The 98,365-nt window shown below is 68.0% G+C and carries 92 protein-coding genes and 3 pseudogenes (1 of these 95 cut by a window edge); 38 read left to right on the top strand and 57 right to left on the bottom strand.

Features of this window, described 5'->3' with window-relative positions; genetic code table 11:
- The 5 genes from C7H84_RS03935 to C7H84_RS03955 all read right to left on the bottom strand — a co-directional run.
- Positions 1–528 carry the start of an HlyD family efflux transporter periplasmic adaptor subunit gene (locus C7H84_RS03935; protein ID WP_205611389.1) on the bottom strand. 882 nt of this gene lie to the left of the window's left edge, so the window shows 528 of its 1,410 coding nt (coding positions 1–528); the start codon lies at positions 526–528; its stop codon lies off the left edge, out of view.
- The gene (locus tag C7H84_RS37545; RefSeq protein WP_121857504.1) at positions 515–2,374 is read right to left on the bottom strand and encodes an FHA domain-containing protein; all 1,860 of its coding nucleotides are present in this window, start codon (positions 2,372–2,374) and stop codon (positions 515–517) included. Before C7H84_RS37545 ends, C7H84_RS03935 begins: the two co-directional genes overlap by 14 nt.
- Positions 2,375–2,565: 191 nt before the next feature.
- A complete protein-coding gene (locus C7H84_RS03945) occupies positions 2,566–3,993 on the bottom strand; it encodes an efflux transporter outer membrane subunit (protein ID WP_121857905.1) in 1,428 nt (475 codons plus the stop codon).
- A gap of 390 nt (positions 3,994–4,383) precedes the next feature.
- Complete coding sequence (locus tag C7H84_RS03950; RefSeq protein WP_121857505.1) at positions 4,384–4,809, bottom strand: DUF4399 domain-containing protein; 426 nt, start codon at positions 4,807–4,809, stop codon at positions 4,384–4,386.
- A 43-nt stretch (positions 4,810–4,852) separates the two neighbouring features.
- A complete protein-coding gene (locus C7H84_RS03955) occupies positions 4,853–5,281 on the bottom strand; it encodes a DUF4399 domain-containing protein (protein ID WP_121857506.1) in 429 nt (142 codons plus the stop codon).
- Between the two features lie 333 nt (positions 5,282–5,614).
- On the opposite strand from C7H84_RS03955, the gene C7H84_RS03960 reads away from it, so the two are divergent.
- Positions 5,615–7,609, top strand: coding sequence for an SUMF1/EgtB/PvdO family nonheme iron enzyme (locus C7H84_RS03960; protein ID WP_121857507.1), 1,995 nt, complete (start codon positions 5,615–5,617; stop codon positions 7,607–7,609).
- A gap of 23 nt (positions 7,610–7,632) precedes the next feature.
- Positions 7,633–7,818: pseudogene (locus C7H84_RS03965) on the top strand (hypothetical protein); the annotation flags it as partial.
- 160 nt (positions 7,819–7,978) lie between these two features.
- Here C7H84_RS03965 and C7H84_RS03970 read toward each other — a convergent pair.
- Positions 7,979–9,169 carry a helix-turn-helix transcriptional regulator gene (locus tag C7H84_RS03970; protein WP_121857906.1) on the bottom strand — a complete coding sequence of 397 codons (1,191 nt, stop codon included), beginning with the start codon at positions 9,167–9,169 and terminating at the stop codon, positions 7,979–7,981.
- A 281-nt stretch (positions 9,170–9,450) separates the two neighbouring features.
- Here C7H84_RS03970 and C7H84_RS03975 point away from each other — a divergent pair, with 281 nt between their 5' ends.
- The 5 genes from C7H84_RS03975 to C7H84_RS03995 all read left to right on the top strand — a co-directional run bounded on the left by C7H84_RS03975 (position 9,451) and on the right by C7H84_RS03995 (position 14,832).
- Complete coding sequence (locus C7H84_RS03975; RefSeq protein WP_121857508.1) at positions 9,451–10,389, top strand: alpha/beta hydrolase; 939 nt, start codon at positions 9,451–9,453, stop codon at positions 10,387–10,389.
- Complete coding sequence (gene ribBA, locus C7H84_RS03980) at positions 10,386–11,510, top strand: bifunctional 3,4-dihydroxy-2-butanone-4-phosphate synthase/GTP cyclohydrolase II (RefSeq protein ID WP_121857509.1); 1,125 nt, start codon at positions 10,386–10,388, stop codon at positions 11,508–11,510. Before C7H84_RS03975 ends, ribBA begins: the two co-directional genes overlap by 4 nt.
- Positions 11,511–11,682: 172 nt before the next feature.
- The gene (locus tag C7H84_RS03985) at positions 11,683–12,120 is read left to right on the top strand and encodes a helix-turn-helix transcriptional regulator (RefSeq protein ID WP_121857510.1); all 438 of its coding nucleotides are present in this window, start codon (positions 11,683–11,685) and stop codon (positions 12,118–12,120) included.
- Between the two features lie 2 nt (positions 12,121–12,122).
- Positions 12,123–13,457 carry a type II toxin-antitoxin system HipA family toxin gene (locus C7H84_RS03990; protein WP_121857511.1) on the top strand — a complete coding sequence of 445 codons (1,335 nt, stop codon included), beginning with the start codon at positions 12,123–12,125 and terminating at the stop codon, positions 13,455–13,457.
- Between the two features lie 139 nt (positions 13,458–13,596).
- Positions 13,597–14,832 carry an NADH:flavin oxidoreductase gene (locus C7H84_RS03995; RefSeq protein WP_121857512.1) on the top strand — a complete coding sequence of 412 codons (1,236 nt, stop codon included), beginning with the start codon at positions 13,597–13,599 and terminating at the stop codon, positions 14,830–14,832.
- Positions 14,833–14,904: 72 nt separating this feature from the next.
- Here C7H84_RS03995 and C7H84_RS04000 read toward each other — a convergent pair whose 3' ends face one another.
- On the bottom strand, positions 14,905–16,032 hold the full coding sequence (locus tag C7H84_RS04000; protein WP_121857513.1) for a VOC family protein: 1,128 nt from the start codon (positions 16,030–16,032) through the stop codon (positions 14,905–14,907).
- A 540-nt stretch (positions 16,033–16,572) separates the two neighbouring features.
- Between C7H84_RS04000 and C7H84_RS04005 the strand changes: the two genes are divergently transcribed.
- Together C7H84_RS04005 and C7H84_RS04010 are read left to right on the top strand one after the other, a co-directional pair.
- Entirely contained in the window at positions 16,573–17,874 is a 1,302-nt protein-coding gene (locus C7H84_RS04005; protein ID WP_121857514.1) for a UDP-N-acetylglucosamine 1-carboxyvinyltransferase, read from the top strand.
- 357 nt (positions 17,875–18,231) lie between these two features.
- On the top strand, positions 18,232–18,639 hold the full coding sequence (locus tag C7H84_RS04010) for a DUF4440 domain-containing protein (RefSeq protein WP_121857515.1): 408 nt from the start codon (positions 18,232–18,234) through the stop codon (positions 18,637–18,639).
- 10 nt (positions 18,640–18,649) lie between these two features.
- Here C7H84_RS04010 and C7H84_RS04015 read toward each other — a convergent pair whose 3' ends face one another.
- Positions 18,650–18,883: an AbrB/MazE/SpoVT family DNA-binding domain-containing protein gene (locus tag C7H84_RS04015; protein WP_121857516.1), complete on the bottom strand. Its 234-nt coding sequence runs from the start codon at positions 18,881–18,883 to the stop codon at positions 18,650–18,652.
- Positions 18,884–19,025: 142 nt separating this feature from the next.
- Here C7H84_RS04015 and C7H84_RS04020 point away from each other — a divergent pair, with 142 nt between their 5' ends.
- Positions 19,026–19,796 (top strand): IclR family transcriptional regulator C-terminal domain-containing protein, encoded by a 771-nt coding sequence (locus C7H84_RS04020; protein ID WP_121857517.1) that lies wholly within the window; start codon positions 19,026–19,028, stop codon positions 19,794–19,796.
- A 33-nt stretch (positions 19,797–19,829) separates the two neighbouring features.
- Here C7H84_RS04020 and C7H84_RS04025 read toward each other — a convergent pair whose 3' ends face one another.
- The 4 genes from C7H84_RS04025 to C7H84_RS04040 form a co-directional block, all read right to left on the bottom strand.
- Positions 19,830–22,130, bottom strand: a complete 2,301-nt coding sequence (locus C7H84_RS04025; protein WP_121857518.1) for an ATP-dependent DNA helicase — start codon at positions 22,128–22,130, stop codon at positions 19,830–19,832.
- Positions 22,127–23,827, bottom strand: coding sequence for a VRR-NUC domain-containing protein (locus tag C7H84_RS04030; protein WP_121857519.1), 1,701 nt, complete (start codon positions 23,825–23,827; stop codon positions 22,127–22,129). Before C7H84_RS04030 ends, C7H84_RS04025 begins: the two co-directional genes overlap by 4 nt.
- 82 nt (positions 23,828–23,909) lie before the next feature.
- Positions 23,910–24,788 carry a MipA/OmpV family protein gene (locus C7H84_RS04035; protein ID WP_121857520.1) on the bottom strand — a complete coding sequence of 293 codons (879 nt, stop codon included), beginning with the start codon at positions 24,786–24,788 and terminating at the stop codon, positions 23,910–23,912.
- A gap of 206 nt (positions 24,789–24,994) precedes the next feature.
- Positions 24,995–25,306 (bottom strand): hypothetical protein, encoded by a 312-nt coding sequence (locus C7H84_RS04040; protein WP_006750981.1) that lies wholly within the window; start codon positions 25,304–25,306, stop codon positions 24,995–24,997.
- A 192-nt stretch (positions 25,307–25,498) separates the two neighbouring features.
- On the opposite strand from C7H84_RS04040, the gene C7H84_RS36200 reads away from it, so the two are divergent.
- The 4 genes from C7H84_RS36200 to C7H84_RS04055 all read left to right on the top strand — a co-directional run bounded on the left by C7H84_RS36200 (position 25,499) and on the right by C7H84_RS04055 (position 27,413).
- A complete protein-coding gene (locus tag C7H84_RS36200; protein WP_162999197.1) occupies positions 25,499–25,678 on the top strand; it encodes a hypothetical protein in 180 nt (59 codons plus the stop codon).
- Between the two features lie 146 nt (positions 25,679–25,824).
- A complete protein-coding gene (locus C7H84_RS04045) occupies positions 25,825–26,073 on the top strand; it encodes a hypothetical protein (protein ID WP_121857521.1) in 249 nt (82 codons plus the stop codon).
- Positions 26,074–26,409: 336 nt separating this feature from the next.
- A complete protein-coding gene (locus C7H84_RS04050) occupies positions 26,410–26,841 on the top strand; it encodes a CBS domain-containing protein (protein WP_121857522.1) in 432 nt (143 codons plus the stop codon).
- 71 nt (positions 26,842–26,912) lie between these two features.
- A complete protein-coding gene (locus C7H84_RS04055) occupies positions 26,913–27,413 on the top strand; it encodes a PRC-barrel domain-containing protein (RefSeq protein WP_121857523.1) in 501 nt (166 codons plus the stop codon).
- A gap of 37 nt (positions 27,414–27,450) precedes the next feature.
- Here the strand turns inward: C7H84_RS04055 and C7H84_RS04060 are convergent, their stop codons facing one another.
- From C7H84_RS04060 to C7H84_RS04075, 4 genes are all read right to left on the bottom strand, one after another.
- On the bottom strand, positions 27,451–28,038 hold the full coding sequence (locus C7H84_RS04060; protein ID WP_240461974.1) for a DUF4142 domain-containing protein: 588 nt from the start codon (positions 28,036–28,038) through the stop codon (positions 27,451–27,453).
- A 134-nt stretch (positions 28,039–28,172) separates the two neighbouring features.
- The gene (locus C7H84_RS04065; RefSeq protein WP_121857524.1) at positions 28,173–28,715 is read right to left on the bottom strand and encodes a hypothetical protein; all 543 of its coding nucleotides are present in this window, start codon (positions 28,713–28,715) and stop codon (positions 28,173–28,175) included.
- 81 nt (positions 28,716–28,796) lie between these two features.
- A complete protein-coding gene (locus tag C7H84_RS04070; protein WP_121857908.1) occupies positions 28,797–29,213 on the bottom strand; it encodes a BON domain-containing protein in 417 nt (138 codons plus the stop codon).
- A 48-nt stretch (positions 29,214–29,261) separates the two neighbouring features.
- Positions 29,262–31,259 (bottom strand): ATP-binding protein, encoded by a 1,998-nt coding sequence (locus C7H84_RS04075; RefSeq protein WP_121857525.1) that lies wholly within the window; start codon positions 31,257–31,259, stop codon positions 29,262–29,264.
- Between the two features lie 373 nt (positions 31,260–31,632).
- On the opposite strand from C7H84_RS04075, the pseudogene C7H84_RS04080 reads away from it, so the two are divergent.
- Positions 31,633–32,672: pseudogene (locus tag C7H84_RS04080) on the top strand (sigma-54 dependent transcriptional regulator).
- A gap of 39 nt (positions 32,673–32,711) precedes the next feature.
- Here C7H84_RS04080 and C7H84_RS04085 read toward each other — a convergent pair.
- The 3 genes from C7H84_RS04085 to C7H84_RS36205 form a co-directional block, all read right to left on the bottom strand.
- Positions 32,712–34,511 (bottom strand): methyl-accepting chemotaxis protein, encoded by a 1,800-nt coding sequence (locus C7H84_RS04085; protein ID WP_121857527.1) that lies wholly within the window; start codon positions 34,509–34,511, stop codon positions 32,712–32,714.
- Positions 34,512–34,768: 257 nt separating this feature from the next.
- A complete protein-coding gene (locus tag C7H84_RS04090; RefSeq protein WP_121857528.1) occupies positions 34,769–35,023 on the bottom strand; it encodes a DUF3562 domain-containing protein in 255 nt (84 codons plus the stop codon).
- A gap of 54 nt (positions 35,024–35,077) precedes the next feature.
- The gene (locus C7H84_RS36205) at positions 35,078–35,614 is read right to left on the bottom strand and encodes a homoserine O-succinyltransferase (protein ID WP_162999198.1); all 537 of its coding nucleotides are present in this window, start codon (positions 35,612–35,614) and stop codon (positions 35,078–35,080) included.
- Between C7H84_RS36205 and C7H84_RS04095 the strand changes: the two genes are divergently transcribed.
- Positions 35,613–36,038, top strand: coding sequence for a hypothetical protein (locus C7H84_RS04095; protein ID WP_121857529.1), 426 nt, complete (start codon positions 35,613–35,615; stop codon positions 36,036–36,038). The two genes, C7H84_RS36205 and C7H84_RS04095, sit on opposite strands and share 2 nt — an antisense overlap.
- A 535-nt stretch (positions 36,039–36,573) precedes the next feature.
- Here C7H84_RS04095 and C7H84_RS04100 read toward each other — a convergent pair.
- From C7H84_RS04100 to C7H84_RS04115, 4 genes are all read right to left on the bottom strand, one after another.
- Positions 36,574–37,509 carry a universal stress protein gene (locus C7H84_RS04100; RefSeq protein WP_121857530.1) on the bottom strand — a complete coding sequence of 312 codons (936 nt, stop codon included), beginning with the start codon at positions 37,507–37,509 and terminating at the stop codon, positions 36,574–36,576.
- 346 nt (positions 37,510–37,855) lie between these two features.
- Positions 37,856–38,884, bottom strand: a complete 1,029-nt coding sequence (locus tag C7H84_RS04105; protein ID WP_121857531.1) for a DedA family protein/thiosulfate sulfurtransferase GlpE — start codon at positions 38,882–38,884, stop codon at positions 37,856–37,858.
- A gap of 200 nt (positions 38,885–39,084) precedes the next feature.
- Positions 39,085–39,591 (bottom strand): cupin domain-containing protein, encoded by a 507-nt coding sequence (locus tag C7H84_RS04110; protein WP_121857532.1) that lies wholly within the window; start codon positions 39,589–39,591, stop codon positions 39,085–39,087.
- A 383-nt stretch (positions 39,592–39,974) separates the two neighbouring features.
- Positions 39,975–40,445 carry a universal stress protein gene (locus tag C7H84_RS04115; protein ID WP_121857909.1) on the bottom strand — a complete coding sequence of 157 codons (471 nt, stop codon included), beginning with the start codon at positions 40,443–40,445 and terminating at the stop codon, positions 39,975–39,977.
- Positions 40,446–40,763: 318 nt separating this feature from the next.
- On the opposite strand from C7H84_RS04115, the gene C7H84_RS04120 reads away from it, so the two are divergent.
- Positions 40,764–42,875, top strand: a complete 2,112-nt coding sequence (locus C7H84_RS04120) for a PAS domain-containing sensor histidine kinase (RefSeq protein WP_121857533.1) — start codon at positions 40,764–40,766, stop codon at positions 42,873–42,875.
- The gene (locus C7H84_RS04125) at positions 42,872–43,519 is read left to right on the top strand and encodes a response regulator transcription factor (protein ID WP_121857534.1); all 648 of its coding nucleotides are present in this window, start codon (positions 42,872–42,874) and stop codon (positions 43,517–43,519) included. Before C7H84_RS04120 ends, C7H84_RS04125 begins: the two co-directional genes overlap by 4 nt.
- A 102-nt stretch (positions 43,520–43,621) precedes the next feature.
- Here C7H84_RS04125 and C7H84_RS04130 read toward each other — a convergent pair whose 3' ends face one another.
- The 7 genes from C7H84_RS04130 to C7H84_RS04160 form a co-directional block, all read right to left on the bottom strand.
- The gene (locus tag C7H84_RS04130; protein WP_121857535.1) at positions 43,622–44,026 is read right to left on the bottom strand and encodes a lysozyme inhibitor LprI family protein; all 405 of its coding nucleotides are present in this window, start codon (positions 44,024–44,026) and stop codon (positions 43,622–43,624) included.
- Between the two features lie 205 nt (positions 44,027–44,231).
- The gene (locus C7H84_RS04135; RefSeq protein WP_121857536.1) at positions 44,232–44,561 is read right to left on the bottom strand and encodes a DUF4148 domain-containing protein; all 330 of its coding nucleotides are present in this window, start codon (positions 44,559–44,561) and stop codon (positions 44,232–44,234) included.
- Between the two features lie 291 nt (positions 44,562–44,852).
- Positions 44,853–45,728, bottom strand: coding sequence for a PilZ domain-containing protein (locus C7H84_RS04140; RefSeq protein ID WP_121857537.1), 876 nt, complete (start codon positions 45,726–45,728; stop codon positions 44,853–44,855).
- A 78-nt stretch (positions 45,729–45,806) separates the two neighbouring features.
- Positions 45,807–48,389 carry a transglycosylase domain-containing protein gene (locus C7H84_RS04145; protein WP_240461957.1) on the bottom strand — a complete coding sequence of 861 codons (2,583 nt, stop codon included), beginning with the start codon at positions 48,387–48,389 and terminating at the stop codon, positions 45,807–45,809.
- A gap of 183 nt (positions 48,390–48,572) precedes the next feature.
- On the bottom strand, positions 48,573–49,580 hold the full coding sequence (gene lhpH / locus C7H84_RS04150) for a trans-3-hydroxy-L-proline dehydratase (RefSeq protein ID WP_059450264.1): 1,008 nt from the start codon (positions 49,578–49,580) through the stop codon (positions 48,573–48,575).
- Positions 49,581–49,638: 58 nt separating this feature from the next.
- The gene (locus C7H84_RS04155; RefSeq protein ID WP_121857539.1) at positions 49,639–50,760 is read right to left on the bottom strand and encodes a branched-chain amino acid ABC transporter substrate-binding protein; all 1,122 of its coding nucleotides are present in this window, start codon (positions 50,758–50,760) and stop codon (positions 49,639–49,641) included.
- Positions 50,761–50,883: 123 nt separating this feature from the next.
- Positions 50,884–51,621 (bottom strand): GntR family transcriptional regulator, encoded by a 738-nt coding sequence (locus C7H84_RS04160; protein ID WP_121857540.1) that lies wholly within the window; start codon positions 51,619–51,621, stop codon positions 50,884–50,886.
- A gap of 283 nt (positions 51,622–51,904) precedes the next feature.
- Here C7H84_RS04160 and lhpI point away from each other — a divergent pair, with 283 nt between their 5' ends.
- The 3 genes from lhpI to C7H84_RS04175 all read left to right on the top strand — a co-directional run bounded on the left by lhpI (position 51,905) and on the right by C7H84_RS04175 (position 54,272).
- Positions 51,905–52,831, top strand: coding sequence for a bifunctional Delta(1)-pyrroline-2-carboxylate/Delta(1)-piperideine-2-carboxylate reductase (gene lhpI, locus C7H84_RS04165; protein ID WP_121857541.1), 927 nt, complete (start codon positions 51,905–51,907; stop codon positions 52,829–52,831).
- 236 nt (positions 52,832–53,067) lie between these two features.
- Positions 53,068–53,475 carry a response regulator gene (locus C7H84_RS04170; RefSeq protein WP_121857542.1) on the top strand — a complete coding sequence of 136 codons (408 nt, stop codon included), beginning with the start codon at positions 53,068–53,070 and terminating at the stop codon, positions 53,473–53,475.
- A gap of 17 nt (positions 53,476–53,492) precedes the next feature.
- Complete coding sequence (locus C7H84_RS04175; RefSeq protein ID WP_121857543.1) at positions 53,493–54,272, top strand: helix-turn-helix domain-containing protein; 780 nt, start codon at positions 53,493–53,495, stop codon at positions 54,270–54,272.
- A 43-nt stretch (positions 54,273–54,315) separates the two neighbouring features.
- Here the strand turns inward: C7H84_RS04175 and C7H84_RS04180 are convergent, their stop codons facing one another.
- The 6 genes from C7H84_RS04180 to C7H84_RS04205 form a co-directional block, all read right to left on the bottom strand.
- Positions 54,316–54,669 (bottom strand): metal ABC transporter ATPase, encoded by a 354-nt coding sequence (locus C7H84_RS04180; protein WP_121857544.1) that lies wholly within the window; start codon positions 54,667–54,669, stop codon positions 54,316–54,318.
- A gap of 171 nt (positions 54,670–54,840) precedes the next feature.
- Positions 54,841–55,080: a UDP-glucose 4-epimerase gene (locus C7H84_RS04185; protein ID WP_121857545.1), complete on the bottom strand. Its 240-nt coding sequence runs from the start codon at positions 55,078–55,080 to the stop codon at positions 54,841–54,843.
- 17 nt (positions 55,081–55,097) lie between these two features.
- Positions 55,098–55,373, bottom strand: coding sequence for a DUF1488 domain-containing protein (locus tag C7H84_RS04190; protein ID WP_121857546.1), 276 nt, complete (start codon positions 55,371–55,373; stop codon positions 55,098–55,100).
- A 141-nt stretch (positions 55,374–55,514) separates the two neighbouring features.
- Complete coding sequence (locus tag C7H84_RS04195) at positions 55,515–55,913, bottom strand: DUF488 family protein (protein ID WP_121857547.1); 399 nt, start codon at positions 55,911–55,913, stop codon at positions 55,515–55,517.
- A 140-nt stretch (positions 55,914–56,053) separates the two neighbouring features.
- Positions 56,054–57,256: an amino acid aminotransferase gene (locus C7H84_RS04200; RefSeq protein ID WP_121857548.1), complete on the bottom strand. Its 1,203-nt coding sequence runs from the start codon at positions 57,254–57,256 to the stop codon at positions 56,054–56,056.
- Positions 57,257–57,298: 42 nt separating this feature from the next.
- Entirely contained in the window at positions 57,299–58,684 is a 1,386-nt protein-coding gene (locus C7H84_RS04205; RefSeq protein ID WP_121857549.1) for an amino acid permease, read from the bottom strand.
- A 317-nt stretch (positions 58,685–59,001) separates the two neighbouring features.
- On the opposite strand from C7H84_RS04205, the gene C7H84_RS04210 reads away from it, so the two are divergent.
- The 3 genes from C7H84_RS04210 (at position 59,002) to C7H84_RS04220 (ending at position 60,439) form a co-directional block, all read left to right on the top strand.
- Positions 59,002–59,475 (top strand): Lrp/AsnC family transcriptional regulator, encoded by a 474-nt coding sequence (locus C7H84_RS04210; protein WP_121857550.1) that lies wholly within the window; start codon positions 59,002–59,004, stop codon positions 59,473–59,475.
- An 89-nt stretch (positions 59,476–59,564) separates the two neighbouring features.
- On the top strand, positions 59,565–60,107 hold the full coding sequence (locus C7H84_RS04215; protein ID WP_240461958.1) for a type VI secretion system amidase effector protein Tae4: 543 nt from the start codon (positions 59,565–59,567) through the stop codon (positions 60,105–60,107).
- Positions 60,104–60,439 carry a hypothetical protein gene (locus tag C7H84_RS04220; protein ID WP_121857552.1) on the top strand — a complete coding sequence of 112 codons (336 nt, stop codon included), beginning with the start codon at positions 60,104–60,106 and terminating at the stop codon, positions 60,437–60,439. Before C7H84_RS04215 ends, C7H84_RS04220 begins: the two co-directional genes overlap by 4 nt.
- A gap of 138 nt (positions 60,440–60,577) precedes the next feature.
- Here C7H84_RS04220 and C7H84_RS04225 read toward each other — a convergent pair whose 3' ends face one another.
- Positions 60,578–61,489: an EamA family transporter gene (locus C7H84_RS04225; protein ID WP_121857553.1), complete on the bottom strand. Its 912-nt coding sequence runs from the start codon at positions 61,487–61,489 to the stop codon at positions 60,578–60,580.
- A 336-nt stretch (positions 61,490–61,825) separates the two neighbouring features.
- Between C7H84_RS04225 and C7H84_RS04235 the strand changes: the two genes are divergently transcribed.
- Positions 61,826–63,499, top strand: coding sequence for an alkaline phosphatase family protein (locus C7H84_RS04235; protein WP_121857554.1), 1,674 nt, complete (start codon positions 61,826–61,828; stop codon positions 63,497–63,499).
- A gap of 109 nt (positions 63,500–63,608) precedes the next feature.
- Entirely contained in the window at positions 63,609–65,015 is a 1,407-nt protein-coding gene (locus tag C7H84_RS04240; protein WP_121857555.1) for a cytochrome c peroxidase, read from the top strand.
- A gap of 24 nt (positions 65,016–65,039) precedes the next feature.
- Here the strand turns inward: C7H84_RS04240 and C7H84_RS04245 are convergent.
- The 6 genes and pseudogenes from C7H84_RS04245 to C7H84_RS04270 all read right to left on the bottom strand — a co-directional run.
- Positions 65,040–65,543, bottom strand: a pseudogene (locus C7H84_RS04245) (methyltransferase domain-containing protein); the annotation flags it as partial.
- 39 nt (positions 65,544–65,582) lie between these two features.
- A complete protein-coding gene (locus C7H84_RS04250; RefSeq protein WP_121857556.1) occupies positions 65,583–66,842 on the bottom strand; it encodes a type II toxin-antitoxin system HipA family toxin in 1,260 nt (419 codons plus the stop codon).
- Positions 66,839–67,150 carry a helix-turn-helix transcriptional regulator gene (locus tag C7H84_RS04255; protein ID WP_346428370.1) on the bottom strand — a complete coding sequence of 104 codons (312 nt, stop codon included), beginning with the start codon at positions 67,148–67,150 and terminating at the stop codon, positions 66,839–66,841. The genes C7H84_RS04250 and C7H84_RS04255 overlap by 4 nt, the downstream gene beginning before the upstream one ends.
- A 249-nt stretch (positions 67,151–67,399) precedes the next feature.
- The gene (locus C7H84_RS04260; RefSeq protein WP_121857558.1) at positions 67,400–68,734 is read right to left on the bottom strand and encodes a chloride channel protein; all 1,335 of its coding nucleotides are present in this window, start codon (positions 68,732–68,734) and stop codon (positions 67,400–67,402) included.
- 182 nt (positions 68,735–68,916) lie between these two features.
- Positions 68,917–70,167 carry a cytosine deaminase gene (gene codA, locus C7H84_RS04265; protein ID WP_121857559.1) on the bottom strand — a complete coding sequence of 417 codons (1,251 nt, stop codon included), beginning with the start codon at positions 70,165–70,167 and terminating at the stop codon, positions 68,917–68,919.
- Between the two features lie 73 nt (positions 70,168–70,240).
- Positions 70,241–70,705, bottom strand: a complete 465-nt coding sequence (locus C7H84_RS04270; protein ID WP_121857560.1) for a VOC family protein — start codon at positions 70,703–70,705, stop codon at positions 70,241–70,243.
- 319 nt (positions 70,706–71,024) lie between these two features.
- On the opposite strand from C7H84_RS04270, the gene C7H84_RS04275 reads away from it, so the two are divergent.
- Both C7H84_RS04275 and C7H84_RS04280 read left to right on the top strand, forming a co-directional pair.
- Positions 71,025–72,176, top strand: coding sequence for a porin (locus C7H84_RS04275; protein WP_121857561.1), 1,152 nt, complete (start codon positions 71,025–71,027; stop codon positions 72,174–72,176).
- A 228-nt stretch (positions 72,177–72,404) separates the two neighbouring features.
- Positions 72,405–72,707: a DUF4148 domain-containing protein gene (locus C7H84_RS04280; RefSeq protein WP_121857562.1), complete on the top strand. Its 303-nt coding sequence runs from the start codon at positions 72,405–72,407 to the stop codon at positions 72,705–72,707.
- Between the two features lie 144 nt (positions 72,708–72,851).
- Here the strand turns inward: C7H84_RS04280 and C7H84_RS04285 are convergent, their stop codons facing one another.
- Positions 72,852–73,799 (bottom strand): LysR family transcriptional regulator, encoded by a 948-nt coding sequence (locus tag C7H84_RS04285; protein WP_121857563.1) that lies wholly within the window; start codon positions 73,797–73,799, stop codon positions 72,852–72,854.
- Between the two features lie 189 nt (positions 73,800–73,988).
- Between C7H84_RS04285 and C7H84_RS04290 the strand changes: the two genes are divergently transcribed.
- Together C7H84_RS04290 and C7H84_RS04295 are read left to right on the top strand one after the other, a co-directional pair.
- Positions 73,989–76,172, top strand: coding sequence for an FUSC family protein (locus tag C7H84_RS04290; RefSeq protein ID WP_121857564.1), 2,184 nt, complete (start codon positions 73,989–73,991; stop codon positions 76,170–76,172).
- A 158-nt stretch (positions 76,173–76,330) separates the two neighbouring features.
- Entirely contained in the window at positions 76,331–76,543 is a 213-nt protein-coding gene (locus C7H84_RS04295) for a hypothetical protein (RefSeq protein ID WP_121857565.1), read from the top strand.
- Positions 76,544–76,690: 147 nt separating this feature from the next.
- Here the strand turns inward: C7H84_RS04295 and C7H84_RS04300 are convergent, their stop codons facing one another.
- Together C7H84_RS04300 and C7H84_RS04305 are read right to left on the bottom strand one after the other, a co-directional pair.
- Positions 76,691–77,800 carry a P1 family peptidase gene (locus C7H84_RS04300; protein WP_121857566.1) on the bottom strand — a complete coding sequence of 370 codons (1,110 nt, stop codon included), beginning with the start codon at positions 77,798–77,800 and terminating at the stop codon, positions 76,691–76,693.
- Between the two features lie 64 nt (positions 77,801–77,864).
- The gene (locus C7H84_RS04305; protein WP_121857567.1) at positions 77,865–79,271 is read right to left on the bottom strand and encodes an APC family permease; all 1,407 of its coding nucleotides are present in this window, start codon (positions 79,269–79,271) and stop codon (positions 77,865–77,867) included.
- A 129-nt stretch (positions 79,272–79,400) separates the two neighbouring features.
- Between C7H84_RS04305 and C7H84_RS04310 the strand changes: the two genes are divergently transcribed.
- The gene (locus tag C7H84_RS04310; RefSeq protein ID WP_121857568.1) at positions 79,401–80,201 is read left to right on the top strand and encodes a helix-turn-helix transcriptional regulator; all 801 of its coding nucleotides are present in this window, start codon (positions 79,401–79,403) and stop codon (positions 80,199–80,201) included.
- Between the two features lie 25 nt (positions 80,202–80,226).
- Here the strand turns inward: C7H84_RS04310 and C7H84_RS04315 are convergent, their stop codons facing one another.
- On the bottom strand, positions 80,227–80,604 hold the full coding sequence (locus tag C7H84_RS04315; RefSeq protein ID WP_121857569.1) for a nuclear transport factor 2 family protein: 378 nt from the start codon (positions 80,602–80,604) through the stop codon (positions 80,227–80,229).
- A 535-nt stretch (positions 80,605–81,139) separates the two neighbouring features.
- On the opposite strand from C7H84_RS04315, the gene C7H84_RS04325 reads away from it, so the two are divergent.
- Entirely contained in the window at positions 81,140–81,514 is a 375-nt protein-coding gene (locus tag C7H84_RS04325) for a hypothetical protein (protein ID WP_121857571.1), read from the top strand.
- Between the two features lie 131 nt (positions 81,515–81,645).
- Here C7H84_RS04325 and C7H84_RS04335 read toward each other — a convergent pair whose 3' ends face one another.
- Together C7H84_RS04335 and C7H84_RS04340 are read right to left on the bottom strand one after the other, a co-directional pair.
- The gene (locus C7H84_RS04335) at positions 81,646–83,163 is read right to left on the bottom strand and encodes a CoA-acylating methylmalonate-semialdehyde dehydrogenase (protein WP_121857573.1); all 1,518 of its coding nucleotides are present in this window, start codon (positions 83,161–83,163) and stop codon (positions 81,646–81,648) included.
- A 47-nt stretch (positions 83,164–83,210) separates the two neighbouring features.
- The gene (locus C7H84_RS04340) at positions 83,211–84,569 is read right to left on the bottom strand and encodes an aspartate aminotransferase family protein (protein WP_121857574.1); all 1,359 of its coding nucleotides are present in this window, start codon (positions 84,567–84,569) and stop codon (positions 83,211–83,213) included.
- Between the two features lie 105 nt (positions 84,570–84,674).
- Here C7H84_RS04340 and C7H84_RS04345 point away from each other — a divergent pair, with 105 nt between their 5' ends.
- The gene (locus tag C7H84_RS04345; RefSeq protein ID WP_205611390.1) at positions 84,675–85,646 is read left to right on the top strand and encodes a LysR family transcriptional regulator; all 972 of its coding nucleotides are present in this window, start codon (positions 84,675–84,677) and stop codon (positions 85,644–85,646) included.
- A 9-nt stretch (positions 85,647–85,655) separates the two neighbouring features.
- On the opposite strand, the gene C7H84_RS04350 is transcribed toward C7H84_RS04345, so the two are convergent.
- The 3 genes from C7H84_RS04350 to C7H84_RS04360 are packed head-to-tail and all read right to left on the bottom strand — an operon-like array spanning position 85,656 to position 87,747.
- Positions 85,656–86,903: an MFS transporter gene (locus C7H84_RS04350; RefSeq protein WP_121857576.1), complete on the bottom strand. Its 1,248-nt coding sequence runs from the start codon at positions 86,901–86,903 to the stop codon at positions 85,656–85,658.
- Entirely contained in the window at positions 86,900–87,229 is a 330-nt protein-coding gene (locus C7H84_RS04355) for a hypothetical protein (RefSeq protein ID WP_121857577.1), read from the bottom strand. The genes C7H84_RS04350 and C7H84_RS04355 overlap by 4 nt, the downstream gene beginning before the upstream one ends.
- Positions 87,230–87,276: 47 nt before the next feature.
- A complete protein-coding gene (locus C7H84_RS04360) occupies positions 87,277–87,747 on the bottom strand; it encodes a MarR family transcriptional regulator (RefSeq protein ID WP_121857578.1) in 471 nt (156 codons plus the stop codon).
- A gap of 169 nt (positions 87,748–87,916) precedes the next feature.
- Between C7H84_RS04360 and C7H84_RS04365 the strand changes: the two genes are divergently transcribed.
- Positions 87,917–88,408 (top strand): 2,4'-dihydroxyacetophenone dioxygenase family protein, encoded by a 492-nt coding sequence (locus C7H84_RS04365; RefSeq protein WP_121857579.1) that lies wholly within the window; start codon positions 87,917–87,919, stop codon positions 88,406–88,408.
- 108 nt (positions 88,409–88,516) lie between these two features.
- On the opposite strand, the gene C7H84_RS04370 is transcribed toward C7H84_RS04365, so the two are convergent.
- Together C7H84_RS04370 and C7H84_RS04375 are read right to left on the bottom strand one after the other, a co-directional pair.
- Entirely contained in the window at positions 88,517–89,665 is a 1,149-nt protein-coding gene (locus C7H84_RS04370; RefSeq protein WP_121857580.1) for an epoxide hydrolase family protein, read from the bottom strand.
- A gap of 86 nt (positions 89,666–89,751) precedes the next feature.
- Complete coding sequence (locus C7H84_RS04375) at positions 89,752–90,738, bottom strand: GlxA family transcriptional regulator (RefSeq protein WP_121857581.1); 987 nt, start codon at positions 90,736–90,738, stop codon at positions 89,752–89,754.
- 155 nt (positions 90,739–90,893) lie between these two features.
- Between C7H84_RS04375 and C7H84_RS04380 the strand changes: the two genes are divergently transcribed.
- Positions 90,894–91,694 (top strand): SDR family oxidoreductase, encoded by an 801-nt coding sequence (locus tag C7H84_RS04380; protein WP_121857582.1) that lies wholly within the window; start codon positions 90,894–90,896, stop codon positions 91,692–91,694.
- 386 nt (positions 91,695–92,080) lie between these two features.
- Here C7H84_RS04380 and C7H84_RS04385 read toward each other — a convergent pair whose 3' ends face one another.
- Both C7H84_RS04385 and C7H84_RS04390 read right to left on the bottom strand, forming a co-directional pair.
- The gene (locus tag C7H84_RS04385) at positions 92,081–93,448 is read right to left on the bottom strand and encodes an MFS transporter (protein WP_121857583.1); all 1,368 of its coding nucleotides are present in this window, start codon (positions 93,446–93,448) and stop codon (positions 92,081–92,083) included.
- A gap of 182 nt (positions 93,449–93,630) precedes the next feature.
- Complete coding sequence (locus C7H84_RS04390; RefSeq protein ID WP_121857584.1) at positions 93,631–94,590, bottom strand: MBL fold metallo-hydrolase; 960 nt, start codon at positions 94,588–94,590, stop codon at positions 93,631–93,633.
- Positions 94,591–94,777: 187 nt separating this feature from the next.
- Between C7H84_RS04390 and C7H84_RS04395 the strand changes: the two genes are divergently transcribed.
- Both C7H84_RS04395 and C7H84_RS04400 read left to right on the top strand, forming a co-directional pair.
- Positions 94,778–96,436 (top strand): IclR family transcriptional regulator C-terminal domain-containing protein, encoded by a 1,659-nt coding sequence (locus C7H84_RS04395; RefSeq protein ID WP_121857585.1) that lies wholly within the window; start codon positions 94,778–94,780, stop codon positions 96,434–96,436.
- Between the two features lie 234 nt (positions 96,437–96,670).
- Entirely contained in the window at positions 96,671–96,814 is a 144-nt protein-coding gene (locus C7H84_RS04400; protein WP_162999171.1) for a hypothetical protein, read from the top strand.
- Positions 96,815–97,271: 457 nt separating this feature from the next.
- Here C7H84_RS04400 and C7H84_RS04405 read toward each other — a convergent pair whose 3' ends face one another.
- Positions 97,272–97,754: an Lrp/AsnC family transcriptional regulator gene (locus C7H84_RS04405; protein WP_010098798.1), complete on the bottom strand. Its 483-nt coding sequence runs from the start codon at positions 97,752–97,754 to the stop codon at positions 97,272–97,274.
- Positions 97,755–97,871: 117 nt separating this feature from the next.
- On the opposite strand from C7H84_RS04405, the gene C7H84_RS04410 reads away from it, so the two are divergent.
- On the top strand, positions 97,872–98,365 hold a 494-nt coding region (locus tag C7H84_RS04410; protein WP_240461959.1), incomplete at its 3' end, for a LysE family translocator.

Below are 98,365 nucleotides of genomic sequence, written 5' to 3' on the forward strand. Positions count from 1 at the left end.
GCCTTCGGCAATTCGGTTCTGGTGCAGGTGCTCCTCGACCTCGATCTGCTGCTTCAGCGCGTCGGCCTTTCGCTCCATCAACTGCTTCTTGTCCGGAAACTGCTTCCATTCGCGCTCGGCGTCGTCGAGCTTGAGGCGCGCATCGAGCGCGTTGGTCGCCGCCTCGATCGCGCCGCGGGCGTTGATCCGGCCGATCACGTCGTTCTTTTCGACCGGCTGACCTTCGGCGATATAGATGTCCACCAGCTCGCCGTCGACGGGCGCGTAGATGCGGCGCACCTCGGACTCCGGTGCGAGCGCACCCTGCGCCGTCACGATCACGTCGGCGCGGCCGACGAACGACCACAGCAGCGCGCACACGACGAGCCCGACCATCGCGATGATGGTCGCCTGCGTGAGCCGCGATGGCTGCGCGGTCAGGATCGCGATCCCTTCGACGCTGTGATCCTCCAGCGCCTCGCCCAGCGAGCGCGGCGGTTCGGGCGGCGGCTCCTGCCGAGCGCTCCTGAAGAGGCTATCGAGCTTCACCGTGCCCTCCCGACGAAGCAAGTCGTTCCAGCGTCGCGACATGTGCGGCGAATTGCGGCGTCGCGAAGCGGAACTGCTTCAGGCGATCCAGCACGGCCGGCCCGTGGCCGGCCCGCGCGTCGCTCTCGAACTGCAGATACTGCTGCAGATCGGCACGCACGGTGTCGAGGCCGCCGAGGCGCGGATAGCGCTGCTCGTCGTCGGCGAGCAGCGCGGGAAGACCGTCGAACCGGTCCGCGTCGAGCGCCGCCGCGATCGCGCGCTGCAACCGCTCGAGCGCGGCCACATAGACGGAGTTGTCGCTTTGCAGCCTGCGCAGCTCACTGAGCGCGTCGGCATACAGCGTGCCGAATGCGGGAACGTATGACGAAATCCGGTCGAGGAGCCGCTGATGCGCGCCCGGGTCATCGTTCCAGCGGCCGGTCAATGCCTTGATCGGCGCTTCGTCGCGGTAGATGCGGATCGGCGCTTCGGGCCCGCCGCGCCCGACAACGAACGCCTGCAGTTCGCCGATCCACGCGACTTCGTCGACGAGCGGCCGCGCGTCGGCGTTGTGGCGGGCCAGCGCGCGCATGTCCTGCACGACGGCTCGGGCGCGGTCGAAGGCGCGCGCATTCATCGCGGCGATCCAGTCCGGTACTTTCGACCGGACGATGGCCTCGGTGCCCAGCGCGAGGAACGCCGGATCGTCCGGATGGCTCGCGAGCTGGCGGTCGGCGAGTCGCGCCGCCTGCGCGGTGTCGCCGCGCGCGAGCAGCGCGTGCATGTCGCGCAGCGGCGCATCGCGGAAATACAGCGTCGCGAACAGCAGCACGGCCACCGCGAGCAGCCCGCCGCTCCACCAGCCCAGCCGTTGCAGGTTCACGTGGCCGCTGCCGCCGAACGCCTCGCTCAGCTCCGACAGGAAGACTTCGATCCTGCCGCGCCGGTGGCGTGCGTCATGCGCGGTTTCCGCGGCGCCATGCGCGGCGTGCGGATTGACCTCGTCGTCCTGCTGAACGGCCGGCACCGTGCAGAAGATGTCGAGGAACGAATGCGCGGTATCGACGAAGGTGGTCCGATCGAGGTCGGCGGCGGCCGCATGCGCGGCGGCGCCGGGCACCGACGACGCCGTCACGGTGGAGTCCGGCCCCGGCTCGCGCTGCACTCCGACGCGATAGACGAAATGATCACCGCCGAACGCGAGCATCGCGCCGTCGGCGAGCGGCACCGCATGCTCGTCGAGGCGCCGGCCGTCGACAAACGTCCCGTTCGTGCTGCCGAGGTCTTCCACGAACACGTCGCCGTCCTGCACGTAGATGTGCGCGTGACGCCGCGACAGATAGTTGACCTGATGCGGATACGCGTTGCGGTAGCACGCGAACGTATCGTCGGTCTTGCTCACGAGGAACGGAAAGGCGGTAATGATGACCGGTTGCAGGCCGAGATCGTCGCGCTCCGGCGCGAGCGTGACGACAGCCGGCCGCACCGGCTGATGCGTCGCGCGCGGCACCAACGCAACGCGGTACGCCAGCGCGCCGGCGAAGCGCAGTTCGTCGCCGTCGCGCAGCAGATGCGGCTTCTCGCCGACATCGACACCGTTGACGGCCGTACCGTTCTTGCTGCCGAGATCGGCGACATAGGCCGCGCTGCCTTCAAAGAAGATGCGCGCATGCCGGCGCGACAGGTCGGCCACCAGCTCGGGCCGCGCGGCCGCGAACGGCGTGTTGGTCCGCCCGACGGCAAACAGCGCCTTGTCGATCCGGATCTCGCTCAGCTCCGGATGGGAAACCGGCTTGAGCACGATGTCGAACTGCCGTTCGAGTGCGGCTTGTTTCTCGGCAATCGAAGCGGCGTCTGGAACCATGATTCGGCCAACGATCGACATGCGCCCGCCAATGGGCATGCGGCGCAGGAATCGCGACGCGCTTTCGAACCACCTGTGTGAAGTCGCGCCGCCAAGGCACGCGGCGGCACGATCGTGAAAAAAGTTTAGGCGACGAATGGCGGTAGTCAATCGGCCCGCATCGATTGCGCGGCTGCGCAGGGCTGGCGTGTTCATTGCAGCGCGTGGCCCGCCGGCGCGCTGTCCGCATTCGAGATTTCGACCGCGCGCCAGCCGCCGCCGATCGCCTTGTAGAGCGTGACCGTGTCGCTCAGAATCTGCTGATGATTCGCGAGCAGCGCAAGTTCCGCGGACGCCACCGAGCGTTCCGATTCGAGCACCTCGAGCTGCGACACGAGCCCTTCCTTGAGCTGCGCCTCCACCTGCGCGGCGACGGTGCGCAGACGCTGGCCCTGCTGCTGGAGCTGCACGCGCTGCTGCTTGTGCGCGTCGAGATCGACGAGCGCGTTTTCCACTTCCTTGAATGCGGTGAACACGGTCTGCCGGTACTGCTGCTCGGCTACTTTCGTCTGCGCGTCGGTCGTCTTGATGTGCGCGCGCACGCCCGGGTCAAACATCGGCAGGTTGATGCTCGGCAGGAAGCTGAACGTGAAGGCCTTGAAGAGATCCGACAGCGCGAACGCCGCGGTGCCGCCGCGCCCCGTCAGGCTGATCGACGGCAATTGCGCCAGCTTCGCCGCGCCCACTTCGTCATACGATTCGAGCACGCGATACTGCGCGGCGACGACATCCGGCCGGCGCGCGAGCAGTTGCGCGGGCAGCCCCATCGGCACGTCCGGCAGCTTGATGCGCTGCCGGAGATGGCCGGCAGGAATCCTGAATTCGCCGGCCGGCACGCCCAGCAGCGTCGCAAGCGCGTTCTCGGCCGTGTCGCGCGAGCGGTGCAGCTCGATCAGTTCGTTCGCCAGCCCGTTGATCTCCGCGCTCTGCCGCAGCACTTCCGTCTGCGGCGCGACGCCGTTCGCCAGCATCGACTGGTAGATCGCGAGGATCTTCCGGTTCTTGTCGAGCGTGCGCTGTTGCTGCTCGATCTGGTCGTCGAACTGGAGGATCCGGAAATACGTGCTCGACACATCGGCGACGAGCGTCAGGTAGCCGGCGCGCCAGTCGGCCTCGGTCGCGCGGTATTCGGCCTTCTGCGCCTGCACGCCTTTCTCGACCTTGCCCCAGATGTCGATTTCCCAGTTCACCTGGCTGCCGAGGTTGTAGCTCTTTGACAGCTTTTGATGCGTGTTCTTTTCGAAGTCCGCGCCCGCGCCGAGGTCGGCGCTCGGCAGCGCGCCCGCCTGGACTTCGCCGACCTGCGCGCCGGCCACGCCAATGCGCGCCGCCAGCACCTTGATATCGACGTTGCCCGCGATGGCCTTGTCGATGAGCGCGTCGAGCGTCGGATCGTCGAAGCTCTTCCACCATTCGGCATTGACCGCGTCCGATGCGGATACCGGACCGTGCGCGTGCGCCCACGTGGTTTTTGCCGGCATCTCCGGGCGCTTATAGGCGGGCATGTTCAGGTCCATGCAGCCGGACAGCAACGCCGCGCATGCGCCGGCGCAACCGGCGATGCGGGACAGCGAACGCACGAGACCGCGGCAGTTGCGCGTGGCAGTCGGCGACAGGTGAATGTTCACGATCGACTCCTTGGGAGTAGCGCGGCGACGATGCGGGATCGGGTGGATGTGTTGGTGTCGGTGCTGCAGCGTGGCTCGCTCGCGTCTCATCTTGCATGGGGCGTGCCAGCCGCTCGCGGGATCAGCGGGAATCCTGCCGGGCGGTTTGCCGACGCAGGTCTGGGCGCTGCAGACAGGGGGCGGGGCGACGTGTGCGCGGCACCCGGATCGAGGGTGCGTGATGGGCCGTCGCAGACAGTTTCGGCTCAGGATGTCGGGAAGGAACCGACACTCGCGCAATGGGCGGCAGCGCTGCCGTTCGACGCGCGCATGCGACGCGATCGTCGATCGGCGCGCGCGACGTCACTTCACGTAGATCGTGATTTTCTTCGAGTAGACCGGGGGATTTTGCGGCACGTGGTTGGCGTCGCCCATCAGGAGCTGCAGCGTGTGCTTGCCCGGCGGAAGCTCCAGCGTGGTTTCGGTCTCGCCCGCGCCGAAATGCAGGTGATTCCGGTCGGATGGAATCGGCTGGTCCATCGGCGGCAGGTCCGTATCGACCAGCAGGTGATGGTGGCCCGTGTTCGGAAACTGCACATGCGACGGCGCGACACCCATGTCGCGCAAGCCGAACCATACCCGGAACGGACGTCCGGCCGGCAGTACCTGGCCGTCGTTGGGCCATCCGATGTAGACGACGGCCTTCGCGGACTGCGCGCCGGCCTCCGCGGTCGTCGGCCCCGTCCATAGCAGCGTCACGGCAACGGCGAAGAGGATGAGCTTGTTCATGGCGTCAATTCCCGGTGCGGGGCAGCAGGCGCGGCATCGCGCGCTACTTGACCGTGATCGTGATCTTCTTCGAGTACACGGGCGGATCGTGCGGCACGTGGTCGTGGTCCCCCATCAGCAGTTGCAGCGTGTGCTTGCCGGGTGGAAGTTCGATGCGCGCCTCGGTTTGACCGGCGCCGTAATGCAGGTGATTCCGGTCCGACGGTATCGGTTGATCCAGCGGCGGGAGATCGGTATCGATGAGCACGTGGTGATGGCCCACGTTGGGCCGCTCGATGCCTTTCGGGCAGATACCCATGTTGCGCAGACCCATGCGCACCCAGAACTTGCCGCCGGTGATCGTTGCACCGTCCGACGGCCAGATGATGTACGCCTCGGCGCCGGGCGGCGAAGACGTACGCCCGGCGGCAAGCGCGATCCTCGGCGCCAGGACGGCGGCGGCAAAAGCCAACAACGTAGCCCTTCTTCGCATCGTGTTGCTCCTCGCGTGGGTGGCGGCGCGCGGCGTCGGACAGTGGAGCGTGGCGTGTCTAACAGCTTAGGATGTAATCCGCAGGAACACACATAACGATGGCCAACGATGTTGGACCGACATCGATGCGTGAACACGTATGTCTGTTTTTTGCAAAACCTGCGGGTGGACCCGGTGATCGCCGCCGAGCGCACGTGCTATCTTGAATGTGTCCTGCCGTGCCCACGCCCGTGCCCGCCGCAAGCCGGCATGGCTCGGCCGCGACCGGACACCCGGCAACGGCTGCGCTCCGCCTTCGGCACTCATCCGACGGCGCACCCTGGGGGGCTGAATATGTGGCGAATACTCTTGCCCGCATGCCTGTTTGCGTCGATCACGGTGGCGTCGAGCACCTGCTCCGGCGCGGACCTGCATCCTGTTGCAGCACCGCGGGGCACTTCCGCGCACGCGCGGTCGGTCGAGCCGCATCGCGTCGCGCTCGTGATCGGCAACGGTGCATATCGCGACCATCCGCTCGCCAATCCCGTTCATGACGCCGATGCGATGGGCAATGCGCTGCAGGCGCTCGGCTTCGACGTCATCACGTTGCGCAACGCGACCCGGCAGCAAATGCTCGACGGACTTGCCGCGTTCGAGCACCGCATCGCGGGCAGCGGCACCGGGCTGGTCTATTTCGCAGGCCACGGCGCCAACGTCGGTGGAACGACATGGCTTGCGCCGGTCGACGCCGACGTCGGCTCAGCGGCCGGCCTGTCGCGAACGGGGGTCGACCTGCAGACCGTGTTCAATGCGACGGCGTCGCAGCCGCACCGCGACCGCATCGATCTGATCGTTCTGGATTCCTGCCTGATCGCGCTCGCCGGCGCCGGCAACGTGGCAGCCCGCAAGCCGCCGCCGCATACGCTCGTCGCCTACGCGACAGCGCCTGGCGAAGGCGCGGCCGACGGCGCAACGCATGGCGTATACACGGCAGCGCTGCTGCAGACGCTCGCGGTGCCGGGGCTCGGTGTCGCACAGGTGTTCGACCGTGCAGGCGCGATGGTCGAAAGCGTCACCGGGCATCGGCAGGTGCCGTGGATCGCGTCTTCCCTTGCCGATACGGCAGCGACGCTTGGGTTCAGCGGGCCGCGTCGCACCGGAGCCGGCACGGAACAGCGATCCGACGTGCTGGCCGATGTCGGCGCCGTCACGCTCGATAGCCGTGGCGTGATGCCGAAAGACAGTACCGAACAGTACGAAATCACGTTCTGGGAGTCGATCAAGGACAGCAAGGATGCGGGCGACTACGAAGCCTATCTGAAGACCTACCCGAACGGCCGCTTCGCGCAGTTGGCGCAGGCGCGTCTCGCACGACTGCGCGCGGCCGCGCCGAAAGCGCCAGCGGCGTCCGCGGCATCCGCACCCGCGCAGACGGCGAGCCCCGCACCGGCCCCTGCCCCTGCCCCCGTTCCGACGCCGGCGCCGGCGCACGCGCTGCCGCCGGCATCGGCATCGGCGTCGGCGTCGGCGTCGGCACAGCCTGCGCACACGCCTGGCTCACCGACGAAGGCACCGCCTCCCGCCGCGGCGGCGGCCCCCTCGGCAGCGCCGCAGAAAGGCGGTGCGACGACCACCGGTGAATTCCGCGATTGCCCTGCATGCCCTGCGATGCTGACGGTCAGCCCCGGGGCCTTCGCGATGGGCAGCAATTCGGGCGACCCATCGGAAAAACCTGCGCATCGCGTGACGCTCGATCATTCTTTCGCGCTCGCCAAATATGTGGTGACGGTCGCGCAATGGAACGCGTGCCGCGATGCGGGTGCGTGTCCGCGCCTGTCCAGCGACAGCAATGCGGCACCGAACGCGCCTGCGCGCGACCTGAGCTGGGACGATGCGCAGCTGTACGTGAAGTGGCTGTCTAAAATAACCGGCAAGCCTTACCGGTTGCCGACCGAGGCCGAATGGGAATTCGCGGCCCGTGGCGGCACCGCGACGCGCTACTGGTGGGGCAACGAGATGCGGCCGGGCAACGCCAACTGCAAGGATTGCGGTTCACCGTGGCACGCCGATGCACCGGATAACGTCGGCTCGTTCGCGGCCAATCCGCTCGGCTTCTACGACATGGCGGGCGGCGTATGGGAATGGGTCAGCGATTGCTGGCACGCGTCGTACAGGAATGCGCCTGCCGACGGCCGCTCATGGGACGAGCCGAATTGCCAGGTACGCGTCATCCGCGGCGGCTCGTGGCGTGATGGTGCAGGCTACATGCCCGTGTCGACACGCTTCAAGTACGACAGCAGCGTACGTTATTCGGCAAACGGGTTTCGCGTGGCCCGGGACGTGAAGTAGATCGATTTCGAGGCGATCTACGCATCCGCGCTGAGCAAGGTGCCGCCGTCACCGCCGTTTTCTGGATCATCAAGATCCTGTCGACGACCGTCGGCGAGACCGGCGCCGACTATCTGGCCGTGCGCGCCGGCCTCGGCGTGCCGGTTACCGACGCGTTGATGGCCGCGCTGCTCGTCGGCGCGCTCGTGCAGCAGTGCCGCGCCAAAGCCAGTCGGTCGCACATGAAACGCGAGAGGCGCGCTCCACACGCGCCTCTTGTACCGCATGACGCTGCGATCGTATTGCCGTACACCGGTTGACCGCGGTCGATGTATCGGCAGACGAATGCGCGCGATATCGATGCGGCAGCGTATGACGTGCAGCCTGTGATCAACCGAGCGGCACCACGCTCCCGAGCAGGATCCGCACGAGCGTCGCCTGCCGCGTCACGCCCGTCTTCGAGAAGATCGCACGCAGGTGCGTGCGTGCCGTGTTCTTGCTGATCCCCGATTCTTCGGCGGCTTCCTCGAGCGTGAGCCCATTCGTCAGCAGCAGCGCGAGCGACGTCTCGGCCGGCGTCAGGTCGAACAGCTTGCGGATGATTTCCTGCGCGCCCTGCGGCTTGCGGTCGGGATCGCGCAGGAACAGCGTGACGGCCGGCCGGCGCTTGTTGTCCTCCGACCAGTCGGACAGCAGCACGGTGCGCACCAGCAGCCCGAGGCGCGGCTTGTCGAAACCGCGCGTGATCGGCATCGCCTCGACGATCGCCGCGGCCGTGCCGTGATGCCCCATCACCGCATGACGGATCAGCCGCTTGAGCGTGCGGTTCTCCTGCGCATCGGTCGCCTCGATCGTGCCGCGCGCAATCGTCAGACCGTTGTTCTGCTTCAGGATCTCGTCGGCGACGCTGTTCGTGTCGATGATCGTGCCGTTCTCGTCGAGCGTGATCGTGCCGATCTGCATCCGGTTGATCGCGTTCGCGTAGATGGACCGCTCGACCTCGGCCGTATCGAGCCGCGAATGCAGCTCGACCGCGCGCTTCAGGTGCGGCAGCAGCAGTGCGCAAATCGCCTTGTCGCGCGCGGAGAACTGCTTCGACGCATGGTTGCGGCACACGCGGAACCGGCATTCGACGCCCGACGGCGCGCGCAGGTCCGCGCCGAGGATGTAGCGCACGTCCTGCGGCTTCAGGAACTGCTTGTAAAGTTCGCTCGACAGCCAGCCCGTATCGCCGAACACGTCGTCGACCGTCACCACGCGATCGGCCGGCAGGCCGACGAACGGGTCGAGCGAATAGTAGTAGTTGTTGTACGACGCCTCGCCGTCACCCGGCACGACCGGCCCGAACTCCGACGCATGCACGGACAGCGGCGCGCGACGGTCGCTCGCGGCCGCGCGCAGGATCAGCGTCACGTAATTGGCCTGCAGCAACCGGCGAACCATCTCGAGCGCGCCCGCCCACGGCGGCGTCTCCATCGGTCCCTGGTAGATGCGCGCCATCAGCTCGCTGAAATCCGCGACGCCGATGTCGGCCTCCTCGCTCGTTGACTGGCTCTCTTGCGGAGCCCATCTCGTCTCCATCAGCACGCTCCATCCTCCATGCAACACGTTGTCGGTGCGATTCATCCGCGCCGCCATGATTAAGACCTGTCTTAATTCCGGCGTCATCGGGACATTCACTGAATGGTGAGCTTTGAGCATCCGGGCGCGCGAACCATCGTCCGATCGGATGATGTGACGGCCGGCCTGCTGCGCTGGAATGCCCGTCAGGCCGTGCCGACAAGCGTCCGGCGCGGGCTCAGGGAAAACCGCGACGCGGGTTTACCTGATTCAGACCGCATCCGATTCAGACAGGAGTTCCAATGCCGCTCGACCCTCAGGCGCAGGCGCTGCTCGCCGCGCTCGCCCAGGCGCCCGCGATCGATTTCGATCAACTGACCATTGCCGCGTACCGCGCGAGCCTCGCCGGAGGCAGCGCCTTCGCGCCGGGCGACGCGATCGCGGCCGAAGAGGACTGGCAGATCCCCGCACCGGCGCGCGATCTGTCCGCACGACTGTATCGGCCCGATGCCGACGGCCCGTTGCCGCTGACCGTGTTTTTCCACGGCGGCGGCTTCGTCGCGTGCGGGATCGACTCGCACGCGAACCTGTGCCGCAGCCTCGCCCGACGGGCGCGCACGCTCGTGCTGTCGGTCGATTACCGGCTCGCGCCCGAAGCGCGCTTCCCGGCGGCCGCACAGGATGCGTGCGATGCCGTGCGCTGGGCCGCCGCCAGTGCGCGCGACCTCGGGGCGCGCGCCGGCGCGATCGCCGTGGCCGGCGACAGCGCGGGCGGCAACCTGGCCGCGGTCGCCGCGCTGCAGTTGCGCGGTTCGGGCATCGCGATCGCGCATCAGTTGCTGCTGTATCCGGTCGTCGATTGCGCGACCGAACATCCGTCGTACGAATCGCTCGGCGACGGCTATTTCCTGACGGCGGACGCGATGCGCTGGTTCAAGCGCCAGTATTTCGACGACGGCGCCGACCGCGCGTCGCCGCTCGCGAGCCCGCTCGCCGTGGCCGATCTGTCGGGCACGGCGCCGGCCACGATCGTCAGCGCCGAGTTCGACCCGCTGCGCGACGAGGCCGAGGCATATGCGTTGCGGCTCGCGCAGGCCGGCACGCCGGTATCGCTCGTGCGCTGGCCGGGGCAACTGCACGGCTTCGCGAGCATGCTCGGCGCGGTCGACGCGGCCGACCGCGTGCTCACGTTCGGCGCCGACGCGCTGCGTCGCGCGTTCGACGCGACGGAGGCGCAATGACGCTCGCCAGTACACCGGAAATCGTCGACGAGCTGCGGGCGGGGCGGATGGTCCTGCTCGTCGACGAAGAGGATCGCGAAAACGAAGGCGACCTCGTGATCGCGGCCGACCATGTGACGCCCGAAGCAATCAACTTCATGGCGCGCTTCGGACGCGGGCTGATCTGCCTGACACTCACCGCCGAGCGCTGCGAACATCTGAAGCTGCCGCCGATGGCCGATCAGAACGGCACGCCGTTCGGCACCGCGTTCACCGTCAGCATCGAGGCGGCCGAAGGCGTGACGACCGGCATTTCGGCGGCCGATCGTGCGCACACGATCCGTGCGGCGGTTCGCTCGGGAGCGCGCCCCGACGACCTCGTGCAGCCCGGCCATGTATTTCCGATCGCCGCGCGCCCGGGCGGCGTGCTGGTGCGCGCGGGGCACACGGAGGCCGGCTGCGATCTGGCGGCGCTCGCCGGGCTCACGCCCGCGTCGGTCATCTGCGAGGTGATGAACGACGACGGCACGATGGCGCGGCTGCCCGAGCTGAAGACTTTCGCCGCGCATCACGGATTGAAGATCGGCACGATCGCGGACCTGATCCACTACCGCCGAGAGCACGAATCGCTCGTCGAACGCGTCGGCGAACGGCCGCTGCATACGCCGTGGGGCCGGTTCCGCGCGATCGAGTATCGCGACACCGTGCACGGCGCGCCGCACCTCGCGCTGGTGCGCGGCGAGCCCGATCCCGCGACGCCCGTGCTGACGCGCGTGCACGAATGCCATTCGCTGCTCGACCTGCTCGACGCGGAACCGTCCGCGCATTCGTGGCCGCTGCACGCGGCGCTGCAGCGGATCGACGCGGCCGGCTGCGGCGTCGCGGTGCTGCTCGACTGCGACATGCGCGGCGACGCGATGCGAACGCCGGCCGGCGCCGCGCGCCGCGACGGCCGCGTGACGGGGATCGGATCGCAAATCCTCCGCGAGCTCGGCGTGCGGCGGCTGAACGTGCTGTCGAGCCCGTTCCGGCTGCCCGCGCTGTCGGGCCACGACCTGGAAATCATGGCGTTCATCCCGCTCGGCGACGACGATCCGGAAAGCGCGCGCACCGCGCCGGCAAGCACGGTGCGCGCGGCGTGATGCAGCGCTGACGGGCGCGCATCACCCGTGCTCGTGCCGGTTCAAGATCGCCCGTTTGACAGGCTATCGTTTGTTTTCATTAAATACAGCCTTGGGTTTGTATTTTGACGATACATACCATAGACTGTATTTTTCGATTACAAGCGATCGCCTGTCATTTCGCGGAGCGCCCATGGCATTTCCTGTCCAGACCTTGAGCCAGTTGCGTCCGATCCTCGTCGGCTTCCGGAAGTCGGCGGGGCTCACGCAGGCGCAACTCGCCGCCCGCCTCGGCGTGACACAGCAGTCATACGCGCAGCTCGAGGCGAATCCGTCCGCGGTCAGCATCGAGCGGCTCTTCAAGGTGCTGAACGTGCTCGGCGTTCGCCTGACGCTGGAGCCCGGTACGCCGAACGATGCACCGTCGCCGGACGACACCGCGCCCGCACCCGCGCCGAAGCGGGCGACCGCTGCACGCGCACGCTCGACCGGGTCATCCGGTCCGTCCGGGTCATCCGATACACCCGTGCGCCCACCGGCCGCCGCGAAGGCGCAATCCGCCGCCGCGCGCAAGCGGCCTGCCGCGGCGACACCCGGCAAGCCGCGGAACACCACGCGGGAGGACTGGTGACGATGGCCCGCCGCCCACGCCACGATCGCCTCGACCTGTGGATGAACGGCATCGCGGTCGGCTACTGGGAAGTCCGGCGCGGCGTCGAGCGCCTCGTCTATCTGCCGGCATGGATCGACGATCCGCAGGGGCGTCCGCTGTCGCTGTCGTTGCCGTTCACGCCCGGCAACCAGCCGCATCAGGGCGCGATCGTGGCCGACTATTTCGACAACCTGCTGCCGGACAGCCAGCCGATCCGCCGCCGGATCGCGCAGCGCTACCGGCTCGGGTCGACCGCGCCGTTCGAGTTGCTCGCGTCGATCGGCCGCGATTGCGTCGGCGCGCTGCAACTGCTGCCGCCCGACGAGACGCCGGTCGACCTCCAGGCGATCGACGGCACCGCGCTCGACGACACAGCCGTGGCCGACGTGCTGCGCCACGCGACCGCCGCGCCGCTGCCCGGCCATGCGGAGCCGGATGGCGAGCTGCGCCTGTCGATCGCCGGCGCGCAGGAAAAGACCGCGTTGCTGCGCCACCGCAACCGCTGGCTGCTGCCGTCGGGCAGCACGCCGACCACCCATATCTTCAAGCTGCCGCTCGGGCGCGTCGGCAACATGCAGGCCGACATGCGCACGTCCGTCGAGAACGAATGGCTGTGCTCGAAGATCGTCGCCGCGTACGGCCTGCCGGTCGCCGCGTGCGACATCGGCCGGTTCGACGACCAGAAGGCGCTGATCGTCGAGCGCTTCGACCGCCGCCCGTCCCGCGACGGCACGTGGATCCTGCGGCTGCCGCAGGAGGACATGTGCCAGGCGACCGGCACGCCGTCGGGCGCGAAATACGAATCCGACGGCGGCCCGGGCATCGCGACGATCATGGGCATCCTCGCGAATTCCGCCGATGCCGCGCAGGACCGCAGCAACTTCTTCGTCACGCAACTCGTGTTCTGGGTGCTCGCGGCCATCGACGGCCATGCGAAGAACTTCAGCATCGCGCATCTGCCGGGCAATACGTATCGCAGCACGCCGCTGTACGACGTGCTGTCCGCGCATCCGATCATCGGCACGCGACGCAACCAGCTGTCGCCGCGGCGCGCGCGGCTCGCGATGGCCGTGTGCGGAAAGAACCGCCATTACGTGATCGGCGACATCCAGCCGCGGCACTGGATCGCACAAGGCGCGCGCGTCGGGCTGACCGAAGAGAACGTGCGCGCGGCCATGGCCGACGTGGCTGCACGCACCGAACCGGCGATCGCCGACGTCTCCTCGCGCATTCCAGCCGATTTTCCGGCCGATGTGGCCGACGCGATCTTCGACGGGATGCGCCGCCACGCACGCAAGCTGGGCGCGGCCGGCTAGGTGCGACCGGCCAGGTGCGGCCGGCCAGGCGCAGCGTGCGCTGCCGCGCTTGCCGGCAGCGGGTCACCCACGCGGACGATGCGCGCCAGCCCCGGCTGCGCACAATGGTCGCCGTACCCATCCCCGACGCCCGCCCGACATGGAACCCGCCGCCCTCGATACCGCGTTCAGCCCGCTGCAGATCGGCCCGCTGACGCTGCGCAACCGCCTGATCAAGTCCGCGACCAACGAAGGGATGACGCCGAACGGCGTGCCGTCGCGCGCGCTCGTCGGGTTTCATGAGCGCATCGCCGAAGGCGGCGCCGCGCTCACGACCGTCGCATACTGCGCGATCAGCGACGACGGCCGCACGTTCGTCGACCAGGCACGGCTCGATGCGCGGACGGTCCGGCAATTCCGCCCGCTGACCGACGCGGTGCATCGTCACGGCGCGGCCGCGTCCGCGCAGATCACGCACGGCGGCTGCTTCACGTTCCTGCCGTCGCTGTCGACGAAACGACCGTTGAGCGCGTCCGGCGGCTTCAACAAGGTGGGCGTGATGAGCGGCCGCTTCCTGAAGCAGGCGATGACGCGCGAGCAGATGACCGCCATCGCCGACGAATTCGCACGGGCCGCCCGGCATGCGCGCGACGCGGGCTTCGACGCGGTCGAGATCCACATGGGGCACGGCTACCTGCTGAGCCAGTTCCTGTCGCCGCTGTACAACCGTCGGCGCGATGCGTACGGCGGCGATGCGGCACGCCGCGCGGCGTTCCCTGTCGAGGTGCTGCGCCGCGTGCTGGATGCGGTCGGCCGCGATCTCGCCGTGGTCTGCAAGATCGGCGTGACCGAAGGCGTGCGCGGCGGCGGCACCGCCGACGACGCATGCGAGATCGCGCGACAGCTCGAAGCCGAAGGCGCGCACCTGCTCGTGCTGAGCGGCGGGATGAACGTCGAGTCGGTGTGGCAGCTGTTCGGCAGCCCGCTGCCCGGCGATGCGCGCGCGAACGCCGATAACGCGATCGTGCGTGCGGCAATGGCGCTGCAGAAGCTCACCGAGCCGAAGATGGGCGCGTTTCGCGAGATGTATTTTCTCGAGCAATCGAAGCAGGTGCGCGCGGCCGTCCGGATGCCGCTCGCCTATCTCGGCGGCGTGCGTTCGCGCGAGAACGTCGCGCTGGCGATGCGCGAAGGCTTCGACGCGGTCGCGCTCGCCCGCGCGCTCGTGTTCGAGCCCGGCTTCGTGAACGGCCTGCGCGACGGCCGGGTCGCGCAGTCGGGCTGCACGTCGTGCAACCGCTGCGTCGTATCGATGTACACGCCCGGCGGCACCGCATGCGTGCTCAACGCGCCGAACGATCCGGCGCCGAACCGCGTGCCGGCTGCGGGCGCGTGACGCAGCGCGGCGCCGCTTCCGCAATGGCGGCGGTCGTGACGACCGCGGGCGCCCGGCTGCTGCGGGCGCTGCTCAGCCCGCGTCGCGGGCGCGGGCCAGCGCCGCGAGGTTCCCTTCGCCGAACCCGTGGTGCCCCTGCCGCTGCACGATCTCGAAGAAGATTTCACCGGGCCGGCGCTTGACGAAGGTCTGGAAGAACAGGCGCGGTACGCCGTCGCTGCCGATTTCCCCGTCGACCAGCACCGAGCGGCGGCGCAGCGCATCGAGATCGACACCATGCCCGGGCAGCCGCGCATCGACTTCATCGTAATAGCGCGCCGGCGGCTCGATGAACTCGACGCCGTTCGCACGCAGCGCATCAACGCTCGCGAGGATGTCGTCAGTCGACAGCGCGACGTGCTGGACGCCTTCGCCCGGATGGTCCGGCAGATACGCGTGCATCAGCTCGGTGCGCCGCGTGCCTTCCTCGTAGACCGGAATCCGCACTGCGCCGCACGGCGACACCATCACGCGCGATTCTTCCGACACATGCCAGTGCGCGTCGATTTCATGGATCTCGCGGAAGTGCAGCAGGTCGTGGTAGAAGTCGAGCCACTCGCGCATGCGCCCCGCGCCGACCGTCTGCGTGAAGTGGTCGACCTGCTGCAGGCCCGTGCCCACGCAGTCGAGATCGGTATGCGCGGTCGCGATGTCGATCGGCCGGAAATCGATGTCGAAGATCGAGATGTCGCCGACGCCGCCGCGCTGGCCGTCCCGGCCGCGCCACCGATCGATGAAATAGAGGTGCGAATCGCCGATGCCCTGGATCGCGGGAATCTTCAGCTCGCCGACGCCGATCCGCTCGCCCTCGAACGCCCACGCGCCGAGTTCGATCGCGCGCTCGAACGCGCGCCGCGCGCTGGCCACGCGCAACCCGATCGCGCACACGCCCATCCCGTATTCCTCCGCGTAGCGCGCCGCGAACGAATCGGGCTCGGCGTTGATCAGGAACTGCATCTGCCCTTGCCGGTACAGCGTGACGTTCTTGCTGACATGGCGCGCAATCGCCTTGAACCCGAGCTGCTCGAAGCGTTGCGCGAGCGCGTCCGGCACCGGCGCCGCGAACTCGACGAATTCAAGTCCGGCCATCCCGAGCGGATTGGCGGCCGGATCGGCAACGGGCGGCGTATCGCTGGACAGGGTGTGGGAATTGCCGGGCATTGCAGTCTCCGGGGGCATGTGGTCGATGGGGATGACGCCCGGCGCGTGCGGCACGCCCGGCCGATCGTGTGGCCAGACAGCCGCCCGGTTCGGGCGAGGTTTTGATGGTCCCGATTTTAACCAGATCGTTCACGGCGGCACACCCTGGCCGAACGGGATATTGGCAGCGCGATGGGTGCAAAGCCCGAAAGCGTTCGATGATCGCACACAATAGAACGATAATCGCGCACTTTGGCCGATCGGATAATTGCCGCGGCGGAGCGCCCACCCTATTCTCCGTTCACCTTCCGACTTCAATACACCATCGGACGCGGCGCCGCCACGATTCCACGATGCGCCGTGCCCGCGGCGTGCGGATCGGCTACGGCGTCGGGCTCGTGCTCGCGACAGGAATCGTGTAGATCCGGGCCCCGGTCGTCCAACGTCAAACACGGTCAATCCCGCGCGCAGAAGCCCCTTTTCCCCTCTGAACATTCCACGCCGGCCGCCGACCAATGGCATCATATGGGCCTACGTCAGTCACCGAATACGCCCCATATCATGTCGAATCTCATCGTCCACGGCGGCACTCCGCTGCGCGGGGACATCAAGCCGTCCGCGAACAAGAACGCCGTCCTGCCGATCCTGTGCGCCACCCTGTTGACCGCGCAGCCGCTGCGCCTCGTCGGCGTGCCGGACATCACCGACGTGCGCAAGATCCTCGACATCTTCCGCACCCTCGGCAGCGACGTGTCGGTCGACTTCACGACGGGCATTCTCGATCTCCACCACCGCAACACGACGTTCGACCCGGCCGTTCATCGCCTGCCCGAGGCGATGCGCTCGTCGATCATGCTGATTCCGCCGCTGCTCGCGCGCTTCGGCGTCGCGCGTCTCGAGAACGACGTGAAGGGCTGCACGCTCGGCGTGCGCGAAATCGATCCGCACGTCGAGGTGTTCGAGCGCTTCGGCGCCCACATCGAGCGCACGCCCGATTCGCTGATCGTGCGGGCCGACGGCCCGCTGACGGCGAACGACCACTGGCTCGACTACGCATCGGTCACGACCACCGAGAACTTCGCGCTGTGCGCCACCGCGGCGAGCGGCACGTCGACGCTGATGAACGCGGCGTCCGAGCCGCACGTGCAGGAGTTCTGCCAGTTCCTCGCGATGATCGGCGTCGCGATCGAGGGCATCGGCACGTCGCGCCTGTGCGTGACGGGCGGCGGCAAGCTCGGCGGCGGCGAATTCCGTTTCGCCGAGGATTTTCACGAAATCGCGACATTCCTCGCGCTCGGCGCGATCACGGGCGGCGACATCACGGTGCGCAACTCGTCGCCGGAGCATTTCCCGCTGATCGACCGCACGTTCGCGAAGTTCGGCGTGAACGTCACGCATCGCGACGGCTGGTCCCGCGCGGAACGCGACGGCCCGCTGCGCGTGCGCCGGCCGTTCACGCAGAACATCCTGACCAAGGTCGAAGCCGCGCCGTGGCCGTACCTGCCGGTCGACCTGCTGCCGATCTTCATCGCGCTCGGCGTGCGCGCGGAAGGCAGCGCGATGTTCTGGAACAAGGTGTACGACGGTGCGCTCGGCTGGTCCGGCGAACTGTCGAAGTTCGGCGCGCACGTGCTGTTGTCGGATCCGCACCGGTTGATCACGTTCGGCGGGCTGCAGCTGACGCCGGCTCGCGTCGAGAGCCCGTACATCATTCGCGTCGCGATCGCGCTGCTGATGGTGGCCGCGAGCATCGAAGGCCGCTCGGAAATCATGAATGCGCTGCCGATCCGCCGCGCGCACCCGCATTTCGTCGAAAACCTGCGTTCGGTCGGTGCGAACGTCGAGTGGACCAGCAGCGAATAAGGTTCATACGGATGCGGCGCGCGTAGCGGTCGCCGCCGCATCCGGCCCCTTCGCTTTTTATGCCGTGTTGGCCGCTTCGATGCGCGGCCGCGAGCAGCGTTCGGCCATCGGCTGCCAACTGCTCACATCAGCACACCGCGTGCTGCTTCATTCCTCCTCCCCGCAGTCAACGCCAGCCCGATGATGCGTCGTCGAAACATCTCGTCGCGTGGCCCGACGGCTTCTCCGCTCGCGGAAAAGCCAGATTCTGACCAGTCCAATTGCCGAAACGTGAGCCCGGCCATAGGCTGCTTTCCTGACCGGCGGATACCGCCCAAAAAACGCGCACCCGCGCTCCAGCAGGAACATGCACCGCCTATGGAACCCCGCTTCACCCTGGCGCAGATGCGCGACGTCTGGATCGATGCGTATCGTCACGCAGACGTCGAACAACTCGATTTCGTCGCAAGCCCGCACTTCTTTGTCCAGCACGAAGCTCGCATTCGCACGAAGGCGCAATTTCTTGCGCGAATGCGCGTCGTAGCGGCCGAGCGCGCGTCGGACAGATTCAACGTGTCATACCGGGACGAAACCGTGCAGATTGTCACGCGCGGGCAATGGGCGACGATAACGGGCATTGGGTCGGTCTTGATCAACCAGGCAATCGATTCCCGGTTCGATTTCATCGAGCAGTGGTGCGTGATCGACGCGCGATGGCGTATTGCCGCGCTCTGCCATGAACACAGGGTAAGCTGGACCGCGCCACTGCTGCGCTTCAGCGATTGACTGGGCCGACTCAATCCGGCTCGTTCGCGTCGTTCCGACTGAACCTGAAATCGCCCGGCAGCTTGCCTCTGAAACGCCTCAACGGCAGCAGAAGCGCTTCCGGGCTCGCGTCGCGCCCCCCGGCCAAAGCGTCGGCACGGTGAACGACGATTTCGACTTCGTCGCCTTCACGCAGCCCCAGTTCGTCGACCAGACCGGCCGGAAGGCGTACGGCCAGGCTACTCCCCCACTTTACAACCTGCATACGACCTCCTTGAATCGACGTCGCCGACTCTAAATCTGCGTGACCCAACCGGCAAGGATGGCAGAGCACGGGATCTCTCCCCTTACCCCCACAACTCGCGCGATAATCGCCCACTCCCGATCGAACACCGCCCACCCCGACGATGAAAAAGCCCGAACTCGACCGACGCGACTGGATTGCCGGCCTCGAAAAAGGCCTGATGATCCTCGAAGCGTTCGACAGCCAGCACGCGCGGATGACGCCCACCCAAGCCGCCGCCCGCACCGGTCTCACGCGCACGGCCGCGCGGCGCTATCTGCTGACGCTGGAGTCGCTCGGCTACGTCTATACCGACGGCAAGCTGTACGGCCTCACGCCGCGCGTATTGCGGGTCGGCTGGTCGTACTTCGATTCCGCGCGCCTGCCGCGCACGGTCCAGCCGTATCTGCAGCAACTGAGCGCGTCGCTGAACGAATCCGCGTACGTGAGCGTGCTCGACGGCTGGGACCTGGTGTTCATTGCCCGCAACGGCGTGTCGCGCGTGATGACGACCGGCTTCGTGCTGGGCGCGCGCGTGCCGGCCCCGCTGACGTCGCCGGGCGTCGTGCTGCTTGCGCATCATCCGGATCGCGAGGCCGTCCGCAAATGGCTCGATGACACCGAACTCGCGCCGTTCACGCCGCACACGATCATCAACAAGGCACGCCTGCTCGAACAAGTCGACCACGCACGGGAAGCGGGTTTCGCCGTGATCGAGCAGCAATTGCAGGTCGGCGTGCGCGGCGTCGCAGTGCCGCTGAAGAATCGCCACGGCGAAGTCGTCGCCGCGTTGAGCACGAACATGCCGATCGGCGCGGAAACGACGGACGCGGCCCTGCGGCGCGTGCTGCCGCATCTGCAGGAAGCCGCGCTCGCGATGCTCAACGTGCTGTAGCCGCAGGCACGCCGCGCGGGCGCCACGCCACCGTCATCCGATCCGCCACCACCGTGGCAAAAGATCGCGCACCTCCCGCCGCCGATAACGATCGTCGATCAGATGCACGACGCCTTCGTCATCCTCGGTGCGGATCACGCGCCCGGCCGCCTGCACGACCTTCTGCAAGCCCGGATACAGATACATGTAGTCGTATCCGTTGCCGAAGCGCGCATCCATCGCGCGCCGCATCTGCTCGTTGACGTCGTTGACCTGCGGCAGCCCCAGCGTCGCGATGAACGCGCCGATCAGCCGCTCGCCGACCAGATCCACGCCTTCCGAAAACGCGCCGCCCAGCACCGCGAAGCCGACGCCGCGGCCGCCCGCATCGAAGCGCGCGAGAAACGCGTCGCGCTCGCTTTCGGCCATGCCGGGCGCCTGGGCCCACACGGGCACGTCCGGATGACGGGTCTGCATCAGCGCGACGACGCGCCCGAGATAGTCGAAGCTGCTGAGAAAACCGAGGTAGTTGCCGGGCCGCGTCGCATATTGCGCGGCGATCAGGTCCGCGATCGGTTCGAGCGAACGATCGCGGTCGCGCCAGCGCGTCGACACGTGGCTCGCGACGCGCACGGTCAGCTGCTCGGCGCGAAACGGCCCGTCGACGTCGAGCCAGCCGGTGTCGGCCGGCAGCCCGAGCGTGTCCCGATAGAAATGAAACGGGCTCAGCGTGCCGGAAAACAGCACGGTCGCGCGCGCGGCTTCGTAGCGCGGCGCGAGAAAGCCGGCCGGAATCACGTTGCGCACGCACAGCGTCGACTGGATGCGGCACCGGCGCCTGGCCGGCGCGACACCGTCGAGCCCCGACTCGCGCGGCAGCGGCTCGCCGTGCAGCGTCGCGTCGAAGATCGATGCGCTGTCGAATGCATCGGCGAGCACGCCGAACTGGATCGCCTCGAAATGAAAGCGCAGCAGCGCATCGCCGTTTGCCCGCGGGGCATCGGTCAGGTGTTCGCCGATCGCGGCGACGAGGTTCTGCACCGCCGATACGATCGGGCCCGGAATCTCCGGGTACGCCGCATAGCGCTCGGCCTGGGCGCGATTGACGGTGCCCCACGCGCGCGCGAGCCGGTCGAACGCCTTGCGCAGCGCCGCGGGCGCCGCTTCGCGCGCGGCCGCGAACGCGAACGGGTCGAGCGATGCGCTGTACATCTTGCGTGCGCGATCGAGCAGATTGTGCGCCTCGTCGACGAGCACGCCGACGCGCCACTGGTTCTGCTGTGCGAGCGTATGCAGCATCGCGCTGCCGTCGTAGTAGTAGTTGTAGTCGCCGATCACCATGTCCGACCAGCGCGCGAGCTCTTGCGACAGGTAGTACGGACACACGTCGTGCGCGAGCGCAGCCGCACGCACGGTGTTGCGGTCGAGCAGGCCGGCGCCGATCGCCGCATCGCGCGCGGCCGGCAGCCGGTCGTAGAAGCCCTTCGCGAGCGGGCACGATTCGCCGTGGCACGCATTGTCCGGATGCTCGCACGCCTTGTCGCGCGCGACGAGTTCGAGCACGCGCAGCGGCAGCGCCGGCGTGCCGGCACCGAGCGTGGTGGCCGCTTCGAGCGCGAGCGCACGGCCGGGCGTCTTTGCCGTCAGGAAGAACACGTGATCGAGTTCGCCTTCGCCGCACGCCTTCAGCAGCGGGAATACCGTGCCGAGCGTCTTGCCGATACCGGTCGGCGCCTGGGCCATCAGGCAGCGCTCGTCGCGCGCCGCCCGATAGACGGATACCGCGAGCTCGCGCTGACCGCTGCGGAACTGCCCGTGCGGAAACGTCAGCGCACGCAGCGCCGCATCGCGATCCGCGCGATGGGCGGTCTCGCGCTCGGCCCAGCCGACGAAGCATGCGCACTGCTCGGCGAAGAACGCCGCGAGCGTGCCCGCATCGAGCGTTTCCGTCAGCACGGTCTCGCGCTCGGACACGATGTCGAAATACACGAGCGCGACGTCGATTTCCTTGAGGTCGCGCGCGTCGCACATCAGGTGCGCATAGACTTTCGCCTGCGCCCAGTGCAGCGCGCGGTGATTGGCCGGCATCGCGTCGAGATTGCCGCGATAGGTCTTGATTTCCTCGAGACGGTTCGCGACCGGATCGTAGCCGTCGGCGCGCCCGCGCACGGTCAGCGCGCCCCACGTGCCGGTCAGCGCGATCTCGGTTTCATAGCGCGCGCCGCGCTTCGACGTGACGGCGCCGTGGCCGGCGATGCCTTCGAGCGCGGTCGGTGCGGGCGTGAAGCGCAGGTCGAGATCGCCGCGTCGCGCGGTGAACTCGCACATCGCCCGCACCGCGACGACATAGCTCATGCGGACAGCCCCGCCGCTTCGGCCTGCTCGACGGCGGCGAGCGCGCCCGTCCATTCGACATCGACGACGCGCACCGGCAAGCCGTGCGCGACACAGTACGCGAGCCAGCGCGTCTGGTTGTCCTGCAGCCGGTCGCCGGGGCCCTTCACCTCGATCAGCTCGTAGCGTCGCTCGGCGGGCCAGAACCGGACGAGATCGGGCAACCCCGACCGATTGCCGCGGATATCCGCGAGCAGGCGCGTGAACCACAGCCGCAGGTGTTCGGGCGGCAGGCAGGCCAGCGCCTCGTCGAGCAGTTCGTCGGTCAGCACGCCCCAGAACACGAACGGCGATTGCAGCCCCGTCTTCGTCGCGTAGTGCCGGCGTATCGTGTCGCGGTATGCGCCGGAGTCGAGCTGCGCGAAGCAGGCGGCGAATGCATCGGTGCGGCGCAACGCGAAATCGGGTGCATGGAGGTCGGCCGGGCCGCGCTGGAACGGGTGAAAGAACGCGCCGGGCACGGCCGCGAACACGGGCTCCCAGCACAACAGCCCGAACAGCGAATTGATCAGCGTGTTCTCGACGTAATGCACCGGCGCGCCGGGTTGCGCAAGATGGTCGCGCACCGCGAATTCGACGCTGACGAATGCTTCAGGGCGCGCGAGCACGAGCGTTTCGCGCGGCGCGCCAGGCGCTGCGGCCGCACGTTCGACCCGCTGCCCGAGCCGGCGCTGCAGGCGCGGCAGCATCCGCTCGACGCGCTGGCGCTCCTCGTCGCTTTCGAAGCCGCCGCGCGCGTCGAGCGCCAGTGCGAGCGCATCTTCGTCGCGTCCGCAGCGCTCGAGCACGCGAATGCGCCGATGGCGGCTGCCCGGCCACGCGCTGCGCGCATACGCGTCGAGCGCGGCGGCCCAGTCGGCGCGGCGCTCGCAGGTCTGCCCGAGCGCGAACAGCAGCTTGGCGCGGCGCGTCGCGAGCCACGGCTGCGCGCAGCCAACCGCGTCGATCGCCGAGAGCAGCTCGTCGAACGGCAGATCGTCGGGCCATGCGTCGAGTGCTTCGCGGCAGGTCTGCAGCGCGAGATACGCATCGACGTCGTCGCGCTGCTGGAACGCGCGCGACGACGGCGCGAACGGCACGCTTTCGTACTGGAACACGCCGAGATCGGCGAGCACGAATTCGCTCCAGTCCTGATGCAGATTGCCGAAGAACATCAGCCGCAGCCGGTCGCACAGCGCGCCGACCATCACGCGCAATACGCGATCGTCGGCCTCTGCGCACCATGCGTCGAACGGTTGCGCCGCGTCGTGCGCGGGCCGCAGCCGTTCGAGCCAGTCGGGCTTGCGCTCGCCCGCATGCGCGGCGAGCGCCGGAAACACCGTCAGCAGCTCGGCCTTGGTCGACAACGCGAACAGCTCGTCGAGCGTGAGTGCCGGCGCCGGATCGACCCAGCCGAGCGCGACGAGCGGCGCGGCCGCATCGAGCGTGCTGCCGATTTCGTCGTACACGAGCTTGCTCGCGCGGAAATCGGTGCCGCTGCGCATCAGCATCCGCACGAGCAACGCGCGCGACGCTTTCGGCAGTTGCGCGAAATGACCGAGAAACGCGTGTTCGTGCGCGTCGAGCAGGTCGTCGTAACGCTCGCCGAGCCAGGCCAGCGCGCGTTCGAAGTTGGTCAGGTAGTAAAACGCCGGGGGCGTCGGCGATGCAGGCGTCACGGGGATCGATCACTGTACGTTTGTACAGGTTCGAATCATATCAAATGTGACGAAACATGCAGCCCCGCCGGCCACGATCCGGTCAGAACTGGTAGTTCACCGACATGTCGAACACGCCGTTCGTCGACTGCTGCGTGATCGGGCTGCGCCGCGCGCGGCCGACGAGTTGCTCGATCGCGCCGTCCATCGTCACGAACCAGTGCTTGTTGACGAACCAGACCATCGTCACGCCAGCGCCGTACGACTTCATCCCGGCACTCGCCGAATAGGTCGGCAGCCCGGAGCGTGCGGACGCGCCCGAATTCACGCCGAACCAGCTGTTCATGTAGCGCGAATCGGCGAACGACACGGTCGGCCCGGCGAACCAGAAGAAGTGTTCGTTGCTGCCCGGCAGCGGCATGTACGCGGAGAAATCGCCGACCCAGCCGTTCGAGCCGCCGATGCTGCGCCGCACGTCCGCGCGCAGCACGAGCGGGAAGTCTTTCGAGATCACGTAATCGGCCGCGAGCTTCATCACGGGCGCCGCGTTGATGTTGTCGAGCCCGTTGAGGTGGCCGAGATCGTCGGCCGAGCGGCGTCCGAGGTCATAGCCGACCGACATGCTCACGCGCCAGTTCGGCCCGCGCAGCACGTTTGCGCCAAGGCCTTCGCCCGTCGACAGGAAGAACAGGTCGCGGTAGCGCACGTCGAAATTCGGGCCGCCCATCACGCGATAGCGGTCGGAACCCGCGTAGCGCGGCTGCAGCGTCATCGCCGCGCCCACGCTGACCTGCCACGTCGGCACCGTCGGATCGAACAGTTTCTGCAGCGGGACACCGGCCGAGTATTGCCATTCGCCGAGCGGCGAAGGTGTCTGGGCCGACGCGTCGCGGGCACCGGCGGCCGCCAGTGCAGCGAAGGCAGACAGGCCGGACACGAAGCGGCGAGTGCCGGGCGACAGCAACGGGCGAGCAACGGTCATCAAGATGGTCTCCGTCGGTTGCGCGAAACGAACCTGAAGGAAAGCGCATGGCGCTGATCGGCTGCAACGGCACGCAGCCGACAGCCCGAACGTAGCGTGCGCTGAATTAACGAACATCCTACGCGACACGCGGCGAAGCCGCAAAGCGCCCGTTGAGCACGGGCACTTTGCCGGTTTCCGGCACGTACCGGTGAATGGTTGCGGAATCAGAAACGCTCGACGTGATAGTCGCCGGCGAGCGCGGCGGGGCTGCGCTTCGACATCATCCGCGAGAAGCCGTCCGCGAGCCGGCCGAGCGCGAGCTGCTTCTGGCTTGCGTCCCAGTGCGTGTAGGTGTCGTAGGCGGAGTCGTCGAACGACACGGTGACGGCGACCGGGCGGCCACTGGCGCGAAAGCCGATGTGCAGCACGCCGCCCGGCAGTTCCTCGATGTGATAGCGCAGCGAACGCGACTCGAAATAGCGGCCCAGCACTTGGGCGATCGCGCGCTTGTCCGGCGATTGCACGTGAATGTCCATGATGGTCCTCCTTTCAGTGAGCGCGCGGCCGGCCGCGGTGCGCTGCCCCCGCCCGGCATCCGCATCGGCGACGGCTGAGACGGCGGATCGCCGTGCGGCGGACCGAGCGGCACGGGCGGATCGAACGGATCGTCGTGCTCGGGCAGCGTCGGGTCGGGATCGACGTCGGGAGTCGGTTCGGGACGGTGCAGCATGGATGGCGTGTTCATGTCACTCCTGCGCGGCGGCTCGCGCGTGTCGATTGGCGCGGCCAGCGGACGCAAGCAGCATGCCTGCTACGGGTTCGCCGCGCGCCGATCACGCATCGTACGCACCTCACCGAAAGCGCCGCCGCACAGGTTCGCGTCGTACCATATTCTTTCCGCGGCTTGATTCATCGCGATGTCATTTCGTCCATGCCGGCGGCGGGCGGCCCAGGTGTCCGCGCGCCCGGCCGGCTCGATAACTGCAAGTGCCATGCCGGCCATTGCGCACGGGTACGGTGCTTGCGACTGTCGTCACTGTAAGGAGGTTCGATCATGACCGTTTACGCCACCGGCCGCCGCGACGCCGTGTCACCGGCAGCCGCCCTGCTCCGGCTCAGCGCCTCGCGCAAACCGTCCGACGACAAGACGGAAAAGCGCATCGACGAAGGGCTCGAGGAGACGTTCCCGGCCAGCGATCCGCCCGCCGTCGGCGGTGCGACCCGCATCGACCCCGCGAAGCCGTCCGGCGAACGCAAGCCTCGCGCGCCCGACGCCCCACCACCGCCCCGCGATCACGGCTGACGGCGGCACCCGATCCCGATGCGCGGCAGCATCGCGCCGGGCCGGACAACCGGAGTGAACTGATGAAACGCATGGAACGTGCATGGCACGAAGTGAGTGGCGCCGCGGGCGTCGCGGCGCTCGCCGCGATCGAGAGTGCAGTGGTGCTTGCCATCGTCGTGATGACTGGCGTGGGCCACTGATCGACATTCGCGGCCTCGCCACGGCTGCCCCGTGGAAGATGTACAACCCCGCTGGCAAATTTCTCCGTGGCCCGGCCGCGCAGGCCCGGCGCGTGCCCCTCGAACGCGGCACGCGTCCTGCTCAGGGATCGTCTCGCTCACGAAGGAGGCGTTCATGTATCGCGTCAACGAAATCATGTCGCGCGATGTAGTGTGCGTCGCGCCGACCGACACGATCCGCCATGCGGCGGAATTGATGCAGCGGTTCGACATCGGCGTGCTGCCGGTCTGCGACGGCGACGAGCTCGTCGCGATCGTGACCGACCGCGACCTCGCGATACGCGCGCTATCGCACGGGCACGCGCCCGACACCCCCGTGAAGGCCGTCGCATCCGCGCCCGTGCAGTGGTGCATCGAGGACGACGGCGTCGGCGACGTCCAGCAACGGATGGCCGACGTGCAGCTCCACCGGATGCCGGTGCTCGACGGCAATCGCCGGATCGTCGGCATGGTGTCGTTGGGCGACATCGCGACGCGCGCGGGCGGTCCCGCACGCGACGAACTCGCGAATACGCTCGAGGACGTGTCGCTGCCGCGCCGTCGCTGAACGGTGCCCACCCTCATCCGTGCGGCGCGCGACGCATGCGCGGCGCACTGCGTTCAACCAGGAGAAACGCGATGACAACGGACAGACCGTCGCGCGCGCGTGCGCGCATCGTCGGCGACAGCGGCCGCTCCGCCGGCGGGCCCGGCCCCGATGTGATGGCCGCCGGCACGCTGGAAGACGACCACGTGCTGACGATGGACGGCGACGACATCGGCAAGGTCACGAACATCATGCTCGATGTCGGTTCAGGCCGGATCGCGTACGCGGTGGTCTCGTCGGGCGGGTTCCTCGGGATCGGCGACAAGCTGCTCGCGGTGCCGTGGAACGTGCTGACGCTCGATGTCGAGCGTCGCTGCTTCTTGCTGCCGGTGCCGACCGAGCGCGTGCGTGAAGCACCGGGCTTCGAGAAGGACCGCTGGCCGGCAATGGCCGATCCGTCGTGGGCCGAAGCGCTGCACGCGTACTACGGCGCGTCGCCGTACTGGCTGATCGAAGAAGGCGAAACGGCGCTCGACGCGCCGCCGTACGAGGCCTCGCCAGGCGGACCGGAAGGCGATACGCCGCGGCACTGACGGGCGCGGGTGCGAATGCGCGGGCCGGCCGCGCGGATCAGCGTGTGGCCGCGATCGAACGTGCGAGTTCCCGCGCCGCGCTAAGGTGCGCCTTCAGCGTGGGCAGGGTGTCGGCCGCGAACGCGCGAAGCTGCGGATCGTGGCCATTGCGCGCCTCGGATTCGTACACCCTGATCGCAGCCTCGTGCGCCTGTGGCCCGGCCAGTTCGACATACCCGCTGTCGAATGCGCGTCCGTTCTTGCTGGCCAGCGCCGTCACCGCCGGGTCGACCAGCATGCCCGCCTGCACGGGCACGCCCTTTTGAGCGCCGAGCCGGCGCAATGCGGCGGCCATGCGGCCGTGATCGTCGAGCATCCGGCGCGCGAATGCCTTCACAGCAGGATTCGACGATCGATCGAGCGCCAGCTGGCTCGCCTGGCGTTCCGTCTTGCCGATGATCCCGGCCTTGTCGACGAATTCGGCGTCGAAGCCGCTCGGCCGCCGCGTCAGGTCCGCCTCGTCGGCCGTCTCGCCGGGACGCACGACGCCCGGCGCGACATGCACCGACGACGCAGGCGGCGCTTGTGCATGCGTCGGCATGAATGGCGCGGCGCCGATCGCCGCGAGGATGCCCGCTAGCAGCATGCTCGCGGGCCCGACCCATGCGGCGGATGAGCGCGCGTTCTTGTCGTTCGTTTTCATCCGGGCCTCCTTCGACTTCGACTTCGATTTCGACTCCGCCGACGGCTCGGCCCGGCAGAACGCCGCGGCCCCGTCCGTCACGCGGGACGATGCGCGGACGTGGAGAAATTGGTCCACTCGCCCTTGCTCCACGCGCCCTCGACGCGCTCGATCGACGACGCACCGGCCGCGCGCAGCGTGCGCTCCGCGAACGTCCCGGTGCGACGCGTCACGTGCGCGGCCAGCACGACGCCGTGCTCGCAATTCAGCGCGCCGTGGCATTCGGGCGCGTCGCCGCGCATCTTGCTGAGCGCGCCGCACAACGCGCCGACGTAGCCGCCCACCAGCGGCACGCCGATCCACGCGTGCGACGAATGGAGCCCGCCGAGATACAGCAGCGCCGCACCGGCCAGCCCGACGACCGCGCCGATGGCCACGCCTGCCAGCGCGCCGATGCCGCCGGGACGTGCGGCGGAATCCGCGTACACGTCGCCGCCGAGCCAGAACAGCGCGTGCTGCCCGGGCGGATTCAGAAAGAAGACCTTCACGTCGTCCCGATGCACGGCGTGCCCGCGCAACTGCGCCGCGCAGCGTTCCGCCTGCTCGAGCGTCGAGAAACAACCCGCGATGATGGTATCCATGTCGAACCCTCCTGGACTGGGCCGCGCAGGGCCGCGAGCGCGCGGCGCCTCCACCGGCCCGAAGCTTGCCTGCGCATCACGTTACTTCCGGTTGATCCGCAGCCTGTCGCGCACGCCGCTCACGCCGTCGATATCGTGCACGACCCGGATCGCGGTCGCGTGCTGGCGCTCGTCGGGCACGCTGCCCGTCAGCTCGGCCACGCGGCCGTGAACCTGCACGTCGATGTCGTCGGAGGCCAGCCCGCGCTCGGCGACGAGCGCCGCCCGGATACGCGACGCGAGCGTCGCATCGCGCAACTGGCCGCCGACGGCCGACGCCTGGCTCGCAAGCTTCGCCCGCACGCTGTCGTCAGCCGATGCGGTGCGAGGCGTCGCGATCCATGCACACGACAGCATCAGCATCAATATGCTCGCGATCCGGACGACCGGCGGCCTGCGAGAAGCGCGCGCCGGCCAACCGCCCCGGCCCTCGCACTGCATGTGATCCGAACCCTTCATCATGCCTCCTCGTCGGTTGGCGAATGCGGTATGCGCATCGGGCGCACGTCAGCGGCGCCGCACGGCCTTGACCGTCGTGTCGCCGGGCGCGACGTCGGCGATCACGCCGGCCAGCGTCGGCATGTCGACCGGTTTGCACAGGTACGCATCGAAGCCGGCGGCCATCACGCGGTGCCGATCGGCGCTGCCCGCATGCGCGGTCACCGCGACAACGGGTAGATGACCGCCACCGTTCGGCAGATGGCGAATGTGGTCGAGCAGCCAGAAGCCGTCGCCGTCCGGCATCGCGAGATCGGACAGCACGACGCTCGGGTGCTGCCGCGCGACCACGTCGAGCGCGTCCCGTCCCGACTGCGCGGTCGACACCTGCGCGCCGAGCGTTTCCAGCGCCGCCGCGAGGCTCGCACGCGACGTCGCGTCGTCGTCGACCACCAGCACGCGCTGGCCGTCGAGCGCGACCACCGTCGACGCACCGGCCGGCCGCAACGGATCGCCGGCCGGTTCGTCGGCACCCCAGTCCACCGGCAGCATCACGGTCACGGTCGTGCCGCGCCCCACGCCGTCGCTCGTCGCCGCGACTTCGCCGCCATGCAACCGCGCGATGTTGCGCACGATCGACAGGCCGAGCCCGAGGCCGCGTTTCGGCGAGGCCGATGCGCCTTCGGGCCGGTTGAACGTATCGAACAGATGCGGCAGGCGGTCCGCGGAAATGCCCTGCCCCGTATCGGAAACCGACAGCCGCACGCGCGCCCCGGCACGGGTCAGCGACACCGTGATGCGGCCGCCCCGCGGCGTGAACTTGACCGCGTTCGACAGCAGGTTCGACAGCACCTGGCGCAGGCGCTCGCCGTCCCCGGAGATCATGCAGGTCGTCATCGCGCACTCGGTCGACAACTCGAGGCCGTGGGCTTCCGCGGTCCCGGCGAGTTCACGCGACGCTTCGCGCACGATCCGCACGAGGTCGACCGGCGTGCGCTCGAGCCGCATCCGCCCGGTCGCGAGCGACGATGCGTCGAGCAGATCGCCGACCATCCGCGACAGCGACCGCGCGCTGCGGTCGATCGCGTCGATCGCCTGGTGCGCGAAGCTCTGGCCGTCGACGCTGCGCAGCACTTCGACCCAGCCGTAGATCACGTTCAGCGGCGTGCGCAACTCGTGCGACACGGTGGCCAGCAGTTCGTCCTTCATCCGGTTCGATTCGTCGGCCTGCACGCGTGCGTCGCGCGCACCGCGCAGCGAACGCAGGTGGCGCCGTTCGTCGCGGCGACGTTCGTGCGCGTCGCGCAGCGTCATCGAGAGGCCCGTGCAGTTGCCTTGCGCGTCGACGATCGGCGACGCCGCGATGGTGGCGCGAAAGCGACCGCCGTCGCGGCGCACGCACAGAACGTCGAGCGGGCCCGCAGGCGCGCGCGCGTCGGCAAATGACGGGGGAACGGGGTGCAGCCGCAGCCAGCGCGGCGCGATCAGTGTCGTGACGTCACGGCCGAGTACCGCTGCGGCGTCGATGCCGAAGATGCGTCGCGCCGCCGGGTTCCAGCTCGTGATGCGCCGCGCGGCATCGACGGCGACGATCGCATCGGGCGATGCGTCGACCACGCGGCGCAGCAGCGCGTCGTCATGCGAGCGCGGCGCGGACGCCGCAGGCGCCGGTTCGCGGCGGGGCGTCGTGCGGGCGCCATCGTCATCCGGATCGTCGGCGCCGTGCAGCCTGTCGTTGGCCAGCAGCGGCTTGACGGCCGTCACGAGCACGCATTCGACGAAACTGATCGCGACGAACGCACCGGCCTGCGCAAGCAGATCGGGCAGCGACGCGTCGCGCCACCAGAATGCGCCGATCACGGCGGCGCTCACGGCCGTCGCGGCGAGGCCGCCGCCGAACGACGTCAGCCAGGCCGCAGCCGCGACCGCGGCGTAGAAAGGCAGCGGCGCAAACGGTTCGTGCACGCCGACGACGTGAATCGCCCACGCCTGCAGCGCGGACGCCAGCACGACGGCCAGCACGACCCATGCGCCCTGCCGAAACAGCTCACGGGTAAAGGTCCTCATCGTATTCCTGCATCGCACCGGCGACCGGCGCTCGACGGCATGCCGCCTCTGCGGTTCGGCACCCATCGAGCGTGCCGGGCGAGCCATCAGTCCCCCGCAACGCGCGTACCCGGGCGGTGCGGCACGCGTGCCGTCCTCGGGCAGCGCGTGGCGAGCGGCGGCGACGCGCGGTGCTCCGCGCGCATGCAGCCCGGGCCGCTCGCGAGCGCAATCGTCTGTCGATTTTTCATCGCTCGCGTGTAAAAAAGCACCGACGGGGCGGCATTAATTACCGCTTTCCGGTCGGCGATGCGCGATCGCGGATTCCTTGGGCCCAGGCCCGCAGCATTGAAAATTTCTATATCGCGGCACCTTTCGCGCCATTTCGCTGTCGATGAAAATATTGCAACGAGGGAAATGCGCGATGCCGATTTTCAAAACGGCACGCCAACGCCTATGGCTGAATCCGCAAACCGTACGAAGCAACGCGCCGACGCGCGCCGGCTGTCCGGCGGCTCCGCGGCGATGCGCACGCTGCTCTGCCGTATCGAGAAAATCGCCCCCACCCGCGCCAGCGTGATGATTGCCGGCGAAAGCGGGGTCGGCAAGGATATCGTCGCGCGGCGGCTGCACGATCTCAGCGGGCGTCGCGACGGCCCGTTCGTGGCCGTCAACTGCGGCGCGATTCCGGCGGACATTGCCGAAGCGCAACTGTTCGGTCACGAGAAAGGCAGCTTCACCGGCGCGGTCGCGCAGCGTGAAGGCTTCTTCGAAGCCGCGTGCGGCGGCACGCTGCTGCTCGACGAGATCGCGGAGATGCCCGCGTCGCTGCAGGTGAAGCTGTTGCGGGCGCTCGAATCGAATGCGATCGTGCGGGTCGGCGGCACCGAGTCGATTCCGCTCGACGTGCGGATCGTGTCCGCGACGCGCCACAATCCGGCGCAAGCCGTGCGCGACGGGCGGCTGCGCGAGGACCTGTTCTACCGTCTCGCCGCGTTCGCGCTGTACGTGCCTCCGCTGCGCCAGCGCGACGGCGACGTCGAGGCGATCGCGCACGAATTCGTCGATTCGCTCAATGCGCGGCACCGTTCGCACAAGCGGCTGACCGACGCGGCGATCGCCGCACTGCGCACGTATTCGTGGCCCGGCAACGTGCGCGAGCTGCGCAACACGATCGAGCGCGCGTACATCCTCGCGGACGAAGGCATCGACATCGCGCTGCCGAAGCCGGCGATGCCGCCCGACCATACGTCGGACGATGCGATGGCGCTGCCGCTCGGCGCGACGCTGCACCACGCGCAGCAGCGCTTCATCGCGGCAACGCTGAACCACTTCGACGGCAACAAGCCGCAGGCCGCGAAGGCGCTCGGCATCAGCCTGAAGACGCTCTACAACCGGCTCGCGCTGATGCGGGACGACGGCGGCCACGCCTGAGCGCCAGCGCCGTCGTTCGCCCGCATCGCTTGACGCCGGTCAGGCGACCTTGAACTGCCCGACCGTGATCGCGAGCGCGTTCGCCTGCGTCTGCAGCGCGGTCGCGGCCGCGGTCGACTGTTCGACGAGCGCCGCGTTCTGCTGCACCATTTCGTCGAGCTGCGTGACCGCGCGATTCACTTCCTGGATGCCGCGCGTCTGCTCGTTCGCCGCGTGCGTGATCTCCGAGATGATGGTCGTCACGTTGGCGACGTTCGACACGATCTCGCGCATCGTGTCGCCGGCCTGGCGCACCTGCCCCGACCCGGCCGACACGCTCGCCACCGTCGATTCGACCAGCACCTTCACCTCGCGCGCGGCCTGGGCGCTGCGTTGCGCGAGGCTGCGCACTTCCTGCGCGACGACCGCGAAGCCGCGGCCCTGCTCGCCGGCGCGCGCCGCTTCGACGGCCGCGTTGAGCGCGAGAATGTTGGTCTGGAAGGCGATGCCGTCGATCACGCCGATGATGTCGCCGATCCGGCCCGACGCTTCCTCGATCTTCTCCATCGTCGACACGACGTCCGACACGACCACGCCGCCGTGCGACGCGATCCGCGACGCCGCGGCCGCGCGTTCATCGGCCTGGCCGGCCGCCGCGGCCGACTGGCCGACGGTCGCGGTGATCTCTTCCATCGACGCGGCCGTTTCCTCGAGGCTCGCCGCCGCCGATTCGGTGCGCGACGACAGATCCTGGTTGCCCGCGGCGATTTCGTTCGCGGCCGTGCGCACCGATTCGCTCGCGTCGCGGATCTGCCGCATCACGTCGTTCAGCTTGTCGACGAAACTGTTGAACGAGCGCGCGATATCGGCTACCTCGTCGCTGCCGTCGGCCGGCAGGCGCTGCGTCAGGTCGCCCGTGCCCGAGCCGATCGACGCCATCGCCTGACGCACCTGCGACAGGCGGCGGAACGCGGTCGTGGTGATCGCGCCGACGATCAGCGACGCGACGCCGACGATCACCACCAGCGTGATCAGCGACGCGGTCAGCAGCGAGCGCATGCCGGCCGTCGCTTCCGCCTTGTCGAGCAGGACCAGCGCATACCAGTCGGTGCCCGGCACGGCCTGCGCGCGCACCAGCTTCGCGTCGCCGCCGACGTGCACTTCGACCGGCGCGGTGGCCGCGGCCAGCGTTGCGGCGCTCATCGCGCCGAGGTCGGCCGACACGTCGGCGACCGGCTTCAGCGTGAGCTTCGCGTCCGGATGCGCGACGACGTGGCCGTTGCTGTCGATCAGCATCCCGAAGCTCGCCGGCGTCGGGTGGATCGTCTTCACGTTCGCGATCACGCTGTCCATCGCGACGTCGGCGGCGACGACGCCCCTCAGGCCGCCGTCGCGCAGGATCGGCACCGCGAACGTGACGACCAGGTTACCGGTGCCCGCGTCGACGTACGGCGGCGTGACGACCGGCTTGCCGGCCTGTGCGGCCTGCTTGTACCACGGGCGCCCCGTCGGGTCGTAGTCGGGCGGAATGCCGGTCGGGTCGGAAAAGTGGAACGCCTTGTCCGCGTAACCCGCATAGACGTTCGTAAAGCCGCCGGCCGCGGCCATCTGCTTGAACACCGGCAGCGGATCCGGCGACAGCGCGGCATCCTGGAGCGACGCGATCATCCGGCTTCGGGTGGCGACCCAGTCGCCGATACCGACCACGTGGCCGCTTGCGACCGAGGTGAGATTGCGGTCGATCGCGTCATCGTTGTACGAATGCGCGATGAAGTAATTGATCAGCGTGGTGGCGACGAGCGCGAATACGACGATGGCGACGCACGCGGCAAGAATGCGGGTGCGAATGGACGAGAACATGGCAACGACTCGGTAAGGGAGCGGGAACGCCCGGTGGACGGATTCACCGGGTAAACGGCATTCGCGCCGCCGACTTGAGCCGGATGTGACAATTCAATGGAACGTATGACGAAAGGCGCCGCACACCGTAAGCCCGTTGTCAGGACAGTGGCGTGCGGCGACTGCACGGTCGGGCCGATTGTGCGCGCGGCGGGCGCAGGCCAGCCGCGAGCACGTGGCGTGGCGATATCGAGGCTGCGGGTGGCGTCGACCGTCCGCTACAGGTGGCCGCCGGCTTGCCTCTTCGGCTCGCCGTGCGCCGTTCCGGGCTGCGTATCGCGTTCGAGCTCGTCCTGCCTCCGCATCCGTTCGCGCAGATGCCGGATCGCGAACACATGGATGTAGTCGTGCACACGGGCATCGGACGACAAGGCCCGTACTTCGTCGTCGAGCATCGTGCGCAACTGGTCGGCACCGATCTCGCGCCGGGCGGCGGCGGCCTTCAAGGAATCAAGCAAACTATCCTGTGACATCGACAGACTCCTGGCGGTCGAGGAACGAAAGGAAATAATTACGCTATTGGAAGATTAGAGACTGGATGGCCGCGCGGCGTGCGATGCGCCGCAGCGGATTTGCGCGCGATCAACGGCACCTTGCGTGCCGCCGCGCCGATGCGTCGACGCATCGGCCCGCGCGCGGGCATTCGCGGCGCGTATTGCCGCGATCGACTGGAAGAACTGCCACGCCACCCCGAGGCGCGGCACCGCCGTTCGCGAACGATGAACCGTGGCGCGACGCGATGCAGGGACGAACTTAGACCTATCGAAATCCTGCGTCAAGGGATGCGCGGGGGCCCGGCTCATCGATTCGAATCTTCCGGGCCGGGGCACCGGGCATCGCGCGACAGCCTGCCGGATCCGGCCGCCGCAGCCGAAACGTCGGTCCGTCTTGTCAGCGGATTCCGATAGCCCGCACGCAATGCCTGACAACGACTTCAGCACGCACTGATTGGCAGCGCCGCGCCGGCGACGGATACTGATGTCATGGACGATACGTTCATATCCGGTCATCGCGCAGCCGGCCATCGAGCCGGCACGCGGGGTCCGGCGCAGGAGACCAATCATGACACATCGCAATTTCCCGGCCCGGGACGGACAGCGCCGCACGCGCACGCTGTCCGCGCCCACCGTGCCGGACGGCATTCGGCCGCCCGAGGATCTCGACGCGTTGCTCGCGCTCGCGCGTGAAGCGGGCCTGCTCGTCACGCTCGACGGACAGATCGGCCGCGAGAAGTACCAGAGCGTCGCGGGGTCGGTACACGCGCTGCAGCGGTTTGCCGCTGCGCTTTGCGCACGCTCCGGCGACGCGGCACCGGTCGTCGAGGCACCAGTCGTCACGGCGCCGAGACGCAAGCCGCGCCCTGGCTGGCCGCGATTGCACAATCGCGCACCGGGCGGACGCAAGCGCCTGCACGGCGTGCGTCGGCGCGCGGGAGCGTGTCGCTGCGTCCGTCATCGCCACGACGAGCGGGCGGCGAGCGCCGCGTAGCAGCCTGAACGAGCGGGGAGCCGGCGCGGCACGGGTGCCGCGCGCCGGCTGCAACGTCGATCCGGCCGCAACCGCTGCGCGCTGATCGCGCGACGGCGCCCCGCGCTCCACCATCTACACCGATCCGCCATCGCGCGATCGCGTGCCACCGCGCGCCGTGCCATACGGCGACATCAACGAAAAAATACCTGCGAGGAAAGTCGTACGCACGGGGCCAGGAAGCGGACGGGGTGAGATTCCACCCCGTCCGTCGTTCCAAGGCAGCCGCCGGCTGCCTACCCTCGTGCCGGAGAGTGCGGGATCGGCTCATGCGCCGCGCGATGCGCGGCACGCGTCCGGAAAACGGTTGAATCGAAACGCCATCGGACCCACGTCGGGTCGCGCGTTTCGAATTCGTCGCATCGAGTCCCGACAGCGCGTACGGACGACAGCCGGTCCGCCGCGCCGGGCGTTGCGTCACTGTCTCATGCGACGCGCGCGACGTTTCTGATTCAGGTCAATGAAAGGCCGCTTCCCGGCTATCGTGTTGCGTGCGTCACGACGCACCGCGCACGAGCAGCACCGGCACCTGAGCGAGATGCGCGACCCGGCGCGCGACGCTGCCGACCAGCCAGGCGGCGATGCCGCGCCGGCCATGCGTGCCGACTACCAGCAGTTCCGCATGCCAGTGCACCGCGTCGCGCATCAGCGCATGGGCCACGTCGTCGCTGGTCGGCCGGGTCTCCACGACGCCGCGCTTCGTCGGGTTCCCGGTTGCATGGAACAGCGCACCGACCCGCGCCAGCGCATCCTCGCCTTCCGCACGATACGCATCCTCGAGCGCGCGCACCGGCACGATATCCGTCAGACGAACCGCGCGATCGACGACATAGGCCGCGTACAGCAGCGTCGTCGGTGCCGCGAAGCCGAGCCCCACGCGCACCGCATGCAGCGACGGCTCGCTGCCGTCGACCGCGAACATGAGGCGCTGCAACGGCCCTTCCGACGGCCGCGTGTAGTCGGCGGGCACGATCAGCAGCGCACAGCGTGCGCGAGCGGCGAGCGTGTCGGACATCCCGCCTTCGACGAGCCGCAGCAGCCCGTGGTGCGGATTGGCGCCAACCACGAGCGCGTCGGCATGCCATGCCAACGTATCGTTCGCGAGCGCAGCGGCCACCGTGCCGCCCGTGACCGACGTATCGACGATCACCTGCTCGATTTCCGCGCCGCTGCCGACGAATAGCTCGGCGGTGCGATCGAGCGTCGCCTGCGCTTCGCGCGTCATGTCCTCGCGCGCCGAGGTCAGCAGCGCGTCGATGCGCGGGATGTCGGGCAGCACGAGCCGCGGATTGTCGATCGCGCAGACGATGCGCACCCGCATGCCGGGACGCAGCAGCGTGCGCGTGTAGCGGATGGCGGACACCGACTCCGGCGTCAGATCGACGGCCAGCGCGATCCGCGCGAGCGCAGGAATGGTTGGTGTGGATTGCATGGCGAAGGCCTCGTTGCGGACGCGTCGTCGCGGACGACGACCGGAGCTTCGCGAGGATGCGGCGCGCGGCGGGCAGACGGCCGGCGCGGTCGCAGGGATCGGCGGATGGCCACACGAAGCGCGGACAAGCAATTCAGACAGCATATGACGTCCGGCCCGCGCGTGCATGATCGGGATCAAACGTCCGGGCGGGCCGCGCTGCGCCGCGTGCGCGTGGGCGGCACGACGCGGCGCGCTTCGGCCGGTGCGTTTGCGATTTCGTCGACGGGGGGCGCCCGCGCGGTCAGCGGGGGAATGAGAAGCTGGAAGCCGGTGGCGTGCGCGGAAACCCGCGCACGATTTATTTCTACTTCGACAACGTCGCGCGCACCGTATATTCGCCTTCGAGCGCAGTGCCGTGGCCCGGGCGCACGAAATACCGCGATGCATCGAGATCGGCCGGCAGCGGCTCGACCGGATAGCCGTGCTTCTCCCACGCGTCGAGGCCGCCCTTCAGCGCCCTGATGTTGTGGAGCATCTTCTTGCGCTGCATCTTCGCGATCAGGCGCTTCGCGGTCGCCTCGTTGGGGCACACGCAATACACGACGATCGGCCGCTTCAGCAGTTCGGGATCGAGCAGATCAGGCGAATCGAGATCGACCGGCACCGCACCGGCGATCCGGTACGGCTCGCGTTCGCGAATCGCACGCGGCCGCGCATCGAAGATCAGCGGCGGCTCGTTCGACGTCATCATCTCGACGAGTTGCGGCGGAGAAATGCGTACCTGCGCAAGGTAGCGGCGGAACTGCACGCGGCGCACCCAGCGGTACAGCAGGAACGTGATGAAGATCGCGAGGAACGCGTCGAGGATCGTCCCGCCGCTCGCGCGCACCCACAGCACGAACTGGACGATCTGGTCGTGCACGGCCGCGCCGCCGACGAGCCAGAACGCGGCCCACAACGACGCACCGGCCAGATCCCAGAACAGGAACACGCTGACGCCGATCGCGGTGGTGCCGAGCAGCGGCGCCGACACGAGGCCGAGGCCCGGCAGGAATTTGGAGAGGACGAGCAGCGGTGCGCCGTAGCGTTCGAACACGTTACGCGCGAAGCGCAGCGTGGTATCGAGCGACAGCGAGAAACGCACGAGCCCGTTCAGCAGACGCCGGCCGCGCGTGCGGCCCATGAAGAACCACAACGAATCGGCAAGCATCGTCGCACCGATCGCCGCCGCGAACATGCTCGTCCAGGACGCCTGCCCCATCGCCGCCATCGTGCCGCCGAGAATCAGCATCGGCACGGCCGGAACCGGCACGCCGAGCTGTGTGATCAGTACGCTCGCGAACACGGCCCACGGGCCGAGCGACGAGGGAATCGCGATGGGAAAGTGCCACACGGCGGCGCTCCTGGAAGAATGCGGACCGTGCGACGGGGCGGCCGTCGATACGGCTGGCAGCGATCGCCGCGGCACGTCCGCGGTCGGTCCTGCACCACCGTGCATTCTAAACGGGTTTGGTCGAGCCCGCGCGGGACGGCGCCCGTGGGCGCGGCCGTGGCAGCCGTCGGACATCATGACCGATGTCGCGGCCGGCACGCTCACTCGCCGGGACGCTGCGCGAGTGCCGCGACGTATTCCGCATAGTCGGGAAACGCGGCGGCCAGTGCGGTCGCGTCCGCCAGCTCGAATTCCGCGAATTCGAATCCCGGCGCGACCGTACAGCCGACCAGCGCGACGTGCGCCGGCGACGCGCAGCGCGCGCCGAACCAGCGCCCGGCCGGCACGACCGCCTGGAACACGGTGCCGGGATGCGTGAGCGGATTGCCGAGCCGATGGATCGTCAGGCCGTCGTGCTCGTCGAGCACCCACACCTCGAGCGGATCGCCGGCGTAGAAATGCCATACCTCGTCGGAACGGATCCGGTGCCACGACGAGTACGCGCCGTCGCACAACAGGTAGTAGATCGCGGTCGACGCCGCGCGCGGGGCGCCATCGGCCGGACGCACGACGGTATCGGTCGCGCGGTAGGTTTCGCGGAAATAGCCGCCCTCGGGATGCGGCTGCAGATCGAACTGGTGAATCAGGTCGGCGGCGGAGATCGGCATGGCGGATGACGTCGGTGAAGTGGAAAACCGGGCACGCGACGCATGGAGGAGCCGATCGCGGGCCGCTGCGTCGATCGCCGCGGCCATGCACGCGGCGACCGGTTCGCGCGCCGGTCCTGGCGCGCGACGATGAAGCGTACACCGGCCGATGCTGCCAGAAGTACGGGCCACGATGCAACCGGCACCACGCGATGACGCCCGTGCGGCCCGTGCGTGACGACGCACGCGCGTCGCGGCGCCGAAAACGCCATCACACCGTCACGCCGTCACCCGCGCGGCAGCTCCCTCCCCGCCGCCGCTCGCACCTGTGTGCCGCACGCTGTGTCTTCGTCGTTGCGCCCCCCGACAACCAGCAGCCGCAGGGCCTACGCACGCGCGCGCTTTCACGCAGTCGCCGCCGCAGCCGGTTCGTCGTGCCGCACCAGCAGCACGGGCCGGTCGGCCGCGCGCAGCAGCGATTCCGCGACACTGCCGAGCAGCAGCCGGCGCAGGCCGTGCCGTCCACTCGTCCCCATCACGATCAGGTCGGCGCCAGCCTCGGCCGCCGTGCGCATTAGCACCGCCGCGACGTCCTCGCCATACGCGTCGAGCGCGCGCACGGTACCCGGCACATGCTGCAGCTCAAGCACCCCTTTCGCGTAGTCGAGCACGGGCGTCACCGCATCGGTGGCCGCCGCGTCGCTGTCGCGTTCGCCCGCAAAGCCCGCGTCGACATCGACCAGCTGCGGCCGGTGCTCGACGACATACGCGCACGTGATTTCGCCGCCGGATGCCGCCGCGATCCGAATCGCCTCGTTCAGCGCGAGACGCGCGCTCGGGCTGCCGTCGAGCCCGACGAAAATCCGCTTGTACATGTTCTGCCCTCCGACCGGGCGCGCGCCGCGCATCGCGCCACGCCGTGCCCGTTACCGCAAGCCGGCCCGATGCCGGCTCGCCTGCCGAACAGTCTGCCTCACGCGCCGACGCGCCCGTTGACGCGTGTCAAACGCCGCCCGGACGCCCGCCGCTCGCGCGGCTATCGCATTTTTAGCTGACCCTATTACAAAAAGTATGTAAAACGCGCACAATTTCATCTCGAAACCAGACGTCGCACGCGGCCGGTGCGAGTTTTTCCCGGTTTTGCCGCACTGCCCGAGCGCCACGGGCGGCCCCGACACCAGAATGGCCATCGAATGACCGCCAGTGGAACCCCGCCGCGTGAGCCCCGAGGCCCCACGCGCCTCCAGACCATGTTACGCCAGCCGCTCGCGGCCGGCGTCGTTGCGCTGTTCGCCGGTGCGGCGCTGTCGCTCGGCGTCGCGCTGCTGGTGCGCGAGCAGTGGCAAGGCGCTGTCCATACGCGCTTCGAGCGCCGCACGACCCACGTGACGGCGATGCTGCGTCACGAACTGCAAGCCGGTGTCGCCGTGCTCGAAAGCGCGCGCGGCGCGTTCTCGCTCGCGCCGCGGATGACACCCGAACAATGGCGCCGGTACGCCGACACGCTCGAGCTCGACAGCGGCCGAGCGCCGGTCCGGCAGCTCGGCTATGCGCCGCTGTCGCCCGCGACGCACGCGGCCCTCGTCGGCAAGGGACCGATGCCGCCAGGCCCGCTTGCGATCGCGGCGCTCAGTGCGCCGGTATCGAGCGCGGCCGCCGTGCGCTTCGGCGCGTCGGATCAGGCACCGCTGTCGCGCACGCTACGGACCGGCGAAATCGCACTCGGCATCCACCCGGCCGACGACGATACGTCGCGCGATACACGCATCCTCACGCTGTTCCTGCCCGCCGGGGCGCCACGGCACACGGCCATCGTGCCGGCCGGCATCCCCGAAACTGCCGCCGACGGCGTGCTGTTCGCGCAGATCAGCCCGAGCCGGTTGGTCGAGCGTGCGCTCGACGCGGAACGCGGGCTCGACCTGCGCATGAGCGCCGGCGACGATCCGCGCCCGATCGCGAGCGCCGAGACGACGACCGACGAGGCATCCGCTTCACCGGACCTGATGCGCCGCACCGACCGGCTGAATTTCGGCGGCACCGTGCTGACGCTCGCCTATTCCGCCGACGGGCGCCCCAGCGCGACCGGCGCACAGCGCGCGGCCGGCACGGTGCTCGCGGCCGGCCTGATTGCATCGTTCGCCTTCGCGGCGCTCGTCCACGCGCTGATGCGCGGCCGCGCGGGGCTCGCCGATACGGGCGCCAGCAGCCGCGGCATCCTCAACGAGGCGCGGATGATGGGCATCATCCGTTCGTCGATGGAAGCGATCATCACGATCGACGAGAAGCAGACGGTCGTGATCTTCAACCCGATGGCCGAACAGGTATTCGGCGTGTCGGCGATGGAGGCGATCGGTGCGCCGCTGTCGCGCTTCATCCCCGAGCGGTTTCGCGCCGCGCATGCGAAGCACGTCGACCAGTTCGGCGTGACGGGGGTGTCCGAGCGCCAGATGGGTCGCCAGCGCGTGCTGTTCGGGCTGCGCAGCAACGGCGAGGAATTCCCGATCGAGGCGTCGATTTCGCAGATCCGCGACGCGTCCGGCAAGCTCTATACCGTGATGTTGCGCGACATCACCGAGCGGCAGCGCGCCGACAACGCGCTGAAGCAGTCGCGCGAGGAATTGCGCGAGCTGTCCGCGAACCTGCAGAACGTGCGCGAAGAGGAAAAGACCCGCATCGCGCGCGAACTGCACGACGACCTCGGCCAGCAGCTCACCGCGCTGAAGATGGACCTGTCGGTGGTCGAGCAGCAGCTGCGCGGGCCGGACCATGCGCAACCCGACGGCGGCGTGCTGTCGCACCTGCAAGGCATGCGGCGGCTGATCGATGCGACGGTCGCGTCGGTGCGGCGCATCGCGGCCGACCTGCGCCCCGTGATGCTCGACGATCTCGGCCTCGTGCCCGCGATCGAGTGGCTGGCGAACGACTTCACGAACCGCTACGGGATCGACGTCGAACGCCATATCGAAACGGGCGGCCTCACGTTCACCAGCGCGGGGGCGACCACGCTGTTCCGGATCGTCCAGGAAGCGCTGACGAACGTCGCGCGCCATGCGGACGCGACGCGCGTCGCGCTGCGGCTCGACGTCGAGGACGGCTTCTGCGTACTGCGCGTCGCGGACAACGGCCGCGGCGCCCCACCGGGCGGCAGCGCCCACGAGGACAAATCGTTCGGGCTGATCGGCATTCGCGAACGCGCACACATGCTGGGCGGCAGCGTGACGATCGACACCGCGCTGGCGCGCGGCTTCTCGATCACCGTCGCCTTCCCGCTCGCCACCGTTCAACAGGAAACCACCCTCACATGATCAAGGTCCTCATCGCCGACGACCACACGCTGGTGCGCGACGGTCTGCGGCACATCCTCCAGAACGCCACCGGATTCGAAGTGGCCGGCGAAGCCTGCGACGGCCCGTCGACGATCGCGCTGGTCCGTTCGACACCCGCGCAGGTGCTGGTGCTCGACCTGTCGATGCCGGGCCGCAACGGTGTCGAGCTGATCAAGCAGATCAAGGACGAGAAGCCCGCGCTGCGCGTACTCGTGCTGACCATGCACGCGGAACAGCAATACGCGGTGCGCGCGTTCCGCGCGGGCGCGTCGGGTTATCTGACCAAGGAAAGCGCGAGCGCCGAGCTGGTCGGCGCGGTGACGAAGGTCGCGTCGGGCGGCGTCTACGTGAGCCTCGCGATGGCCGAGCAGTTCGCGCAGAGCCTGAACGAGCCCGCCGAGACGCTGCCGCACCAGCGGCTGTCCGACCGGGAGTTCGACGTGTTCCGCCGGATCGCCGCCGGACAGACGCTGACCGAGATCGCGCAGGCGCTGTGCGTGAGCGCGAAGACGGTCAGCACCTACAAGACGCGGATCCTGGAAAAGATGCAGATGCCGCACGAAGCGGCACTCGTGCGCTACGCGCTGCGGCACAAGCTGCTCGACGAAACGGACGACGTCTAGCCGGCCGGGCGGGCCGCATCGCAGGCATCGCACGCATGGCGCGCATGATCGGCGTCGGCCGCGTGCCGTATGACCGGCCGGACGTTACGCGGCCCTCTACCGTTACTTCGCCGCCACCGGGCAGGCGAGATCGCCTTCCTCGCAGGACAAATAGCCCTTCAGCGTCTCGTTGCGCGTCTTGGTCAGATCGTCGAGGCAGGTCGACACGACCATCGGATAGGCGCTGCCGCCTTCGGCGTTCGCGCTGGAGAAGTTGCATTCGGCATCGCGGTACGCGAGCCACGCGCGCTGCGCATTCACGAGCTTGTCGGCAAGCGGCTTCGCGTCGTGCAGGCGCGCGGTGACGGCCTGATAGGTACGGTTCAGTTCCGCGTCGGATTTCTTGTACGCGCGATCGGCACACGCCGTCATCGTCGCCTGATCCGTCGCGTCGGCACAATTCGCCTGCGCATGGGCAACGCTCGCCGTCAGCGCGAACGCGCACAGCAGACCGGTCAAGACACGCATGGATGCTCCTGTTTGTTTTCGTTGAAGTCGTGGAACGTGGCTGCCGTAGCGTGGCGATGCCGATCGCGATGCTAGCGCACGCGCGGCGGATTGTCAGCCGGCGTCGCGCGTGCCGCGCACGCAAAAAAGCCCGCACTCGATACGAGTGCAGGCTTCTCGATTCGGCTTCGCATGCGGCCCGCAGGCCGCGCGGCGGACGGCTTGCTTAGTGACCGAAGTAGACCGACGAACCGTCGGCCGCGGCCGGCACCGTCACGCGCTGGCCCGACTGCGACGCGGCGGCCGGGTTCGCGCCGTAACCCGTTGCGTCGGCTTGCGCGCCGGTGTTCTGTGCCGCGGCAATCTTGGCCTGGGCGGCCTGGATGTTTTCCGGATAGTTCAGCCAGTCGTTCGGGTTGTAGCCGGCCTTTTCCAGCTGGACCAGTTCGGCACGCACTTGCGCGCGCGTCAGCGGCTGCTGGTTGGATTGGGCGAACGAGACGACCGGTGCGGCCACCAGAGCGGCCAGTGCAACTGCCTTGATCAGCGATTTCATGATGCGTTACCTCCAGATTATTTTGTCAGGCGCTTCGGACTCGGTAGTCGTTGCGCATGAGTGGAAGTCTAGGCGGCGTCGCTATCAGGGTAAATACTTAAATCGCTAATTCAGTGTTGACGGAATCCGTACAATTGCCGCGCGTTCGGCTCAATCATCGGACGATTATCGTCGCATCCGTGCCCAATGGATTGCGGCATGCGTTGGCCGGGAGCCGCGTGCGGCCTGGCCGGTCCATCGGGCCGCCGCCACCCGCCGTGCCGGCTCGCGCGTTCGGGGCGCTTGCGAACGTCAGCGGACCGGAACGCCCTCAATTGCGCCCGCCGACAGGTCGAACAGCAACGCCTTCAGGCAGATCCGCGCGGCGGCGGCGGTATCGCGGAACGCCGCGTGGTGAAGCGTCCAGCCTGGCATCGACGGATCGGCGTGCACCGCGCGCACCGTGCCGTCGAGCGTCAGCAACGCGACACGGTCGCCGTCCGTATAGGGCAACTGCACGGTCAATGGCTCGCCGGCCGCCGCGAGCGGCCGGTCGAGCGCGATCGATAGTCCGTTCAGGCTCAGATCGCGCACGATCCCGATCCCGTCGGCCTGCGCCGCCCCGCCCGTGCAACGAGCCGCGATCCGCACCGGCACGCGCGGCTCGGCGCGGGTGCGCAAGCGGCCGACGAAGCCCGGCGGCGACAGCACCATGAACGGCGTGCCGCCCGACGCCTGCACCGCCTCGACCGTCGCGCCGAAGCGCGACACCGCCGACCGGCCGATCGCGACCGCCTCGACATCGTCGCCGTTCGCAAAATCGAGCACGACCGCTGGCTGCGGTTCGACGAACAGCGCACCGGATGCGCCGACGCCGATCAACCGGCAGCGCTGCAGCACGCGGGTCGTGCCGACCCGCCGCCGGATGCCGATCGCGGCGCCGGCCGATAGCCCCATGCGGGTGGCTCCCGGCACGGCGTCGTGTGCCGGCGCGGCCGGCTCGGTGTCATCGCGCCGGCGGACCGGACGGAAGTGTTCGAACAGGAAGTCATGTTGCGCGGGATCGCGCAGCGTCGTGCCGGCGGGCAGCAGCGCGGCGCCGCCGGCATCGTACAGATCGAAGCCGAGCGGGACGCCGGCGCAGACATCATCGCGCGCGAGCGCGACGTGATCGGGAGTAAGCCGCATTGGAACGGCGCGGAGCGACCGCGCGAGCTGTCGTGACAACTTGATTACGGCAGGCTGGCGGGAAATCTGAACGGTTCGTTACTGGGAAGCGCTGGTCGCATCGGGCGAAGCCGGCGCCGGCGCGGGGGCCGGCGAAGGCGACGGTGCCGGTACGGCCGACGGCGCAGCGGCCGGCGCGGAGCCGAAGCCCGCGCCTCCCATGTTGCCCTGGCTCGCCGCGCCGCCTCCGGCCGACGGCGGCTGCGCGGCCTGCGGTTGCGACGCCCCCGCCGACAGCGCGGCGGCCGACGCCGCGACCTCGGATGCCGGAATCCATTCCTCGACGACGCCGCCGGATGCCGCGTCGGGTGCCGATGCGGCAGATGCGGCCGACGCCGCCGCATCCGCGTCGGGCTGACGCTCGACTCGCTGCGTCCTGACCGGCGGCGCCTTCTGCGGCTCCGGTCCGAACCAGCCGTCGACCAGGTCAGTCACCCGCTCACGCACCGACGCGAACCAGCCCGGCGACGGCTCGGTATCGAATTTCTCCTTCGTGTCGACGATCCGGGCGCGTTGCGCGCGCTGGAAGAACTCGCCGACGATCGGCAGCGCGCTGTGCGCGCCTTGCCCCCAGTAGTCGCTGCGCAGCGTCACGCGGCCGTCGTCGAAGCCGACCCACGCACCGGCGACGAGCCCGGGCTGCATCAGGATGAACCAGCCGTCCGCGTTGTCCTGCGTCGTGCCGGTCTTGCCGGCCACGTCGCCGCGAATCCCGAAGCGCGTGCGGATGCTGCTGCCGGTGCCGCGCGTGACGACATCGCGCATCACGCCGAGCAGCGTCTTGTCGGTTTCGGCGTCGAGCGCGCGCTCGGGTGGCGCCGGCGCGTATTCGGCGAGCACGTTGCCCTGGCGGTCCTCGATGCGCGTCACCATCTGCGGTTGGACGTACAGCCCGCCGTTCGCGATCGTCGCGTACGACGCGACCATCTCCTTCAGCGTGACGGGGCTCGTGCCGAGCGCGAGCGACGGCACGCGCTCGAGCGGGCTTTCGCGCACGCCCATGTCGCGGGCGAGCCGCGCGACGGCCGACGGGCCGACCTTCTCCATCACCTGCGCGGTGATCCGGTTGCGCGACAGCGCGACCGCATCGCGCAGCGTCATCGGCTTGCCCGACGGCGGTGCGTCGTCGTTCGGCCGCCAGATCTCGCCGCCCTTCAGCGGAATCTCGACCGCCTGGTCGACGAACGTGTCGTCCGGCTTCATCCCGTTCGCGAACGCGACGCCGTAGACGAACGGCTTGAACGTCGAGCCCGGCTGGCGGCGCGCCTGCGCGACGTGATCGAACGGCTCGCTCGTGAAGTCGCGGCTGCCGACCCACGCGCGGATCTGCCCGTCGCGCGGATCGATCGCGACGAAGCCGGCCTGCACGTCCGTCTTGGCCTTGCACAGCGCGCGCATGAAGCCGCGGTCCGCGGCGAGCTGCTTCATCGCCGCCGCATCGTTCTTGCCGGCATCCAGCGCGGCCCTGTACTCGGGCGACTCGCGCATGAAGATGCGGAACACCTCGTTGTCGGTGCCGCAGCCGTCGCGGCCGCTCCATGCGTTGTTCGCGATGCCCTGCAACTGGTTCGCCTGCTGCGTCAGCGCCTGGGTCGCCATCTGCTGCAGACGCGAATCGATCGTGGTGCGCACGATCAGCCCGTCCGAATAGATGTTGTAGTCGTTGCGGTCGGCCCAGCCGATCAGCCATTTGCGCAGTTGCTGCGCGAAATGCGGCGCGGGCCCCGGCGGCTCCTTCTGGCGCTCGAAGTCGATGCGTAGCGGCCGGCGTTGCAATTGCGCGAACTGCGCCGGCGACAGCTTGCCGTACTTCACCATCTGGCCGAGCACCGTGTTGCGCCGCTGCAGCGCGCGCTCCGGGTTCAGCACCGGGTTGTAGTAGCTGTTGCCCTTCAGCATCCCGACGAGCGTCGCGCTGTCGAGCACGTCGAGCTCGTCGGCCGACTTGTCGAAATAGGTGCGCGCGGCCATCTCGACGCCATACGCGTTGTACAGGAACGGCACCGTGTTCAGATAGGTTTCGAGGATCTGGTCCTTGCTGTAGACGGCCTCGATCTTCAGCGCGGTGATCGCCTCCTTCACCTTGCGCGTGAGCGTCGGCGCGCGGCCGATCTCGTCCGGATACAGGTTGCGCGCGAGCTGCTGCGTGATCGTCGAGCCGCCCTGGCGGTCGCCCGAGAACGTGTGGAGCGCGGCCGACGCCGTGCGCTTCCAGTCGAGGCCGTGGTGCTCGTAGAAGCGATGGTCTTCGGTCGCGATCAGCGCGTCGACCATGTGCGGCGAGATTTGCTTGAGCGCCACCCATTCGCGGTTCGACGGCTTGAATTCCGCGAGCACCTTGCCGTCGGCGGACAGCACCTGCGCGGGCTGGTCGACGCGCGCCTTGCGGATGTCGCCGATGCCCGGCGTGAACGGAATCAGCGCCAGCACGTACAGCAGGAACAGCGCCGGCACGGCGGCGGCCGCGAGCAGCACGCCGCGGCGCGTCGGATGACGGACATGGTGCCCGGCAACGGCCAGCACACGCTTGATGGACACGGCGGCAGCGGCCGCGACGGGTTGGGCGCGCGCGACCCATCTGGCACAAAGGTCACGCACTGACGACACGTTTCGGCGATTCACGCGGGTGGGGGATCTGCTGGAAAGGCAGCATCGTACCAAAACTCGCGCGGCCCACCAGCCGGCGGGCGTCCCGCGTCCGTGTGAACGGCGTCCGAGCGCGCATTTTTACAACAAAAAAGGCGCGCGCCCCGCAACGGGAGCCGCGCGCCAAGCCTGGTACAACCGGATGTCGTGCGCCGCGGTTCAGCGCACGAGGAAACCGTAGGTCAGCGGATCGCGTTCGTCGACGATCCAGTTCGCGAATCCGCAAATGTGCGCGCTGCCCTCCACTTCCGGGATCACGGCCGGGATGTCGCCGACCGTCGTCTCGCGCAGCACGCGCCCCTTGAACACGGTGCCGACGATCGACTCGTTGACGAGCGTGTCGCCGGCCGCGAGCAGCCCGCGCTGGTACAGCTGCGCGACGCGTCCGCCCGTGCCCGAGCCGGTCGGCGAGCGGTCGACCTCGCGATCCGCGAACACGCAGCAGTTCGCCTGCGTCGAGCCCGGATGGCGCGGCGCGTTCGCGATGATCGTGCCGTAGATATGGTTGATCTCCGGGATCTCCGGATGAACGACCGGATATTTCGCGTTCGCGGCCGCCTTCACTTCCGCGCCGAAGCGGATCAGCTTCTCCACCGCCGCTTCGCGCACCGGCAGGTCGAACGGCGCGCCGTCGACGTAGAAGTAGAACGCGCCGCCGTACGCGATGTCGCCCGTCACGGTGCCGAACGACGGCGTGTCGACCGACACGTCGCGCTGCCAGATGAACGACGGCACGTTGACGAAGCGCACCGGCCCCGCGTGCTCGCCGTCCCATTTCACGAACGCCTCGATGAAGCCGCACGGCGCGTCGATGCCCACGCGCGTCTCCGGCACCGTGCGCTGCACCCAGCCGAGCTCGACCGCCGCGGTCGACAGCGCGATCACGCCGTGCCCGCAATGGTCACTGTAGCCTTCGTTGTGCACGAAGATCACGCCGAAATCCGCGTTCGGCGACACCGGCTCGGTCAGGTAGCCGCCATACATGTCGGCGTGGCCGCGCGGTTCGAACATCAGCGCCCGGCGGATCTCGTCGGCGTTTTCCTTGAGCCACGCGCGGCGCTGCACGATCGTATCGCCCGGCAGGCGCGGCAACCCGCTCGTGACGATGCGGAACGCTTCGCCGCCGGTATGGACTTCGACGGTGGACAGGGATCGGGAAATTTTCATGGGAAACCGAAAAGCGTGAAGACGAAGGACGGCGGGCCGGGCCGCCGTCCGGTGGCGATTACTTCGCGTACGGCACGGGCAGCCCGTTGCGGATCACGTAGACGGTGGTCGGCGCACCCTTCAGGTCGCCGCGCTCGTCGAACGAATAGGTGCCGGCCACGCCCGCATAGTTCGTCTTCGCCAGTTGCGCGATCAGCTTCGCCTTGTCGGTGGTCGTGCCGGCCTTGACCATTGCGTCGGCGAGCAGCTTCATCCCGTCGTAGTAGTTGACGCCGTAGACCTGCGTATCCGTGTGATAGGCGTCGTGGTATTTCTTCAGGAATTCGCGGCCGGCCGGCGTCTTGTCGAGCGCGACGCCGCCCTGCGCGCAATAGACGATCGACGCGGCCTCGCCCGCGACCTTGCCCATGTCGGCCGAGCAGATGCCGTCGCCGCCGAGCAGCTTCGCGCGCAAGCCGCGCTGCTTCATCTGCTTCGCCATCGGCGCGCCCTGCGCCGCGTAGCCGCCGAGGAAGATCACGTCGGGGTTGCTGGCCTTGATCTTGGTGAGAATGCCGAGGAAGTCGGTGGCCGACGAGTTCGTGTATTCCTGGTCGACGATCTTGATCCCGTTCGCCTTCGCGACATTCATGAACTGCTCGGCGACGCCCTGCCCGTATGCGGTGCGATCGTCGATCACGGCCGCGGTTTTCGCGTTCAGCGTCTTCCCGGCGAAGGTCGCCATCGTGCCGCCGAGCTGCTCGTCGCTCGCGCCGATCCGGAAGATGTTCTTGAGGCCCTGGCGCGTGAGCGCCGGGTTCGACGCGACCGGCAGCATCGGCACGCCGGCGTTCGCGTACACGCGCGACGCGGGAATCGCGACGCCCGAGTTGTACGGCCCGAGCACCGCGACGATACCCTTGTCGACGAGGCTCTGCGCGACTTGCACGCCCGCTTTCGGGTCGGCCTGATCGTCTTCCGACACCAGCTTGAACGTGACCGTCTTGCCGGCCACTTTCACGCCGGCCTTGTTCAACTCATCCACGGCGAGGCGCGCGCCGTTTTCATTGTCCTTGCCGTTCGCGGCCTGCGGGCCGGTGAGCGGCGCCGAGTGGCCGATCGTCACGACTTCCTGCGCGTGCGCGGAAGTCAGTGCGCCGGCGGCAACGGCCACCGAGAGCGCGGTCACAAGGTATCGCATGGTGTCTCCTGATTGGTTTTGTGTGGAACCAATGTAGGACACGCGTGGTTACTTCGCAAGCAATTTCAAAAAGTTTGTTGCGATTCTGGTAATTTTTCATGACCAGCCATGACGAGGCTCGCGTTATTTCGGCGCAATGTCGCGGCGCACGCGCAGGATGTGCTGCTCGACGTAGAACGCAGCCGCGTCGGCGTCGCCGGACACAATGGCCTCGTAGATCAGCCGGTGCTCGGACACATAGAGCCGGATCCGGCCCGCGTCGTAGATCCCGTCGTCCTTGAGCCGCTTCCAGAGCGGCTGGTCCATCGTCTTCGCGACTTCGTCCGCGATCTTCACGATCAGCGCGTCGCCCGTCATCAACGCGAGCTGCCGATGGAACAACCGGTCGCTCTCGTTCCACAGCGTGCGTTGCTGCGGATCGTCGACGTCGGTGATGGTTTCCATCTGCGCGAGATAGCCCTCGGCGATCGGGTCGGCGCGGCCGTGTGCGGCGGCAAGGCGCGCGATCGCGGGCTCGAGGATGAGGCGCACGTCGAGTGTCGACGTCGGGCTGAAGTCCGCATCGGGCGCGCCGCGCGTGTCGCCGCGCTGCGCGAGCACGTCGAGCGGCGCCGCCACGACGTAGGTGCCCGAATTGCGTTTCGTGAACACCAGCCCTTCGTTCTGCAACGCGCCGAGCGCCTCGCGCACGGCCGGCCGGCCGACCTGGAACAGCGCCGCGAGTTCGCGCTCGGACGGCAGCCGCGACTCGGCTGCATAGCGCCCCGCGCGGATCTCGTCGCGGATCCTCTCGGCGACCTGCTCGTAGATCTGCAGCGGCCGGAAACCGGCTTCAAGGGATTCGGGACGCGCGGACATCATCGGGGGCTCCTGCCCGGTCGGGGGTCGAGGTCGTGGTTCGGAAACGGGTTCGCACTATACCGAAGTGGCACGCGTGCCGGTATGGGCGATCATCCATCTGGACGGATATTAGAACCAAAATCCGCGATCCGCTTACTTTTCCGGCTTGCCGGACAGCCAGAAATTGGTATAGATTCGATCCACACGCTGTGCTGTCGCGATCCATCCGATCTCTCTGCGCCGCGAGCGCGCGATGCATGCGCCGTCCGCACCCACCCGCCTACCACCACGACCGACCGACACGATGACCGCTCTCTCCGCTTTCGACGCCGCCGAAACCGCCGCGCTGCTCGACTACCCGGCGCTACTCGCCACGCTCGCGCATACCGTCGCCGACTACGCGGCCGGCGAGATCGTCAGCCCCGAACGGCTGGTCGTGCCGCTGCAGGCGGGCGGCGTGATGTTGTCGATGCCGTCGAGCGCGCGCGACCTCGCGAGTCACAAGCTCGTGAACGTGTGCCCCGGCAACGGCGCGCGCGGACTGCCGACGATCCACGGCCAGGTGAGCGCGTACGACGCGACGACGGGCGAGCTGCGCTTCGTGCTCGACGGCCCGACGGTCACCGGGCGCCGCACGGCGGCCGTCACCGCGCTCGGGATCCAGGCGCTGCACGGCGCCGCGCCGCGCGACATCCTATTGATCGGCACCGGCAAGCAGGCGGCCAACCATGTGGAAGCGCTCGCGGCGATCTTTCCGGACGCGCGCCTGCACGTGCGCGGCTCGCGCGCCGAAAGCGCGGCCGCGTTCTGCGCCGCGCACCGTGCGCAGGCGCCGCACCTCGCACCGCTCGACGGCGACGCGATTCCCGATGCGATCGATGTCGTCGTCACGCTGACGACGAGCCGCACGCCCGTCTATCGCGAAGCCGCGCGCGAAGGCCGCCTCGTGGTGGGCGTCGGCGCGTTCACCGCGGACGCCGCCGAGATCGACGCCGACACCGTGCGCCACAGCCGGCTCGTCGTCGACGACCCGGCCGGCGCGCGTCACGAGGCAGGCGACCTGATCGTCGCGCAGGTCGACTGGCAGCAGGTCGCGTCGCTCGCCGACGTGCTGCGCGGCGCGTTCGAGCGCAGCGGGCCGCTGCTGTTCAAGACGGTCGGCTGCGCCGCGTGGGATCTCGCTGCATGCCGCACGGCCCGCGATGCGCTCGACGCGCGCCAGCGCGGCTGATTCGACGAAAGCGGCGACGGTCGCAACGGTCGCAATGGTCGCAATCGTTTCAACGACTGCGACCGCGCCTGCGACAAACCCGACAGCGTCGACGGTGCCCGGCGCCGCGCTCCCGCGCGCCCCAGCCGATTTTCCGTACGCGTTGTAGGAAACGCCCTACAACGCGTCGAAGCGGACTACACAAACTTCCAATTCGGCCGATTTCATTTTTGGCGGCGCAACACGATACTGCCCGCATGAATGCCAGCCTGCCACCCGCCGCCGCGCTCAGGGTGTTTCTCGTCGATCATGCCATCGCCGTCCGGCAACGGATTGCGCTGCTCGTCGGCGCGATCCGCGGCGTCGAGGTCGTCGGCGAAGCCGAAGACGGCCAGGACGCGTGGACGCACATTCGCAGCAGCGACGCGGAGGTCGTGATCGTCGACCTGCGGCTCGCGGACGGCAGCGGTCTCGACCTGATCGGGATGCTGTCGAAGGCCACGCCGCGCGTCGTCACGATCGTGCTGACGAATCACTCGGCGGCAGCATTCAGAGCGGCATGCGCGGCGGCCGGAGCCGATTATTTCTTCGACAAGACCGCCGAATTCGACGCTGCATGCCGTGTCATCGAATCCCTGGTGCACGCTCGCGCGCACCACCCCTGACCGAGCCGGAGTGACTCATGTCTACAGCCGCCGCCTGCGCCGCCGCCCCGCCCGTCGCGCCTCGGCCAACGATTCCGCTGCACGCGGTCGCGCGCACCGACGCCGCCAAGCATCCGGCCGCGCGCTGCTCCATCTGCGCGATGCGCTCGATGTGCCTGCCGCCGGACCTGACCGCGGACGAATACGGTCGGCTCGACGCGATCATCTGCTCGACCCGGCACGTTCGCCAGGGCGACGCGCTGTTCCGCATCGACGATCCGTTCCAGAGCATCTATGCAGTGCGCGCGGGTTCGTTCAAGACGGTGATCATGCATCGCGACGGTCGCGAGCACGTGACCGGCTTCCAGATCGCCGGTGAAACGCTCGGCATGGACGGCATCGGCGGCGGCCAGCACTGCTGCGACGCGATCGCGCTCGAGGACAGCGTCGTGTGCATCATCCCGTTCGGCGCGCTCGAAGCCGCATGCCGCGAAATGAAATCGATGCAGCACTTTCTCTATCAGATGCTGAGCAGCGAGATCGTTCGGGAATCGAGCCAGATGCTGTTGCTCGCGACGATGTCGGCCGAGCAGCGCGTCGCGCACTTCCTGCTGAACCTGTCGTCGCGCTTCGAGGCGCGCGGCTATTCGGCATCGGAATTCAACCTGCGGATGACGCGCGAGGAGATCGGCTGCTATCTCGGCATGAAGCTCGAGACCGTCAGCCGGATGTTCTCGCGGTTCCATCGGGAGTCGCTCGTCGAAACGCGCGGCAAGCGCGTGCGGATCATCGACGCGCAGGCGCTCGCGCAGGTCTGACGCGCGACGCGGCACGCTTCATTGCCGCGCTCGGCGCGTCATGTCATCGCGTGGCGGCGCTCGTCGCGACCGGGTGCAACGTGACCGCTTGCGGCTCGCCGGCCTGCGACGCGGCCAGCACCTGTTCGGCCTGCGCGAACGCATCGCGCAGCGTGTCGTTCAAGTCTTCGCCGGTGCAGCAGGGCAACGCGGCCGGCGCGCCGCCGTGCATGAACAGTTCGATCCGCACGTCGTAGCTGCGCCCGCCGTAGACGGTCGGGCGCGATTCGATCGCCAGCAGGCAATCGCCGAGGCGTGCGCGGAATCGTTCGAGCCGCACCAGCTGCGCACCCGCTTCGGCCTCCAGCGCGGCGGACCCCGCGAATCCGACGCAGACGATCTGCATGCCCACGCCCATGTCGTTCCTCCTGACGGGGTCGCCTGCTCGTCGACCGCGTAATCTGTTCCTGTTTTGTCGTCCCGCTCGCAACGAAGCCTGGCAGCATCCGGTGCGATGACTGACGCGACGATCACTGCCCTGGCAGCATTGCGTGCGCGCCGCCAGCGGCGGCCACGTGCGTCACGTGCGTCACACGCTGAATGTCTGCGACGTCTTCATCTCGATCCACGTCATCCCGGCCCGCAGCCCTTCGATCGCGGCCTCGTGCTCGGTGCGATACGCGTGACTGTGCTCGAACGTATGATGAAAACGCGCCGCGCCGGTGCCGTGCTCGACCGTCACGCGGCAGCGGAATTCGCCGGATTCGCACGGTCGCGTCTCGATTTCGACCGACCAGTCGCGTTCATGAAGCGTGCCTTGCAGTGTCATGCGCCCTCCCTGCGGTGTCAGTCGTCGAGCCGGAAGTGACCGCTGTGCAGCAATACCGGCCGGCCGCCGATTTCTTCGAGCATTCGTCGTGCCATCGCCTCGATTGCGGACCGATGCCCGTCGAACGCGCCCAGCAGGTCGCGTTCGAGCAGCGACGCCGCGCCGAAATGGTCTTCCAGTGCTTCGGCCGTGATCGCGCATTGAACGCAACGGCCATCGACCAGCGCCGAAAACGCAACGACCAGGTCGCGTGCGCAATATTCGGGCGGTTCCGGTGGAAAGGCAATGTGCATCTGTCCGCCTGTCGTCGTCGGGACGCTCCCCTGACATCCATGACATGAGCATAGCGGCACGCGCCGCCGCACGCTTGACCCACGTCAACCGGTTTGCCGCGCCGCACGATGCGGCTCGCCTTCGCACGGCCTGACGGCCGTTCAGCCCGCCTCTGCGTCGATCGTCGCACCGCGCTCGGCCAGCAGTTCGCGCAGCACGCTGCGGTGACAGCGCCGCTCGTCCTCGCAGTAGCAGCCGACCGAGAACGCGCTCGTGGCCGACAGCGCGGCGAGCAGATCCAGCACTTTCGGCGCGTCGCCGTGCGCCATTTCCGCGCGGAAGCGGCGCGTGAATGCGCGCCATTCGGCGTCGGTCTCGGCGGCCAGCGCCTGCGCGACGAGCTCGGGGCTCGGCGACAGCGTCGGCAACCATACATCATAGTAGTTGCGCGACGCGAATTCCGCCTTGGGTACGCCGCGCGGCGGCCGCCGCACCGTGCCGATCCGCAGGCCCTCGCCGGCCGCGCGCGGCGTGCCGAGCCGTACGATCCGAATTGCCATGCCACTCCTTCGTCGTGAATGCGCTGCGTTCGATCCGCCATCGTAACGCCGCGTCGCTCCCGCGCAAGAAAAAACCGGCTGCCTCCGCGGGGGAGACAGCCGGTTTCGGCAACACGATCGGGCGCCCGCGGGCGCGCCGGTCAGACGCCGCTCTTCAGCACCTTGCCGATCGCATCCGCGACGATGCCGACGTTCGAATCGTTCAGGCCCGCGACACACATGCGGCCCGAACGCAGGATGTACACGCCGTGCACTTCGCGCAGCGCGTCGACCTGCGATTCGGTCAGCCCCGTGTACGTGAACATCCCGCGCTGCTTCACGTAGCGCGTGAGCGCTTCGCCGCTGACGTGGTCGCGCAGGCCGTCGTGGATCGACTGGCGCATGCGCGCGATGCGGCGGCACATCGCGGCGAGCTCTTCTTCCCACTGCTTGCGCAGCGCGGGCGTGTTGAGCACGGTGGCCACGACCTTCGCGCCGTAGGTTTGCGGGTTGCTGTAGTTCGAGCGCACCGCGCCGGCCAGCTGGCCCAGCACGCGCTCGGCGGCTGGCGCATCCTCGCAGACGACGCTCAGGCCGCCGACGCGCTCGCCATACAGCGAGAAGTTCTTCGAGAACGAGTTCGCGACGAGCGCCGGCACGCCGCGGCGCGCCAGTTCGCGCACCGCGAACGCGTCCGCGTCGAGGCCCGCGCCGAAGCCCTGGTACGCCATGTCGACGAACGGCAGCAGCCCGCGCGCCTCGATCACGTCGATCAGCTTCTCCCACTGGCCTTCGTCGAGATCGACGCCGGTCGGGTTATGGCAGCACGCGTGCAGCAGCACGATGCTGCGCGCCGGCAGCGCGTCGATCGCCGCGAGCATCGCGTCGAACTTCAGGCCGCCCGTCGCTTCGTCGTAGTACGGGTAGGTGTTCACCGTGAAGCCCGCACGCTCGAAGATGAAGCGGTGGTTTTCCCAGCTCGGGTCGCTCAGCCACACCTGCGCGTCCGGGAAGTAGCGCTTCAGGAAATCGGCGCCCACCTTCAGTGCGCCCGAGCCGCCGAGCGTCTGCACGGTCGCGATGCGGCCGGCCGCGCGCGCCGGGTGCGCGGCGCCGAACACGAGCGCCTGCACGGCGTCGCGATACGCGGCGAGGCCGATCATCGGCAGGTACGGCTTCGGGCCGTGGTCGCGCTGCAGCGCGGTTTCGGCTTCACGCACGGCACCCATCACGGGAATCCGGCCTTCGGCATCGAAGTAGATGCCGATGCTCAGGTTGACCTTCTGATCGCGCGGATCTTTCTGGAAGTTCTCGTTGAGCGTCAGGATCGGATCGCCCGGGTACGCGTCGATGTGTTCGAACATGGCTATGTCGGTCTCGTTTGGAAGAAGGTCGTGGTGCCCGTGTCAGCGTGCGGACGCGCCGTCGCGCATCGCGTATCCCGCATTCTTCTGACGGAAGCGATACCCGACCGCGAGCACCGCGAGCCACACGGGAATCAGGTACACCGACAGGCGGAGATCCGGCGTCAGGTACATCACGACGAGAATGCCGGCCATGAATGCCAGGCACAGGTAATTCGTGAAAGGATAGCCCAGACTGCGGAACACAGTCTGCTCTCCGGCGATACGCTTGGCCTGGCGGAACTTCAGGTGGATCAGCGTGATCATCGCCCAGTTGATGATCAGCGCCGACACGACGAGGCCCATCAGCACCTCGAACGCCTTGCCCGGCATGAAGTAGTTGACCAGCACGCACACGCCGGTCGCGAGCGCCGACGCGCCGAGCGCGGCGAGCGGAATGCCGCGCTTGTTCACCGAGCACAGCACCTTCGGCGCATTGCCCTGCTTCGCGAGGCCGAACAGCATCCGGCTGTTGCTGTACACGCCGCTGTTGTAGACCGACAGCGCGGCCGTCAGCACGACCACGTTCAGCACGTTCGCGACCAGGTTGCTGCTCAGCGCGTGGAAGATCAGCACGAACGGGCTGCCGCCGGAGACGACCTTTTCCCACGGATACAGCGACAGCAGCACGGCCAGCGCGCCGATGTAGAAAATCAGGATGCGGTAGATCACCTGGTTGGTCGCGCGCGGAATGCTGTGCTTCGGATCGTCGGCCTCGGCCGCGGTGATGCCGATCAGCTCCAGCCCGCCGAACGAGAACATGATCGCCGCCATCGACATCACGAGCCCCGACACGCCGTTCGGGAAGAATCCGCCGTGCTGCCACAGGTTCGCGACGCTCGCTTCGGGCCCCGCATGGCCGCTCGCGAGCAGCCAGCCGCCGAAGCCGATCATCCCGATGATCGCGGCGACCTTGATGATCGAGAACCAGAATTCCGTCTCGCCGTACGACTTCACGCTCGCCAGATTCAGCAGGTTGATCGCGACGAAGAACACCAGCGCCGACACCCAGGTCGGCACGCCGGGCCACCAGTACTGCACGTAGATCCCGACGGCCGACAGCTCGGCCATGCTGACGAGGATGTACAGCACCCAGTAGTTCCAGCCGGACAGGAAGCCGGTGAAATGGCCGACGTACTTGTCGGCGAAGTAGCTGAACGAGCCGGCGACCGGCTCGTCGACGACCATCTCGCCGAGCTGGCGCATGATGAAGAACGCGACGACGCCGGCCACCGCGTAGCCGAGCAGCACGGACGGGCCGGCCATCTTGATCGTCTGCGCGATGCCGAGGAACAGCCCCGTGCCGAGTGCCCCGCCGAGCGCAATCAGCTGGATGTGCCGATTCTTCAGCCCCCGCTTCAGGCCGTCCTTCTCGTTTCCAGAAACCATGTCTTCTCCATTCTGCCCGCCTCCGCCGGAAGCGGTGCGGCGCGCCTCGGTGTGCCGGGCGCTGTTTTACTGTGCCGGCGGCCGTTCGTGGGGCCGCCGGGTTGGGGCTGCAATTTTCGCGCGGCGACGTCCGAATCCTGTCGACAGCCCTGCCGGACCGGCTGCCGACCGTCGCCTCGCCCGCATTGCTGCGGCCGCACACGATAATACGGGGTCAGTTTAGCGTCGAGACCGCGAAATCGGGTTGCGTAACCCGCTCATGCAAACCCTACATTATGAGATAAGATTGCATCCGGGAGACAGATGAGGAAACAAAAATGCCTGAACCGGTTCTCGATCGCATCGATCGCCACTTGTTGTCGGTGCTGCAGGAGAACGGCCGCGCGTCGAATCTCGATCTGGCGAAGGCTGTCGGCCTGTCGCCCGCGCAGACGCTGCGGCGCCACCGCCGGCTCGAGGAAATCGGCGCGATTCGCCGTTACGAAACCCGTCTGTGCCCCGATACGCTCGGCTTCGGCGTCACTGCGTTCGTGCATGTGACGATGGAGCGCGGACATATCCGCGACCTGTCGAAGTTCCAGAAACTCGTATCGGATCTCGCGCAGATTCAGGAATGTTTCTCGGTGACGGGCGATATCGACTACGTGCTGAAGGTCGTCGCGCACGATCTCAAAGGGCTGTCCAAGTTCCTGCTCGAGACGCTGATGCGCATTCCCGGCGTGAGCGGCGTGCATTCGAGCGTGTGTCTCGACGAGATCAAGTGCACGAGTGCGATGCCGGTGGAGGCGTAACACCCGCGCGCGCGAGGGCTTCCCGCGAAGCTCGCCGGTGCCGCACGCATCATCATGGTTCCGGCTGCGTCAGACAGGCGTTGAGCCGTGTGACTCGCAAGGCCAAGAAGGATCCATACAACGACCCGACCGGCGAATATAAAAATCAATGCGCGATCCGGATGAGCGTAATTTTCCACGCAATCGGCAGCGACATGAAGTCGTTTTCTCAGAAGGTATTGAAACCCATGCCGGGAAAACTGACGCTCGGACGCCTAGTCCTCAACGGCAAGGCAACTGCGACTCGCGCCTATGAACTCACCGAATGGTTGAAGCTTCGCCCATTCCTTGGCGTGGGCAAGCCGGAAAGCATCACCGGACAGGACTGGCAGGACAAGGTAAAGGGCCGCACCGGTATCATCTATTTCTTCGGTTATTGGCGGCAGGACGGTGATTCGGCTGACGCATTCAGCGGCGGACATATCGATCTGTGGAACAAGGACACCCTCACCCCCTCGGCCGCGTCGTTCTGGCGATTTCGGATCGGCGTGCCGGCCATGATCAACCCGCTCGAATATCTTCGCGGCCGGCGCGGGAATTGGTACTCGGATCTGGCCGATTCGAAAGAAATACTCTTCTGGGAAGTTGAATGAAACGGCTGACTGCCACCCTTGGTGGATTCATATGGGGCTTGCTGACTACCTGGGCATCCCTCTACGCGTTCAGCCGTATTCAATGGCCTGTTACGTCGTCCCATTCGACCGGCTGCAACGACATGGAGCACTGCGCCCCTCACGCCGTATTCGTGATCGGCCTGCTCGCGCTGACCTTGTGGCCGTCGGTTCTCTTTGCCGCAATTAACGCCGTCGCTTATCGGCGCTGGTCGTTGCGCAGATGGGGAACCGTGTTCGTTGCCGCTACGCTCTCTGTCGTCTTTTTTCATCTTGCGAGCTACGCTGCCTCCTCACTGGGTCTTTTCAGCTAAGTCGCATCGACGAGGCGGCACGCTGCAGTTCGTGCTGCCGCCTCGCTCCTTTCACGATCCCCTCGCGCCATAGCCCCTTTGGCGCCACGTGTAGCGAGTCCACGTGCGCGCGTCACAACCACGGATTTTCGCAAGTACTCACCGCACCGCCTCGAACGCACTGATCATCAGCGCCCCCGCCGCAATCACCAGACACCCGCCCGCGCGACGCGGCGTCAGCCGCTCGCCGAGGTACACGCGCGCGATCAGCGCCGCGAACACCACGCTCGTCTCGCGCAGCGCCGACACCGGGCCCATCGGTGCGCGATCCATCGCCCAGATCACGATCCCGTACGCGAGCGCCGCGAATACGCCGCCGCATGCGGCCTTCGCCGTTTCGCCGACATCCTGCGTGAGCCGCAGCGAGCCCGCGCGCAGCCGGTAGTACGCGGCCATCAGCAACCCCGTCAGCGCGAACATCCACGCGGTATAGCCGACCGTGCTGCCGCTTTCCCGCACGCCGATCCCGTCGACCACGCTGTACGCGGCGATCGAGACGCCGGTCGCGAACGCCGTCGGCAGCACCTGCGCCATCCGGTGCCGAGCGCCGCGCCCGCGATCGAGCCCGATCGCCAGGATGCCGGCGCAGATCAGCACGAGCCCACCTTGCGCGCCGGTATTCAAATGCTCGCCCGCGAACGCCGCCGCGCCCAGCGTGACGAGCAGCGGCGCGGTGCCGCGCGCGACCGGATACGCGACGCTCAGGTCGCCGTGCTCGTAAGCGCGCACCAGCAATAACGTATAGACGACGTGGATCACGGCCGACGCGACGACACACGCCCAACTCGCGGGCGTAATCGGCGCGGCGGCGGGCAGGAACAGCAGCGCGAACAGCCCGATCGCGATCTGCAGCACCGTGGCCGAGCGCAGCCGGTCGCCGCTGCTGCGCACGAGCGCATTCCATGACGCATGCAGGAACGCGGCACACAGGACGGCGAACAGGACGGGAATCGGCACGTTGAATACTCGCTGACGGCCGGCAACGCGAAATCGTCGCCGCAGGCCGATCATCGTATGAATGCGTCACCGTATTGTCAAAAAAGCCCATCACGCGGCCTCCGGGACGACTCGGCCCGCCGCGCGCGGTCGCCCGCCCGGCGCGGCCTTCGCGGCGATCACCGGGCGCGCGGTCGCATGTGTGATCGGGGATGCCCCTTTCCGCTGTCTTTCGCGGGCCGTCGCGCCGTAATGGAATCGATACCGCAGCGCAACCGTCGCGAAACCGCTCCGCCCCCATATCTTCATGCCGGGCTGTTTCAATGCCGATGCTCCGTCACGAGCTCCGCGCCGAACCGACACGGCGACGGGGCCGCTCTCCACCATCGAAAACCTACCTGGAGTTTCGCGATGTTCCGTCAAGCCTTGCTCGTCACCGCCTGCGCCGGCGCAGCACTTGCGCTGTTCGCCTGCGGCGGCAGCGACGATCCCACGTCGACGCCCGCCGTGTCGTCGCAGGACGCGCTGCAGACCGCCACGCCGATCAAGCACGTCGTCGTGATCTACGGCGAAAACGTGTCGTTCGACCACTACTTCGGCACCTACCCGAACGCGTCGAACCCGGCCGGCGAACCGGCCTTCACCGCGAAGTCCGGCACGCCGACGATCAACGGCCTCACGGGCACGCTGCTCACCGCGAACCCGAACTTCACGAACACGGCCAACGGCACCGACGCCGCGAACCCCTTCCGCCTCGACCGCACGCAGGCCGCGACCGCCGACCAGAACCACGCATACACGGCCGAGCAGCAGGCGGAGGACAACGGCCTCGCCGACCTGTTCCCGAAATACACCGGCAAGGGCTCGTCCGGCGGCGCCGGCGCGTTCGGCACGAAGGGCCAGGTGATGGGCTACTTCGACGGCAACACCGTCACCGCGCTGTGGAACTACGCGCAACGCTTCGCGATGAGCGACAACGCCTATACGACGGTCTACGGCCCGTCGACGCCGGGCGCGCTGAACGTCGTGTCCGGCCAGACCAACGGGATGCAGATCGTCAAGACGTCGAAGCAGCCGTCGACGCTCGCCGCCACGTCGTACTACATCAACGACGGCCAGGGCGGCTTCACGATGATCAACGACGTCGATCCGGGCTACGACGTGTGCTCAAGCACGACCGACCAGGCGATGATGAGCGGCAAGAACATCGGCGACCTGCTGAACGCCGCGAAGATCACGTGGGGCGGCTTCATGGGCGGCTTCAACCTGTCGACGACCAACAGCAACGGCACGAGCGGCTGCAGCCGCAGCACGGTCGCCACCGCCGTGAACGCCGCGACGGCCGACTACATCCCGCACCACAACTGGTTCCAGTACTACGCGTCGACCGCGAACCCGCAGCACACGCGCCCGAGCTCGGTCGCGGCGATCGGCTCGAGCGTCCAGGCCGACGGCAAGACGGCCGAACCGGCGAACCACCAGTACGACAGCGACGACTTCTTCGCGGCCGTGAAGGCCGGCAACTTCCCGTCGGTCAGCTTCCTGAAGGCACCAGCCGCGCAGGACGGGCATGCAGGCTACTCGGATCCGCTCGACGAGCAGGCGTTCGTCACGAAGGTCGTCAACTTCCTGCAGCAGCAACCCGACTGGCAGAACACGGCCGTGATCGTCACGTATGACGACTCGGACGGCTGGTACGACCACGCGTATACGACACCGACCCACGCGTCGTCCGACGCGGTCGACCAGGTCAACGGCAACGGCCAGTGCGGCTCGGGCGGCACCACCGGCGTGAACGGCGGCACCGTGAACGGCCGCTGCGGCCCCGGCGTGCGGATTCCGCTCGTCGTGATCTCGCCGTACGCGAAGCAGAACTACGTCGACCACACGATGATCGACCAGGCGTCCGTCGTGCGCTTCATCGAGGACAACTGGCTCGGCGGCCAGCGCATCGGCGGCGGTTCGTTCGATGCGTCGGCCGGCGACCTGCGCGGGCTGTTCGACTTCGCGTCGAAGCCGAACACGGCGCCGCTGTATCTCGATCCGACGCTGGGCACCGTGCTGAGCGCGGCGCCGTCGATCTGACCGGCATCGCGTAACCGGCAACAGCAAGCAGCAGGCCGGCGCAGCGTGCGCCGGCCGTTTCCATTCGACGTGCCGCGCCGACGCGGCGCCCCGACTTTCGACCGCCAGCATGACAGCTCGTCCCGCGCTCCCGTCCTCCGACACAGCCGGCGCCGACGCGCCGCGTTCCCCTGCCCGCGCGGCGTTCGCGCTCGGCGCGGCCGTGCTCGGCTACGCCGCGTTCGCGATCGCGTTCCCGGCCCGTACGCCGGCGGCGATCGGCGACGTCGTCGCCGACTGGACGGGTGCGAATCCGCATCCGGTCGTGTTGCAGCGCCCCGCCGCGCAGCCGTTGTCGGCCGTCGCGCAACTCGGACGCGCGCTGTTCGTGGATCCGTCGCTGTCGGCCTCGGGCAAGCAGTCGTGCGCGTCGTGCCACAGCCCCGATCATGCGTACGCTCCGCCGAACGGGCTCGACGTGCAGCCGGGCGGCCTCGCGATGACGCAGCAGGGCTACCGCCCGCCGCCGTCGCTGATGTACCTGTATCGCCAGCCCAACTTCAGCATCGGCCCCGATGCCGGCGAAAACGACGCGGCGCCGAGCGTCGCGCAGCAGGCTGCGTCGGCGGCCGGTGTCGTGAAGGCGCAGAAGGTGGCCGGCACGTCGGCCGCGCCGCAGCTCGTGCCGCAAGGCGGGATGTTCTGGGACGGCCGCGCCGATACGTTGCAGCAGCAGGCGTTCGGGCCGCTGCTGAATCCGGTCGAAATGGCGAACGCGAGCATCGACGATGTTGCGCGCAAGCTCGCGCAGTCGCCGCATCGCGCGCAGTTCGAGCAGCTGTTCGGTGCGCGCGTGTTCTCCACGCCGCAGCTCGCGGTGTCGGAGGCGATGTTCGCGATCGCGCGCTATCAGGTCGAGGATCCGTCGTTCCATCCGTACGACAGCAAGTACGACCGCTGGCTCGAAGGCCGCGCGCGCTTGACGCAGGCCGAGTTGCGCGGGCTGCGGCTCTTCAACGATCCGGACAAGGCGAATTGCGCGGGCTGCCACCTGTCGAAGCCCGGCAAGGACGGCCTGCCGCCGATGTTTACCGACTATCAGTACGAGGCACTCGGCGCGCCGCGCAACCGCACGCTCGCGCAGAACCGCAACCCGGCGTTCTACGATCTCGGCGTGTGCGGGCCGTTCCGCGAGGATCTCAAGGACCAGACGCAGTATTGCGGGATGTTCCTCACGCCGACGCTGCGTAACGCGGCGACGCGCCACGTGTTCTTCCACAACGGCGTGTTCCATACGCTCGACCAGGTGATGGCGTTCTACAATGAGCGCAGCATCTCGCCGCAGAAGTTCTATTCGCGCGGCGCGGACGGCAAGGTCGACGTGTACGACGACATTCCGGCGAAGTACCGCGCGAACGTCGACGTGACCGATGCGCCGTTCGACCGCAAGCCCGGCGACAAGCCCGCGATGACCGCGCAGGACATCAAGGATATCGAAGCGTTTCTCGGCACGCTCAATGACGAGCCCGCACGCTGACGGTTGGCTTGCCGCCGCGTCTGGTCAGCGCTGCGCGCGGATGCACAGGAAGGCCGGCGCCAGCGACAGCTCCGCATGGAGCCGCTCCGACACGGCCTTCATCTCGGGCAGCGGCGTGGGTTCGACGAACCGGTCGAGCCGCCAGCCGGCGTCGGCGAGCGCATTCAGGATGTCGGCAAGCGGCCGGCGCCATGCTTCGACGTAGGGCTTCGGTTCGCCGAAACCCGACCAGTGGAAGCCGAAGCGGCTCGTATCGAAGTACGTGCCTTCCCCGCGCGTGCGCTCGTCCATCCAGTCGCGCATCGGGTGCGCCATCGAGAACACCAGCGTGGCACCGGGCCGCGACACGCGCCTGAATTCACGCAGCGTCGGCACGAGGTCGCGCACGTAGTCGAGCGCAAGCGAACACAGGATCTTGTCGAACGAAGCGTTCGGCAGCCAGTCGAGCGGCGCCGCGAGATCGCCCTCGGCGACGTCGACCGAAAGCCCCGCGCAACGCGCCTTTGCGAGGGCAACCATCGCAGGCGAACAGCCTCTGGCCGCTTCGCTTTCTGCAACCCCGTGGCACTAGCGCAGCAGCGCAACGTTCTCGTCGATTCGACGTTGAATGTCCAACAGGGTGTCTTCGGTGATGATCCCCTCGTAGCGGCGCTTCGCAATGGCCGTAAATCGGCTGGCCACTCCGCACATTCCGTCGATCATGTCGCCGGCAGCGGCTGCGGAAAGCTCCGCTTCGTTTGCCAGTCCGAGCAATGCCGCTCGGTCGATCCGCAGCGCCTCGCCCATGACGTCCATCTGGTGATAACCGCCCGGCCCCTCGCAGAATGTAACGTCGTAGGCCGGCGCGAGCTTCCACTCGCCGGATCGCGACATGACGTACGCGAAGTTCTTCGGATGATCGTCGCGATTGTTGAACGCGACATTGAAGACAGCCCGTTCGAACGCCCGCGCCTTCTCGCGTACGTCATTGGTGCACATGTGAGTCGCACGCAGAAAATTCACGTAATCGAGCGCACCTGGCGTTTTGTAATCGGCGCCGGTGAACGCGGCAACGCTTTGCATGGGCACGCGCAGACCGTCCCGACGATCGAAACGCCTGGACGCGAATGCCGCCATCCCGTCTGGCAGATTGAAATGCAGCGTGTCGGGGGTCTCGATGCCGCACATGCGCAAGCACTCGGCGTAGACCATTTCGATCGCGCACACCTCGGGATGCTCTTGCCGAGCCGGGAACTTGACCAGCCACGCTTCAAAACCCGCCACCGCGGCCGTGGTAAAAACGCCGGACTCCGGATCACGGTAGACCAGGGCCTTTGGCCTGGCGCCTTGCGGAGAACCGCCGACCTGCAGCAGTTGATGAAGGAATTCGCCGCCCTCGCCATTGAGGACGTCCTGTACCTCGGCCGCGAGCCGATCGAGAGGAATATCCGGCTGCGGTGCCTGGATCTCGGGCACGACCGGCTCGAACGACATGGCCCCCATCGCATGGTTGCCAATGTAAGCCAACCGCTCCAGCGGCCCGATACGTGCCGCGTTGAGACCGCGGCGTTTGAACAAGCGGTCCATCAGCAACATGCCCCATCCGTCGGGCAGTGCGTCATAGACCGGTCCGGGCAATCCCAGCTGGTGGGACGGGAAGTCCCTGCGCAGCTTCGCGCCGTGCAATGGGAGCGTATAAGACGACAGTTCCAGCCCCCTCTTGCGCGCGTCATCGCTATATTCGAATACGATCAACGGGCGCCCCGTGATCGCCGTCGTGGAGACCATCGATCCCCACAGCCAGTGCTCTCCCCAGCCGTCGTAGTAGACATCGATCCGCTCGATCATTTCTGGTTGCCCCTCTTCACGCGCTGACGTTTGGCACTTTGTTCATAGCGGTGAACGTCTTCCAGGCTATCGAGCTTCGGCAGGAAGAGTCCTTCGAGTTCCTTGCTTCGTCCCAGGACCATCGCTACACGGACGACTGTCTCGAGGCTCACATTGCGTCCGGCTTCCAGGTTGGACACGGTATTGGCACCGACGCCGGCCCGCGCGGCTACGTCGCTCTGCGTCAGTTGCAACGCCAGCCGCTCCGTGCGAAGCCGCGCGCAAAGCAGTGTGACGATTTCATCGGGCTTGCGGAAACTTAATTCCAACATAGTGGGTCTTCTGGCGCTATAGCTCTCATAACTCCCAATATTATAGAGTTATAGGTGCGATGCACTCAAGAAAGATAATTCCCGATTGTTGTTCCTTATGACGGGATTTGGGTTGTTAAGCCACTTCAGCGCGTAATTAACGTATCCACGACGCGTGCGCTTCCCATACCAAGGGAAGTCCTCAAACGCGCCACGTCGTGCCACGGATCGTCGCGCTCGTCGACGCGTAGCGGGGCCAGCCGTGAGCTAGCGAGCAACCGCCTCCCTCGTGCTGACGGCCGCGATCGCTCGCGCGCGCCGTTCCGCCAATTGCTGCGCGAACCGGTACGCGACGAGCGAACCCGCCACGGCCAGCAGCATCGGCACGAGGCTATCGTGATTCGCGCGCGTGAATTCGAGCAACAGCACGACGGCCGTGATCGGCATCTGCATCGATGCGGCGAGAAACGCGGTCGCGCCGACCAGCGCGCATCCGCCGATCGACGCGCCGGGCCACACGAGGCTCCACAGCCCGCCGAGCACGACGCCCAGTAGCGCGCCGTTCGCGAGGCCCGGCGTCAGCAGCCCGCCTTCGGCACCCGCGCGCAGGCTGCTCGCCTCGATCGTCACCTTCAGCACGAGCAACGTCGCCGCCAGGCCGATCGTCAGCGTGCCGTCGAAACCCAACGAAGCCGGCCCCTTGCCGTTGCCGAGCAGTTGCGGAAACCACATCGCCAGCACGCCGATCACCGCGAAATTGAGCAGAGAGAACACCGGCAGCAGCCGGCCCTTCGGCGCGTCGGCCCGTGCGCGGGCTGTGAGCCGCACGAAACCGTACGCGGCGAAACCGAACAGCGGCCCGCTGACGATCGACCACGCGACGAGCGGCGTGCTCAGCACGAACGCAGGGACCGTGTACTGATGTTCGTTGCCGAGGCCGATCCATGCGACGACCGCCGCGATCGCCGACGTGACGACCGCCACCACCAGCGCGCGCATGTCGAACGTGCCGAGCAGCACTTCGAGCACGAACACGGCGCCGCCGAGCGGCACGTTGTAGACGGCCGCGAGGCCGGCCCCCGCGCCGCACGCGACCATCAACCGGCAGTCGGCCGGCGTGAGCCCGGCGCGATGCGCGAGCCGCCCGGCCAGCAGGGAGCCGATTTCGCGCGGGGCGACTTCGCGACCGAGCGGCGAACCGAGCGCAACGGTGACGATCTGCAGCAGCGCATGAACCGTCGTGCTGACGAACGGCATCCGCGGATCAGCCGCGCGCACCGCGCGGCGAATGCTGACGAGCGGCCGCCCGTACCGGTACAGCGCCCACCAGCCGCCGCCGGCAACGAGCCCGCACACGACGAGCACCGCAAGCCGGCGCAGCGGGCCGGCCTGGGTCACGCCGGAGAGGAAGCTCTCGGTGCCGACCACGTGCGCGAGGCTGTACCCGTAGGCCACGTGCTGGATCGCGTGCAGCAGCAGCGCGAGCAGCATCCCGCCGAAGCCCGCGCCGACGCCGGTCAGGATCGTGACGACCGCCATCCGCGCAAACGGACTGGCGGACGGCGAGGAAGACGCAGGAGCGGACGGGAGATCGAGGCGCATGAGGTCGGCGAACGGGGATCGGAAAGACGGCGCACACCATGCGCGCCGCCGTCAGGACCGCATCGTAGGCTTCGCCCGATCATGCGACAAACGTATTTTTCTGATCAACTCATGCGTCTCCAGAATACTGCCGTGAAGGCGGGCCGCCGCGGCAGAAGCAGCCGGCCCCCGGCACAGCCGCGTCAATCCGGATACGTGATGCGCTCCGGTTCCCGCCGCATGATCACCTTCCCGTTGCGCATCGACAGCGTGGCCTTCGCCTGCCGGCGCACCGCTTCGTAGTCGCTGTCCGCATCGAGCACGACCAGATTCGCCGGCCGGCCGAGCGCGATCCCGTAACCGTCGCCGAGATGCATCGTCGTCGCACTGTGATCGGTCACGAAGTCGAGGCAGCGCTGCAGGTCCTGGTAGCCCATCATGTGGCAGATATGCAGGCCCGCGTCGAGCACGCGCAGGATGTTGCCGTTGCCGAGCGGATACCACGGATCCTTGATCGAATCCTGCCCGAAGCACACGTTCAGGCCCGCACGATCGAGTTCCGCGACACGCGTGACGCCGCGTCGCTTCGGGAACGTGTCGAAGCGCCCCTGCAGGTGGATGCTCTCGGTCGGGCACGAGATGAAGTTCAGCCCCGCGCGCTTCAGCAGCCGGAACAGCTTCGAGCAGTACGCGTTGTCATACGAGCCCATCGCGGTCGTGTGGCTGGCCGTCACGCGCGCCCCCATCCCGCGCACGCGCGCTTCTTCCGCGAGCACTTCCAGAAAACGCGAATGCGGATCGTCGGTCTCGTCGCAGTGCACGTCGACGAGGCAGCCGGTGCGCTCGGCCAGCTCCATCAGGAAGCGGATCGAGCTGACGCCCTGTTCGCGCGTGTTCTCGAAATGCGGAATCCCGCCGACGACGTCCGCGCCGAGCTCGATCGCCTGCTCCATCAGCGCGCGCCCGCCGTCGAACGACTCGATGCCTTCCTGCGGAAACGCGACGATCTGCAGGTCGATCAGCCCGCGCGCCTCGTCTTTCACTTCGAGCATCGCCTTCAGCGCGGCGAGCGTCGGATCGGTGACGTCGACATGGGTGCGCACGTGCTGGATCCCGTGATCGCGCAGCATGCCGATCGCCGCATGCGCGCGCGTCTTCGTGTCGTCGTGCGTGATCGTCGCCTTGCGCTCCGACCAGCGCTCGATGCCCTCGAACAGCGTGCCGCTCATGTTCCAGGCCGGCTCGCCGGCCGTGAGCACCGCATCGAGGTGGATGTGCGGTTCGACGAGCGGCGGAATCACGAGGCGCCCGCCCGCATCGACATCGTCGGCGCCGACGGGCGTGGCCGCTGTGATGGGCGCGGCTTGCACGTCGAGCCGCGCGATCCTGTCGCCGTCGATACCGATCGTGAACAGCCCGTCGCGACCGCGCAGGCGTGCATTGAACAGGTTCATGGGGGTCCTGGCGTCATGCGGCGCCCGCGCGCCGCGTAGTGGGGAAAACCGGCGTCGACGCGATGCGCCGCGCTCAGTCGAAGTATTCGATCGTCAGGCCGGTCGCGGCGCTCATTTCGTCGGTCGTCACGTCGCGCACGCGCTTGCCGAACGTCCAGACATGCCGGCCCGGATCGCGCGCGCGATACACGCGATCGCCGTAGAACGCGTCGGCCGGCGCCTGCAGGATGTCCGCGCCGGCCTCGCGCGCGTGTTCGCAGTGCGCGTCGATGTCCGCGTCGTCGGGCAGATGCACATGCACGTGCTGGGTATTGCGGTCGCCCGTGTCTTCCGGCGACGCGATGAAGTCGGCCCACGTGCCGCCGATCATCACGAGGCTGTCGCCGAATTTCATTTCGGCATGGGCAATGTCGCCTTCCGGTGTGGTGACGACGAGCGAGCGCTCGAAACCGAATGCACGTTCGAGCCACGCGAGCGCGGCTTTCGGGTCGCGGTAGCACAGCGCGGCACTGAAGGACGGACGGTGATGCGCAGTCATCGATGTCTCCTTGTCTCGGCATGGGTCCGACCATTCTCCACGCGCACGGTGCGGCGAGCAACTCCCCCGCCCGGCTGCGCACATGTTGTCAATGCGCGACACGGCAGGCGCGGTCACCGTCCGTCGCGCGTCGCGCGGCTCGCGAAAACGCCCGGCACCCGGCCGCCGCACCGGTTTGTGAACGCCGTGTGACGCACTGTTGCGCGACTCGCAATGGAGCACCCGCGCGGCCACCGCCGGAATCGCGACGATGCGCCCCTACACTTGCGCCGAATTTTGCGAAGTTTGGTTACCCAGTCCCACACGCAGGAGCTGTTAGATGCAAAACCCGAATAAAACCCTGATTGCCGCCGCATCCGCGGCCGCACTGTTTGCCCCGCTCGCACACGCGCAGAGCTCGGTCACGCTGTACGGCCTGATCGACGCCGGTATCGCGTACACCAACAACGTGAATGGCGCGGCCCAGTGGCGCATGGCCACCGGCACGATCAACGGCAGCCGCTTCGGCCTGCGCGGCAGCGAGGACCTCGGCGGCGGCCTGAAGGCGCTGTTCGTGCTGGAGAGCGGTTTCAACGCGAACAACGGCGCGCTCGGCCAGGACGGCAAGCTGTTCGGCCGGCATGCGTACGTCGGCCTGAGCCGCGCCGGCTTCGGCACGCTGACGCTCGGCCGCCAGTACGACACGATGGTCGACTTCGTCGCGCCGCTGTCCGCGACGGCCGGCGACTTCGGCGATACGGGCTTCGCGCATCCGTTCGACAACGACAACCTGAACCACTCGGTGCGCATCAACAACGCGGTCAAGTACACGAGCGACACGATCGCGGGCTTCAAGGTCGGCGCGCTGTACGGCTTCTCCAACTCGGCGAACTTCGCCGGCAACCGCGCATACAGCGTCGCGGCGAGCTACACGAACGGCCCGCTGAAGCTGGCCGGCGCGTACCTGCAGATGAACGGCACGAAGGGCTCCACGAGCGCGAGCCCCGGCGCAACCGACGTCGCTGAAGCGAAGAGCGTGAGCCAGGGCGGCTGGTCGGCCGGTTCGGACCGCATGCGCACGTATGGCGGCGGCGTCAGCTACGGGTTCGGCCCCGCGACGGTCGGTTTCGTCTATACGCGCTCGCAGTACGACAACACGGGCTCGTTCGGCTCCGCCGGCCAGGTCGCGTTCAACAACTACGACGTGAACGTGCGCTACGCGGTGACGCCGGCCGTCAGCCTCGGCGCGGCCTACGTGTACACGGACGCCAGCGTGTCGAACCCGGACAGCAAGCACGGCACCGATCCGAAGTGGCATCAGGTCGACCTGCAGGCCGTGTACAAGCTGTCGCGCCGCACCGATCTGTACGCGGAAGCGATGTACCAGCACGCATCGGGGCGCGGCTACCAGGCGTTCATCAACACGTCGGGCGGCGCATCGAGCACCGCGAACCAGGTCGTCGGCACGATCGGCATGCGCACGCGGTTCTGAGCGACGCCGCGCATGACGTGACGACGCGTCGCCTGTCGGCCGGAACCCTGCCGCTGCAGGCGGGTTCGGTCGACTCGGGCGACGTGCGCGAATGTTGTTTCATCTGGAAAGCTGCCTGCCTGGAATCGGGGTTTTTGCGGCCGCCCATGCTGCATAGACTGGCATCGATGGTTCGGATCGCAGATCGATCGCCGAACCGGCCTCACCCCCGTCTACCAGGAGAACATCGTGAAATCGCTCGTCGTAACCGCCGCCGCTGCCGTCCTGCTTGCCGCACCGGCGCTGTCGTTCGCTCAGTCCGCCAAGTCGTCCGTCACGCGCGCGCAGGTGCTGCAGGAGCTCTATGACCTCGAATCGGTCGGCTACAACCCGTCGCTCGGCGACGCCGGCAATTACCCGGACGATCTCATGGCCGCGCAGGAGCGCCTCGCAGCCAAGCGGCTCGCCGAGCACAAGGCCGCGCAAGCCGCGTATGGCGCGGCCGGTGCGGGCGCAACCGAATCGGGCGTGGCGGCAAAGCCCGCGCTTTGAACGCATCGCACGACACCGCGCCCGCATGACGCGAGTCGTGCGGGCGCGGTGTCGTGATATCGCGATTTCGATTGCAGGAAACGGCCGGTGAAGATGCGGCCGGTCAACGTGCGGTCCTGCACGCGCAGCGTGCAGGAAATGGGCTCAAGCCGCCTGCGGTTCGCGGTCGATCGCGTTCAGCATCTCGACGTCGTGCGCGATCATCCCCGGCACCTGCGCACGCAGCATCTCGACCCAGGTGCGCACCTTCGCGTCGACGAAGCGGCGCGACGGATACAGCGCATACACGTTCATCTTCTGCAGGATGTGGCTGGGCAGCACGCGCACGAGCGTGCCGTCGCGCAGCGCGTCGATCGCCGCGTACAGCGGCAGCATGCCGATCCCGATGCCGTCGCGGATCGCGAGCGCGAGCGATTCGGCCGTGTTGGTCTGCACCGGCCCCGCGACATGGATCTGCTCGACGCCGTCGGCGCCTTCGAGTATCCACTCGTGGGTCGGAAAGGCCGGCGTGCAGAGCGTGAGGCAAGCGTGCGCGCCAAGATCATGCGGACGCGACGGAGCACCGTGGCGCTTCACGTACTCGGGCGACGCGCACAGGATGCTGAAGGTCGAGCCGAGCAGGTGCGACACGAGCTCCGAATCGGGCAGCGACGACGCGGTCACGACCGCCATGTCGCTCGTGCCGTCGAACAGGTCGGGCATGCGCTGCGACAGCGACAGCTCGATCGACACGTCCGGATACTGCGTGTGATAGCGCGTCAGGGCGGGCATCACGTAGTGATGGCCGACGCTCGCGAAGCTGTGCATGCGCAATACGCCGGCCGGCCGCTCGTGCGCGCAGCTTGCCTCTTCCTCGGCGCGATCGACGTCGGCGAGGATCTGGCGGCAGCGCCGCAGATAGCTTTCGCCGGCAGACGTGAGCGCGAGACGGCGCGTCGAGCGATTCATCAGACGGGTGCGCAGGCGCGCCTCGAGTTCCGACACCGCGCGCGACATCGCGCCGGTCGTCGAATTCAGCGATTGCGCGGCCGCGGTGAAACTGCCCGTCTCGACGACGCGCGTAAACACCCGCATGTTTTGTAGGGTATCCATTCTTGTGAGCCACCTGTAGCGGAGCCGCTATTTTCCTCCAGCGGATGCGACAGATTGTTACGCCGCCTGCAACTATCGTTTCCCCGCAGCTGCGTTAATGCCCGCGCGCCGCCCTCCTACAATCGGCGCCTCACCAGTCGAACGGACCCGTCCGGGCGCGCCGCGGCACCGCACGCGCCCTTTCCTTTCATGAAGCCACAACCTGCGATCGAGCGACCTTCCATCGAACCGGCACGATGGAGAACCTGGCTCGATCCGCTCGGCGATGCCGCGCGCGACTGGGCCGTGAGCGACGGGCTGATCTGGCTCCACCTCGCCAAGACCGTGCTGGCCGCGCTGCTCGCGATGGGCATCGCGATGCGGCTCGAGATGTCGCAGCCGCGCACCGCGATGACGACGGTGTTCGTGCTGATGCAGCCGCTGTCGGGGATGGTGTTCGCGAAGAGCTTCTACCGCGTGCTCGGCACGGCGGCCGGGCTCGTCGCCGCGCTCGCGCTCGGCGGGCTGTTCGCGCAGCAGCCGGAGCTGTACATGGCCGGCATCACGCTGTGGATCGGCACCTGCATCGCGCTCGCGGTGCGCAACCGCCACTTCCGCTGGTACGGGTTCGTGCTCGCCGGCTACACGGCCGCGCTGATCGGCCTGCCCGCGGTGATGACGCCGCAGACGCTGTTCCAGTCCGCGCTCACGCGCGCAGCCGAAGTCGCGCTGGGCATCGCGTGCTCCGGCGCGGTCAGCGCGCTGATCCTGCCGCTCAGCTCCGCGAAGGCGCTGATGCGCTCGCTGACCGCCCGCCATGTGAAGTTCCCGGCCTTCGCGGCCGGCGCGCTGTCGGGCGATCTCGCACGCGGCGAATTCGAACGGCGCTTCGCCGATTTCGTCGACGAGATCGTCGGCTTCGAGGCCAATCGCGCGTTCGCGTCGTTCGAGGATCCGCACATTCGCGCGCGCAGCCGCCGGCTCGCGCGGCTGAACAGCGAATTCATGAACGCATGCACGCGCCTGCATGCACTGCACCAGCTCATCAAGCGCCTGCGCGCGAACCGCTCGGACGCCGTGCTCGATGCGCTCGCGCCGCACGTCGACGGGCTCGCGCAGCGGATCGCCGCGTTGCGCGACGAGCGGCAGCGCGGAATCGCGTCGACGACCGGCGCGGTGCTCGAACTGCGCCGCTTTCACGACGCATTGCCGAAGGCCGCGCGCGCGTCGCGCCGTGCGATCGAAGAGCATGCGGCCGGCGGCCTGCTCGATTTCGATACCGCGATCGAGCTGATGTACCGCTTCATCGGCGAGTACGTCGGTTATGCCGATACCTGCGCGTCGCTCGACCGCGACGATCACGCGTTCGAACGCTCGGTCACGCGTTACGCGGTGAAGACCAATTCGTTCTTCGTCGGCTTCGCATTCCTGCGCACGCTGGTCGCCGTCGGCGCGATGAGCGCGTTCTGGATCGCGTCGGAATGGCCGAGCGGCTCGCTCGCCGTGATCGCCACCGCGATCGCGTGCGCACTGAGCTCGACGTCGCCGCGCGCGCCGAAGTTCGTCGCGCAGATGGCCGTCGGCGCGGCATTCGCGACGGCCGTCGGCTACATGTTCCTGTGCTACGTGTATCCGAACATCGACGGCTTTCCGCTGCTGTGCGCGGCGCTCGCGCCGGTGCTCGGCCTCGGCGCGTTTCTCGCGATGCGGCCGGGCCTGTCCGGCTACGGAATCGGCTTCGCGGTGTTCTTCTGCCTGCTCGCGGGGCCCGACAATGCGATCGCCTATACGCCCGAGGTGCTGATCAACAACGGTTTTGCCGTCGTCGTCGCGATGCTCGCCTGCTCGATCGTGTTCGCGGTGGTGTTTCCCACCCACATGCCATGGCTCACGTCGCGCATCGCGCACGACCTGCGCCGTCAGATCACCGTCGCCTGCGAAGGCGCACGCGACGGCCTCGCCGCACGCTTTCAGTCGAGCACGCACGACCTGATGGCGCAGTTGCGCACGCTGCTCGTCAAGCGCACGCGGCAGCATCGCGACGCGCTGCGCTGGATGCTGTCGACGCTCGAAGTCGGCCATGCGGTGATCGACCTGCGCGACGAACTGCACGATTTCCGCGAATCGAAACCGCCGCAGACGCTGCGCTGGACCGCGTCGATCGATGCGGTGCTGCGCGAGCTGCCGCGCTTCTTCGACGATCCGACGCCCGTGCGCCACGCGCGCACGCTGAAATCGGTGAACCTGGCGATCCGCGCCGCGCAGCATGCGCTGCACGAGTGGTACGCGGTACCCGATGCGCGCCACCGGATGCAGCGCATCGTCGGCTGCCTGCACTTCATCCGCAGCGCGCTGCTCGACAAGGATGCGCCGTTCAATCGTCACCGTCATTGACCGCCGACGGCGCATCGGCCGGGATCGATGCGCACGCAACGTCATCCTTGTGTCGATTGGAAATAAGCTCTGCACCCGCGGCGATTAATCTTCAGGCAGCGCGAGCCTATAGTTTCCTCACTGCCAGCGAGACTGGCACTGACCCAGGAGAAACCGAAATGAAGCCGCTGCACCTCGCCCTCGCTGCCCTGTCGCTCACCGCCGCTGTCGCGCACGCGCAGCCCGCGCCGGCCGACCGCGCGCAGCAACCGGCGAACCGCGCCGAAGCCGTCCAGGCAGCCGGCCGCGTCGATGGTGCGCCATCGAAACAGGAAGAGCCGAACGCGTGCGTCGGCCCCGTCAGCTTCTGCAACGTCTACTTCGGCAGCTGAGCATGACGCCGCGTCGTCCCGGCCACTTCGGCCGCGCGCGCATCGCACGCATCGCACTGATGGCATGCACGTGCGCACGACGCGCCGGCCGGTCGCCGCAACGGCACTGCCCGCCACGCCGCTTCGATTGAAGCGGCGCATGCCGCTTCAGGCGCCGCGCCCCGGCCGCCAGCCCACTTCGCGCAACGCATCCAGCAGTCGCGCCTGCCCCAGCCCTTCGACTCGCGCGCCGCGCGATGCGACGTCGCTTCCCGCGACCAGCGCGTTCACGATCGCTTCCTCCACCGCTTCCGCCGCCGCGACGAACAGTGCGGAGATATGGTCGTTGTTGACCATCTTCACGTCGGTCGTCGGTGCGCCCTTGCTGCCGTAGTTCGCGGCCGGCAATCCGTGGTTGCCGGTGGCGAATGCCAGGAAGATGTCGCCGCTCGAATCCTCGGTGCCGCCGCCGACGCGTGCCAGCCCGACGCTCGCACGCTGCGCGAGGCGCGTGCACTGATGCGGCAGCAGCGGCGCGTCGGTCGCGATCGTCACGACGATCGAACCCATCCCGGCCTCGCCTTGCGCAGCGGGCGCGCGAAACGGCGAATGCACGTGCCGCAGCACGTCGCCGACCGGATAGCCGGCCACGCGCAGCATCTCGCGCACGCCGTAGTTCGCCTGCACGAGCGCACCGACGGTCCAGCCGCCCGCATCGGCCGCGACCGCCCGCGACGCGGTGCCGATGCCGCCCTTGAACTCGTGGCAGATCATCCCCGTGCCGCCGCCGACGCTACCTTCGGCAACCGGCCCCGACTGCGCGGCGGCAAGCGCACGCTGCACGTGAGCGGCGTTCACGTGCTGCCCCCAGATGTCGTTCAGCAGTCCGTCGTAGGTTTCCATCACGACCGGCATGCACCAGTACACGCGGCCGGCCGCCGCTTCGCGCTCGTTCGCGATGAGCGCATCGCGCACCGCGCCCACGCTGTGCGTGTTCGTATAGGCGATCGGCGTCGTCAGCAGGCCGGCTTCGCGGATCCATTCGAGCCCGGTCGCGTCGCCGTTGCCGTTCAGCACATGGACGCCCGCGAAACACGGCGAATCGTGCGCGGCGCCCGCGCGCGGCTCGATCACGGTGACGCCGGTGTTGATCGACGCGTCGCCGTTCTCGACGTTCAGCGTGCAATGTCCGACCCGCACGCCCGGTACGTCCGTGATCGCGTTGAAGCGGCCCGGCGTGCCGAGTCCGATGCGGATGCCGAGATCCCTCGTGCGCATGATGCAATTCCTCCGGTCTTTCAATGGTTCGGTGTTTCGGTATGACACGATGTCGAGGCAGCGTTCAAAGCGAGCGGAACGCTTCGCTGTGGCGCGCCCACACCGCATACATCGCGAGCGCGGCCGCGAGCAGCGCGCCGATGATGATCAGGTCGGTCGGCTTCGTCGCCGTCGCGAGCGTCGTATAGAGCGTGTACGCGGCACCGGCGACCGCGACGAGCGGCGTCACGGGCCACAGCGGCATCCGGTAATGATGCTCGACGTCGCGGCGCACGAACCGGCTCGCGAGCGCGGCCAGCCCGACGACCAGGTAGATCAGCAGCAGCAGGTCGACCGTGAAGGCGGTCAGCTCGTCCAGGCTCGACACGAACACCAGGCCCGACGACGGCACGGCCAGCGCGAGCGTCGCGAGCCACGGTGATTCGAGGCGCGGATGAATCGTCGAGAACGCGCGGTTGCAGGTGCGCGACCAGAGCGCATGCCGGCCGCTGCTGTACAGCAGGCGCCCCATCGTGATCACGATCGCGATGATCGCGTTGAACACCGACAGGAAGATCCCGCCGCTGACCACGCGCGACACCAACGGGTTGCTCAGCGAGCGCACGACATAGCCGATCGGGTCGGCGCTCTTCGTGAGTTCCGTGAGCGACGGCGCGCCGAGCACGATCGCGGTGAGCGGAATCAGCTCGACGACGAGGATCACCAGCAGCGAATAGATCACCGCCTTCGCGACGTTGCGGTTGCCGCCGCGCAGGTCTTCCGCGAGGTACGCGGCTGAGCCGAAGCCGTTGTAGCAGAAGATCGCGGTGCCGATCGCGGGCACGATTGCCGCGAGCGTGGCCGGCACCAGCGCATTGCCGCTGGCGACGACCGGCGCGACCAGCACCTCGGCGCCGCGATGCGGTGAGCCGAAGCCGAGCCCCGCGATCAGCATCAGCACGCCGATCTCGACGACGAGGAATGCGCCGGTGATCCATGCATTCGTCTTGATGTTCAGCATGCCGAGCACGTAGCTGAGCAGCACGATCGTCAGCGCGACCGACTGGTTGCTGAAGTGCGTGCCGAGCGCGTTGTTCAGGTACGGCGCGGCGCCGCTCGCCAGCACGGCAGGAATGAACACGCTGACGGACAGCACCGTGATGAAGGTCAGATAGTCGGGCAGCGTGCCGAACACGCGCTTGGCCATCACGTACTCGCCGCCCGCGCTGCGATGCGCGGCGCTGAGCTCCGCATAACAGAGCGCGAATGCGAGCGCGAGCACGCCGCCGAGCACGAACGACAGCACCGCGCCGCTGCCGGCCTGCTGGATCGCGAATGGCGCGATCACGAAGATCGAGCTCGCGGGCGTCACGCCCGACACGGTGATCATCACGGCGTCGCGCACGCTGAGCGTCTGCGACAGCGCACGCGGCGCGTCCTCCGTGGCAGGCGTCGCTTGCAGCGTGCCCGTCGACTCCGACATCATCGCCATTTCGTTCTCCTGTTGCTTTGCTGCCGCTTTTTGAACGCCCATACTCGGGCCCGAATCATTGCGTGGCAGTCTAGGAAGCCAAATTCAGGACCGCTATTCCCCCTTCGTGTTACGCCCTCCGGTGGTGGTATGGATCGACTCTTCTCCGAAATCGCGATGCACCAGGCGCTCGGCCGCGCGATCGATCATCTCGGCCAGCCGCGCTTCTGGCGCTTCCTGGTGCTGCTGCTCAACGAGATGGTGCCGTTCGACAACGCGCTCGCGACCGCGATCGGCCGCGACGGCGTGCCGCTCGTGCTCGACGAATACGACACCGGCGGCACCAACAGCGCGTCACCGGTGCCGCTTTACCTCAACGGGTTATATCTGCTCGATCCGTTCCTGCAGGCCGCGCACGACGGGCTTGCCGACGGCTGCTACCGGCTCGAGGAAGTCGCACCCGACCTGTTCCGGCAGAGCGAGTATTTCCTGAGCTACTTCCGCGATGCGGTCGGCGACGATGAAATCCAGATTCTGCTGCGGCCGAACCCCGACCTGCTGCTGTCGTTGTCGCTCGGCGCGGCCACGCGCTTCGACGTCGAGCCGCTCGGCAAGCTGACGGCCGCGATGCCGTGGGTGCTCGCGGCGATCCGGCAGCACTGGCGGCTGGTGGGCGATGCCGCGCGCACGACGCCCGACGACGATCTCGGCGCGCGCGTCGAACAGGCGCTCGCGCGCTTCGGCGCGGGCGTGCTGACCGATCGCGAGATGTCGATCGCGAGAATGGTGCTGCGCGGCAATTCGTCGAAGGCGATCGCCGAACGGCTGGCGATTTCACCGGAGACGGTGAAGGTGCATCGCCGGCATCTTTACGCGAAGCTCGGGATCTCGTCGCAGCCCGAGCTGTTTTCGCGGTTCATCCAGGCGCTCGGGGAGGATGACGCGGGATAAGCGCGACGATGCAACGCGACTGCGTTCACCGGCCCGCCTGGATGAACCCGCCGTCGGGTGCCTGGTGCGGCACGTACCAGCCGAAGTACACCTCGGCCTCGACGATCTGCCCGTCCCGCACGCGCAATCGCTCGGCATTCCGGAACCGCCGGCCAGCCGTCGTAGCGGCTTCGTACACGACGAACACGTATTCGCCATGCACGGCCACGTCGACGAACTCGAAGCCGGCAAGCATCTCGCTATTCGGCCAGCAGCGCGCGAGGTAAGCATCACGGTCGAGCCGGTTGTCGAGCGGGCTCGTGAAATGGAAGTGCGGCGCGATCAGCGCTTCGATCGCGTCGCGGTCCTTGTCGACATACGCGCGATAGCTCGCGCGTGCCACGTCACCGGGGTCGTCAGGCATTGTCGTTGTCTCCGCGAAGGCCCGGGGCGAACGCAACGGCGCCCGTCGCCCCGAGGCATCCATTAAATGCATACGGGCGGCACGACCGGCGGCGATCGCTTCCGCGTTCGGCGGTCGTCGGTGGCGCGATCGATACGCGATCGATACGCCGTCACCCGCAGCGCTCATCGAGCAATCCGCGTGCCACCCCCGCCGCCCTCTACCGACTCCATGTCACCCCGCGCACTCGGAACGCCGGTCGCGATCGCCCGATACCGGCGCTTCGCACGCGTCGGGGAAGCGATCCGGCTCACGCACCGATACGAACGCCGGTCGTTGCGCAGGCATACGCACCGCCGATACGCCCCCGGTTCGGCTCGCAGCCCCGCCAAAAACCGCCTATGGTGAAAGAAGCGGATCCGTTCCGCCGCCATTCGACTTCACGTCGCTCGCACCGGCGGCCACGGCGCCGCGTTCCGGCACCATTCCCCGCGATCGTGCGCACGCCCGGCCGTGCACGCGCTCGCGCCGCCCACCGGACTACAAGGAGGTACCCATGAAAGCCGCGCTGCTCGTCAGTTCCGCCCTGCTCGCACTGGCTTCCGTTTCAGCCTTGGCTCAAGGCGCGATCACCAAGACCGAAAACGGCGCGCTCGTCGCCGCGAACGGGATGACCGTCTATTCGTTCGACAAGGACAAACCCAACGCCGGCACCAGTGCATGTTCGGGCGACTGCGAATCCCTCTGGCCGCCGTACAAGGCCAGCGCGACCGACGTCCCGGTCGGCCCCTACACGATCGTCAAACGCGACGACGGCAGCCCGCAATGGGCGTACAAGGGCAAGCCGCTGTACTTCTTCTCGAAGGACATGAAACAGGGCGACCGCAACGGCGACAACTTCAGGAACGTGTGGCACGTCGTCGCGCCTTAAGCATGTTTCCCGGTCTTGCGTAGCGCGCCCGGTCGCGCCACGCGCAAAAAAGCCCGCCCCGATCGCCGATCGGGGCGGGCTTGGGCATGTCGAAACCGGCCGCGCGGCGTCGCCCGCAGCCGGCGAACGCGTCAGCGGTTCGACGGGAAGCTGAACACCGTGCCTTCGCGCACGCCGGCCGACGGCCAGCGCTGCGTGATGGTCTTGCGCTTCGTGTAGAACCGCACCGCATCCGGGCCGTATGCGTGCAGGTCGCCGAACAGCGAGCGCTTCCAGCCGCCGAACGAGTGGTACGCGACCGGCACCGGCAGCGGCACGTTGATGCCGACCATGCCGATCTGGATGTTGTCGCTGAAGTAGCGCGCCGCTTCGCCGTCGCGCGTGAACAGGCACGTGCCGTTGCCGTATTCGTGCGCGTCGATCAGCGCCATCGCCTCGTCGAGCGACTTCCGGCGGATCACGCCGAGCACCGGCCCGAAGATCTCGTGCTGATAGATCGGCATGCCGGGCTTCACGTTGTCGAACAGGCACGGGCCGAGGTAGTAGCCGCCGTCGTGGCCGTCGACCTTCACGCCGCGGCCGTCGACGACGAGCGTCGCGCCCGCTTCCACACCTGCGTCGACGAAGCTCGTCACCTTGTCGAAATGCTGCTTCGTGACGAGCGGCCCCATGTCGACGCCGGCGCCGTTGCCCGGGCCGACCTTCATCTTCGCGATCTCGGCCTTCAGCCCTTCGACCACCTTGTCGCCGGTTTCGTCGCCGATCGCGACGACCAGCGGAATCGCCATGCAGCGCTCGCCGCAGGAACCGTACGCGGCGCCCATCAGCGCGTTCACCGCGTTGCCGATGTCGGCGTCGGGCATCACGACCGCGAAGTTCTTCGCGCCGCCGAGTGCCTGCACGCGCTTGCCGTGCGCGCAGCCGGTCGAGTAGATGTATTCCGCGATCGGCGTCGAGCCGACGAAGCTCACCGCCTTCACGCGCGGGTCGGTCAGGATCGTGTCGACCGCTTCCTTGTCGCCGTTCACGACGTTCAGCACGCCCGGCGGCAGGCCGGCTTCGAGCGCCAGCTCGGCCATGCGCAGCGTCGACGACGGCGTGCGCTCGGACGGCTTCAGCACGAACGTGTTGCCGCACGCGACCGCCATCGGCCACATCCACAGCGGCACCATCACCGGGAAGTTGAACGGCGTGATGCCGGCGGCGACGCCGAGCGCCTGGAACTCGCTCCACGAATCGATCGCGGGGCCGACGTTCTTGCTGTGCTCGCCCTTCAGCAGCTCAGGCACGTAGGTCGCGTATTCGACGTTCTCGATCCCGCGTTGCAGTTCGCCCATCGCGTCGGCGAGCACCTTGCCGTGCTCGGCGGTGATCAGCGCGCAGAGTTCGTCCGCATGCTCCTCGAGCAGCGTCTTGAAGCGGCTCATCACGCGCGCCCGCTTCAGCGGCGGCGTATTGCGCCACGCCGGGAACGCGGCCTGCGCGGACGCGATCGCGGCTTCGACGGTCAGCTTGTCGGCGAGTGCGACGCTCTTGTGCGACTCGCCCGTCGCCGGGTCGAACACCGGCTGGACGCGGCTGCCGCCGTCGACGCGCTTGCCGTCGATCAGGTGGCCGACGGTGGAGGTCACATTGCTGTCGTGTTTCATGTTTCGGGCCTTTCTTGAATTCGGTTGTCGCGGGGAACCGGCGCGGGTCAGTCGACTTCGTTCAGCGCGTCGGACAGCGCGTTCACGAGGTTGTCGATCTCGCGCTTCTCGGCGATGAACGGCGGCGCGAGCTGGATCGTGTCGCCGCCGTAGCGCACGTAGAAGCCCTTCGCCCAGCAGCGCATCGCGATCTCGTACGGGCGCCGTGCCGGCTCGCCCGGCAGCGCGGCGATCGTCAGGCCGGCCGCGAGCCCGTAGTTGCGGATGTCGGTGATGTGGCGCTGGCCCTTCAGCCCGTGCACGGCCGCCTCGAAATGCGGCGCGAGATCGCGCACGCGGGCCACCGCGTCTTCCTTCACGAGCAGGTCGAGCGCCGCGACGCCGGCCGCGCAGGCCACCGGATGCGCCGAATACGTGTAGCCGTGCGGGAACTCGAGCATGTACTCGGGGCCGCCCGCGGCCATGAAGGTGTCGTAGATTTCCTTGGTCGCGATCACGCCGCCGAGCGGCTGCACGCCGTTCGTCACCTGTTTCGCGAAGTTCATGATGTCCGGCACCACGCCGAACGCGTCGGCGCCCGTCATCGCGCCGGCACGGCCGAAGCCCGTGATGACCTCGTCGAAGATCAGCAGGATGTCGTGCGCGGTACAGATGTCGCGCAGGCGCTTCAGATAGCCCTGCGGCGGGATCACCACGCCCGCCGAGCCGGAGAACGGCTCGACGATCACGGCCGCGATGTTCGATGCGTCGTGCAGCGCGATCAGGTCGAGCAGACGGTCGGCCAGGTCGGCGCCGTTCTCGGGCATTCCGCGCGAGAACCTGTTCTCGGCAAGTTGCGTGTGCGGCAGGAAATCGGCGTCGATGCCCTGGCCGAACAGCTTGCGGTTCGCGCCGATCCCGCCGACCGAGATGCCGCCGTAGTTCACGCCGTGATAGCCCTTCTCGCGGCCGATCAGGCGCGTCTTGGTGCCCTTGCCCTTCGCGCGCCAGTACGCGCGGGCCATCTTCAGCGACGTATCGGCCGCTTCCGAACCCGAGCCGGTGAAGAACACGTAGTCGAGGCCGGCCGGCGTCAGGTCCTTGATCTTGTTCGCGAGCTCGAACGACTTCGGATGGCCGAACTGGAACGCCGGCGCGTAGTCGAGCTGCGCGACCTGGCGGCTCACGGCTTCGGTGATCTCGGCACGGCCGTGACCGAGGCCGGTGCACCACAGGCCCGACAGGCCGTCGAAGATCTTGCGGCCTTCGCCATCGGTGTAATACGCATCCTTCGCCGCCACGATCATGCGCGGGTCGGACTTGAACTGGCGGTTCGCCGTGAACGGCATCCAGTGGGCGTCGAGCCACGCGGCGTCGGTGCGGAGGGTCGTCTCTTCCTGCTGCTTGGCGATGGTCGTATCGGTCATGTCGGTCGGCGCGGCGCGCCCCTCCTTCTTATGTTGATGTTGCGCATTGTCGGCACGCCAATTAGTCTTTTGAATATCGCAATATCAATGTTCACTTGCTCAAGTATGCAAGCAAAGAAACCGAAGAGCCGCGCGCTGCTCGGGCAGCTCAGCGACATGGATCTGCGGCTGCTGCGAGTCTTCAAGGGCGTCGTCCAGTGCGGCGGGATGGCAGCCGCCGAACTCGAGCTGAATATCGGCATCTCGACGATCAGCCGGCACGTGAAGGACCTCGAAACGCGCCTCGGCCTCGTGCTGTGCCGGCGCGGCCGCGCGGGCTTCACGCTGACCGCGGAGGGACAGACCGTGTACGAGGAAACCCTGCGGCTGCTCGCATCGATGGAAGCATTTCGCAGCAGGATCGACGGCATTCACGACACGATGGGCGGGGAACTGCACGTCGCGGTGTTCGACAAGACGGCCACCAACGCGAACGCGCGGCTCGGCGACGCGATCCGCCAGTTCGCGGACGAAGCCCCGGCCGTCGCGCTGAACCTGCACGTCGCGTCGATCAACGAGGTCGAGCGCGGGATCATCGACGGCAGCTATCAGGTCGGGATCATCCCCGCGCACCGCAACTCGGGCAGCCTCGTGTATTCGGAACTGTTCGACGAGCGGATGCTGCTGTACTGCGGCCGCCAGCATCCGCTGTTCGACGCGCCGCACGGCAAGCTCACGTGGACGACGATCCGCAACCACGCGTTCGCCGGGCTCGGCTTCCACTCGCCGAACATGGAATTGAGCCATCGCGCGAAGCTCACGCGCAGCGCGACCGCGTCGGACCAGGAATCGATCGCGACGCTGATCCTCTCCGGCCGCTATCTCGGCTTCCTGCCCGACCATTACGCGGAGAGCTTCGAAAACAAGGGATTGATGCAGGCGATCGCGCCGCACCGGTTCAACTACCGGTGCCGCTTCGTGAGCCTGCTGCGGCGCTCGCCGCGGCCGTCGCGGGCGGCATTGCTGTTCCAGTCGTGCCTCGAAGCCGCGCATGCGGCGGACCGGCCGGGCGGCAATGACGGCGAAGGTGACGCCTAGCAGCCCGCCTCAGGCGTCGCCTGCGCCGCCAGCCGGCTGCGACCGGCGCCGCATCTGCATCACGAAATACACGGCGACCAGCGCGGCCGCGAACCCGGACGCCGCGCCCACCCCGAGCGCCCAGCGCGGGCCGAGATGGTTCGCGACCCACCCCGCGACCGGTGCGCCGATCGGCGTGCCGCCGAACGCGACCGCGAGGCGCAGCGCCATCACGCGGCCGCGCATCGCGGGTTCGGTCGACAGCTGCATCAGCGCATTGGTCGACGTGGTGAACGTCATCGCGGCGATCCCCGTCAGCACCAGCGCCGCCGCGAACAGCCAGTAGCTCGGCGCGAGCGCGCCCAGCGTGCAGCCGACGCCGAACATCGACGCCCCGATCCACAAATGCCGGAACAGCGGCCGTTCGCGGCGCGCCGCGAGCAGCGCGCCGGTGATCGTGCCGACCGCCATCATCGACGACAGGATGCCGAAGCCGCGCGCATCGACGTGGAATACGCCCGCCGCCATCGTCGAGATGAACAGCGGGAAATTCAGCCCGAAGGTGCCGATCAGGAACAGCATCGCGAGCGTTGCCTTCAGGTCCGGGCGCTGCCATACGTAGCGAAACCCGTCGAGCAGGCTGCCGCGCGTATGGCCGGCGCGCGCGTTGTCGCGCAGCTCGCCGGCGCGCAGCAGCGACAGCGACGCCAGCACCGCGATGAAGCTGACACCGTTGAGCAGGAACGCCCAGCCGGTGCCGACCGACGCGATGATGAAGCCGGCGGCCGCCGGCCCGATCATCCGTGCCGCGTTGAACGACGTCGAATTGAGTGCGACCGCGTTCGCCAGTTCGCGGTCGCCGACCAGCTCCGCGACGAAGGTCTGCCGCACCGGCGCATCGAACGCCGACGCACAGCCGAACAGGAACGCGAACAGATAGACGTGCCACAGCTGCACGACGCCCGTGACGGTTAACAGCCCCAGCGCGAGCGCGAGGCCGCCCATCAGTGCCTGCGTGGTCATCAGCAGCCGGCGCTGGTTGAAACGGTCGGCCGCATAGCCGGTCCACGGCAACAGCAGGAGCTGCGGGCCGAACTGCAGCGACATCACGATGCCGACCGCCGACGCATCGTGGTGCGTGAGCTGCGTGAGCACCAGCCAGTCCTGCGCGGTGCGCTGGATCCACGTGCCGACGTTGGACACCAGCGCGCCGGCCGCCCACACACGGTAGTTGAAACTGCGCAGCGAGCGGAACACGCCCGCGGCCGGCACGCTCATCGCCGCTCCGGGGCGTTGCCGCCATGCAGCGCGCCGAAGTGACGCGAGAGAAATAGGCCGAGCGCCAGCACGCCGAGGCCGACGGCGGCCGCGTCGGCCGTGCGCGCGAGGTCGAACTCCCCGACCCGGCGCAACAGTGCATAGCCGATCGCCAGATTGACGACGCCCCACACGACGTTCACCGTCGACGACGACAGCCCGCGGCCGGGCGGATCCGCGAATGGTGTCTGGAACGGCTCGCCGCGCAATCCGCTGACGAGATGCGGGACGGCATTCGCGAGGAAAGCGCCGCCGAAAAAGTACGACACGAGATGCAGGATGTTCATGGTCGAGCGTTCCCCCCGCAGGGCGGGTTCATCGGATTCGTGAGGATTTACGAGCGCGCCGCGTCCTGGAATTCCGCGAGCCGCTGCAGCAGTTGCACGGCCGACGCGAGTTCGGCCTGCTCCCGCGCCGACAGCTGCGCATGCAGCGCGCGGAACAGCCAGTCGTCCTTGGCCGCGCGGTTGGCCTGCAGCCGCTTGCGGAAATCGGGCGTGAGCGCGATCAGCGTCTGCCGGCCGTCGGTCGGATCGGGCGCGCCGCTGACGGCGCCCATCGTTTCCAGCGTCGCCACCGTCATGCGCATCGACTGCGGCCGTACGCTTTCCGCACGCGCGAGCGCGGAGACGGTCGCGGGGCCGTCGCGGTCGAGCCGCAACAGCACCGACTTCTGCGAGGACGTGAGGTCGTTCGGATGGGTTTGCTCGCGCATCCGCCGCATCAGCTTGCTGACCGAGATGCGGAGTTCGCCGGCGAGACCGGCCAGATGCGGCGCGTCGGGGGACGAAGATGGCGTGTTCATGAATTCAAGATAGCATATCTACAGCAAAACTGTACAGTTTGACTGTAGATACAGGCGCAGGGTGCATGCTGCGCCGATCGCGCGGCGTCGTGGGCGATCCGTCCTCGCTCTGCCGCCGGAGCCGGCTCTGCGATAATGCGCACTTCCCGTTTCCGCTCCATCGCCCGCCATGACGCAGCCGTCCGCCCCGCTCTCCACCGACCTGCCGCCGATTTCGTGCCTGCCCGGCGACGCGCTGCCGTGGCTGCCGATGAGCGCCGACCTGCCAGGGCTCGCGATCAAGTATCTGCACATCAATGCAGCCGAGGACACGCTCACCGCGCTGCTGAAGATGCCGGCCGGCGGCACGCTGCCGCGCCATCGGCACGACGGCGAGGTATTCGTCCATACGCTGCAGGGGGCGTGGCGCTATCGCGAGTACGAGTGGATCGCGCAGGCCGGCTCGACGGTGCTCGAACCGGCCGGCTCCGTGCATACGCCGGAAACGCTCGGCGCGCCCGGCGACGACGTCATCACGCTGAACGTGATGCGCGGCGACCTGGTGCTGCTCGACGACGACGGCCGCGAGACCGCGCGCGAAAATTGCCGGGTCGCGCTGCTGCGCCAGCGCAAGCATGCGCGTACGGCGCCGAACCACGCGACGGCGTTCGTCACGCGTTAGGACCGGAGCATCGGCGCGGGCGAACCGCATCGAGCCGGATCCCGTTCCGCGCGAACGCCCACCGGCGTGCGTTCCCCGCCAAACCGGCTTAACCGGCCAACCCGCTCATCACCGGAAACGCCTGAAGAACCGCCGAATATCGGCGGCCAGCAAGTCCGGCTCCTCCATCGCCGCGAAATGGCCGCCGCGCGGCATGTCGGTCCACTGCACGACGTCGAACACGCGTTCGAGCCAACTGCGCGGAGGTCGGCTGATTTCTCTCGGAAAGCGCGCGAACGCAACCGGCGGCGCCACGCGTTGCCCGGCCGCGAAGCGCATCGGCTGCAGCCGGTTCTCCCAGTACATCTGCATCGACGAGCCGATGCAGCCGGTGAACCAGTAGAGCGAGATGCCGGTCAGCAGCGTGTCGTGCGAAAACCGGCGCGCGACGTCGCCGTCGCAATCGCTCCACGCGCGGAATTTTTCGGCGATCCATGCGGCCAGCCCGAGCGGCGAATCGTTGAGCGCGACGGCCAGTGTCTGCGGCTTCGTCATGTGAACGTGCGCGTAGGCGCCTTCCAGCGCGGCCCAGTCGCTGCGCTGCGTCAGGAATGCCTGCTCGTCGTCGGTCAGCGGCCGCGCGGCGTCGATCGCGGGTTCGTAGCTGCCCGGCAGGTAGTTCAGATGGATGCCGTCGACCACGCCGTCGTGACGCGCGCCGAGCGCGATGGACACGCCCGCGCCGATATCGCCGCCCTGCGCGCCGAACCGCCGGTAGCCGAGACCGGACATCAATTCCGCCCAGCAGTCGGCGACCTGAAACGCCGACGTACCGGGTGCCGCCGGTGCCGGAGAAAACAGGAAACCGGGCAGCGACGGTGCGACGATGTCGAACGCGTCGTCCGGATCGCCGCCGAACGCGGCCGGGTCGCACAAGCGGTCGATCAGCGCATGGAATTCGAATGCGGATCCCGGCCAGCCATGCGTGACGACTAGCGGATAGGGTTTGGGCCCCGTGCCGCGCCGATGCACGAGATGCACACGCCGGCCGCCGACGTCCGCGACGAACTGCGGCAGCCGGTTCAGCGCCCGTTCCGCCGCACGCCAATCGAAGCCGTCGGCCCAGTACGCAGCGAGTTCGCGCAGCCACGTGCCGTCGACGCCCTGCTGCCACGGCTCGGCGGGCGTCAGATGCGGCGCGCGGCCAGCGCGCAGGCGCCGACGCAAGTCGTCAAGCGCGTGGTCGGGGATTGCAATCTGGAACGGCTCGACGTGCATGGTGCCTCCTCGCGACGGATATCGACGGGATTCTGCGCGAATTCGCGCGATTTTGCCGACCCGCGCTGAACAGCCCCGGCGGCCCGTCAGCCCGCTTCGCGCGCCTCATTGCGCTTGTCCTCCCGCGCATCCCCCCGCGCGTCGCGCCTGACCGCCTGCGGCGGCACGCCGAACCCGCGCACGAACGCGTCGCGCAGGTGGCGCCGGTCGCGAAAGCCGTTCTCCCGCGCGATCACGTCGAGCGAATGCCGGCTCTGTTCGATCATCAGCCGCGCAGCCTCGAGCCGCAGCCGCTCGATTGCCTTGGCCGGCGACTGCCCGGTTTCGAGCGTGAACACCCGGCTGAACTGGCGCGGACTCAGATGCACGGCTTCCGCCAGTTCCTCGACGCTCAGCGCACGGCCGAGATTCTGCCGCGCATAGTTCAGCGCATTCTGGATCCGGTCCGATTTCGGCGCGAGATCCAGCATCTCCGAATGCTGCGACTGTCCGCCCGTGCGGCGCTGGTGCATGACCAGCTTGTGCGCGACCGAGCGCGCGGCGGCCGCGCCGAGATCCTTTTCCACCATCGCGAGCGCCAGGTCGAGGCCGGCCGTCATCCCGGCCGACGTCCAGATCGGTCCATCGACGATGTAGATGCGGTCTTCCTCGACGCGAATGTCCGGAAAGTGCGCCTGCATGTTACGGCCGTACGCCCAGTGCGTCGTCGCGCGGCGCTGTGCGAGCAGCCCGGCTTCGGCGAGCACGAACGCGCCCGTGCAGATGCCGGCGATCCGGCGCGCACGCGCGTTCGCGCGGCGCAGGAACGCGACGACGTCGACCGGCGCCGGCGACGCGAGCGGATCGTTGACGCCCGCGACGATCCACGTATCGACGTCGACTCGGCGCCCGCGCAGCGCGCGCGTCGCGACCGGCAGCCCGAGCGACGAGCGTACGTCGCCACCGTCGATGGAATAGTTGTCCATCACGTAGAACGGCTCGCCCGTGGCCAGATTCGCGTACTCGAACACGGACTGCGCGGCGAGCGCCATGATCTGGAAGCCGTCGCTGATCAGGAAGCCGATGCGGTGCATGCGCGTCTCCGGTGGCGGGCGCCGCGATGGACATGAACGTCACGATCGGCGGCCCGATGTCCTGAATCATACCCATCTACGTCATTTGTGTCGCCGCGATTCGAAGCCAGAATGTGTTCACGCACTCACCACTCTCTTCGACACGGAGCGACATCATGACTGAAGCACATCGCGGTACCGCCGTCATCACCGGCGCATCGTCCGGCATCGGCGCGATCTATGCGGACCGGCTCGCGCGCCGCGGCTACGACCTGATCCTGGTCGCGCGCAATCGCGACCGGCTGGCCACCCTTGCCGAGCGCATCACGAACGACACGCAGCGCAGTGTCGAGATCGTCGGCGCGGACCTGAACGACCGCGCGGCGCTCGCCGCCGTCGAAGCGAAGCTGAAGCAGGACGCGAGCATCACGCTGCTCGTCAACAACGCGGGCATCGGCACGCACGCGCCGCTGCTCGACAGCGACGTCGACGCGATGACGCGGATGATCGACCTGAATGTGACCGCACTCACGCGCCTGACGTACGCTGCCGTGCCCGGCTTCGTCACGCGCGGCCGCGGTGCGGTGATCAACATCTCGTCGATCGTCGCGATCTCGCCGGAAACGCTCAATGGCGTGTACGGCGGCAGCAAGGCGTACGTGCTGGCGTTCAGCCAGTCGCTGCATCACGAGCTCGCCGACAAGGGCGTGCAGGTGCAGGCCGTGCTGCCCGGCGCGACGGCCACCGACTTCTGGCAGACCGCCGGCCTGCCGGTCGAGCACCTGCCGAAGGAGATCGTGATGTCGGCGTCGGATCTCGTCGATGCGGCGCTGGTCGGCTTCGAGCGCGGCGAACTCGTGACGATTCCGTCGCTGCATGCGGCTGACGAATGGGATGCGTACGAGACTGCGCGCCGCACGATGGCGCCGCACCTGTCGACGGACTCGCCGGCGCCGCGTTACGCGGCTACGCGGTAGTTTGTTGGTAGCCGCGTCGCGGCCCATGTGGTTCGAGGCGCGACGCGGACTTCGTACTGCCAGTCGTTGCCGGCTTCGGCAGAGCGATCGAGACCGTGGCGGCTCGAACCCCGGGCATTGCCGATGGACCGCCGCAGGTGCTGGCGCGAACGGACACGGCCGCATCCGGATCGACACGTATCGGGCTCAGTCGCACACGCCGACTTGCGTGCACCGCATCGATGCCTCAACCGGTCAACGCGACGCGTGCGCCGTGTCTCCCGAAGCCGCGCGCACACCCAGCAACATCGCCACCGCGCACGCGGCAAGCAACGCCGAATCCATGTTGGGCGGGCACGAAACGCAACGCCGGTCGCCGCCGCCCGCGGGCAGCGACCGGCAGGCAATCACGCGCGCTGCGCGGCTTCGCCCTTCACGCCGAGCATCAGCGCGGCGCCGCTCAGTGCGAGCAGCGCGGCCAGCAGGTACACGGCGAGATCCATGCTGCCGGTGCGCGTGCGGATCAGTCCGATCACCCACGGGCTGACGATGCCGCTCGTGATGCCGATGCTGCTGATCAGCGCGATCCCGGCCGCGGCCGCGTTGCCCGACAGGTAGCGCGTCGGCACGGCCCAGAAGATCGGCAGCGCGGCGAAGATCAGCGTCGCCGCGATCGACAGGCACGCGAGCATCGCCGCGAAGCTGTGCAGGTGCAGCGTCAGCGCCGCGAGTGCGAGGCCGCCGCCGATCGTGCAGCACGCGAAGTGCTTGCGGCGCTCGCCGGTGCGGTCCGAGCGGCGCGCGATCAGGATCAGCCCGACCGCGCCGACCGCATTCGGCACGACCGTGTAGAGGCTCACGGCCACGACGTCGGTCACGCCGAAGTCGCGGATCATCAGCGGCATCCAGAAATTGAGCGTCAGCGATGCGCAGGTCAGCGAGAAATAGATGAACGCAAACAGGTAGACGCGCGGGTTCGCGAGCGCGGCGACCAGGCTGCGTCGGTCGTGCGCGCCCTGCGCACGGCCATCGGCGCACAGTGCGGCGACGCGCGCCTTTTCATCGGACGTGAGCCACGCGGCATCCTGCGGCCGGTCGACCAGATACGCGAATGCGAAGAATGCGAGCACGATCGCCGGCGCGCCTTCGATCGCGAACATCCACTGCCAGCCGTGCAGCCCGAGCACGCCGCTCATGTCGCGCATGATCCAGCCCGACATCAGGCCGCCGAGCACGCCCGCGATCGCGACGCCCGCGAAGAACACCGAGATCGCCGCCGCGCGCCGGTTCGCCGGGAACCAGTAGGACAGATACAGCACGATGCCGGGGAAGAAGCCGGCCTCGAACACGCCGAGCAGGAAGCGCAGCACGTAGAAATGCGACGGCTGCGACACGAACATCATCGCGGTGGACGCGAGGCCCCACAGCAGCATGATCCGCGTGAACGTGCGGCGCGCGCCGAAACGCGCGAGCAGCAGGTTGCTCGGCACCTCGCAGAACACGTAGCCGATGTAGAACACCGCGGCGCCGAGGCCGTACATCGCATCGCTGAAACCGAGGTCGTGCTTCATCTGCAACTGCGCGAAGCCGATATTGATGCGGTCGAGGAACGACACGACGTAACAGAGGAACAGGAACGGCACGATACGCCACGCGATCTTGCGGAACAGCAGCGCGTCGCCGGCCTCGTCCGTGGAAACGGAAGCGGAAGCGGAAGCCGGCGCCGCGACACTCGCGTGCGCGGCCGCCGCTTCGGCGGGAAGCGATTGGGGCATGTCTCTCTCCAAACGGGCCGCGCGATTCGAGCGCGCAGCAGTCTCCGAGGGCGTGCGTGCGCCCTGCTTTCTTGTGAGATCGGAACTCGGCTCGCTGAACCGCGGCGCGATGCCGCCGCCGTTCAACGGCCTTCAGGAAAACGGCAGGACGTCCGCCGGGACGCGCCGCCGTCGTGACCCGCTCAGTCCTGCAGCGCGTCCCACATTTCCTTGTCGCGCTGCGCGGTCCAGATGCGCGGATGCGTGATGCCGCTCGCCTCGTCGAACGCGCGCGACACGTCGAACGGCAAACAGTGCTCGTAGATGAACACGTGGCCGAACTTCGGATCCATCGCTTCGCGCGTGAGCGCCATCGACGCCTTCAGGTCGAGCTGGCGTTCGACCGCCTTGCGGCCCTGCGCGAGCAGCGTCGTCACGAAGTCCTTCGTGTAGTCGAGACCCTTGTTCACGTCGGCCGGATTCAGCAGCGCGGGGCCGCGGCCCGGCACGAGCTTTTCCGCGCCGAGCGCGCGCAGCGCCTCCAGCGTGGTCGGCCACTGTTCGAGCTGTGCGTCGCCGCAATAGCAAGCGGCGTCGTATTCGACCAGATCGCCCGAGAACAGCACCTTCTGCGACGGCAGCCAGACGATCGTGTCGCCCTTCGTATGGCCCGAGCCGACGTGCATGATCTTCACTTCGAGCTTGCCGAGGAACAGCGTGATCTCGCGCTCGAACACGAGCGTCGGCCAGGTCAGGCCCGGCACCGTCTCGACGCCGGCGAACAGGCGCGGGAAGCGCTCGATCTCCGACTTCATGTCGGCCTCGCCGCGCTCGACGATCATTTCGTAGGTGCCGCGGCTCGCGATCACGTGCTGCGCGCCTTCGTCGAAATACGCGGATGCGCCGAGCACGCGCACCGCGTGGTAGTGCGACAGCACGACGTGCTTGATCGGCTTGTCGGTCACGCTGCGGATCTTCGCGATCAGGTCTTGCGCCATCGCGGGCGTCGCGGTCGTGTCGACGATCAGCACGCTGTCGTCGCCGATGATCACGCCCGAGTTCGGGTCGCCTTCGGCGGTGTACGCGTACGTGTTCTCGGACAGCTGCGTCCAGGTGACTTTCTTCTCTTCCAGATCGGCTTGGGAGGCGAATGCTTTGGCCATTGTGCGTTCCGTGGCTGCGAGCCATGTGTTGAGGGGGAATGGGCCGATCATCGGCCTGCGCGAAATATTTGTCAATGACAAAGTCACTTGCTATTGTCTAATACGGGTAAACCTGCGGGCTGGCGCGCATGGCGCGGGAAATGGCGTCGGATACCATGCGGGGTTTCGTCAACGGAAGAATCATCGCGTGCAGAACCACGAAGTCAGCGCAGACGACGCGCCGCCCAAGGCGCAGCGCGGAATCCAGAGCGTCGAGGTCGGCGGCCGGCTGCTCGACGCGCTCGCGCGCCGGCGCAAGCCGCTTGGGCTGTCGGAGCTGGCGGCCGAGGCCGACCTGTCGACTGCGCAGGCGCACACCTATCTCGTGAGCCTGACGCGGCTCGCGCTCGTCAAACGCGATGCGCTCACCGGCAACTACGAGCCGGGGCCGCTGTCGCTGCGGCTCGGGCTGATGTCGATCGAGCGGCAGCCGGCCTATCGCGCGGCGCTGCCGCACGCGGCGCGGCTCGCGGAAGCGGTCGGCCTGAGCGTCGCGCTGTCGGTGCCGGGCGCGCTCGGGCCGACGATCGTGCGCATCGAGCACGGCGGCTATCCGCTGCACGTGAACCTGCACGTCGGCTCGGTGATGTCGCTCGACACGACGGCCACCGGCCGCGTGTTCCGCGCCTTCGGCGACCCGGCGCAACTCGACGCGATGGCGGCCAGCCAGGCCGGCGCGGGCAACACGCTCGCGGGCGCGGAAGGCGACCAGCCGACGTCCGATGCCCGCGCATGGCAGGCCGAACTCGCAGCGATCCGCACGCGCGGGATCGAACGCGGCGTCGATCGGCCGAGCCCGGGCGTCAGCGCGATGTGCGTGCCGGTGCTCGACGCTCACGGCCGGCTGGAACTCGCGCTGACCGTGATCGGTTCGACCGCGTCGATCGACGTCGGCTGGGACGGCCCGATCGCGACCGCGCTGCGCGATGCGGCGCGGCAGGCGACCGCGTCGCTCGGCGAGGGGCGCGACGTGCCGCAACTCGGTAGCGCGTCGCCCGCGACTGCCGCCGCCCAGCGCATGCCGCCCGCGCTTGCCGACGACGCGAAGGCGCAGCGCGGCATCAACGCGCTGGACAGCACCGGCGAGCTGCTGCTCGCGCTCGTGTCGGCGGGCCGCGCGCTGCCGCTGCGCGATCTCGCGGCGGCGGCCGGCATGCCGGCCGCGAAGGCGTTTCCGCATCTGGTGAGCCTGCAGAAGATCGGCCTGCTGAGCCGCGACGACGCCGGCTGCTTCGGCGGCGGCCCGCTCGGCCAGGCGCTCGGGCTGATCGCAATGCAGCGCGTGTCGCCGACGCGCGACGCGGAAGCCGAAATCGTCGCGCTGGCGGCCGCGACCGACATGAGCGTGGCCGCGGCGACGCTCGGGCCGCTCGGGCCGACCGTGATCCGCCTCGAGGAATCGGCGCGCCCGCAGCACGTGAGCCTGCAGGTCGGCACGGTGATGTCGCTCGTGAATACCGCGATCGGACGGATTTTCGCGGCCGGCATGTCCGACGACGTGCTGGCCGGCCTGCTGGCCGACGAGCCGGTGCGCCTCGCCGGCGGCACGACGCAGGTCGACGACGCATTCCGCGCGAGGCTCGCGACGATCCGCGCGGCCGGACTCGATTTCGCGTTCGACGCGCCGGTGCCGGGCATCGGGACGATCGCCGCGCCCGTGTTCGATCACACCGGCAGCATCCGGCTCGTGATCGCGATCATCGGCTCGTCACGCGGCTTCCCGCGCGGGCCGGACAGCGAACTCGCGCATACGCTGCTCGCCGCGACACGCCGCCTGTCGTGGCGGTTCGGGTGGATCGGCGGGTAAGCGCCGCGCCCCGTTACACCGCTTCTCTTTCCGCTCTGCTCCTTGAGATGAGGCCGCGTCGGCGGCGGCCTCGTCACGCCTGTGCGTCGCGTAAAAACGCGGCCCGGTTCATGTTGCGCAGCAGCAACAGAGACTGTCAGGAATTCTCATATAACGAAATCGCATTTCACAGAGCGGTGACGTTCCTTTATGATTAGGGTTATCCCTAACTCACCACCTGCAAGGGGTTTTATCATGCAAACGTCCAATGTCTCCGATCGTTCCACCCAATCCACTGGCTGGCTCGCACGTGTGAGCGAGCTGCTTGCGGAAGCCTGGGCACTGCACCTCGAGAACTGCGAAGTCATCGCTGAAGCGCACGCACGTCTGCCGCGCTAAGCGCCGCGACCGGCCGCCCGCCGGCGGCACGATATCCGGCCGATCCGCTTGCCGGGACGCGCGCCGCATGGCCGCCGCGTCCGGCAGGGTGTCGGAGAGAGACCGACAAAAAAGGGGCGAATGCCCCCGGTTGAAGCTGCTCGCGCGCTCGCTGTGAGCGCGGTTACGCCGATGTAGATACAGAGGCGGAGGCCGGTGCCGAACGTGTCGGCACGGTGTTGATTGCCGCTCGCCGGCGCACCCCGCCGCTGTACTTGCGACGCAGGTGTGCTGCTGCGCCCTTGAATCCGCGCCGGGCACCACGGAAGATTCATCCGTTTTTCCACCCCGCGCGCTTGTCCCGCCTGGATTCCGCCCCGAGCCGCGCGCACGGGCGCGACAGTCCGATTCCCGCCCTTCCTCCGCAGTGCCGCGAACCGCGTCGTCACGACGCTGCGGCGGCGCGCGGCCGCCGTCGTCACACCTGAATCGACGGCACGTCCTTCATGCACCGCAGCGCGAACATCGACCGGCTGTGACGGATGCTCGAAATCTTGTACAGCTTCTCCCGCAGGAAGCGCTCGTACCCTGCCGTCCCGTCCACCGCGACCTTGATCCAGTAGTCGTATTCACCCGACACCAGATACGCCTCGAGCACCTCCGGCAGCGCCGCGAGTTCCGCGCCGAAGCGCGCGAGCGCGTCGTCTTCGTGGCGATCGAGTGTGACTTCGAGGATCACGATGTCCGCGTAGCCGAGCATGCGCTGGTTGACCAGCGCGACGTAGCCATCGATGTAGCCGTCGAGTTCCAGTTGCCGCGTGCGGTTCCAGCAGGCGGTGGTCGACATGCCGATCTGTTCGGCCAGTTCGGCGTTCGACAGACGCGCATTTTTTTGCAGTGCACCGAGGATCTTGCGGTCCTGGTTGTCGAGGGTTTTAGGCGTGCGTTCGCGGGTAGCCATGGAAGAAAGAATCTTCTACTGAAAATCGGCATTCTATCTGAACAGCCTTCCGGTTTCGGGTCCGTTTTGCTGGAAAACAGGAAGCCTTTTAACCGGCCCGCTTGATACATTTTCCCCATGCCTGTCGTCCGGCACGCTCCCCGCGACAACCCCTTCGCAGCGGGCGCCCGACCGCAATCACGAGTTGCGGCGCCGGACACGCAGGCGTGCGATTCCCCGCCTCCCGCGCGGCCTATCCGGCTGCCGGCCCGGCGCCCGACTCCCTGTTCTCCGTACCATCCCGTCATGTCGTTCAGGCTTTATCTGTCGTTCCTCGCTGCATCCGCCGTCCTCATCTACGCCCCCGGCCCCGTCAACCTTCTCACCATGAACCAGGCCTTGCGCGCCGGCTGGCGCCGCGCGCTGCCGTGCGTGTGGGGCGGCACGCTCGCCGTGCTGCTGCAGCTCGCGCTCACCGCGCTGTGCCTGAATTCGCTGGTCCATCTCAACGAGCACGCACTGACCGTGCTGCGTTGGGCCGGCGCGGCCTACCTCGTCTGGCTCGGCTGCAAGCAATGGCTCAGCCGCGCGCCGGTTGCTGCGTCTGCTGCGCCTGCTGCCTCTGCTGCCTC

The organism is Burkholderia sp. Nafp2/4-1b (assembly GCF_003635165.1).
Lineage (GTDB): Bacteria > Pseudomonadota > Gammaproteobacteria > Burkholderiales > Burkholderiaceae > Burkholderia.

What these genes read in the sequence shown, in the direction of transcription:
- C7H84_RS37545 (WP_121857504.1), bottom strand. Translation starts at nt 2,374, where the DNA reads ATGGTTCCAGACGCCGCTTCGATTGCCGAGAAACAAGCCGCACTCGAA.
- C7H84_RS03950 (WP_121857505.1), bottom strand. Translation starts at nt 4,809, where the DNA reads ATGAACAAGCTCATCCTCTTCGCCGTTGCCGTGACGCTGCTATGGACG.
- C7H84_RS03955 (WP_121857506.1), bottom strand. Translation starts at nt 5,281, where the DNA reads ATGCGAAGAAGGGCTACGTTGTTGGCTTTTGCCGCCGCCGTCCTGGCG.
- C7H84_RS03960 (WP_121857507.1), top strand. Translation starts at nt 5,615, where the DNA reads ATGTGGCGAATACTCTTGCCCGCATGCCTGTTTGCGTCGATCACGGTG.
- C7H84_RS03970 (WP_121857906.1), bottom strand. Translation starts at nt 9,169, where the DNA reads ATGGAGACGAGATGGGCTCCGCAAGAGAGCCAGTCAACGAGCGAGGAG.
- C7H84_RS03975 (WP_121857508.1), top strand. Translation starts at nt 9,451, where the DNA reads ATGCCGCTCGACCCTCAGGCGCAGGCGCTGCTCGCCGCGCTCGCCCAG.
- ribBA (WP_121857509.1), top strand. Translation starts at nt 10,386, where the DNA reads ATGACGCTCGCCAGTACACCGGAAATCGTCGACGAGCTGCGGGCGGGG.
- C7H84_RS03985 (WP_121857510.1), top strand. Translation starts at nt 11,683, where the DNA reads ATGGCATTTCCTGTCCAGACCTTGAGCCAGTTGCGTCCGATCCTCGTC.
- C7H84_RS03990 (WP_121857511.1), top strand. Translation starts at nt 12,123, where the DNA reads ATGGCCCGCCGCCCACGCCACGATCGCCTCGACCTGTGGATGAACGGC.
- C7H84_RS03995 (WP_121857512.1), top strand. Translation starts at nt 13,597, where the DNA reads ATGGAACCCGCCGCCCTCGATACCGCGTTCAGCCCGCTGCAGATCGGC.
- C7H84_RS04000 (WP_121857513.1), bottom strand. Translation starts at nt 16,032, where the DNA reads ATGCCCGGCAATTCCCACACCCTGTCCAGCGATACGCCGCCCGTTGCC.
- C7H84_RS04005 (WP_121857514.1), top strand. Translation starts at nt 16,573, where the DNA reads ATGTCGAATCTCATCGTCCACGGCGGCACTCCGCTGCGCGGGGACATC.
- C7H84_RS04010 (WP_121857515.1), top strand. Translation starts at nt 18,232, where the DNA reads ATGGAACCCCGCTTCACCCTGGCGCAGATGCGCGACGTCTGGATCGAT.
- C7H84_RS04015 (WP_121857516.1), bottom strand. Translation starts at nt 18,883, where the DNA reads ATGCAGGTTGTAAAGTGGGGGAGTAGCCTGGCCGTACGCCTTCCGGCC.
- C7H84_RS04020 (WP_121857517.1), top strand. Translation starts at nt 19,026, where the DNA reads ATGAAAAAGCCCGAACTCGACCGACGCGACTGGATTGCCGGCCTCGAA.
- C7H84_RS04025 (WP_121857518.1), bottom strand. Translation starts at nt 22,130, where the DNA reads ATGAGCTATGTCGTCGCGGTGCGGGCGATGTGCGAGTTCACCGCGCGA.
- C7H84_RS04035 (WP_121857520.1), bottom strand. Translation starts at nt 24,788, where the DNA reads ATGACCGTTGCTCGCCCGTTGCTGTCGCCCGGCACTCGCCGCTTCGTG.
- C7H84_RS04040 (WP_006750981.1), bottom strand. Translation starts at nt 25,306, where the DNA reads ATGGACATTCACGTGCAATCGCCGGACAAGCGCGCGATCGCCCAAGTG.
- C7H84_RS36200 (WP_162999197.1), top strand. Translation starts at nt 25,499, where the DNA reads ATGGATGGCGTGTTCATGTCACTCCTGCGCGGCGGCTCGCGCGTGTCG.
- C7H84_RS04045 (WP_121857521.1), top strand. Translation starts at nt 25,825, where the DNA reads ATGACCGTTTACGCCACCGGCCGCCGCGACGCCGTGTCACCGGCAGCC.
- C7H84_RS04050 (WP_121857522.1), top strand. Translation starts at nt 26,410, where the DNA reads ATGTATCGCGTCAACGAAATCATGTCGCGCGATGTAGTGTGCGTCGCG.
- C7H84_RS04055 (WP_121857523.1), top strand. Translation starts at nt 26,913, where the DNA reads ATGACAACGGACAGACCGTCGCGCGCGCGTGCGCGCATCGTCGGCGAC.
- C7H84_RS04060 (WP_240461974.1), bottom strand. Translation starts at nt 28,038, where the DNA reads ATGCTGCTAGCGGGCATCCTCGCGGCGATCGGCGCCGCGCCATTCATG.
- C7H84_RS04065 (WP_121857524.1), bottom strand. Translation starts at nt 28,715, where the DNA reads ATGGATACCATCATCGCGGGTTGTTTCTCGACGCTCGAGCAGGCGGAA.
- C7H84_RS04070 (WP_121857908.1), bottom strand. Translation starts at nt 29,213, where the DNA reads ATGAAGGGTTCGGATCACATGCAGTGCGAGGGCCGGGGCGGTTGGCCG.
- C7H84_RS04075 (WP_121857525.1), bottom strand. Translation starts at nt 31,259, where the DNA reads ATGAGGACCTTTACCCGTGAGCTGTTTCGGCAGGGCGCATGGGTCGTG.
- C7H84_RS04085 (WP_121857527.1), bottom strand. Translation starts at nt 34,511, where the DNA reads ATGTTCTCGTCCATTCGCACCCGCATTCTTGCCGCGTGCGTCGCCATC.
- C7H84_RS04090 (WP_121857528.1), bottom strand. Translation starts at nt 35,023, where the DNA reads ATGTCACAGGATAGTTTGCTTGATTCCTTGAAGGCCGCCGCCGCCCGG.
- C7H84_RS04095 (WP_121857529.1), top strand. Translation starts at nt 35,613, where the DNA reads ATGACACATCGCAATTTCCCGGCCCGGGACGGACAGCGCCGCACGCGC.
- C7H84_RS36205 (WP_162999198.1), bottom strand. Translation starts at nt 35,614, where the DNA reads ATGATTGGTCTCCTGCGCCGGACCCCGCGTGCCGGCTCGATGGCCGGC.
- C7H84_RS04100 (WP_121857530.1), bottom strand. Translation starts at nt 37,509, where the DNA reads ATGCAATCCACACCAACCATTCCTGCGCTCGCGCGGATCGCGCTGGCC.
- C7H84_RS04110 (WP_121857532.1), bottom strand. Translation starts at nt 39,591, where the DNA reads ATGCCGATCTCCGCCGCCGACCTGATTCACCAGTTCGATCTGCAGCCG.
- C7H84_RS04115 (WP_121857909.1), bottom strand. Translation starts at nt 40,445, where the DNA reads ATGTACAAGCGGATTTTCGTCGGGCTCGACGGCAGCCCGAGCGCGCGT.
- C7H84_RS04120 (WP_121857533.1), top strand. Translation starts at nt 40,764, where the DNA reads ATGACCGCCAGTGGAACCCCGCCGCGTGAGCCCCGAGGCCCCACGCGC.
- C7H84_RS04125 (WP_121857534.1), top strand. Translation starts at nt 42,872, where the DNA reads ATGATCAAGGTCCTCATCGCCGACGACCACACGCTGGTGCGCGACGGT.
- C7H84_RS04130 (WP_121857535.1), bottom strand. Translation starts at nt 44,026, where the DNA reads ATGCGTGTCTTGACCGGTCTGCTGTGCGCGTTCGCGCTGACGGCGAGC.
- C7H84_RS04135 (WP_121857536.1), bottom strand. Translation starts at nt 44,561, where the DNA reads ATGAAATCGCTGATCAAGGCAGTTGCACTGGCCGCTCTGGTGGCCGCA.
- C7H84_RS04140 (WP_121857537.1), bottom strand. Translation starts at nt 45,728, where the DNA reads ATGCGGCTTACTCCCGATCACGTCGCGCTCGCGCGCGATGATGTCTGC.
- lhpH (WP_059450264.1), bottom strand. Translation starts at nt 49,580, where the DNA reads ATGAAAATTTCCCGATCCCTGTCCACCGTCGAAGTCCATACCGGCGGC.
- C7H84_RS04155 (WP_121857539.1), bottom strand. Translation starts at nt 50,760, where the DNA reads ATGCGATACCTTGTGACCGCGCTCTCGGTGGCCGTTGCCGCCGGCGCA.
- C7H84_RS04160 (WP_121857540.1), bottom strand. Translation starts at nt 51,621, where the DNA reads ATGATGTCCGCGCGTCCCGAATCCCTTGAAGCCGGTTTCCGGCCGCTG.
- lhpI (WP_121857541.1), top strand. Translation starts at nt 51,905, where the DNA reads ATGACCGCTCTCTCCGCTTTCGACGCCGCCGAAACCGCCGCGCTGCTC.
- C7H84_RS04170 (WP_121857542.1), top strand. Translation starts at nt 53,068, where the DNA reads ATGAATGCCAGCCTGCCACCCGCCGCCGCGCTCAGGGTGTTTCTCGTC.
- C7H84_RS04175 (WP_121857543.1), top strand. Translation starts at nt 53,493, where the DNA reads ATGTCTACAGCCGCCGCCTGCGCCGCCGCCCCGCCCGTCGCGCCTCGG.
- C7H84_RS04180 (WP_121857544.1), bottom strand. Translation starts at nt 54,669, where the DNA reads ATGGGCGTGGGCATGCAGATCGTCTGCGTCGGATTCGCGGGGTCCGCC.
- C7H84_RS04185 (WP_121857545.1), bottom strand. Translation starts at nt 55,080, where the DNA reads ATGACACTGCAAGGCACGCTTCATGAACGCGACTGGTCGGTCGAAATC.
- C7H84_RS04190 (WP_121857546.1), bottom strand. Translation starts at nt 55,373, where the DNA reads ATGCACATTGCCTTTCCACCGGAACCGCCCGAATATTGCGCACGCGAC.
- C7H84_RS04195 (WP_121857547.1), bottom strand. Translation starts at nt 55,913, where the DNA reads ATGGCAATTCGGATCGTACGGCTCGGCACGCCGCGCGCGGCCGGCGAG.
- C7H84_RS04200 (WP_121857548.1), bottom strand. Translation starts at nt 57,256, where the DNA reads ATGTTCGAACACATCGACGCGTACCCGGGCGATCCGATCCTGACGCTC.
- C7H84_RS04205 (WP_121857549.1), bottom strand. Translation starts at nt 58,684, where the DNA reads ATGGTTTCTGGAAACGAGAAGGACGGCCTGAAGCGGGGGCTGAAGAAT.
- C7H84_RS04210 (WP_121857550.1), top strand. Translation starts at nt 59,002, where the DNA reads ATGCCTGAACCGGTTCTCGATCGCATCGATCGCCACTTGTTGTCGGTG.
- C7H84_RS04220 (WP_121857552.1), top strand. Translation starts at nt 60,104, where the DNA reads ATGAAACGGCTGACTGCCACCCTTGGTGGATTCATATGGGGCTTGCTG.
- C7H84_RS04225 (WP_121857553.1), bottom strand. Translation starts at nt 61,489, where the DNA reads ATGATCGGCCTGCGGCGACGATTTCGCGTTGCCGGCCGTCAGCGAGTA.
- C7H84_RS04235 (WP_121857554.1), top strand. Translation starts at nt 61,826, where the DNA reads ATGTTCCGTCAAGCCTTGCTCGTCACCGCCTGCGCCGGCGCAGCACTT.
- C7H84_RS04240 (WP_121857555.1), top strand. Translation starts at nt 63,609, where the DNA reads ATGACAGCTCGTCCCGCGCTCCCGTCCTCCGACACAGCCGGCGCCGAC.
- C7H84_RS04250 (WP_121857556.1), bottom strand. Translation starts at nt 66,842, where the DNA reads ATGATCGAGCGGATCGATGTCTACTACGACGGCTGGGGAGAGCACTGG.
- C7H84_RS04260 (WP_121857558.1), bottom strand. Translation starts at nt 68,734, where the DNA reads ATGCGCCTCGATCTCCCGTCCGCTCCTGCGTCTTCCTCGCCGTCCGCC.
- codA (WP_121857559.1), bottom strand. Translation starts at nt 70,167, where the DNA reads ATGAACCTGTTCAATGCACGCCTGCGCGGTCGCGACGGGCTGTTCACG.
- C7H84_RS04270 (WP_121857560.1), bottom strand. Translation starts at nt 70,705, where the DNA reads ATGACTGCGCATCACCGTCCGTCCTTCAGTGCCGCGCTGTGCTACCGC.
- C7H84_RS04275 (WP_121857561.1), top strand. Translation starts at nt 71,025, where the DNA reads ATGCAAAACCCGAATAAAACCCTGATTGCCGCCGCATCCGCGGCCGCA.
- C7H84_RS04285 (WP_121857563.1), bottom strand. Translation starts at nt 73,799, where the DNA reads ATGGATACCCTACAAAACATGCGGGTGTTTACGCGCGTCGTCGAGACG.
- C7H84_RS04290 (WP_121857564.1), top strand. Translation starts at nt 73,989, where the DNA reads ATGAAGCCACAACCTGCGATCGAGCGACCTTCCATCGAACCGGCACGA.
- C7H84_RS04295 (WP_121857565.1), top strand. Translation starts at nt 76,331, where the DNA reads ATGAAGCCGCTGCACCTCGCCCTCGCTGCCCTGTCGCTCACCGCCGCT.
- C7H84_RS04300 (WP_121857566.1), bottom strand. Translation starts at nt 77,800, where the DNA reads ATGCGCACGAGGGATCTCGGCATCCGCATCGGACTCGGCACGCCGGGC.
- C7H84_RS04305 (WP_121857567.1), bottom strand. Translation starts at nt 79,271, where the DNA reads ATGGCGATGATGTCGGAGTCGACGGGCACGCTGCAAGCGACGCCTGCC.
- C7H84_RS04310 (WP_121857568.1), top strand. Translation starts at nt 79,401, where the DNA reads ATGGATCGACTCTTCTCCGAAATCGCGATGCACCAGGCGCTCGGCCGC.
- C7H84_RS04315 (WP_121857569.1), bottom strand. Translation starts at nt 80,604, where the DNA reads ATGCCTGACGACCCCGGTGACGTGGCACGCGCGAGCTATCGCGCGTAT.
- C7H84_RS04325 (WP_121857571.1), top strand. Translation starts at nt 81,140, where the DNA reads ATGAAAGCCGCGCTGCTCGTCAGTTCCGCCCTGCTCGCACTGGCTTCC.
- C7H84_RS04335 (WP_121857573.1), bottom strand. Translation starts at nt 83,163, where the DNA reads ATGAAACACGACAGCAATGTGACCTCCACCGTCGGCCACCTGATCGAC.
- C7H84_RS04340 (WP_121857574.1), bottom strand. Translation starts at nt 84,569, where the DNA reads ATGACCGATACGACCATCGCCAAGCAGCAGGAAGAGACGACCCTCCGC.
- C7H84_RS04345 (WP_205611390.1), top strand. Translation starts at nt 84,675, where the DNA reads ATGCAAGCAAAGAAACCGAAGAGCCGCGCGCTGCTCGGGCAGCTCAGC.
- C7H84_RS04350 (WP_121857576.1), bottom strand. Translation starts at nt 86,903, where the DNA reads ATGAGCGTGCCGGCCGCGGGCGTGTTCCGCTCGCTGCGCAGTTTCAAC.
- C7H84_RS04355 (WP_121857577.1), bottom strand. Translation starts at nt 87,229, where the DNA reads ATGAACATCCTGCATCTCGTGTCGTACTTTTTCGGCGGCGCTTTCCTC.
- C7H84_RS04360 (WP_121857578.1), bottom strand. Translation starts at nt 87,747, where the DNA reads ATGAACACGCCATCTTCGTCCCCCGACGCGCCGCATCTGGCCGGTCTC.
- C7H84_RS04365 (WP_121857579.1), top strand. Translation starts at nt 87,917, where the DNA reads ATGACGCAGCCGTCCGCCCCGCTCTCCACCGACCTGCCGCCGATTTCG.
- C7H84_RS04370 (WP_121857580.1), bottom strand. Translation starts at nt 89,665, where the DNA reads ATGCACGTCGAGCCGTTCCAGATTGCAATCCCCGACCACGCGCTTGAC.
- C7H84_RS04375 (WP_121857581.1), bottom strand. Translation starts at nt 90,738, where the DNA reads ATGCACCGCATCGGCTTCCTGATCAGCGACGGCTTCCAGATCATGGCG.
- C7H84_RS04380 (WP_121857582.1), top strand. Translation starts at nt 90,894, where the DNA reads ATGACTGAAGCACATCGCGGTACCGCCGTCATCACCGGCGCATCGTCC.
- C7H84_RS04385 (WP_121857583.1), bottom strand. Translation starts at nt 93,448, where the DNA reads ATGCCCCAATCGCTTCCCGCCGAAGCGGCGGCCGCGCACGCGAGTGTC.
- C7H84_RS04390 (WP_121857584.1), bottom strand. Translation starts at nt 94,590, where the DNA reads ATGGCCAAAGCATTCGCCTCCCAAGCCGATCTGGAAGAGAAGAAAGTC.
- C7H84_RS04400 (WP_162999171.1), top strand. Translation starts at nt 96,671, where the DNA reads ATGCAAACGTCCAATGTCTCCGATCGTTCCACCCAATCCACTGGCTGG.
- C7H84_RS04405 (WP_010098798.1), bottom strand. Translation starts at nt 97,754, where the DNA reads ATGGCTACCCGCGAACGCACGCCTAAAACCCTCGACAACCAGGACCGC.